Genomic DNA, 115,343 nt, shown 5'->3' on the forward strand with positions numbered 1-115,343 from the left:
TCAGCTTTGCAGATGCTTTCCAGTTAAAGTCACAGCTTTTAGGATTAAATCTACCAACAGAAATATACTCAGTATTCCCATATATAATAACAATGATAGCTTTAGCAGGCTTTGTTGGTAAGACTCAAGCACCAGCAGCAGATGGTGTTCCTTACGAAAAGGGTCAAAGATAGGTTAGGTAGATGCGCAAAAAAAATTCTCTAAAGTATTTTCTTTAGAGAATTTTTTATTACATTTATTTAGAACCTATAGAGTAGCTCAAGATGTTTTTTACTTTTGGTACTAGATACTTTGTGCCACCGATGGATTTTGCATCTTCCATTATCATAGAAACTACTATTTTCGGATTATCCATATTCATTCCTACAAACCAAGAGTTTTCTTTGGCATTAGGGTCATCTTGGCTGGTTTTAAGCTCAGCAGTACCAGTTTTGCCGCCTATATTTGCCCCATCTATTTTAGCAAGGCTAGCTGTAGCTGAAGGGCTGTTTACAACAGCGATAAGATCATCCTTTAAAATAGAGGTATTCTCTTTTTTAATAGCGCCTTCCTTCCATACTTTTGGTTTATCCTTGTCGTTTAATTCTAAGATAGGAGTCATAATATTACCATCATTCACTACTGGACTGTATAAAAATGCGGCTTGTAGTGGAGTTATAAGTAGTTCACCTTGACCATAACCTGTATCAGCTAAAAGTTCTTCATTTTTTATAGTATTATTATTAGATATTTGATTTTTAGCCATAGGATATGAAAAAGGAAAATCTTCTCCAATACCGAAGGCTTTAGCACCTTCAACAAACTTATCGGTACCTATCTTTAAGGCTTGCTGTGCAAAGTAAATATTATGAGAGTATATTAGAGCGTCTCTTAAGTTTACAGGCTTTCCTGGATCAACCATAGTTGTTATCTTCTTGCCTCCCCAGGAACTATCCTTTTGCCAGCTTGTACCTTTTATGTCTAGGGTTTCATTTGGGTCAATTATTTTGTTATTAAGTCCTATGGATGCAGTAACAAGCTTAAATATTGATCCTGGTGCATAGGAGTTATTAAACCTACTATCTGACATGTCTTTCCATGAAGTGTCAAACTTACTCTTTATAGTATTTGTTTTATATGTGACAAATACATTAGGATCATAAGATGGTGAGCTTACAAGGGAAAGAACTTCTCCTGTTTTTGGATCTATTGCTGAAGAAGCGCCTTTTTGCCCGCTCATTTCAGTATAAATTTTTTGTTGAAGTGGTAAATCTATAGATAGCTTAATGTTTTCTCCAGATACAGGGTCTTTCTTTGCTATTACAACTTCTGTATCCTTATTTTCTACTTTCCTACTAATATAAAGTTTTAGTCCGTCCTGTCCTTTTAATCTTTTTTCAAAAATCTGTTCTAATCCTGCTTTTCCAATAGAACTAGAAATGCCATAACCATCTTTTTTGTTTTTTTCTAATTCTTCTGAAGTAATAGGGCCAACATAGCCAATTAGAGAGCCGATTGCTTCTCCACCGTTATAAACTCTTGAAGCTTTTTCGATATACTTTACTCCAGCAATGTCAGTAGCTTTTGAAAGTTTATCTTTTTCATCAAGAGATACATCTACAATTGGTACGAATTCATCTGGTTTTTTATCAGCGTCCTTAATCTTACTGTTTATAAAGTCCGTACTTAAGTCGAGAATAGAAGCAAGAGCTTGAACGCTGGCATCTTTGTTTGGAAGAAACTTCTTAGGGTGAATGCCAAGAGAAGCTACCTTGTCATTATAAGCCAATTTTACTTGTGATCTGTCTGATATTTCACCTCTTTGAGCAGCTAACCTTTGTATTTTTACTTTCTCACCTTTCTCCATCTGAGGAAATATGAGTTTTTCACTCCATTGTATTTTCCATAGGTTATCTTTATCCTTTTTGTCAGAAGATTTTACTAGTGGAAGATTGTAACTAGCGATGTCTAGTTTTCCAAAGCTGCTATCCATGGATAGGTTAAATGGAATGTTAAGTGAGTCCTTTTTTTCTTTGTCAGCACTAGGCAAATCTTTTGCAGTGGCAGTTATATTATTACTTTCCAGACTACTGTATATGTTATTGTATTTGTCAGTGAAGTCTTTTTCTGTTATGTAGGATTTGGATTTATCATCCAACATTTCATACATAGCTTTATAGTCTTTCTTACTAAGAGCAGTCTTGAATTTATTAAAGGCATCAGAGGGTTTTTCTTCCTTTGAGCAACCTATAATAAACATAGGAATCAGTAATACTAAAATTGGAATAAAGTATTTAAATTTTTTGTTCAATACTAATTACCTCCTTTGAAATTTGTTTTATGTATTTGTATTAATTTTAATAGAGTACAATATAGCATTTACTACATAGATACATATATTTAAATATAGGTAACGCGAAAAAAATATTTGATATGCATTATATATGATTTGAAATATTCTTTCATAATATTATACCATAAAATGGGTGGTGATTAATTAAATTACATAATAATTCAACTAATTTACTAGAATAATAAATTGATATTGTTATAAATTATATGTATATAGATAAAGCACTTCAAAATAAAATTGGACATAATAATACTAGGTTTTAATATACGACTTATTTGTAGTTCAAAGGCGAAGTTATTTATCTTAAGGCTAAATAAAGCATCTAGTTTGGAGGGGGAAATATGAAAAAAAAGATATTTAATTCTATTATAGTTATGATTGTAATATCTAGTATGCTAGCTGCCTGTAGTAGCAAGAAAGAAGCCTCATCCAAAGAAGGAAGTAGTAAGTCAAAAACAAAAATATCCTTAATAGTTGACGAGGCAGGTACAAAGGACAGATCATTCAATCAAGCTGTATATGAAGGTGTGGATAAGGCTGCGAAGCAGTTTGGTATTTCTACCACAACGTTAGAATCCAAAAGCAAGGATGATTTTCAAAAAAATATAGATTCTGCAGCTAAGGAAAGTGATTTAACTTTTGGTGTAGGATATTTGATGGTAGATGCTATTACTAGAGCTGCAAAAAATAAAAGTGATAAGAACTTTGTTATAATTGATGCTCTTGTTGATGTACCTAATGTGAAGTCAGTAACCTTTAATAATGAAGAAGGTGCGTTCCTAATGGGTATAATTGCAGGAAAGATGAGTAAGACAAATAAAGTTGGTTTTATAGGAGGAGCTGAAACACCTATATCTGAAAGTTTTGAGGTTGGGTTTGCTTGTGGAGTGAAAGCAGTGAATCCATCAGCTTTTGAAGCAATTATTAGTAAGAAGAATGTGAGATATGTGGGAACTTTCACCGATAAAGATAAAGCTTATTCTTTAGCAAAAGAACTTTATGATAGAGATTGTGATATTATATTTCATGCAGCAGGAACTGCAGGAGAGGGAGTTTTTAAGGCTGCAAAAGAAAGCAAGAAGTGGGCTATAGGAAATGATGTGGATCAAGGAGATCTTTATGAAAAATATACAGATGTTATTTTGTCCTCAATGGTTAAGAATTTAGATAAAGTTTCCTATCAGGCTTGTAAAGAAAGTATAGAAGGAAAGTTTAGAGGCGGAGAAAACAACGTAGTTAAGCTTGGGCTTTCTGGAGAAGGAATAGAGATAGCAAAGTCAACCTCCAATAATACTCCTAAGGATATAATAAGTCTTGCAGAAAAATATAAGAGTGAGATAGTTAGTGGTAAGTTTAAGGTGCCAACAAGAGTGGAGGAAGCAAGAGAATTTACTCCACCCAATATAGAGTAGAAGGTAAAACGGCAGGTTTATATTAAGTGGTTTGTTGATATGTTGCTTTAAGGAGATACTTAATATAGTATCTCCTTCATAACCACTTATTTTCAATAATATTATCAAACATAGCTAAAAAAATAGATGTAATATAAATTTATCTCGGTTCACCTTTTGTTCATACTTGTTATTTTTGTGATTTTACAATAAAATTAAATAATGAAGTTGTACATTTATATAATATAATGAAGAGGTATTTATATGGGGATGGAGTTATCATTTAAATTAACCCAAGAACAAAGACTGATTTTAACTCAAAAAATGCAGCTTTCAATAAAAATACTTCAAATGTCTAACGTAGATTTAGTTCAGTACATTGAAAAGGAGTATTCAGAAAATCCTGTTCTCGAAGCGGAGTATAACAATGATTACCAAGAAAAGACTGAGGTAAATGATAGAATAGATTATAAAGAAATAATAAAGTACTTGGAATTTGATAACTATGGTTCTCAGAATTCTTCTAGCTATGATGAAGAAGTATCACCATTTATGTTTATTTCATCAAAGAAATCTCTAAAGGATTATCTTCATGAACAAATACTGATCTTAAATATAGACGAATACTTGAAGAATATATGTGATTATATAGTAGAAAGCATAGATGGTAGAGGATATCTTGATATTAGTTTAGAATCATTAAGTAAAGAGATAAATATATCTTTAGATCTGGCAGAGGATGCTTTAGCTGTGGTGCAAAATCTTGAACCTGTTGGTATAGGAGCAAGAGATCTAAAAGAATGTCTTAAATTGCAGCTAATGAAAAAGGGCATGTTAGATGATATTTTGGATAGTATTGTAAACGAACACTTAGAGGATATAGCTGAAAATAAATACAATAATATCGCTAAGAAGTTTTCTATAAGTGTACAAGATGCTCAAAAATATGGAGATTTAATTAAAACCTTAGAGCCAAAGCCGTCAAGGGGCTTTTACACTGGAGATGAGGAAAGATTTATAATCCCAGATGCTGAGATAAGAAAGCTAAATGATGAATTTATCATAATAATGAATGAGAAGGTTTTGCCTAGCCTTACTATAAATCCTTTATATAAGGAAATTATATATCAAAGTAAAGATAAGGATGCTGAGAGCTACGTAAAAGAGAAAATAGATAGTGCTATGTTTTTGATTAAAAGCATTGAGCAAAGAAAGAGTACATTACATAAGGTTTTGGAGAGAATAGTTGAAAAGCAGAGAGACTATTTTGAAAAAGGTGAACAGTATATTAAACCTATGACCTTGAAGGAAATTGCTGAAGAGCTTGATATGCATGAGTCCACTATTAGCAGAGCTGTTAAAGAAAAATATATTTTAATAGCTAGAGGTACTGTGAAAATTAAGGATTTATTCACTACTGGTATACAAACAGAAGGAAATAATGAAGATTTAGCTGTTGTAAATATTAAAAAGGTTATTAAAGAACTTGTGGATGGTGAAGATAAAAAGAAACCACTTTCTGATCAAGTCATATGCGATGAACTAAATAATAGAGGAATGAATATTTCTAGAAGAACTGTAGCAAAATATAGAGAAGAAATAGGAATTAAATCCTCTAGCAAAAGAAAAAGATTTTAAATTAAAAATGAATATATTTATATTCAATAATATTAGTATAATTAAGGCATCACTAATGTATTAAGCAATTAATCTTTAATATTTATAGTGATGTCTTTGCCTTTTATATATACATTATTGTCTAATGCTTGAATTTTACCAAGTTCAATCCATATAATTATTTGAAAAAAATTAAGAGGATTTGTAGTAATATTTTTGGTAAATATTTTCTGAATCAACTTTAAAAACATAATAGCTTGGTTTATAATATTATTTGTGGGACATTAAAGTATTTAGTGGGACGTTAGGTGACCGAAGGAGTGTTTATCTTGCAAGAAATATTAAAACTACAAAAAATGATAGTGCCTGAACTAGTGGATTTACTAGAGAAAAGATATAGCATATTAAGGGCAATATACTATAACCAACCAATAGGAAGAAGAATATTAGCAAATATGTTAAGCTTAGGGGAAAGAGTAGTGAGAACAGAGATAAATTTTTTAAAGTCTCAAGGGCTCATAGAAATAAATACTCCAGGTATGACCGTAACGAAAGATGGAGAAGAGATATTAGAGAATTTAAAAGACTTTATCCATGAAATAAAAGGGCTGTCAGATGTAGAGGAATTTATAAGAAAATCCTTAGGTACTAAGAAGGTTATAGTTGTTCCAGGAGATATGGACACTGATCATACTATAATAAAAGAACTAGGAAAAGCAGCAGCTAACTATGCAAAATCCATAATAAAAAGTGATAATATAATTGCCATAACAGGAGGCAGTACAGTAAAAGAAGTAATAGACAACTTTCCTAAGATAAACAACACCCATAATATAATGGTTGTTCCGGCTAGGGGAGGAATGGGTAAAAAAGTTGAAACTCAGGCTAATACTCTTGCTGCAAGACTAGCTGAAAGACTAAATGGAAGCTATAAGATGCTTCATGTTCCAGAAAACTTGAGTGAAGAGATTTTAGAGACTCTTATTCAAGAAAGGGAAATTAAAGATGTTATAGATACTATACATAGGGCGGATATACTTATATATGGTATAGGCAGAGCTGATAAGATGGCTCTAAAAAGAGGATTATCACAAGAACAGTTTGATAGACTTAAGAGTTTAGGAGCTGTTGGAGAGGCTTTTGGATTTTATTTTAATAAAGAAGCTAAGATTGTAAGTGTAAATCAAACCCTTGGAATAAATATAAACGATGTAAATAAGATTTCCACTCATATTGCTGTAGCTGGGGGGAAAGATAAAGTAGAAGCAATACTTGCTACAGAGCTAAATAAAGAAAATGGTGTGCTTATAACTGATGAAGGTGCAGCAGAAAAAATAGTTGAAATAATAAAGAAAAGTGTATAATTTATTGGTTAAAGAAGAAATATAACTATAGGTTTTGTATTAGACTTAATTTAATTTTTTCATTAAATTAGTATTAGGTTTTATTACTTAATATTCCAAGTGAGGCGGCTTTAATAATTTTTTTACATTTTTTTTTAATTTGCTATTTAAAAATTCTATTAAGTATCTTATAATATGAATGTGGGACGTAAAAAACATAACTGGGACATAAAGCGACCATTAACTTTAGTTCTGTAGTTTATTTATTGTTCTATGCTAATATGAATTACAAATTTAAAATGTTTTAAACTTTAATTAGATAATAATTCAATAAGTTGAAACATCATTAATTTGTAAATAAATTTGTTATAAATATTTTAAATAATATTTTATATAAAAAGTTTTTAGGAGGTAGTTCAAATGGTAAAAATAGGTATCAATGGTTTTGGAAGAATAGGACGTCTTGCTTTTAGAGCAGCTCTTGACAACAAGAATGTAGAAGTTAAGGCAATAAACGATCCATTCATCGACTTAGATTACATGGTATACATGTTAACTTACGATTCAGTTCATGGAAAATTCGAAGGTGAAGTTTCAGTAGATAAGGCAAACAATGCCCTAGTAGTTAATGGACAAACTATAAAAGTATTTGCTGAAAAAGATCCTGCAAACATAGCTTGGGCTTCAGCTGGTGCTGAATACGTTGCTGAATGTACAGGTGTTTTCACAACTGTAGAAAAGGCTTCAGCTCACTTTAAAGGCGGCGCTAAGAAGGTTGCTATATCAGCTCCATCAGCAGACGCTCCAATGTTCGTTATGGGAGTTAACAATGACAAGTACACTAAGGATATGACTGTTGTATCAAATGCATCATGTACTACAAACTGTCTTGCTCCTTTAGCAAAGGTTATAAACGACAACTTTGGTTTAGTTGAAGGTTTAATGACTACAGTTCATTCAACTACAGCTACTCAAAAGACTGTTGATGGTCCTTCAAACAAGGATTGGAGAGGTGGAAGAGCTGCAGCTGCTAACATCATTCCTTCATCAACTGGTGCTGCTAAAGCAGTAGGTAAAGTTATACCTGAATTAAACGGAAAATTAACTGGTATGTCATTCAGAGTACCAACAATCGACGTTTCAGTTGTTGACTTAACTTGTAGATTAGAAAAAGCAGCTACTTATGAAGAAATAAAGGCAGCTGTTAAGAAGGCTTCAGAAAATGAATTAAAGGGTATTCTTGGATACACTGAAGATGCAGTTGTTTCAACTGACTTCATCCATGACAAGAGAACTTCTATATTCGATGCAGAAGCTGGTATATCATTAAACGGAAACTTCGTTAAGTTAGTTTCTTGGTATGACAACGAATGGGGTTATTCAAACAAGTTAATCGACTTAATGATCCATATGTCAGAAGTTGACGCTAAATAGTTTAAACTATTTAAACTGATATAGCTCTGTTAGATAACAGAATTTAAGTAATATTATATAGGTCTGGTTTTGTAGTTATGGCTATAAGGCCAGACCTTTTAAAATTTTAATTAAGAGGTGAAAATCCATGAGTTTCAATAAGAAGACAATTGAAGATGTTGAAGTAAAAGGTAAAAGAGTATTAGTAAGATGCGATTTTAACGTTCCACTAAAAGATGGCGTTATAACAGATGAAAATAGATTAGTTGGAGCACTTCCAACAATAAAATACCTAATAGCTAATAATGCAAAGGTTATACTTTGCTCACATTTAGGAAAAGATGCTTCTAAGTCTTTAGCTCCAGTTGCTAAGAGATTAAGCGAAATGCTAGACAAAGAAGTTGTTTTTGCTGCTGATCAAGAAGTAGTTGGAGAAAACGCTAAAAAAGCTGTAGCAGAAATGAAAGAAGGAGACGTTGTTCTTCTTGAAAACACAAGATGCAGAAAAGAAGAAAGCAAAAACGGAGAAGAATTATCAAAAGAATTAGCTAGTCTTTGTGATGTATATGTAAATGATGCTTTCGGAACTGCTCACAGAGCTCACTCATCAACAGAAGGAGTTACTAAGTTCGTTGATACAGCTGTATGTGGATACTTAATTCAAAAAGAATTAAAGTTCTTAGGAGAAGCTGTAAACAACCCAGTTAGACCTTTCGTTGCTATATTAGGTGGAGCAAAGGTTTCTGATAAGATAGCTGTTATAAACAACTTATTAGACAAGGTTGACACTATAATCATAGGTGGAGGAATGGCTTACACATTCTTAAAGGCTCAAGGATATGAAATAGGAAGCTCATTAGTAGAAGCTGATAGATTAGACTATGCTTTAGAAATGGTTGAAAAAGCTAAAGCTAAGAATGTTAAGTTCTTATTACCTGTAGACCACAGAGTAGCTGCTGAGTTCAAAGATGTTGAACCTAAGGTTACTGAAGATCAAAACATAGAAGCTGGATTTATGGGACTAGATATAGGACCAAAGACAGAAGCTTTATATGCTGAAGCTATAAAGGATGCTAAGACTGTAATATGGAACGGACCAATGGGAGTATTCGAATTCGAAAACTTCAACAAGGGAACAGTTGCAGTTGCTAAGGCTATGGCTGATGCAGATGCTACAACAGTAATAGGTGGAGGAGACTCAGCTGCTGCTGTTAATATACTAGGTTTCGGAGACAAGATGACTCACATCTCAACTGGTGGTGGAGCATCTCTTGAATTCTTAGAAGGAAAAGACCTTCCAGGAATAACAGCTTTAAACGATAAATAATAGACTTATCAGTGTGGGGGGCGGCTTTTGTCGCTCCTTATAAACTAATAAATCTATAATGTTAAAAATAAAAGAATTTAACAATATAACTTTTTATGTTTTTTACAATTTAAAAAGATAAGAAGTTAAGAATTTATAGATTCTATGCGGCTTGAGCTTAAACTTGTTAAGTTGAAATCAATGGACGTTATAGAAATTAAAAAAATTTTGAGGTGAAAGATATGAGAAAGCCAATAATAGCAGGAAACTGGAAAATGCATTACACTGTTGATGAAGCAGTTAAGTTTATAGAAGAATTAAAGACATTAGTAAAGGATGCTAGTAGCGAAGTTGTAGTTTGTCCAACATTCGTAGCTTTAGATGCTGTTAAAAAAGCAGTAGCAGGAACTAACATAAAGGTTGGAGCTCAAAACATGCACTGGGAAGAAAAAGGTGCTTTCACTGGAGAAATAGCTCCAGGAATGTTAGAAGCTTTAGCTATAGACTATGTTGTTATAGGACACAGCGAAAGAAGACAATACTTTGCTGAAACTGATGAAACAGTAAACAAGAAGTTAAAGGCTGCTTTTGCGCATAAGATAGTTCCAATACTATGTGTTGGTGAAAGCTTAGAAGAAAGAGAATCAGGAAAGACAGATGCAGTTATAGAAGCTCAAATAAAGGCTGATTTAGCTGGATTAACTAAAGAACAAGTAGAAGAGCTAGTTATAGCTTACGAACCAATCTGGGCTATAGGAACTGGTAAAACAGCTACTAAAGAACAAGCTAATGAAACAATAGCTGCTATAAGAAAGATGGTTGCTGCTTTATTTGGAGCAGAAGTTGCTGACAAGACAAGAATCCAATACGGTGGAAGCGTTAAGCCTTCAACTATAAAGGAACAAATGGAGCAATCAGATATAGATGGTGCTTTAGTTGGTGGAGCAAGTTTAATAGCAACTGACTTCGCAGCAATAGTTAACTATTAATATCTACCATGTTTAATTAGTGCTTTACAATTAAGATGTGTAGCAGCTTTGCAATGACACCTTAATTATAAGGTTAGTATTAAACTTTTAAGAAATAAACAATAGTGACAGGCAACTAATACCAATTGTTTGTTGCTATTGTTTTTTATTTTCTAGCATATTATAATTGAGTGTATAAATCTTATATATTTTATCGTACATAAGATTAAATTAAGGCTGTGTTAAAGTATTTGAATCTTAAATATTTAAATTTAAGGCAAGCTTATAACAATGCCTAAGTTAACTATTTATAGTATTTCATTAAGAGATTTCTCTTAAAATGTATTAATGAATAATGGAGGGTAATATGACTAAAAAGCCAGTAATGTTAATGATATTAGACGGATTTGGAATAGCTCCTAAGTCAGAAGGAAATGCTGTAGAAGCAGCTAACAAGCCAAACTTAGATAGATACTTTAATGAATATCCACATACAACTATTCAAGCAAGTGGAATGGATGTAGGTTTACCTACAGGACAGATGGGTAACTCAGAAGTAGGACACTTAAATATAGGTGCAGGAAGAATAATATATCAAGAGCTTACAAGAATAACTAAAGCTATAGAAGACGGAGATTTCTTCGATAATGCTGAGTTAAACCTAGCTGTTGATAATGCATTAAAGAATGATAGTGCATTACATTTATTAGGTCTTCTTTCTGATGGTGGAGTTCACTCACATATAGAACACTTAAAGGGATTATTAGCTTTAGCTAAGAAAAAAGGCTTAACTAAAGTTTATGTACACCCATTCATGGATGGAAGAGACGTTGCTCCTTCATCAGGTAAAGGCTTTGTAGAAGCTCTAGAAAGCTATATGAAAGAAATTGGCGTAGGTAAGATAGCTACAGTAAGCGGTAGATACTATGCAATGGATAGAGATAACAGATGGGAAAGAGTTCAATTAGCTTATGATGCAATAGTTAATGCTAAGGGCGAAACAGCTAACAGTGCAGTTGAATGTATGGAAAAGTCATACAGTGATAACAAAACTGATGAGTTCGTTTTACCTTGCGTTATATTAGAAGATGGACAGCCTACTGCAAATATCAAAAACGGAGATTCAGTAATATTCTTCAACTTCAGACCTGATAGAGCTAGAGAAATAACTAGAGCTATAAACGATAAGGAATTTGCTGGATTTGAAAGAGAGACTTTAGACCTTACTTATGTTACTATGACTCAATATGATAAGACAATTGAAGGTGTTCATGTAGCGTACAAGCCACAAACTATAACTAATACTTTAGGTCAATATGTTTCAGATAAAGGCTTAAACCAATTAAGAATAGCTGAAACTGAAAAGTATGCTCATGTAACTTTCTTCTTCAACGGTGGAGTTGAAGCTCCAAACAATGGCGAAGATAGAGCTCTTATACCTTCACCAAAGGTTGCAACTTATGATCTAAAGCCAGAAATGAGTGCTTATGAATTAACAGAAGAGCTTTTAGCTAGACTAGATTCTGACACTTATGATATGATAATACTTAACTTTGCTAACCCAGATATGGTTGGACATACTGGAATTCTTGAAGCAGCTAAGAAGGCTATAGAAGCTGTAGATGAATGTGCAGGTAAGGTAATAGAAAAAGTTCTTGAAAAGGACGGTACTGTATTTGTAACTGCTGACCACGGTAATGCAGAAATAATGATAGACCAAACAACTGGTGGACCAATGACTTCTCACACAACTGAACCAGTTCCATACCTATGGGTATCAAAGGATGCCAAGGTTAAAGAACTTAGAGAAGGTGGAAGACTTTCTGACATAGCTCCAACAATGCTTGAAGTTATGGGCTTAGAAGTTCCAGCTGAAATGACAGGAAAATCACTTATAAAGTAATCTATGGTTAAAATTAAAGCTAAAAGCTTCTCCATCTGGAGGAGCTTTTTCGTTTTTAAGAAATGTGCAAGTTTAACAATATATGAAATTAGCCCTTTGAAGTGGTTATACTATGTTTCTTACATTGTTATGTAAAAACAAAATAAAGTGCTTCATCCAAATCCTGAATAAATCAACTCCCCAATCCAAAGTATATTCTTAAAATTCTGAAGTTTTATTGTTATGCTTTAGTAAAGAATTAAAATAATCAGCTTTTTATTGATATATAGCTTGAATAATAGAGCGTATATTTATAAAATAATAAAATTATAAAAAAATAATATTGATTTAACAATGTAAAGGTTTTTTTGATTTGAAAATATATAATAATTTTAAAAATATGCAGGAAACATTATATAATTATGCAAAGTTTTGAATATTTATTGACTACATCTTCATAAGTTGTTAATATATAAATAAGCAAAAAACTTGTGCTTAGTATAATATATTATTAAAAAAATATCTTATTTTTTGATATAACGATAAAATATTTTGATTTTATTAGTTTGATTGTTTTTGGGGAGTTGTCGTTAAAAGGGGGGCTATTATGATTGAATTAGAAGGTTTGAATAAGCATTTTGGAAAGCTTCATGTATTAAAGAATATAAATTTATCAGTTAAAGAAGGAGAAAAGTTAGTTGTTATAGGACCAAGTGGATCTGGAAAGAGTACATTGATTAGATGTATGAACTTTCTAGAGGAGCCTACTTCAGGTAAGGTTATTATTGATGGGGTTGACCTTACTGCACCTAAGGCTCCAGTCACTAAAGTAAGGCAGTCAGCGGCTATGGTATTTCAAGGTTTCAATTTATATCCGCATAAAACTGTACTTGAAAACTTAACTTTAGCTCCAATAAAGATACAAAAAATATCTAAAGAGGAAGCAGAAAAGACAGGACTTGAATATTTAGAGAGGGTTGGATTAAAGCATAAAGCAAATGCTTATCCATCACAACTATCTGGAGGGCAGCAACAAAGAGTTGCAATAGCAAGAGCACTTAATATGCATCCAAAAATAATACTTTTTGATGAACCTACATCTGCTCTAGATCCAGAGATGATACAAGAAGTCTTAGATGTTATGGTTGGTTTATCACATGAAAAGATAACAATGGTTGTTGTTACTCATGAGATGGGGTTTGCTAGACAAGTTGCAGATAGAGTTATATTTATGGATGGTGGAGAAATAATCGAGCAGGGGACTCCAGAGCATTTCTTTAAAAATCCTACACATGAGAGGACAAAGATATTTTTAAGCAAGATATTAAGATAATTAGGGGGTAAAGCAATGAAAAAGATAACTTCGATTTTAGTCCTTGCACTAACACTAACTTTAGCAGGATGTTCTTCTGCGCCAAGCAAGACTGCTAGTTCTAGCAGTGGTAAAGATAGTAAGCCGGCAGAAATACAAAAAATAATAGATAGAGGAACTCTAAAGGTTGGGGTAAAAGTAGATGTTCCTAAGTATGGTTATAAGGATCCAAGCACTGGTAAGATTGATGGCTTTGAAATTGATATAGCAAGAGCTGTGGCAAAGAAGATATTAGGTGATGAGAATAAGATTGATCTTCAAGCTGTAACAGCTAAGACAAGAGGACCACTTTTAGATAGTGGAGAAGTTGATATGGTAGCTGCAACCTTTACCATAACTGATGAAAGAAAGAAAAGTTATAACTTCTCTGATCCATATTTTACAGATGGCGTAGGTTTATTAGTAAAGAAGGATTCTGGAATAAGCAGCTTTAAAGATTTGAATGGAAAGAAAGTAGGAGTAGCACAAAGCTCAACTACAAAAAAGGCTTTACAAGCTGAGGCTGATAAGCAAGGTATTAAAATAACTTTCTCAGAATTCGCTAGTTATCCAGAGATAAAAACAGCTTTATCTTCAGGAAGAGTTGATTGTTTCTCAGTAGACGGAGCTATACTTCTTGGATACTTAGATGACAATACTAAAATATTATCTGACAAGTTTAGTCCTCAAGATTATGGTATTGCATCAAAGAAAACTAATACTGAATTAGCAAAGGTCATAAATGAAACCATTTCTGAAATGAAAAAGTCAGGTGAACTTGATAAGTTAATTAGTAAGTGGGGGCTTAAGTAATGAATGGACCTTTTGCCTGGTTCAAATGGCAGGCTCTGTTTACTGATTGGAGAGTATTTTTTGATGGTTTCACTATGACTCTTAAAGTATCTATATTAGCACTTATATTGTCTTTAGTAATTGGGGTTTTATTTGGTATGTTTTCTACTTCTAAAATAAGGGTATTAGAAATAATAAGCCGTATTTATGTAGAGTTTATACAAAACACACCATTATTAATTCAAGTATTCTTTTTGTATAATGGACTTCCCCATCTTGGAATAGTACTACCTGTATTTGCTATAGGGGTATTAGGAATTGGGGTATACCATGGAGCTTATATCGCTGAGGTAGTAAGAGCAGGTATAAATTCTATAAATAGAGGTCAATTAGAAGCGGCATACTCTCAGGGATTTTCCTATTGGGAAGCCATGAGATATATAATATTGCCACAAGCAAAAAGTATAATGCTTCCTCCTTTAACAAATCAGGCTGTTAATCTTATTAAAAATACGTCAATACTTTCAATAATTGCAGGTGGAGATTTAATGTATCAAACTGATTCCTGGTCAAGTGGAAACTTATACTATGGACCAGCTTATGTTGTTACAGGGATATTATATTTAATTATATGCTTCCCATTAACAAGCCTGGCAAGAACTTTAGAAAAGAATGAAAACAAGATGTTTAACAGGAATCAGTCAGAAGAAGATAAACTAGACTATAAAGAGGAGGCCACAGCGTGATGGGTGAGTTGTTTTCTTTTACTAACTTAAAATTCATACTTCAAGGCTTTGGCCTTACGCTTTATATAGCTTTAGTAACTATAATATTAAGTATGATATTTGGAACTATACTTGGTATATTAAGAAGCACATCTAAAGGGTTCGCAGGTAAATTATCAGCTGTATATATTGAAATAGTTAGAAATACACCTGCACTTTTATGGATTCTAGTAACGAGATTTATAGTGAATATGAAACCTGTAAATGCTGGAATATTAGCACTAACTATATTTACTTCTGCTATTATTGGTGAGATAGTAAGGGGTGGGCTTAACTCTATAAAAAAAGGACAGTGGGAGGCTGCTCACTCTCAAGGTTTTACTAATATTCAAACCTTAAGATATATCATAATACCGCAGGCTTTTAAAAATATGATTCCTGCTTTAGTATCTCAATATATTACTGTAATAAAGGACACATCTTTCCTATGGGGTGTAGGAATAGAAGAGGTTACGGGAAAAGGAATGATTTTAATGGGAATGTACGCAAGTACAACTCAGGTATTCCTTATATTTGGCACTATTGCATTATTATATTTTGTGGTAAATTATATCCTTTCACTGACTTTTAGAGCACAGCAACAAAGATTAATATTACAGGTATAAAATTAATTTTATAGGGTAATAATACAAAAGAGTTTTAGTTGCAAAACTTAAAACATAATGCTGTTATAATTACAGCTATACTTTCAACTATAGTTAAGGGATTTTTATGAGAAGGATGTTGTATAGTTGATAAATCACTTTATATCACAGTTTAATTGAATAACACAGTAGGGTGCTGATAAAGTTATATATTAAATTTCATAAAGTGATTTATCCGGACTTACAATATCATATATTATTAACAATTTAATATTTGAATGTTTGTTTGAAAATGTCAGGGTATTATATTTTCAAGCATACATTTAATAGTGATGCTAAATCTCTATGTCCCCCATAGAGTTGCCTCCTAGGTTTATACCTAGGAGGCTATTAACAGTTAAAGAAAACTTATAAAAAATTATATAACTATGATAATCTTTTATAAAGTCCTCATTTCGTTGAAAAAAGTAGTTTGCTCTTTTGAGTTTACAAAATTGGGTTCAACGAAAAAGGAATGAACTTTATAGAGTTTTATAAAGTTTTGTCAACGGCTTTTATAATGTTAAATATGAATATAAAGATTTATTCTTTAAATCTTTATATATGTAAGAATAGTGTTAATATCATTATTCCTTTGAGTAAGCGCACAATAAAGCATCAGATAACTGGCTGCTTAATTTCAGCAGGTTCTAATAGTTGAAAATGATAAGCTTATTATTAGAAAAACTAAAATTACAAAATTGTAATTTTAGTTTTTATTTTTTTGTAATCTTACTATATTATTATTTTACTATAGAGAAGTTAATGATATAGAACCTTTAAAGGGTTATAAAATGCTATATTATTACAGCATAAGGCTCGTTAGTAATTAGCTGATAGAAGGGCTACTATAAATCAGCTCTATGTGCGTAACGTGAAATAACTATATGAATTAGGTTTTGAAAATAGGAATTTAATATTAAAAATAAGCTATGGGAGGCTGTTATGGAAATATTAAGAGTTGAGGGACTAACAAAGAAATATGGTAAGGGAAACAATGAAGTAAAGGCTTTAAGTGAAGTGAGCTTTTCTGTTGATAAAGGAGAGTTTTTAGCAATAGTCGGACCTAGCGGATCTGGAAAAAGTACGTTACTACATCTGCTTGGAGGAGTGGACAATCCTACTTCAGGAAAGGTTTATGTAGATGGGGTGGATATGTATGGTTTGAAGGAAGAGGATTTGTCTATACTTAGAAGAAGAAAGGTTGGTTTTGTATTTCAATTCTACAACCTTATACCAGTATTAACTGCGGAAGAAAATATAACTATGCCTGTATTGTTAGATAATAGGAAGCCAGATAAGAAGTATATAGAAGAGATAATGGAGGTCTTAGGAATAAGCGATAGAAAAAATCATCTTCCCACAGAGCTTTCAGGTGGGCAGCAACAGAGAGTTTCCATTGGAAGAGCACTTTCAAATAAGCCTTCAATAATTCTCGCTGATGAGCCTACAGGAAATCTTGACACCAAGAACTCAAAGGAAATAATGGAGCTTTTAAGATATTCAGTTAAGAAATATAATCAAACCTTGATACTTATTACTCATGATCTAAATATAGCAAAAATGGCAGATAGAGTTCTTACTATAGTAGACGGTGAGGTTGCTAGTAACGAGGTGATGGATATATGAGAAAGTACTCTGACATAACATCAAGATATTTGAAGGAGCATAAGAAAAGAAGTGTTTTGACTGTTATAGGTATAATAGTGTCCATAGCAATGTTCACAGCAATAGGAACTATGTACTATAGTGCTATTAACGGAAGAATGGATCAAATAAAAGCTGAGGTAGGAGATTATGAAGTTAAATTTACAGAGCTTACTAAGGAAAAGGTTGAAGGCTTAAAGAGCAATGTAGAAATTAAAAGTGGAGGGGTCACTGAGAGTTTAGCCAGTATAGAATTTGATACGGATAACAATTCAGTGAACAAAAAACTTCTTGAAATAAGTGGTTATGATAAGGAGGCTATTAATAATACCTTTAAAGTAAAACTTGTGGAAGGTAGAATGCCTAAAAATGAAAATGAGATAATTGTAGAGAATAGACTTTATAAATTACTAAAGGATAAGAAAAGTAATTTATCTATAACAGGCAAGTTACTTAAAGAGGGAAAAGCAACTGATGATAGGAAAACTTATTCTATTGTGGGAAGTTATGAAAACACAAAATCAATGAAGAGTAATCAATATTATTCTATAACTTATTTAGAACGCTTAGACAACCAAGGAAATTATGAGTATTACGCTAATCTGAAAGAAAAGAAAGATAAAATTGCCATAGGCAAAAAGGTTGCAAAGGATACTAATTCTAAGGTTGAGTTTAACAATGATTTATTATACTTATATGGTCAGGGAGAAGTATCAGAAAGAAATGATGCTTTGATAGGGATGTTTGCCATAATCGTGATTTTTATTATAGTATGCACAACTGTAGTTATATACAATTCCTTTAATATCTCTGTGGCGGAAAGAATAAAGCATTTTGGAATACTTAGATCTATAGGCGCTACAAAGAAGCAGATAAGAAGGCTTGTATTTAAAGAGGCTGCGGTTATGAGTATAATATCTATACCAATTGGTATAATTACTGGTTTTGTAGGTATATATATAACCTTTTCTCTTATAGGAGCTATAGATGGACTTATGGGAAGTAAGCCAAGATTAAACCTTCAAATTATAGGAGTAGCTATAGCTCTAGGTTTAGGGACCATATTTATATCAGTGTTTATACCTGCAATTAGAGCTTCAAGAGTATCACCGATAGAGGCAGTAAGAGGAGCTGGAGTAGTAAAAAGAGAAAAGTTTAAAAGAAGGAGAGCTTATCTTACAAAGCTTATATTTAAATTTGAAGGGCAGGTGGCTTACAAGAATATAAGAAGAAGCCCTAAAAAGTTCTGGATTACAATCCTGTCTTTGATGGTATCTGTAGTAATGTTCATTTTCTTTGCAAATTTCTTGGATTATACTAAGAGTATGATTAGTGAAATATACTCATCAGCAGCCTTTGACTCAATGTTCTCTAGGGAAGGAGCAGAAGGCTTCAATGATAAATTTGTAGAGGATATTAAGGGGTATGAAGGTATAGGGGAAGCCTATAAGATGAATTTAGCTTCAGTTACCCTGCCAGTAGATAAGGATAAGTTGAATAAAGCTTATTTTACTAATTTAGGTGTAAAGGATAATTTGAATTATTATAAAGATAAAGCATTAGTTACATCTTTTATAATGGGCTATGATGAAAAGGCTTTTAACTATGCTAAGGATAAGCTGAAGAAAGGAAAACCTAGCTATGAGGAGTTTACTAATAATGGGGTTATAGTCTTAAATAGGTGTAAAGGGAAAGGACCAAAAGGAAAAATTGATTACAATGAATTAACTAATTATAAGATAGGTGACAAGATAAAGTTGCCTAAAATTAATTCTCAATATATAAAGGAGAATAAAACAGAAAACGCCAAAGAACTTGTTGATAAAGATAAATATGTTAGCTTTACAGTAGTAGGGGTAGTAGAGGATGAACCTATGCTACATGAAGTGATGTACAATGGTGTGGGCTTTATGATAACTAACGATAATTATTTTAAGCTTACAGAAGCGAAGGATTATAATACAGTTGGAATAAAGTTTGTAAGCAAAACTTCCAGCGAGGAACTCTTTGATAAGTTTACCATAAAAGCAGAGAGTGCAAATGGAAGCTATATGGATAATTATAAAGAAATTGAAAGTACAAGAAAGCTTATGTTTCAACTTTCAGTGCTTATATATGGCTTCATAACTTTGATAAGCATTATTGGTATAGTAAACATAGTTAATATAATTACTATAAATCTTCTTGTAAGAAAAAGAGAATTTGCTATATTTAAAGCCATAGGTATGACTAAAAAACAGTTTAAGAAATTAGTATTGTTAGAAGGCATGTTGCATGGTATTTTGGCATCTGTATTTGGAACGGTAGTAGCTTTTCTATTGGTTAGATCGTCTCAACAACCTATGAATAAAGTTATTAATATTGCTTATAACCAAGCAGTTTGGCCTTATATAGTAGGAGTTTTAGGTGTTATAGGTATTACATTCTTAGCAGCGCTTATACCTCTTAGAAGATTAAATGATATGAATATTATGGAGAGTTTACGATTGGAAGAATAGCAGTTATGCATCTTTAACATCTCTGTATAACAGACTAATTGTAACAATATTATCAGATGCAACTATGATTTAACATAGAAACACTAATTACTTTTAATTAGTGTTTTTGTGTATATTTGGTATAATATTCGTGAGTGTCTTTAAGTTTACATTGAAATATAGAAAGGGAAATATATGAGAGTTTTACTGGTAGAAGATGATATAGCTTTGTCAATGGGAATGGAATATGCCTTGAAAAAAGAAGGCTTTGAGGTTAAAGTTTGTAAGAATCTTAAGGAGTCAAGAGCGGAGTTTAATAACGAAATAGAGTTAATTTTACTAGATATAATGCTTCCTGACGGTACTGGATATGATTTCTGTCAGGAGGTAAGAAAGAGTAGTGATGTGCCTATTATATTCATGACTGCATTAGAAGAAGAGGGAAATATAGTTATGGGATTGGATATGGGAGGAGACGACTATATAACTAAGCCTGTAAGAATCCGTGAGCTAGTTTCAAGAATAAATGCAGTAGTGAGAAGGAAAGGTGCTGTGAAGGAAGAAACTACTAGCACAATAGTTTCGGGAGATATAATCATAGAACCTTTAAAGTGTAAGGTGTATGTAAATAAAATTGAAGTTCAGTTTACAGCAGGTGAGTATAGATTACTGCTTCTTCTAATAGAAAACAAGGGAAACGTAATACCTAGAAATACAATATTGGAAAAACTATGGGACTGTGATGGCAATTTTGTAGATGGTAACACTCTAAATGTCTATATAAAGAGACTTAGAGAAAAATTAGAGGATGATACTAAAACTAGTAGATATATAGAGACTATAAGAGGCTTTGGGTATAGGTGGAAGGAAGAGGTAAGTAGTAATGGAACTTTTCAATAATAAAGAGATTAAAAAATTTACCTTTAAGTTTCTTATACTATTTATATTATTCGTAATAGCTATTCAGCTGCTCAACCTATACAATATTAGAAGACTAAATCAAGATATAATAAAGCAAAATATAGGTGTTATTGGAGCTTTAGTAAAAGAAAACCCGGCAAGTGAAAAGGCTATAGTAGATAATTACACTAAGGGCTATGATAGCAACTACAACTATGGTTTGAGTGTTATGCAAAAGTATTCCTATGACGAGGGCTTAGAAGTTTATAAGAATCCTACTATGAATAGCTTTTACACCTATGGAAGGTATAGTTTGATGTTTTGTACTTTGGCCTTTGGTGTTGTATTCTATTTTTTACTTTTGATTGATATAAAACAAACTTTTAAAAAGATTAAAAGCTTTGCTTTAGCTGCGGAAAGAATAGTTGAAGGGGACTTCACAAATTACTTTGAAGATGGGCGTGAAGGAGATATCTATGTTCTAGGACATCAGTTCAATCAGATGACTAAGAGGCTTAAGGAAAGCATTGAAAAGCTTAATAAGGAGAAGCTAAACCTTAAAGATATAATAGCTGATATAACACATCAACTAAAAACGCCTTTAGCTTCACTTATAACCTTCAATGAGATAATAAGAAACGAGCCTTACATGGAGTGTGAGGAGAGAAATAGATTTTTAGATATGAGTAAAGGCCAGCTTGATAGAATGGAATGGCTGATAAAGAGTTTATTAAAGATGGCAAGGCTGGAAGCAGGGGTAATAAACTTTAATATTAAGGAAAACATAGTGAAGAATACTGTTTTAAAAGCAATAGAAGGAATAGAACTTAAGGCAAAAGAGAAAAATATAACTATTAGCATTAAAGGTGATGAATATGTGACTTTTAACCATGATGCTGAGTGGACTGGTGAAGCTTTATCAAACATAGTTAAGAATGCTGTAGAGCATGGTAAAAAACATGGCAAGGTAGAGCTATCTTGGGAAGAAACTCCCTTATTTATAGAGCTTAAAATAGAGGATGATGGTGCTGGTATTGCTAAAGAGGAAATTCCAAAGATTTTTAAGAGGTTTTATAAAGGGCAATCTTCAGCTAATCCTACAAGTATAGGCATAGGACTGTATATATCTAAAAATATAATCGAAGCTCAAAGTGGTAGCATTAAGGTTGAAAGTAAACAAGGCATAGGTACCAAGTTTACCATAACTTTTTTAAAGCATATAATATAAAATTTCCTGCTTTATATACAGTGTAAGTTATGGCTTTTAAAGTACTATTCTTTAAGCTAAGTGTTCAGCAATCTTAAACTTTAATGAATCTGCACAAGGCATTAACCTGATTTTTTATATTATGTGGCGTACTTTTTGAAATTATTAAGCTTAAGCAGTAGAAATTCTTAGCTATAAATAAAAATGATAAATAAATAATAATTATTAGATAGAAGTAATAAACAAGCTAAAAATATGAGAAAAGTTTCACAAAGAATCACTAAATTTATCTGAAAATTACGATTTAAATGTGAATTGTAATGAAAATTGTTATCAAATGATTGAAAAAGTCTTTTACATGATTTATAATAAAGTTAACCAAATGAGGAAATGCAATAATAATTTACTATAATATAGAATAAAAATATTATTAATGCACAAACTTGTAATAGTTAAATACATTTTAAGAGATAATACTATAGGTATTTATTTACCTATATTAATAAGGAGGAATTTAGAATGAAACAATATGTTGAAATTGTAGATGTTCTTGCAAGACAAATTTTAGACTCAAGATGCTTCCCAACTGTAGAGGTAGAAGTAGTACTTGAAGATGGTACAATAGGAAGAGCTGCTGTTCCATCAGGTGCTTCAACTGGTATCTATGAAGCTGTTGAATTAAGAGATGATGACAAAACTCAATATAATGGAAAAGGTGTTTTAAAAGCTGTTCAAAACGTTAATGAAACAATAGCTACAGAACTAATCGGAATGAATGTTTTCGATCAACCTTTAATAGACAAAACATTAATAGAGTTAGATGGTACTGATAACAAAGGTAAGCTAGGAGCTAATGCTATACTAGGTGTTTCACTAGCAGTTGCAGAAGCAGCAGCTAAATATCTAGGACTTCCTCTATATCAATATATAGGCGGAGCTAACGCTAAGGTTTTACCAGTGCCTATGATGAACATAATCAACGGTGGAAAGCATGCTGACAACTCAGTAGACTTACAAGAATTCATGATTATGCCAGCAGGAGCTAAGAGTTTTAGCGAAGCATTAAGAATGAGTGCTGAAGTTTATCATTCATTAAAGAAGATATTAAATGATAAGGGTTATGCTACTGGTGTAGGCGACGAAGGCGGATTTGCTCCAAACCTAAAGTCAAACGAAGAAGCTCTACAAGTAATAATAGAAGCTATAAATAAAGCAGGTTACAAGCCAGGTGAAGATATCTTCATAGCTATAGACTGTGCTTCATCAGAATACTACAAAGATGGTAAGTATGTATTAGAACATGAAGGAAAGACTTTAGACGCAAATGAAATGGCTGACTTCTTAGCTGCTTGGGTTGAAAAGTATCCAATAATATCAATCGAAGATGGTATGGCAGAAGAGGATTGGGAAGGCTGGAAGATCCTAACTGATAAACTAGGTGGAAAGATACAATTAGTTGGTGATGACCTATTTGTTACTAACACTGAAAGATTATCAAGAGGAATCCAAAGCAAGACTGCAAACTCAATACTTATAAAGCTTAACCAAATAGGTACTTTAACAGAAACTTTAAATGCTATTGAAATGGCAAACAGAGCTGGATACACAGCTGTAATTTCACATAGATCAGGTGAAACTGAAGATACTACAATAGCAGACCTTGTTGTAGCTGTAAATGCTGGTCAAATTAAGACTGGTGCACCAGCTAGATCAGAAAGAGTTGCTAAGTACAATCAATTACTTAGAATTGAAGAAGAATTAGATGAAATCGGTGAATTCAGAGGACTAGGTGCATTCTTCAATATAAAGAAGTAATTAGACCTAATTGTGAAAAACAGTTACCTTGAGGTAGCTGTTTTTTTACTTCTTGCTCACAACTAATTATTGTAAATAATATCATGGTGTGTTATGATTTATTTATATGCATAGTTTTAGAAGTAAAGCTTAATTTATATTATTACATAGTATATGAACTTTGACTATTATATTCTACTAAGGTATTATTATAGGTAATTATTTTAAGATTGATAGTTGAGTTTATAAGTGTTTATGTGAAGATGTTCCTACTATTAAAAATTGATTTAGGAGTTCACAATATAAATTAATCTAAAGTTTAAATCATAATAAAGTTGTTTAACAAGATGAAAAGCCAATGAATTCAGGAGGTGACCACAATGTATTATAATGTTTTAGTAGCATTAGAAATTATTGTCGGAATAATCATCATAGTATCAGTATTGCTACAACCAAGTAAAGCTGACGCTCTAAGTGGATTAATCCAAGGTAAAAGCGAAACCTTTTTCTCAAAGAACAAGGGTAGAACAAAAGAAGCTGCACTTAGAAATGTAACTATAGTTGCATCAATAGCATTTGCAGTAATCACTTTAGCTCTTAACTTAATATAATAAGTTATATATAAAGGCTGGTCTTTTTTGACCAGCCTTTATATATTATTATGAGTTTTAGGTGTTTAAGAAAACCACTTGTAAAAATCTACGCAGGGATTAGATATGGATTATTGGACAATAAGAAAACACTAAGGCAAAAGCCTTAATGTTTTCTTATTGTTGTGAATAGCATTAAAAAGAGTGAGGTCGGTTTTGAATAGGAAGTAAGTATCATTAATCTAGTTCTTCAAACATATCCACTGGTTCACCACATATTGGGCAGAGCCAGTAATCAGGTAAATCTTCGAAAGCTGTACCTGCTGGGATATCTTGAGAACTATCGCCAATAGCTGGGTCATAAATATAACCGCATTCTACACAAACGTATTTTTTCATGACTTCCTCCTATGTAGCTTGTAACATTATTATAATACATACAAAAATAAATATCAATAGAAAATTATTATTAATTAATAAAATTTTTCTTATCTCATCTAAGAAGATTTTCTGTTAATTTATCTTTATTTGCTTTAATTAGTTTATCCAATTATAATAAAGATAAATACAAGTTTTTCATAAAATATGCTAATTTTTTATCTCATATATTCTGTATAGGTAGACAATTCAATTACTTTCCTCAAGTAGATGAAAACTTCCTGCATTAAAATAATAAGTTTATTCTAATATGGTGTGTTATTAGATTATGTAATTTTATATATTAATCTATTATTTAGAAATTTAAGGTCTTTCTAGGAAACTTTTTATATTTGTATAGATTGAGAAAAGGTATTGCTATAAAGAGATAATTGAATGGCTAGTAAGTAGTTTTACTATAAAGTATTAAAGATATTATATGGGGAAAAATAAATAATAAAAAATTAAATAGATAATAAAAGGCTATATTAAAGTACCATGTTTAAATAAAGCCTAATAAAAAAAATAAAAGATATGGAGGAATGATGCTATGGGAATAAAGCAAACGCTACTTAGTTTCATGCGAGAACCAGCTTATAGACCAATGGATATTCAAGATTTGGCAACAATTTTTGATATAAATAGAGATGAATATAAGGCTTTTAAAAGAGCTATAAAGACTATGGAAAGAGAAGGGCTTATTGTAAGAACTGCTCATGATAGATTCGGACTACCTGAGAGAATGGGGCTTGTAGCTGGTAAGATACAAGTGCATCAAAGAGGTTTTGGATTCGTCATACCTGATGAGGAAGGCTTAAAAGATGTATTTATACCAAGTTCATCAATGAACGGAGCTATGAATGGAGATAAGGTAGTAGCCAAGATACTAAAAGAGGATGATAAAGGCAAGAAGTGTGAAGGTGAAATAGCTCAAATAACTGAAAGAGCTAATAAGAAGATAATAGGAGTATATGAAGATTCAAAAAACTTTGGATTTGTTATTCCTGAAGATAAGAGAGTACAATTCGATATATTTATACCTAGAAATGATAGAAACAACGCTCAAACTGGTGATTTGGTAGAAGTTGAAATAGTAAAGTGGCCAGATCAAAGAAGAAACCCTGAAGGAATAGTTAAAGATGTTTTAGGTAAAAAGGGAGAAAAAGGCCTAGATATCCTGACTATAATCAAGAAGTTTGCACTTCCAGAGGAGTTTCCAGATAAGGTATTAGAATATGCCGAAAATATAGAAGAAGAAATATCACAAGAGGAATACAAGAGAAGAAGAGATCTTCGTAATGTAAGAATGGTTACTATTGATGGTGAAGATGCTAAGGATTTAGATGATGCAGTAAATATAGAAAGACTTCCTGGAGGAAACTATAGATTAGGTGTTCACATAGCAGATGTAACTCACTATGTTAGAGAAAAGAACCCTCTTGATAAAGAAGCTCTTAAGAGAGCAACCTCTGTTTATTTAATAGATAGAGTTATACCAATGCTGCCTAAGAAACTATCTAATGGAATATGTTCGCTTAATCCTAGAGTAGACAGACTTGCTTTAAGCTGTATTATGACTATCGATAGAAACGGAACTGTGGTAGATCATGAGATAGTTGAAAGTGTTATAAGGACTTCTGAAAGAATGACTTATAAAGATGTTTCGGCTATATTAAAGGACGATAATGAAGACCTTATAAAAAGATATGATTATCTTTATGATGATTTTAAGGCAATGGAAGAATTGTGCTTAATACTTAATAAGAGAAGAACCAAAAGAGGTGCTATAGACTTTGACTTCACAGAATCTAAGATAATATTAGATGAGCTTGGTAAGCCAATTGAAATCAGACCGTATGAAAGAGAAATAGCTAATAGAATAATTGAAGAGTTCATGCTTGTATGCAATGAAACTGTTGCTGAATACATGTACTGGACTAAAACTCCATTTGTGTACAGAATACATGAGGAACCAGACCAAGAGAAGTTAGAAAGATTTAAAAACTTTATATACAACTTAGGATATACAGTAAGATGGGCACAAGACATCCATCCATCAATGCTTCAAGACGTGCTTGAGATGATTAAAGGAAAGAATGAAGAAACTGTTGTAAGTACTCTTCTTCTTAGAAGCATGATGCAAGCTAGATATGCACCAGAATGTGTAGGACACTTTGGTCTTGCTGCAAAGTACTATTGCCACTTTACATCTCCAATAAGAAGATATCCTGATTTACAAATTCATAGAATAATAAAGGAACATCTTCATGGCAGAATAGATGAAAAGAGAGTTGAAAGACTAACTAAGATAGTTGATGTAGCATCTAAGCAGTCTTCTGATATGGAAAGAGTAGCACAAGAGGCAGAAAGAGAAGTAGATGATTTAAAGAAAGCTGAATACATGTCTTACAGAATAGGGCAAGAATTTGTAGGTGTAATTTCTTCTGTTACAAACTTTGGTATGTTTGTAGAGCTGCCAAACACCATAGAAGGATTAGTTCGTATAGCTGATTTAGATGATGATTATTACGTATACGATGAAGATCACTTGATGCTTATAGGAGAAAGAACAAAGAAGATTTATAGATTAGGTGATAGCGTTACTGTAAGATGTTCAAGGGTAGATATAGACAATAGAGAGGTTTACTTTGACATTATACCAGCAGAAGCGGAACTTGAGATAGATCTTCCTGTGCCAGATGTAAAAGGAATGTTAAATGATATAGATGACGAAGAGGAAGATGAATTTGATGAGTTTGAAGAAGGATACTGGGAAGACAGTGAAGAAAAACACGATAACCAAAATCTAATTAAAATATAAGTAATTACTTGTATTAACCTCTTAACAATAGATAATACTAAATTTATAAACAGCCACCTTATAAAAATATAATTTAAAGGCGGTAAAGTTAAAAATGTATCAATTCAACCTGAAAGGTATTTTAAACTTCTTCAAGTTTTTAATGGGAGAACTTAAGATATAAATTTTAAGTGAATTGATACATTTATTTTAAGTATGTCTACAAAAGATTAGGAGGTATCACAATGGGATTTTATGAAGTTATTGAAGAAAGACAAAGTATAAAGAGCTTTAATACACAAGGACCTATAGAAAAAGATAAGCTTAACAGAATGATTAACGCAGCAATGATGGCTCCATCATGGAAGAATAATACTAGTTACAAGATTATTTTAGTAGATGATAAGAAGCTAAAGGATACAATAGCTGATACAGTTCTAAATGATGACGGACAGGTGTCTAGAGGAATAAAAGATGCACCATTACTTGCGGTATTTGTAGCAGCACCAGATAAATCAGGAGAGTTAGATGGCAAGGAATATTACCTAGTAGATGGAGCTATAGCAATGGAACATTTTGTTTTAGCTGCTACAGCTGAAGGTTATTCAACTTGTTGGGTAGGTGCAGCTAATGAAGCTGATGTTCTAAATATAATTGGTGCACCTAAGAACTATAAGTTAGTTGGAATGACTCCCGTAGGTCATAGCAATGAGCAAAAAAATCATAATCCTAAAAAGGATTATAATGACTATGTGTTCTTAAATAGATGGGATAATTCTTTTGTAAAAAACTTTTAGGATATAAGTAAAATAGTGTAAGTGAAAAAATACTACCGCTAGTTTTTGGCGGTGGTATTTTTTATTATGTGCTTTAGCATTTAAAGAAAACTACCTGCTAAGCGGTTGGTTCTGACTTTGATTATGTTAAATCACCCTGTTGAAATATAGCTTTTATTTTATATTACATAAGAATCTACGATGAGATCTAAAGTGCTATGAAAAGTATAATGAAGAAGGTGGGCTTGCTCTTAGAAAATTATACTAACAAGTCTTAGATTACAATAAATTTGCTATAGGAGGATAATTATATTGACAAAAATTGTAACATAACTATAATGTAGTTATGTTACAAGTATAATTACGGAATAGAAAGTTAATAACTTTGAATAATGGGAGTGGTATAGTTGATGTGGCCTTTGAAAAAAACATATTATAGAACGGTTCAAGCTTTTGTAAGAGCAGGAACCAATATAATTAAATTTAAAGAACCTGAATTGTTAGTTGGAGAAGGAGCTATAAATAAATTACCTAAGGTTCTTAAGGACAAGGATATAAATGGAGTTTTAGTTATAGTAAGTAGAACTATATTAAAATCAGGAGCACTAGAGGAATTTTTTAAGGAAATGAAAAGCAAGAATATTGCTTACGAAATTTATGATAGTGTAAAGCCTAATCCTACTATTGAGAACATAGAAGAATGCTTAAAGGTATATAAAGATAATGGTTGCAATGCTATAGTTGCTATAGGTGGAGGCTCTCCTATTGATTGTGCTAAGGTAGTGGCAGCTAGGGCTTCTAATATGAATATGCAAATTAAGGATTTAAGAGGCTTTATGAAAGTGAAAAAGCCTATTCCTCCATTATTTGCAGTACCTACTACGGCAGGAAGTGGATCGGAAGTTACAGTTGCCGCGGTAGTAACTGATTCACAAACTCATGAAAAGTATGCTATAGCAGATTTTAAGCTTATACCTGACTATGCTATATTAGACTCTGCTTTAACAGTTGGAGTACCTCCTCACTTAACAGCTGCCACTGGTATGGATGCTTTAACTCATGCTGTTGAGGCTTTTGTAGGAAAGAACGGAAATGCTTTTACCGATAGTAAAGCAAAAGAGGCAACTAAGATGATCGTTGAGAGCTTAGAAGGTGTATATAAAGATGGAAAAAATATTGACGGTCGTAATAAGATGCTATTAGCCTCTAATTATGCAGGGCAAGCCTTTACTAGAGCCAATGTGGGATATGTTCATGCAATAGCTCACAGTATAGGAGGTCTATACGGGGTAGCACATGGACTAGCAAATGCTATAATTCTACCAAAGGTATTAGAGTATTATGGAGAAGCTTCTCATAGCAAGCTAGCAGAACTTGCTTTATCTTCAAATCTAGGAAATAAAAATGAGTCACAAAAAGTTTTAGCAGAGAAGTTTATTAATAAAATTAAAGATATGAACAAGAATATGGGTATTCCAGAAGGAATAAAAGAACTGAAGCGTGAAGATATACCTCTAATTGCTAGAAGAGCGATTAAAGAGGGAAATCCAAGCTATCCAGTTCCTAAGATAATGAGTGTTAATGAATGTGAAGAACTTTTAAAGAAGTTAAAATTATAGCATCTCCTTCATGACCACTTAATTTCAATAATAATTTAAAAGATACTACCAAATTAAGCTATGCATAATAAGGTTAATAAGCCTTCTTATATGTATGGCTTTTTTTAGTGTACATAAGATTATAAAATCTTTATTATTTAAACCTATTAATATTAAGTTGGTAGAACAACTTGTTAGGATACAGTAAAAAATAAAACGTATCCTTATGCCAAATTTTCATCATATAGCCTTGAAAAGGCAGATGTTCATAAAAGTTCACTGAAGAAGGAGATTTAAGCTGGAACTACTATACTAAGTCATAAATATATTTCCATAAAAGAATTATTTTGAGTTAGTTATTGCTTTGTAAACAAATACATACTCCAATATCTCATTTAGAAGCCATTAATATAGTTGAATTAACTATATTTGCTAAGATATGGCTAGCCAATAAATATCACAAAAATATTGAAAATGAGAATAATTATCAGTATAATGAGAGTGAATGTATAGCTGATAATGAATAGTAATTAGGAAAGATTTTTATCTAGAATAAATTATTAGGGTTAGAGATTAATTTAAGCTATATATTCTGCAATCATAATACTAATAGATGAGGTGTAAGATGTACAAAGAAGAAATAAAGAAGGTTGCTCACTCTGCGGAGGTTAAGAGCGAATATATTAATGATAGTATTTTTAAGTATTTCCTGTTAGCATTTATGGCTGGTTTTTTTGTAATAGTAGGAATAGCGCTTTCTTACTCAACAGCAGGCATAATAAATGTAGATGGAAAGCTTTATGGAAAGTTAGCAGTAGGACTTACCTTCTCCATAGCCTTAGGTTTAATTTACTTTGCAGGAGGAGAGCTTTTTACAGGCAATTGCTTTGTATTGACAGTGGGGATTTTAGAAAAGACTATTAGTATAAAGAATACTCTGAAGCTACTTATAGTATGCTACTTAGGTAATCTAGCAGGTTCTATAGTATCTGCATACATATATGTAAAAAGTGGAGCTCCAATTGGGGTTGCGGATAAGTACCTTTTAAAGGTAGCAGAAAGCAAGACTCATTATCCAGCCGATGAACTGTTTTTAAAAGCTATACTATGTAATTTTATAGTTTGTCTAGCAGTTTGGTTATGCTACAGATTGAAAGAAGAAACAGCTAAGCTTATGATGCTTTTCTGGTGTATATTTGCCTTTGCAACAGCTGGCTTTGAGCATTCTATTGCAAACATGGCTTTATTTGCTGCAGCTTTAATACTTCCACATCCAGATACTTTTACTTTAGCGGCAGTACTTCACAATCTTGGATGGGTTACATTAGGTAATATATTAGGTGGATCACTATTTTTAGGCTTACCTTACTGGTATGTTAGTCAAGGGAAAAAGGACAAGAAATAGATTTGAAAATTATTTAATTAAAGATAGAACCATGGAAATGTTTGAACTTGTTATTAAATGGCTAATATATTATAATATAGGCAATATAATATCATTAGGATGTGATAATTTGGCTAGAAAGAGTGATAATAAGACTTTAGCTGAAAATAGAAAGGCTAGACATGACTATTTTGTGGAAGAAGCCATGGAAGCTGGAATAGAGCTAGTTGGAACAGAAGTTAAATCAATAAGAGCTGGAAAAGCAAATCTTAAGGATTGCTATGCAGACATATATAATGGAGAAATTTATATAAAGAATATGCACGTTAGTCCTTATGAACAAGGAAATATTTTTAACGTAGATCCTCTTAGAGAGAGAAGATTGCTTTTGCATAAAGAAGAAATAAGAAGACTTACAGGGCTTATTCAACAAGAAGGCTTAACCTTGATACCTTTAGCACTTTATCTAAAAGGTAGTAAGGTGAAGGTAAACCTAGCTGTTTGTAAGGGTAAGAAAAATTATGACAAGAGAGATACTATGCTTGAAAAAGCTCATAAGAGAGATATCGAAAGACAAATGAAGGAAAAATCAAGATATTAAAAAGTCATGCTCATGTAGAGCATGACTTTTTATTCATCTTTAGTTACCTGAAGTTCAGCAACTATATCATTTTTTCTATATCCAACTACATCTTTGAATCTAGAATAAATTTTTAGATTATTCAGAAAATTATCCTCGAAAGCAATGAGCTTAAGATATTTTTCGCCTTCAATAGCTTTTTCCAGACAGTCAAAAGCTATATCTATGCGCCTAAAGATAGAAAATATCCTACACTTATAGTAGTAGGCAATATAGCAGTTATTATCTAGCTCTATAGCTTTATCTAAGGAAGTTAAGGCTCTAAATAAATCACCATCAAAGAAAAGTACATTTCCAAGTTCATAGTAGGCCCAGGGGAGAGTGGAGTCTACAGATATTATGGATTCGTACATTCTAGCAGCTGAGCTAAAATCCTTATTCTCAAAATATAGATCTGCAAGTAGCTTAAAAGTATTTATACTTTTTCTATTTATCTTACTATATCTTAAGAGATATTCTTCGCACTCGTCATATTTTTTTTGAATATATAAACATATACCCTTACCGTAAAGAGCAGCAGGTAAGTCTTTATTTATACTAAGGGCCTTATCAAAACTTTCTAAGGCTTTACTTACATTACCAAGAATATAGTAACAGTTACCTTTATTAGCATGAGGTGCTGCAAACTTATCATTAAGTTCTATGCACTTATCAGCATATTCTAAGGCTTTATCCATAAGCTCAGCTTCAAAGTAAGCATAACTTATGTTGTTGTATAGCATACTGCTTTCAATTTTGGCCTCTATTGCTTCATCACAAACTCTAAGTAAATTTTCTATATCCTTAGTTTCTGTTAATATCTCTATCAAGAGGGAATAGTAAAAATCTTCGCCTAAAATATTTCGTTTAGCTTCAAGCAAAGAAATTGTTCTACCATAACGTTTCCTTCTATATAGTCCTAAAGCTTTTTTTCTCGTCCTTGTTTTTTCATTGTTTACAGAGTAGTAGAATATAAGCGCGAACATAATCACAGCCACTATTACAAATACCCACTTCATATCGATACCTCCGTTGTTAGTTCATACTCTATTATATGAAGGAAGGTTACAAATTGGGGACAATTAAAATATGATAGAAACTGCTGAAAGGCGCATTATTACTATAAATTCTTATAAATTTAAGAATTTATAAATATATAAAGATATAAATATAAGAATAAATAAATTTTTTATAAACTATATGTTGCAGGGGATACTGAATGCTTTATTATTAGATTTTTAATTAATATAAAAATGAGATTTATATACTTAAGCTATTATTAATTCCACATACATCAATTATAAGCAACATTGGTATCAATAACTGTGTTGAAATAAATTGATTAATGCTGTAATATAATATTTGTGATGAGGAGTTAGTAACTAAATAACATCACAGTGGACTTGACATAACAGTTCATAAGGTTTATAATTAAGATTCAGAAAATTAAATATAATAAATTATAGCGTTTGCAAATTCATCACCCATAATATGGGGGCGCTTTGGCTTCGACGGGGGTAAGGTGGGTTTGATAAGCGAGCCGGGGGAAGCATGGTCCCACGTGATCAACTATGCACTAAATGTAAACGCAGAAGATAATTTTGCATTAGCTGCCTAGTAGCAGCTCGTCAGCCTAAGACTCCCGCGGCTTAGGATCTGGCGCCGACAGCGGGGCCCCGAGCCTAGGAAAGCTTTGACCTAGGAACGGAATTTATGAAGCTACTAAAGCAAGAAGCCTGTCTATAGGCGTCTTGTGGAGGGAATGTTAAATTATAGACTACGCTCGTAGAAAGTCAAATTGATCTGCTTTCGGACAGGGGTTCGATTCGTAAAAGAGTCGCCTCAAGAAGTGATTCTTGAGTGAAAACTTGGCTTTATCGGTGAAACCGTACCATGTGACGATGACGGCAATACCGAGAGGTATGTAAGGAAACTTAACAGCCTCGTATCGACTCATAGGCTCCTTAGCTTTTAAGTATGGAGTACTAGGATAGAAGTCTCAAACTATACTATGGCTTCTATAATACGCCAAGCATAATTAGGGTGATTATTCCTGATTATGAAGATATAGTCAGTGATGTTAGTAATAACATATGCGCACGACCCCTCGCCTCCACCATATAAAACCCTAGACATTTTTGTCTAGGGTTTTTAAACTATTTAATCGAAATAAATCTTCTATAAAATTCTAATTTTCTTTCTAGGAGATCCTTTGAATACCTACCATTTCGAGGTGTTAAATCTTTGTATTCAGTAATTATCATATAGGCTCTTTGTTTTTTGCTTTTAATAATCAGATATGGATAAATCAATTCTAAAAGCTTTATAGCATCATTGTACTTAACTATATATGAATATGATGGTTTATGTTTTTCTAAATCATAAACTTTTTTTCCTTTAATTACACCTATTTCGGTCTTTAATTTAATCCACTGAAGCAGTTCTATAGTTGTGGAAGCTATTGATACAGAAGGAGAAGGATATTGATTATTATGAAATCTTATAAGCATAATGCTACCTTCACCATCAATTATTCCAGCAATATAGGCTTTTTCCTCATTTGTCAGCATAGTTACCTCCGAAATTTATGTTGTATTGAAATTAAAATAATAATAGTATTATGCATATTTGAGATACTTTATAATTATTTTGAGGTAGATTTATCATTAGATATAAAATGATTTTAAGGAATTTTACGAAAGTACAGTTTTATTAACGAGATCAACTTCGCTTCGCAAAGAACCCTATGTTAGGTAAGAGCTTGCAAACTGGTGACGGAAGTTTAAATAAATCTTTACAAAGTTATTTATATGTAATTTATTGACAAGACATAAAGAAAAGGATATCATAACAATTAATTAGTAAACTAATTAGCTTATAAAAAATAGTGAGGTAAAGTTATTTTTATGGCACATGAAAAATTGTTTTTAGCGTTATTAGGTTCTTCATCAGCTCATGCAGAAGCGAGTAGAAAGGCATTTAATGCGTTGGGATTGACTGAAGGACAACCGAAAATTCTTTATATACTCCAAAATCAAGATGGGCAAGTGCAGAAGGAATTAGCAGCAGTATGCGGAATTAAACAGTCTACACTTGCTGTACTTCTTGGGAAGATGGAAAAGCAGAATCTTATTTATAAAGAAGTATGTTATGTTTCAGGAATGAAGCGGGCATATAAGATATTTTTGACGGAAAAAGGAAGGGATATAGCAGAACATCTTTATAAAGTTGTTGAAGAACTGGAAGAAAAGAGTTTTGCAGGATTTTCTCCGGAAGAAAAAGCTACGTTATTATCATTACTGAGCAAAGTAGAGTATAATATGCAAAAATAAATGAGGTAGCAGGTGTTTTCATGAAAAGGAGAAGTTTAATTTTATGTATGTTAGCTGTAATTATGGTTATGGCCGGATGTTCAAAGAATAATAATGTAAAGGAGAATGAAACAAAGATGACTTCAGAAAAGATAACAAACGACACAATAAAGAACAAAGAAAAGAAGAATATAGAAGTTAAGGAACTCATCATTAAAAAAGAAGGCAAAGAGATTTATGGTAAGTTATATTATCCAGAAGATGCAGGAAAGCATCCGGCTATTATTTTAAGTCATGGTTATAATGGAGCTAATTCAGATTTTGAAAACGAGTGCAGATTTTTTGCGCAGAACGGGTATGTTGCATATGCATATGATTTCTGCGGTGGTTCCGTAAGATCAAAAAGTAGTGGATCATCTACAGATATGACTATATTTACGGAAAAGGCAGATTTACTTGAAGTTTTAAATAACATAAGAAGCTTAGAAAATGTAAATGCAGATAGCATATACCTGATGGGTGGCAGTCAGGGTGGATTGGTAACAGCATTGGTAGCAGAAGAAAGTGAAGATTTAATAAAGGGAATGATATTATATTATCCTGCTTTAAATATACCTGATGATTGGAGAAAGAACTACGCATCAGTAGACGATATACCAGAAAAAGTGGATTTCTGGGGATTAACATTAGGTAAGAATTTCTTTGTATCAATAAGAGATTTTCATACATTTGATAATATAGGAAAGTTTTCTAAAGATATACTGACTGTACATGGAGATAAAGATGCTATAGCTCCACTAAGTAATTCTGAAAGAGCGCAGAAGCTTTACAAAAATGAAAAACTTGTTGTGTTACCTGGAGAAGGACATGGATTTTCACCTACAGGTGCTGAAGAGGCAAGAAAACTTGTACTTGATTTTATGGAAAAACATCAGTAATTTAGGAGAAGGATATGTGTAGAGAGTTTGTAGATGTAGACAAAAGCTATTATGAAAGATGCGAAAGACGGGGGAAATTAGTAAGGATTAATTATATTTCCAATACATATAGCGAGGATAATACTCTTCTAAACAAGGATGCATTGGTATATCTTCCATATATGTATGATGAAAGTGATAAAAAGACATATAATGTATTCTATCTCATGCATGGTGGTGGTGGTAACTCAGATGAAGTATTTGGTGGAATTGAAGGAAAGACAGATCTTAAGAATATCTTAGACAACATGATTTTTAAGGGAAATATTGAGCCATTAATAGTAGTAGCACCATCATTTTATTATCAGGGAACTACAGAAGCACTTACTTCAACAAAAGATGCAAGATTACTTACAGAAAACTTTCATCATGAATTGGTAAGAGATTTGATACCAACGGTAGAAAAACTCTTTAGAGTAAATAAAGGTAGAGGAAACAGAGCGTTTGGCGGATATTCTATGGGGTCAGAGGCTACTTGGAATATATACGCAAAATGTTTGGAATATATCAAGTATTATATGCCAATGAGTGGAGATTGCTGGGCTGTTAAGCTTCAAGGTGGATTAATATGTCCTAAAGAAACAGTTAACTTCCTAGTTAATTCAGCCAAAGCATCAGGATGGGATTTTAAGATATTTGCATGTGTAGGTGATGATGATGTAGCATATAAGCCTATGGATTCGATGATACATGAAATGATGACCCGTAAAGATTGTTTTATATTTGCTGAAGATTTAAAGAAGGGAAATATTGTGTACTGTGTGGCTCACGGAGGAACACACTCGTATGAATACTGCTACAAATATATATACAATGCGTTACCACATTTCTTTGATAAATACTAAGATTACTTATATGATGGAAAGAAGCACTTGGTGAGTGTTTACACAGTTATTAAAGATGTGTAAATCTAGACCTTAACATTTTCTGAAACTCTGCAAAGCTTCAATGGAGAGTTTCAGAAAACATAGGAAGTACGTTCTATTTTAATTGGTTGTATGATGCTGTTAATAAAAGTCATGAAGTATCGAATGTTCAGAAGATGCCTGTAGATGACAACTACATTGTTAATAGAGATATTCTTCCTATAAGATTATTTGTATAGGCTAGTTTTCCATCCACAGTTATTACAACAGCACCCATTCCCTTAATGCTATTAACTCTACGAATAATTGAAGCCGCATCTAATCCAAAGAATTTTGTAGTATATATATCGCAGTCTAGAGATTTATCAGCAATAATAGTTAAAGAAGCTATATTGCTTTTTATTGGATAGCCTGTTTTGCTGTCAAATATATGGTGGTATCTAATGCCATCATTTTCAAGCATTCTCTCGTATATTCCTGAGGTTACAACGGATTGATTTTTTATTTTCACAAGGGCTACCGCATTTCCTCTTGGTAGAAATGGATTTTGTATTCCCACATTCCAGTCACCGCCTTCAGAGGGGGAGTCTCCAAAAACTAGAACATTACCGCCCATGTCTACCATAGCTGAAACAGCCCCGTTTTCCTTAAATAAATCCATAACTTTATCAGCAAAATACCCTTTAGCTATGGCTCCGAGGTCTATCTCAGTGCCTTTTTTCAAAAAATACACCGTCTTTTTTTCATCATCTAGTTGTATATTTTCAGGCTTTAAAAGCTCTAGTACCTTTGTTATAGCTTCTTTCTCAGGTACATGTGCCTCCTTAAAACCTATTCTCCATAATTTTATTAATGGACCTATTGCTATATTTAAATATGTATTCTCACATAGACTATGTTCTTTTCCTACTTTTATCAGCTCATACAGTTCATCATCTACTTTTTGTGGAGCCAAGGAAGCTTCTTTTTTTAGCATGGCAAGCTGTGAGTTATCACTGTTGGCGCTAAAGACTTCTTCATAATGAATCAGCATATCCTCAGCCTTTTCTGCAAGACTTTCAGCAGCATCTCCCTTTATATAGAGAGAAATTTTTGTTCCCATAAGATATATTATCTTTGTATACTCATTCATCTTGATCTCCTATATTGAAGTTATTTTGACCATGAACTAGAAATGCATCTATAAGGTCTTTATCAACGGCAGTTAGTTTTTTTTCACTGTGATATGCTATAAAGTAATCTAAACTAAGCTCATCCATTGGAACTTCATATATATTATATTTAGATGGACACTCCTTTATATAGATGCTTTCTGGTATAAAGGTAAGTCCCAAGTTACTGGTTGCAAGTTCACGGGCAGTATTGATTTCGGTACTTTCCATTATGATTTTTGGTTGTACCTTATAAAGGCTGAATAACTGATCTATCTGCTTTCTTATAGCAGAACCTTTGGAAGTTAGTATCAGCTTTTGACACAGTAGCTTGTTTATGTCTATAGTTCCTTCTGGAATAATGGCCACGTCTTTCTGGTATAGATCACAGCAGCGAGGAATAACAGCACGGTATCTGTGTCTGCCCCAAGTAATGGAGCTTAAATTTGGAGAAATATTTGTTGAATTTTGCCCAAGCCAAAAATCCAATTCACCATTCTGAGTTAATTTCTCATTTTTTTCTGGTAAAGCCTCTGAAAGCTCTATTTTACAGTTTGGATGCATACCCAGAAATTTTGGTAAAAAAAGAGGTAAAAGGTAGGTTCCAAGGCTAGGAAGTACTCCTATCTTGATAACCTTGCTATCTATATCTGACACAGCGGATATTTCCCTAAGCAGCTTAGAATAATTATTTTCTATTGAAGTTAAATACTGATAATATATCTTACCCTGCTCCGTTAATCTATATGGCAGATTGCTACGATTGATAAGCTCACAGTCTAACTGACTTTCTACCCTTTTAATAACCTGTGTCAAGTAAGGTTGAGAAATATAAAGTGATTTGGCAGCCTTGCCATAATTACTGTACTTTAAAATGGCATCAATATAATACAAAATATCTTGAGAATAGTATTTTGACATTTTATTCATCCTTTTGTGAAACAATTAACTTGTTTTTTATTGTGTTTGATTATAACAAATATGTTATCAAACTTCAATAAATAACTATTAGATATAATATACTCAAAATGTTAAAATTATATCAAGGAATTATTGAACTTATGAAATTATGAAGTTTTCAAATAGAGAGAGGAGATTACTATGAAATATTTAGCAATTGTAGGTACTAACTCAGACGTGTCAACTAATCGTATGCTGCTTCAATTTATGCAAAAGCATTTTGCCAGTGAGGCAGATATAGAACTATATGAAATTAAGGCTTTACCTGCCTTTAATGAACCAGAGGATTCTGATATTCCTGAAAAGGTAGCAGAATTATCTAATAAAATTCTTAAAGCAGATGGAGTAATAATAGCAACTCCAGAGTATGACCATGCAATACCTGCAGTTTTAAAGAGTGCTCTTGAATGGATTAGTTACACTAGTCAAGCACTTACTGACAAGCCTGTTTTAATTGTGGGAGCTTCCCTTGGTACACTTGGTTCTTCTCGTGCACAGGCACATCTTAGACAAATACTTGATTCACCTGAGCTTGCGGCTAGAATCATGCCAAGCAGTGAATTCCTTTTAGGAAAATCACAAGGTGCATTTGATAGCGAAGGAAATCTTATATATTTAGACAAGCTATCAGAGCTAGATGAAATCTTCAGAGAGTTTCTTCTGTTTACAGATATTACATCAAAGCTTTTAGCAGAAAAAGTTTTACATAAAAAAGTCAAAAAATTCACTTGGCAAGAGTAGGAGGATTAATATCAATGAAATTTATAGCAATTGTTGGAACTAGTGCAAAAAGATCATACAATCGTAAACTACTTCAGTTTATGAAAAAATACTTTGAATCAAAGGCAGAAATAGAGATACTTGAGATTACGGATGTTCCTATGTTTAATCAATCTGATAATCAGTCCTCAAGTGAAGTGATACAGATGTTCAATAATAAGATTACAGAAAGTGATGGTGTTATTATAGCTACTCCTGAGTATAATCACTCAATACCATCTAGTCTTAAAAGCTTAATTGAATGGCTAAGCTTTGATCTTCACCCACTTGCTGGCAAACCAGTAATGATCCTTGGAGCTTCTCTTGATAGTCAAGGTTCTTCTCGTGCACAGCTACATCTTCGTCAAATCTTAGATGCACCAGGTGTTGATGCAAATGTAATGCCAGGATATGAATTTTTACTTGGAAGTGCAAACAAAGCCTTTGATGAGCAAGGTAATCTAAACAATGAAAGAACAATAGACTTCCTAGAAATATGCTTCCTACGTTTTATGCGTTTTGCAAAGATTTCAAATCAGCTAAACGAAGAAGAAGAGTTTACCTTCAAACCAGGAGTATATGAGGTAAGTGCAATAGGGCACAGCGGAAGTCTTCCAATGAAAGTATCCTTTAGTGAGAACAGAATAGAAAGTATAGATATAAATACAGAGGGCGAGACAGAGGGGCTTGCAGATGTAGTTTTTGTAAGAATACCAGATAAAATAATCGAAGGACAGACATTGAATGTTGATGCTCTTTCAGGTGCTTCAGAAACTAGTAATGCTGTAATAGACGGTGTAGCAAAAGCAGTTAAACTTGCAGGAGTTAATCCTGACATACTTAAGAGACGTCCAAAGCCTGCTAGCAGCTTAATCAAAGAAGATGAAGAATATACTTGTGATGTAGTAGTTGTAGGCGGAGGCGGCGCTGGATTAAGTGCAGCTGCAACAGCACTACAAAATGGCAAAAGTGCTATTGTTCTTGAGAAGTATCCAGCAGTAGGTGGAAATACTATACGTTCTGGTGGTCCTGTCAATGCTGCAGACCCAGAGTGGCAGATGCAGTTTGAAGAAAATCAAGGAGAAAGACATACTATAGAAGCACTACTAGATACAGATGAGAGTTTAATTCATCCAGAATATATAGATGATTTCCGTGCACTTAGAGAAGAATTTACTGCTTACCAGAAAAAGTTTGGCACACAAAAGGGACATCTATTTGACTCTCCACTACTTCACAGAATGCAAACATATTTTGGTGGTAAAAGAACTGACCTTAATGGCAATACTATATACGGACAATATGATCTTGTAAAGATACTTACTGACAGAGCTTTAGAAAGTGTTAAATGGCTAGAGGAAATAGGAGTTGAGTACGATAAGAGCATAGTATTTGCTCCTGTAGGTGCACTTTGGCGTCGTGGTCATAAGCCTACCAAAAGCCATGGCTCATCCTTTATACTTGCACTAACAAAATATGTACAAGATAACTCAGGAAAAATCATTACTGATAGCCCTGTAAAAGAATTTATCATAGAAGATGGTGAGATAAAGGGAGTTATAGCAACTGGTGTTAATGGCCAAAAGATAACTGTTCATGCAAAAGCAGTAGTGCTTGCAAGTGGTGGTTTTGGTGCAAATACAAAGATGCTAAAAGAATACAACACTTACTGGAATGAAATTGCTGATGATATAAAAACTACTAATTCCTACGCTATGACTGGTGATGGAATATTACTTGGTAAATCTGTAGGAGCAGCACTTGTAGGAATGGGCTTTACTCAAATGATGCCTGTAGCCGATCCTGAAACTGGAGAACTATTCAGTGGAGTTCAAGTACCTCCTGAAAACTTTGTAATGGTAAATAAAGAAGGAAAAAGATTTATTAATGAATTCTCTGGAAGAGATGTTTTAACAAAAGCTGCTATTGATCAGGGCGGGTTATTCTACCTTATAGCTGATGATGAAATAAAGAAAACTGCAGCTAATACAAGTCAAGAAAAGTTAGACCGTCAGGTAGAAGCTGGTACTCTATTTAGAGCAGATACCCTAGAAGAGTTAGCAGTAAAAATTGGAATGGACCCAGCAGTTCTTGTAGACACAATTAATAAATATAATTCATATGTTGATGCAGGATTTGATCCAGAATTCCATAAGGATACCTTTAGTTTAAAGGTTTTAAAAGCACCGTTTTATGCTACTCCTAGAAAGCCAGCAATTCATCATACAATGGGGGGACTTAAGATAGACACTAAAGCCCACGTATTAGATGAAAATGATAAACCAATTAAAAATCTTTATGCTGCTGGGGAAGTTGCTGGAGGTATCCATGCAGGTAACCGTCTTGGCGGTAATGCATTAACTGATATATTTACCTTTGGAAGAATTGCTGGTAAAACTGCAGTTGATGAAATAAAATAGTTAATGTTTAGATAATGAAAATAAGAAAAATTTATTTTAAGCACTCAGAGAAACTGCATAATAAGTAAATATATATGAATGTAAAAGCTTAATACAGAATTTTGTTGATAAACTAATATTATATAGAGACCACATTGAGGTAATATTCAATGTGGTCTTTAATATTTAAAGATATTTTGTAGGAACTGTTCTTATAAACTTAATAAAGGAGGGTAAGTCACTTGGTGCCATTCATCAACTTAATTATCCCATCTAACTCTTCACATAAAGTTTTTGCAAGAGTATAATCATTAGCTTTTAAAGCCAATTCTATTTTTGTTTCAAGAGCTTTTTTATTTTGTTCAATTTCTAGATAGTCTTTGTCAAAATAATTAGAATAGATCATTTTTCTAAATTTACGTATGCTCATTTTTCTAATTGTCTTATCTTCAATGATTAAAACGGAATCCATACAATTTACAATTGAATAGAAATCATGAGAAATCATTAGTATTGAACCTTTATAGTTCTTTATGGCCTTTTCTAGGGCTACTTGTGAATAGGTATCTAAATGACTTGTTGGTTCATCAAGAAGCAACATATTTGCTCTACTAGAAGAAAGCTTAGCCAATTGAAGCATGTTTTTTTCTCCGCCTGATAAAGTTCCTATCTTTCTATTCATTTGTTCTTCTTCAAAACCATAAGTTGAAATATATTCTTTAATGTGGTCATAAGTCTTAAAACCAACATCGAAGAATTCTTCATGTATGGTATTAGAATCATTTATTGTTTTGTTTTGGATTTGAGATAGATAAGCCACTTTAATGGTTTCATTTAACTCAATAGAACCATGATTATTTTCAAATATATCTTGAATTAAAGTGGTTTTTCCAGTACCATTTAAACCTACAATTGCTACTTTATCAGTTGAATTAAGTTCAAAGTTAACATTTTCTAGAAGTACCTCGTCAAAGGCAACACTGTAATTATTAACTTTTAGGGCAATAGCTTCTTCCGTTATATTATCTGGAACTAAATTTATATTCACCTCTTTAATATCAACAAAAGGTGCTTTAATTCTACGTTTTTCTAATCTTTCTTGAATTTTAACTCTAGCATTTAGAGTTTTTCCTCTAAAAGATTCAGCATTCTCAGTAGCAATAATTCTTAGTTTATTAATTAAGATTTCGTTTCTTTCAATTTCTTCAGTATCAGCAGCAGCTAGTTCTTGTAATTCAATTTTAGTTTGAAGCAATGAAAAGTTATAATCAATATAGCTGCCATCGAATTCTTGTAGTTCCAGGTTTTCAAGATGAATAATTTTGTTGAAGCAGTGATTCAATAGATATCTATTGTGTGTAATAATTAACATTGTTCCCTTATGTGAATTAATAAGATTTTTAAGGGAATTAAGGTTCTTGAAATCTAAAAATACATCTGGTTCATCCATAATAATTAAGTCTGGATTGTTTAGCATTGCTTTTATTACTTGGATAAGCTTGAATTCACCGCCACTTAGTTCAGATATCATTGAATCTTTATGATTTATTAAATTTGCAAGATTTAAATTTTTATTAATAGTATCTTCAAAAAAATCCCCATCAATTGCACTAAATGCATCTAGAGCTTGTTGATATTTTTCTAGTAGGGCATCAATATCCGAAGATGTCTCCATTTCGGTACATATAGAAGTTATTTCATTTTGTAATTTAATAAAATCTTCCCCTATATATTCGAAAACTGTAAATTCTTTTGTTTTTTCTAGTTGAGAGAATTGACTTACATATCCAATTTTACAGTTTTGGTCCATCTCTAAGGTACCATCGAACATATATTTTTCAGGATCCATAATTATATCTATTAGAGTACTTTTGCCAGTACCATTTGTTCCTATAAAAGCACAATGTTGACCATATTCTAAGGTAAATGAGATTTTTCTATATAGGTCCTTTTGGGGAAATGAGTAGGATAAGTTATCGATTTTTAACATATTAGACCTCGCTTTATAATTAAAAAAGAGCCTATAAAATAAGCACTTTAATATAGTCTTTAGTATTTTAAATTTTATATTATATATTTATGTAATACTTTTTACTAAGGTTAACATTGAAAGCATAACACCTTTTTCGATTAAGTTCAATTCTTTCATATAAGCAGATTAGCAAATATCTAGGATATTCTAATATATAATTCATTAAAGAATCTACATGTCACGACGTTGTATGATCTTTTCATTATATATAAATGAAGTATTTTAGATATTTTTTGTAAAGAGAGGAATACTTAAAAAGAATTTCTGATAAGAAAGTTTATATATATAAACCTATCTTAGTATATGATACAATGTATTGATTGGTATTAAGTAAAAGGAGGATTCAAATGCAAAATTATAAAATGACGATAGCCTATGATGGTAGAAAATATATGGGGTATAATAAATCCAAGGATAATGCGGAAAAGAGTATTGAAGGTAAGTTAGAAATGATATTATCAAAGCTCTATGAAAAAGACATAGAGGTTATTGGTGCAATTAATACTGATGCTGGAGTACATGCTAAAGGGCAGATTGTGAACTTTATAGCACCAGATAATAAATTAAGTGAAAAAGAAATCTTTGATTATCTTGAAAAATATTTAACAGATGATATTATCATACTATCAGTAGAGGCTGTGGATGAAAGATTCCATAGTAGATACTTAATGAAAAGTGCAACTTATGAATATAGATTATGGAAGAAAGATGCACCTAATCGTCCTTTGTTTGAAAGACATTATGTTCACTTAATGAATCAAACAATAAATGTTGCTAAAAGTAAAGAAGCTGCAAAGTACCTTGTAGGTGAACATGATTTCTTAGCCTTTACTACTAATAAGAAAACAAAGAAATCAATTAAAAAAATACTTTCTCTTGAAGTAAGTGAAACCAAAAATGAAATTATTATCACAATTACAGCAAACGGATTTTTGTTAAATATGGAAAGAATAATAGTTGGTACATTAATTCAAGTGGGTATTGGTCAATTGCCTGTAAATACAATTGAGAAGGCTTTAAAGTCTAGAGACATGAATGATGTAGGTCATAAAGCTAGTGCAGATGCACTTTGTTTACTAAGCATTCAATACTAGTACATATATCTTTTTTAAATCCATAATATATCTTTACGGTGAAGGGGATCACAAATGAGATAGAACTCTTTTATGATAGCTATCAGCGTTAGGATGGATAAAGGTTATATAGTATAGCTGAATTATAATTATTGGATTTCAAAGTTAATGCTTTGATTCCACAAGAAACCCTAGACAATAATGTCTAGGGTTTTTGCCTATTTGAGTAAGATAAAGCTTTATAAATTTATGTTTAAATTCAATAACTTCTAAGGTTATAGAAGTAATTGAAACTTATTATATGTAAAGACTTAAAAATAATATAGGGAAAGAATAAAAAGACAAGAATATATTGCCTAACAGATCTTCGGACGCTTTGCTTTATAATGTATAGAAAGAGAGAAAACTAATTTAAGTTTATATTGTATTTAAATTTGCAATGTATACTTACAATAGGAGGTGGTAGATTTGAATAAAATTTTAGTTATAGATGATGATGGTTATATCAGAGAGCTTATTTGCACAGTATTGAAAAATGAAGGGTTTTCTGTGTATGAAGCTGTAAATGGAAAGGATGCTTTAAAAAAGCTTGGAGAGGAAAAAATTGATCTTTGTGTACTTGATATTATGATGCCGCAAATGGATGGCTACGAATTTTGTAAACAAGTACGTAGATATTATGAAGATATGCCAATTTTAATGCTGACTGCAAAAAGCGAACTTTCTCAAAAAGTAAAGGGCTTTGAACTTGGAGCTGATGATTATTTGACAAAACCCTTTGAGCTTGATGAGCTACTAGTTCGAATAAAAGCACTTCTGAGGAGGTATAAAGTAGCTACTTCACAGACTATCAGCATTGGTGATTTAGTCATGGATAAAAGTAGCTATACTATCATTAACAATGATGAAAAATGTGATATACCAATGAAGGAATTTGAACTTTTATTCCTCCTTGGAAGTTATCCAGGTAAAACTCTTTCCCGGGATAGGCTTATAGAAGAAATATGGGGACTTGATTTTGAGGGAAATGAGCGGACACTTGATGTTCACATAAATCGTCTTAGAGAAAGATTTTCATCAGAGGTTTATAAGTTCAAGATTACTACTATTAGGGGGCTTGGTTATAGATTGGAGGAAGTGAATTGATGGGAAACAGATATATATTTTCACTAATACTGATTTTTATAACCACCTTACTAGGTATTTTAAGCGGACATTATATCTATATATTTATTTTCGGGCAATCACAAAGTAGCTTTTCATATATATTAGTTATTTTTCAAGGGTTAGCTTCTTCGGTAATATATATTATACTCTGGAGAGTATGGCTATATTTGCATAAACACTTTGCTAATAAACATAAAAGATTTGACCTTTCGCATTTTCCAATATTAAGCGGAGCTGTAGAAGCCATGAATAAGATGGCTTCTGGTGATTTTAATGTACTTGTTAAGACAAATGAAGAAGACCCCTTTAATGAGATAGCAGACAAGGTGAATAGAATGGCAAAGGAACTTGGTTCTTTGGAAAAGATGCGCCAAGATTTCATATCAGATGTATCACATGAGATACAGTCCCCATTAACCTCTATCTCAGGGTTTGCTTCTCTGATGAAAAAAGGAAGCTTAAGTGAAGAACAAGTAACACACTATGCCTCTATAATAGAGACTGAAAGCAAGCGATTATCTAAATTAAGCGAAAATCTATTAAGATTATCTAAATTAGAATCGGATGATAACAATTTAAACTTAAGTAGATATCAAATCAATAAACAAATTGAAAGTATTTTGCTCATGTTAGAACCTCAGTGGTCTGAAAAAAATATAACACTTGATGTTTCACTTGAAGAAACTACAATATGTGGAGATGAGGACTTACTAAGTCAGGTATTTATAAATTTACTTAATAATGCTATTAAGTTTACACCGGAAAATGGAAGTATAACCGTTAAATTATCAAACAAAGAGAAGGGAATTGAATGTAAAATATCCGATACAGGTGTAGGTATTGCACCGCAGGATCAGCTACGAATCTTTGAACGGTTTTATAAAGTAGATAAATCCCGTGATCGTTCTTTGGGTGGCAACGGCCTTGGACTTTCCATAGTAAAGAAAATTGTTGATTTACATGGAGGGCAGATATCTCTTGTAAGTGAAATCGGAAAAGGTACGGAATTCACTATTTTACTGTTAAGACAAGTATAAAAATTTTGAATAGTTAAAACTAGTAATATCAAGGGTTTAGAACAGCTATTTAGGATAGATAGTAAAAAAAATAAGTCTCCTGCCAGAACTTCTTCACATGCGTTCGGAAAAGGTACATGCGCAAGAAAAGCTCATTGAAGAAGGTCGCTTCAGCAACTTTTTTATTGCCTAAATAGTAACTAATATATTTATAACCACAGTCTGAATTAACAGAAGGTGGTTTTTCTTTTTGTTTACATTCCGTTTAAATTCCATTTAAGTTCAGTTTAAATTGAAGCCATATACTATGTTTGTAGCAGTAAGACAGAGTTCAAAAGCAATAGCATTGATAAAGATTGATTTTATTACTCACAAAATGAAAGGAGTTTTTTATATGGAAAACTTAGAAAATATGGATCAAAAATCACTGTACTATCTGGAAAAAGCACCGGTTACAAAAGCGATAATGCACATGGTCATTCCCATGATGCTAAGTAGTATAGCATCAGTTATCTATAATATAATCGATGCTTTTTTTGTAGGCAAGCTAAATAATACTGCTATGATGGCGTCAGTTATGCTGGCATTGCCCTTTACTTTAGTGTTAATGGCACTTGGACAAATGTTTGGAGTAGGATCTGGAACTTATATATCAAGGCTTTTAGGTGAGGGCAATAAAGACAGCACAAAAAAAGTCAGCTCCATTAATTTTTGGTCATCAATGTTCATGGGTATTATTTTTATGATTATATGTATCCCGTTATTATCTTATATTTTGCCGATTCTAGGAGCCAATGGTGAAACGCTGCAATACACAAGAAACTTTGTAATGATACTTGTTATTGGTGCTCCAATTACTATTACTAACATGGCGCTGGAAGCAGCTGTACGTGCTGAGGGTGCATCAACTGTTTCTATGACTGGTACCATAGCAGGTATTGTAGTCAATATAATACTTAATCCATTTTTCATATTCGTTCTTAATATGAATGTAATGGGATCAGCGTTAGCTTCTATTTGTGGTAATACAGTCTCCGCTATATATTTTATATATTACATTCAAAAGAAGAGTACAGTTCAGAACTTGTCAATTAAGAATTTTAAGCCTAGTAAGGAAATCTATACTAACATTTTTAAGGTTGGAGTTTCAGCTTTATTACTTAGTGGATTTTTTGTGATTATAAGTCTACTTTTTAATAATTATTCTATGATTTATGGAGATACTGTTGTGGCTGGATTTGGAATTGCACAAAGAATTGTTCAAATCGTAGATTGTATAGGCATGGGGTTTGCCATGGGAGTTGTACCGCTAATTGCATTTGCTTACTCTGCCAAAAATCAAAAGCGTCTCATGGAAATTATTAAAAAGACCATATTGTATATGCTAGTTTTAACATTAGCTTTAGGATCAGTTCTGTTTGCACTAAGGTTACAAATAATAGGCTTCTTTAGTGTTGATCCTAAGGTTATCGCCATTGGGCAAATAACTCTAATAGCTCAACTTTCTTCAACTGTATTTGCAGCTCTATGTGAATTTTTTACTGGAATCTTCCAAGCTCAAGGAGCTGGTGTACAATCAAACGTTATGGCCGCTGTTAGAGGTGTCTTATTTGTGCCTATTTTGATTGTTGGAAATATGATATTTGCTGTTAATGGAGTTATTTGGACTATGACAGCTACTGAAGGGATCTCATGTTTGATAGGGATTATCCTTTGGTTAGGGGTTAGACAGAAAGGTGTATTAGAAATGTCTGCCAATGAATAGACAAATTGAAATTTTAGAACATGTCTTTAAATATGTATATTAGATGCTTTTGAAAGTTATTGGAGTATTTCAGAAGTAGTGATTAGAATTAAAATTAAGCCCCATGAAAATCTGTAGTTTAGATTTTCATGGGTTTTTCTTTAAGAGATTATATAACAAGAGTGTGTATGATATTTAGTGTCCATAAAAAGGAGTTATTTCTATTAGTCTAACTTCATGAGGTTCTAATTCTGCAGTTATTGTAAATGAATTATTTTCAGAAGAAAGTACTTTTTTCTGAATCCTTGGAAGGGAGGCAGCTTTTAAATACTGGATATCATTTTCATTTTCTAAGGGAAGACCGCCCAATTCAAGCCATTTGTCAAAGGAGCTACCATAGTTTTTATTCACAATAGTTTCTGTTAACTTGTAATCAGCTTCAGGAAGATTTACAAGTGGGAGAATAACTTTTAGAATATGAGGTTTTGGAAATGGTGTATATCGCTTGTCAAAGGTCATATCAAATACTTGGCCTGATGAATATAATTTTGAATAATGCTGATAGTTGTATAACATTATCTGAATTGAATCTCCATCTGTGGTTATAAAGAAGCCATTTCCTTTCTTAAGCAAATTGTCCCCTAGTTTATTGAGCATTTGAAAGACATAATAGTGAGATTTTTTTATTCTATTATAAGTAAAAATACCTTGTCCTCCATGAAATAGTTGATTTTTCATCTTCACTTCTTCAGTAAAATCTGATATTTGCCAGTAACCAAAACTTTCGATGGCATCATAATTTTCTAAGATGTTTTTAGCAATATAGGCAGATTTATATACAGTATCATTTAATAACTCATTCTGAGATATTGAAGAATTCCAGCCAATTAGGTATAGTTTATCAAGGTCATAATTATATTCTTTCAATCTTTTCTTTATTGCTTGAATGGATTCTTTTAAAGCATCTTTAGATTCAAGATAAACAAGATATTTTTTTATTTCACTATGAGTTTTTCGTGAAATAGTTGTAGCATCTTCTCCAGATAAATTCATAGGATAAAAATGCATATTTATGAAATCAGGCAAGCAATCATTTAACTTACAAAATTCCATGAAGTTATCAAGCCAATTATTTGAGCCCATCAGTGTGTTTGAAAAAACAGGTGAGCTCCCAAAGCGAATATTAGGGTTAACTCTTTTTACTGTGGTATAGGTCTGTTTATAAAAATTGAAAAAGTCATCTCTATCTTCAAAGCCAAACATTTTTATAACATCAGGTTCGTTCCATAAGAAAAATGGCCAGGTTTCAACTTCTTTCTTACCATAACGTGAAATGAAATGTTTGACTAGTTTTTCAATAGTATAATTCCATTTTTTCATGCTTTTTGGCAGGGAAATAATTGAATTAATAAAGAACATTGTACGTTCGGGTTCATTTGCAAGTTCTTTTGGCATAAATGAAAGCTCTATAAATGGTTTTAAGTTTATGGAAAGAAGAAAATCTATTACTAAGTCAATATAGGTAAAACATAGTTCAGGTTCACCATTTTCATTTTCAGAATAAAACATCATCTCGTCATCCAATAATCCATGAAATCGAATATATTCAAATCTAATATCCTGCTGTAATTCGCTAAGTATATGCTGTATTTCAGAAATAAGTATGTGTTTCGCCTTTCCAATACAAGTAAGAGTCTTAAAGGTGTGCCGAAGGGCCATTCCTTTTATAGATATGTCAATTGGGTCTATTTCATGAATTGTAGTATTAGTCTTACTTTCTGATGAGATAATATCTCTGTCAAGATAACTTACTAAGTGATTAAATGAAGTATTATGGCGTAGGGCATAATAATTTATACTTTCATTCATAGTTTTATTTTTAGTAAAAGCCAGCTTATCAATTTCTTTGCGATAGTTGCTTGGTAGACTATTATATTTATTTTTAAATGCGGAAACAAAGGAACGGGTATTTGAAAAACCATTTTTTTCAGCAATATGGTCAATTTTTAAATTAGGATCACCTAAGTCTTTTATTGCATGAGAAAGTCTCACATCCGTTAAATATTCGCTAAAACTAATACCTATAAATTTCTTGAAAATGGTTGAAATATACGGAATAGATAAATAGAATGTCTCAGCTACATTATTTAATGATATTTTTTCTTTATAATTTTTAGTTATATAAGTTAGTATACTCTTGATTCTTTCTGAATTCTTATTGGTATCACTGTAGTTTGTAGTATCATCTACTTTAAAATCGTTAGTTAATATGTATAGCAGTTCATAAATATAGGATTTATTTAAAAGTTCAATATTATCTTCAGGATTAGTATTAGATTTTACTATCAAAGCAAGAAGTCGCTTTAATGGAATAAATTTTTCCTTGTCTTCTTCAATAGATGAGTTACAGTCGTATCTATTTTGAGAGAGGCGACAAATCTCAGGGTCTAGCGCAGAAATATCTATTTTTAATGATAATATTTCACATTCATTACCATATAAAGCATGAACATCAAACATATTTATAAGAATAATATCATCTTCATGTAAGTTATACTGTACATTTCGGCACTGAACTTTAACGTCTCCAGATAATACGTATATTAGTTCTATACTTTGGTGCCAATAACGTTCTAAGCTTTCCACAGCTAGTACAGAAAAATCCATAGATGAAGAAGTTTTAAAATTTAAAAGCTCTTGAGTTATATTCATAAAATACCTCCATAGTAATGAAATAGTGCTTAATTTACAAAACATTATAATTTATGACACTATCAATAAAGAATTATAACATATAAAAAACTAATATATGAATGGTAGTGTAAAAATTTAATATTATGACTGCAACATTTAATGAAAAAATATAAAAACTCAATTTTTAAGAAAAAAATGCATAGAAAATTGCAGTTAATTGATTATGAAGTAAGATTTTTTATGAAATATTTAATTGTTAAAATGTTAGTGAAAGAAAAATAGTGTATATATTCATACATCAGTGGAGGCATTCAATATGAAAATTTTAGGAATTTCAGGTGGAAGAAAAGATAGTAACAACGATGCAATGTGTAAAGAAGCTTTAATAGCAGCTAAAGAAATGGGAGCTGAAGTTGAGTTTATAAGATTATTAGATTTAGATATAAAGCATTGTACAGGCTGTACGGCTTGCGTTAATTCACTTATGAGCGGTAAAGGAAATATGTGTGTATTAAAAGATGATTTTGATTGGTTATTAGATAAGATGCTAGATGCAGATGGAATAATCTTTGCTAATCCTATTTTCTGTAAAGGGGCTCCAAGCATGTTCCTTACTATAAGAGATCGTTTTGGGCCAAGAATGGATAGAGGTAACAATGTTGTAGCCGATAAAATTGCTAAAGAAACAGGCGGCAAAGCTATAGATCCAAGAATATTAAAAGATAAAGTGGTTTCATATATTGGTATAGGCGGTTCAGATTGGATTACAGCATTCCAATGTGATTCAGGAATTCAATCATTAACACCTATGTGGAAGGTTATAAATAACGAAGTATTTCCTTGGTCTACGGGTATAATTGTAGATGATGATAAAGTTGCAAGAGTACATGAGATAGGTACTAATCTTGCAAAAGCTGCAAAGGATATTGAAAATGCTTCCTATAAGGGAGAAGAAGGGGTTTGTCCTCACTGTCATAGCAGAAACTTCTTCTTAGACAGAGAATCAACTCACGCTGTTTGCTGCCTATGTGGTATTGAAGGAGAAGTTAAAATCGTTGATGGCAAAGTGAGATTTGAATTCCCAGAAGAACAATTAGACCATGCTCATGACACGCTATCTGGAAAGTTCATTCATGCAGATGATATCAAAAAGACAGTTGCAACTACTATGAGCTTAAAGAAATCAGAGGAATATAAAACACGTGTAGAAAACTATAAAAACTTTATTGCGGCAAGTAAACCAACAAGATAATATGTAAACCTAGAAAAGGCAAGTGATTTTTAATGCATAAAAATTACTTGCCTTTTATTATTTTTAAATATGATACGAATGTAAAAAAAAGGTTCTATTGTTAAAAACATATATAATATTTGATGTGGAAATTACATAAGTGTTTAAAAAATATATATATTTAATGTAAAAAGTATAAAAATAAAAAATAATAGTTACAAATAGAACATCAAATGGTAAAATATAGAAAAGGAGATGATTGGAAAATATTTAAAAAAGTTATTTTTTTTGGATGGCAGACACAAAGCAACTTTAATGCTGTTTTTCCTATTTTGGAAGGCTTATTAAGAAAGAATGTAAAGATAGATTATTTTGGGTTTAAAGAATACAAAAAAAATGTAGAGGACTTAGGAATTGAATTTCATGAATATTTAAATATAGATGAAATTTTAAAGTGGGTCTATGAGTCAAATGTAAAGGATTACGAAGTTGAAGAAGTCATAAAAAATAGTTGCGAGTTTAAAGAAAGACTTTTGTATATGTTTAAGGAGATGGCTGAATATAACTACAATGAGATATTACAAATAAAACCGGATATAATTTTTAGAGATTATTCAGCTATAAATGGAAAAATAGTTTCTGGAATGTTAGGTAAAAAAACTGTTGGAGTTAATTGTCTTATAACTTTACCTAATGCTGAAGTGAGGAAGAATCCAATAAAATTATATGGCTTATTTAATTCTGTAAACCTGGAAAAGGTAATCCCAATAGAAGGTAGTAACTTTTATGAGGAAATTATAAAAAGACATATAGAGATAAGTAAAAAGCTAGGTATAACGTATATAAACCCTGTTAGTATCGTTGATGGAGAAGATGATATTAATATATGCTTTGGAGGAAACTTAGTGCAACCAGAAGTGATGGGGGGAGATAAAGAATACCTAATAGCAAAACCTATATTGAAAAATATGTATCCTGATGGTGTTGAAGATGAGAGAATAAATGAATTTCTTCACAGTGATAAGAAATTAATCTATTTAGCTACAGGATCAATGATAAAAGCAAAGAATAGTTTTTACAATTTAGTCATAAACGCCATAAAAAAAACAGATTACAACTTAATAATTTCAATCCCAAATATAAAGAAAAGTTATAAGGTTGAACTTCCTAAAAATGTAGTAGTGAGAAGTAATTTGAATCAGCAGGAGATACTTAGGAGATGCGATTTATTTATAACTGCTGGAGGATATAACAGTATTTGTGAGTCAATAAGTAACTTAGTGCCAATGTTAGTTAATCCTTTAATTAACGATCAGATGTATAATGCATATAAAATTGAAGAACTAGGGATAGGAAAGCATATAAATGAAAATGAAATTTCTAAAGATGAATTTATACAATGCATTAATGAGCTTATTAGTAATAAATTTTACAAAGACAATTTATTAAAAGTTAAAGAGAATTTTGAAAAGTCTTTAAGTATAGATGAAATATTAGACTATGTTATTTCAAAGATATAAAAGGAAGAATTAAAAATGTATAAAGAGGAAATTCGTGATTTTATTTTGAAATTATTAAATATCGTAACAGACATTGATAATTTTGAAGAAAAAATGAATTTATGTGCATCTTGGGAACAGTATTTCTTATATTCAGGATATCCAGAAATAATATTATATCTTTCTCAAGTTGAAGAAGATTTGATAAATAGAAAATTCGATGTTGCGTTAAGACACTATATAGGACAATTTAAGAAAAATATTCAAGTATCACAGCCATATTTAAAGAATAAAACTGGAATGCTTTATGGATATTGTGGTATAGGACTTATGCTTTTGGAGCTACGAAAGAATGGAATGAAAGTAGAAAAACTTCTTAATTCTGTAAATGAAATCGTTTATAGTATAATAATAAAAAAAATTCAGAGAGCTGAGAAAAGTTTAGAAAACTACGATATAAGCTATGAGGACTATGATTGCATAGAAGGACTAGCATCATCCTTAAGATATTTAGTTGAATTCAAGGAAAGTGATAAGTTCAATATGCTTATCAATAAAGTACTTAAATATCTTGTGAATTTGACTAAATGTAATAAGTATGACTATCCCAACTATTATGTGAAACCTGGCAGATTAGATGAATTAAGAAAAAGAAGAAATCCAAATGGGATTATAGATTATGGAATGGCTCATGGACTAGCAGGAATTTTAAGTTCATTGGCAATAGTAAAAATAAATGGCTTTGAAGTTATTGGAATGGAAGAAGCCATAAGCACTTTATTACAAGAGTTGAAAAGCAGTATGAAGAATATTAATGGAATAAATTATTGGCCAAGCATTTTAAGTATAGATGATTATTTAAACAATAAATTTAATGACTATAATTTAGACGATTATGGATGGTGCTATGGAGTAACAGGAGTAGCAAGAGCAATGTATTTAGGTGGACAAGCCTTAAATGATCCTACATATATTGAATTAGCTATTGATACTTTTAAGCAAGTGAGTATAAACCTTGAAAGAGTAAATATGAGTACTTACATAATATGCCATGGTTATTCAGGCGTATTAGTAATACTTAATGAAATGTATGAAGATACAAAAGTGGAAGCAATAAAGGAAGCTGCTGATGTAATTGTAAATAAAATATTGGAGTGGTTACAGTCAAGTAAAGTCTTAGAAGACTTAAACAAAACTGAGTCTAGAGGAGAATCTAGCATTGACCTGTGGGAAGGTATTATTGGAATAGCACTGGCACTTATAAATTACAATAATAAGTCAAAGGACGTTATAGCTAAGTTAATGTTAGTAAGGTGACATATATCGCAATAATTTATAATTATTAATTTGCCTTTTAGTATTTAGAGCTTATATATAGGTATTTTTAGGTGAAAAAAAATCACTAATGAAACAACATTAGGGGTTTTTATATAAATATTATATTTAGGAGGTATTTATCATGAACAGAAAAGACATTGAAGAAATGGAGTTGGATCTTGACTTCGAATTAGGTTCTGAACTAACAGAGGAAGAGGAAATAGGAATAGTTGGAGGAAAGACATTAGCAAAGCACACTTATAGCGATTATTGTGTACCTGGTGGATATTGCGGCTAATAGTCTTTCACCAAAAAACTTTAGGGCAAAAGAAATTTCTTTTGTCCTAATATTTTATAGAGATTCTGGAGGGGTTATGGAGTACTTAGCATCGGTTATTATACCTACATACAACAGAGAAAAGTTACTGTATGAAACCTTATACAGCTTAGAAAATCAGAGTTTAAGTAAAGATAAGTTTGAAGTTATAGTTTGTGATGATGGATCAAGCGATAGGACTAGAGAAGTTGTAGAGTTATTTAGAAACAGTATAAATGTAAAATATTTTTTCCAAGAGGATAATGGCTTTAGAGTAGCAAAAGCAAGAAATGTTGGAATAGAAAATTCAGATGGAGATATATGTATATTTATAGATTCAGGCTGTATAGCCAATAAGGCTTTTATCGAAGAACACATAAATTTCCATACAGGTCTAAAAGATGTAGTAATAGGGGATGTGGTTGGATTTTCGCAGATAGATGATAAAAAAGTAGATATTATTAAGTCATATAATAGAAGATATATTGAGGAAAGTATTGAGAAGATAAAAAGTAATGAAGGTAATGATATAAGGGAATCTCTATATAAAAAACTAGGAGAGAATATAGAGTTATGGCCGGCACCTTGGGTTATATGCTGGAGTGGAAACTTATCAGTTAGAAAAGATTTTTTAAAGCAATGTGGAGGATTTGATGAATGGTTTGATACTTGGGGTGGAGAAGACACCGACTTAGGAATTAATTTGTTTATGAATGACGTGATTTATAAATTAAATAGAAGAGCTATAGCTATACATTTTCCACATAAGAAAACTAATTCTTTTAAAGAGAATCCATACTTAGCATATAAGGAACAAATTAAGAAAAGAAGGTATATCCATGATAAATATAAACTGTTTGAGACTTTGGCGTATATATATGTAGACACAAATGATTTAAATGATTTTGTTGAGAAGTATAGAGAATTTAAATTAGAAACAGGTGGTACTTATGAAGGAAAACGAACAGTATAAGTTATTGAAGGATTTTGCTATAAGGGTCCCAGCATTTCCAATTAATGCTTGTGAAAGCTTTGCAAGTGAAGATTGTATTGAAGAGGTTTTGAAAGATAATTATTTTAAAGAAGCTATTAAGGTAGCAAGCCCTAGCTTGTATGATAGCATAAAAAAACAGAAGTTTAATGGTTCGGTAAACAATGTAGTAATGAAATATTATAGTAGAATATCAACAAGAACTACTCCATTTGGATTATTTTCAGGAGTATCAATTGGGAGCTTTGATGATAACACAGCAGTAAGTTATGACGATGATAACTTTAATAAGAGAATAAGGGTAGACTATGAGTGGTTGGTAAAATTAATAAAGAAAATTGAGATAGATTATAAGGGATATAAAGCTTTTTATTTATATACTAGTAGAAATATATGTGAGTATGGAAATAAGATTGAGAATCCTGTAATAACCTGCTTTAACCATTATAAAAATAACGAATCTTATAAGGGAAAATGCTATATAAACAATAAGCCTAATATAAGATTTATATTGAGTATTCTGAGAGATGGTGCTAGATATGACGATATTCAAGAGGTATTTAGAAGAAAAAATCTAAAGGTAGCTAATTCTGTTTTGGACAATCTTTTAGAAGAATTAATAAAGAATGAATATATATATACGGAAATAAGACCTAAAATTAATGAGAGTTCCCCTTTAGATTACATATTAGAGAGACTAAAAACTAACAGGTTTCAGATAGAATTTTTACAAGAGCTATACAAAGTTAATTTATTGATTAAGCAATATAATTCTTTAAAAAAATCAGAAGGCTTAGCATTATTAGATGAGATACAAAATTTAATGGCCAACATAATAGAAAATAAATCCTACATCCAGGTAGATATAACTAATCCTTTTAAAATAAAATTAGGTGAAAATATTAAAGCTGAAGTAAGTGAACTAGTCAACTTCTTAGCACATTTTAATGGAAAGCTTCATGTAGAAGATAGCTTAAGTATATTTAAAGAAAACTTCGGAGAAAAGTATGGACATTATAGGGAAGTACCTTTATTAGAAGCTATAGATCCAATATACGGAGTAGGTTATGATGAAGAAAAAGGTGAAGAAGAGGGTGGAAAGTATCTAAATAAGGATATATTAAAAAATAATTTTATTAAAAGAAAAATTATAGATGCCATAAAGAATAATAGTGATGTAATTTTATATGATGATGACATAGATGAGATATCAGAGAAGACTAAAGCTGAGTGTTTTCCAGATTCTATGGAATTAAATCTCAGTATTTTAGCTGAAAGTATTAGTGAAGTAAATAGCAATAGATACAAGCTAAAACTTGGAGCAAACTATGGATCCTTAGGTGCTGGAAAGAGTGTAGGAAGATTTTATGATGTTTTAAAAGATACTTCTAATATGTATAAAGAAATAAAGCTGGAAGAAGATACACTATTAAGTGAAGATTTTATTAAATGCGAACTAATAAGTTTAGACATTGACCCAAGATCAACAAATGTATCAATATCTAATAATTTTAGAGATTTCCAGATAAACATAGCTAATCTTCCAGTGGAAGGTGAGAAACCTAATATAGATATAAATGATATATATATAGGTCTAGAAAATGATGCTTTGTATTTAAAAAGTAAGAAATATAATAAAAAGTTGATAGTGACAACAAATCATATGTTAAATACATTGAGATCAGGTAAGATATGCAAGTTATTGAGAGATATTAGTGAAGGTTGCAATACCGTAATGCCTTTTTCAATAATTAATTATATATATATGCTTGATCTAGACTATACCCCTAGAGTTATATATAAAAATACTGTTTTAATAAGTAAGAGCTGGAGAATAAGAAAATCAGATTTTAAGGAACCCTTAAGTTATAAAAACTTTTTAAAGAAGTTCTACCAATTTAAATTAAAATATGATATTCCTGATTTGTTGTATATAAGAAATGATGATTTAATGCTATTAATTGATTTAAAGATAGATAGCTTTAAGGAAATCCTATTTAATGAATTTAATAAACAAGATAGGAAATATATAATGCTACAGGAAGCAGACTTAAATTACACTTGGATTTCTAATAATGGGCAATACTACGCTAATGAGTTTGTATTCCAGGTAGTAAAAAATAAGAATCTTCTGAAGGATAAGCTTTTAAACATAAACAATATTTATCCAACCATGAGCAATTATAAAGACAATAAAAATAGAATTGTAGATAATGAAATTAGAAATTTTGGAATCTTTAATGAATGGATTTACTTAAAGATTTATCATAATAAAAGTAGAACTAAGGAAATGTTGTCTACAAAAGTATCGGCGCTAATAGATGTTCTTAAAAAAGAAGAACTTATTAGTAAGTGGTTTTATATACAGTATAAAGATGAAAAGCATCATATTAGATTAAGATTAAAGCTTAATGATACGGAAAAAAATTATGTACAAGTATTAAAAATACTAAGAAGCTTTGAAAAAAACTTGATTAATGATGGCTTGGCAGAAAAACTTGTGTTGGACTGCTATGAAAGAGAAATTGAACGATATGGTGGAATTAAAGTTATTGAACATGCAGAAGATGTTTTTGAAAAGCAAAGCTATATGGCATTAGAATTTCTGAAGTTAACTAATCTTTCAAAAATTAATACAGTTGATGAAATAGAGTTTGGTGTAATGGTTTTAATAAGCTTAATGGATTACTTAGGGATTGACTATATGACTCAGCTAAATATTTTTAATACTATAATTGACAAAGATTTTATGAGAAAAGAGTTTTCAGAAAATAGGAAAAAATATATAGCTTTATATAATGAATATATTGGTCTTACAGAAGATAATTTAGAAAAGCCTATAGGTAAAATACTAGTGTTAAGTATAGAAAGCATTAAAGGATTAGGTGTACAAGTTGATAAAGTAGATAAGGAATTTGAACTTACAAATTCTAAATTAGATATACTTTTAAGTCTGATGCATATGTTCTGCAACAGGCTATATGGCATTGATGAAAAGAAAAAAAAAAAGGTATTAGCATTTGTTAGACACACTTTGTATTCAGTAAGATATTTTAAGATAAAGAAGGAAACTTAGAAGCATTGCTCACAGTATAAAGGTGAGGAGATAAGTTTTTAAGAGGAGAAGTTTTATGGGGGTATTTAAAAGATATGAATGTATAAAACAGCATGATTTTAGTGATTGTGGACCTGCGTGTTTAGCTACAATAGCAAAGTATTACGGAATGGATATACACATATCCCAAATAAGGGAATATGCAGGAACAGAGACTGAGGGTACAACTGTTTTAGGACTAATAAAAGCTGGAGAGAAAATTAACTTAAAAGCAAAAGCAATAAGAATAAAGAGTTTTGATGACATTCATAAATTTTTTCCTAAGCCAGCAATAGCTCATGTGACTATTAGTACCAACATTTTGCACTATGTTGTAGTCTATGAAGTTAATGATAACTATATAACAGTAGGTGACCCTTCTAGAGGAATAGTGAAATATAAATTAGAGGACTTTTTCAAAATATGGACAGGCATAATAATTACATATGCGCCTACTAAAGATTTTGTACCTATTAAGAAAGATAATGGCGTATATAAAGAGTATTGGAACTTAATAAAAAATGAGAAAAAATTCTTTATTAAGATATTTCTCTTATCAATAATCACTACTTTGCTTGGACTTGTAGGAGCCTATTACTACAAATATATAGTTGATGATGCAAAAGCAGATAGCTTATTATTAATAACTTCAGGAACTATAATTTTGCTAGTCTTTAAATATATAACTGAATATTTCAGATCCATATTGTTACTAAAAGTTTCTCAAAATTTGGATAGATATATATTAATGAAATTTTATGATCATGTTATAAAACTACCTATGAATTTCTTTAGAACCAGAAAGGTTGGAGAAATAATATCAAGATTTAATGATGCTACAAAAATTAGAGAAGCACTTTCTTCTATAACTATAACAGTAATGATGGATTCTATTATGGTACTTGCAGGAATAATATTGCTTTTCAACTATAATAGAACTCTATTCTTTCTTTGTCTTATACCTATTATACTTTATTGTTCAATTATGGTTATATTCAAAAAACCATTGGAAGCAGGCAATAGAAATCTTATGAAAAGCAATTCTAAGTTTTATTCCTATCTAGTTGAATCCTTGGAGGGAATTGAATTTATTAAATGCGTAAATGGAGAAGAGAGAGTGGTATCAGATGCAAAAGATCGTTTTGCTGAAGTGATAGAGAATACAATAAAGTTTGGATATGTAGATAGTTTACATTCTAATATGAAAAATAGTATAGGACCAATTTTTACAATACTAGTATTATGTGTTGGCTTTTTTCAAGTTTTAAAGGGAAGTTTTACTATTGGAGAACTGATAAGTTACAGTTCATTATTAACATACTTTATAGGTCCTTTAGATAGATTAACTGGCCTACAGTCTCAAATCCAAAGTGCTTTAGTAGCTACTGAAAGATTAACTGAGATACAGATTTTACAAACTGAGAAGAAGACTGAATCAGAAGAAAAATTACTATCTCCTGAAAGTCTGTTGGGAGAAGTTGTATTTAACAAGGTTGATTTTAGGTATGGAACAGGTAATAAGATATTGAAGAGCTTAAAGTTTTCAATAAAGAAAGGTAGTAAAGTTGCTTTTGTAGGAGAAAGTGGTTCAGGTAAGACAACAATAGCAAAATTACTAATGGGATTTTATAAAGTTGAAGGTGGGCAAATATTAATAAATAATTATAATATTGACGATATTGATAAAAATATTTTAAGAGAAAAAATAGCTTATGTTTCTCAAGACTACTTTTTCTTTTCAGGTACTATAAGACAAAATTTAGAGTTTGCAAATATAAATGCAAGTTTTGATGAAATAAAAGAAATTTGTAAGATAGTTCAGATAGATGAGTATATAGAGAATTTAACTTTTAAATATAATACAAAGCTAGAGGAAAATGCTACTAACCTATCTGCTGGTCAAAGGCAAAGACTTGCTATTGCGAAAGCTCTTCTTAGAAATCCAGAAATATTAATATTAGATGAAGCAACCTCTAATTTGGACTCAATAACAGAGGTTGAAATCCAAAAGGCATTGGATAATTATAGGGTCAATAATACAAGGATAATTATTGCACATAGATTAAGCACAATAGTTGGATGTGATAAAATTTTTGTTTTTAAAAATGGTGAATTGATTGAGGTAGGAAGTCATGAAGAGCTTATAAGTTTTGAAGGATATTATTATGACTTGTGTATGAAGCAAGGTTTAGTAAATAACAAAAGTCTAGGTAATGAAAATAGAGTAGAGGTAAATGCATGATTAATGTGATTATATATGGAATAAATATGGTTACAATTAAAATCCTGAATTTAATAGATGAGAATAAATGTAATGTAAGTGCCATTATAAGCAATAGCAAAAAAAATATAGGTAGAAAGATAAAAGAGATACCAATTATAGCACCAGAAGAAATCAATAAGTTTTCCTATGAATTAATAATAAAAGCAATCAGTGAAGAAAACATTAAAGGTAGTCAAGCTATAAATTTTAAAGATTACCTTAGGAACTACTATGATTTTGAAATAGGTAGATTATTATACAAGTTAAATACAAATTATGAGACAATAGATGGGTTTATAACAGGGTTGTCCTATGCTGAAGTAGGAATTGATGAGGACATTATTGAAGGAAATGTAATAAATGCTGCAATTTCTAGTCAGGATATATTTTATGATTATGAGGTTGCAAAGTATATATTACTCAATAACAAATATGCCGATAAAGTGAAATTTGCAATAATTGGATTGACCTATTACAGTTTTCATTTTGATTTATCTAAGTCTAGTGTGGGAGATAGGGTATATAGTTATTACCCTTTTACTAATAATATACACAATAGAGAAGACTTGTCCGGAGTAAAATGTGAAGAGTTTAATCGAGTAGAGACAATTTTGAAGAATATATTTATAGAAGATTATAAAAATGAAATATATAAAGCATTGATAGATGAATATGAAATAGGATGGAAGGATTATATAAGCGGATACCTTACACCAGAAAAAATAGCAATAGGTAAAGAAAATGTGAGGAAAGATTCCTTGAAAAATTATCCTATTACAGTTGAGGAGAACAAAAAAATATTAAATGATTATATAGATTTTCTTAAAGCTAGGAACATAACACCTTATATAATAATTTGTCCAACTAGCAAATACTATCATCCATATCTATCTGAAAGAATTAGTAGTGAGTTTAAGTCGGTAATAGAAGAGATAAGTTATAATAAAGCTGTAAGAGTATATGATTATTTTAATAGTGATATGTTTAGCGAAAGTGACTTTTATGATACAGCTCATTTAAATAGGATAGGAGCTAGAAAGTTTACTAATCTGATTAATTTGGAAGTATTAAAAAGTAGTGTTAGATAAAGTATATATTTTAATATTCAATTTTAATAAAAACAAAGGATATATTATTAGAAGCTATGTGTAGACGGCTTAAATGTATATATGGAAAAAGAATAAAAAAGACAAGTTAAGTCGCCTACCATATTTTTCTCATAGACATTTGGGAAGACAGATATGCAAAAAGCTCAGTGAATAAAATCGCAATACTAGAACATTTTACTTTTGTATTTGTTCTATCCAATTTATTATAACTTTAAAAGAAAGTCCTAAGTTTCCTGATTGGCAGTGATTTTGAGCATTCTCTTTTCTAGTGAACATACGAGTTGTTAGAGAGCGTACATTAGTAAGAGCTTTACTTTGCTCAAAAAGTTGATTTAGAGGAATATAGTGGTCTTCTTGTGCGGCCATGAGAAGAACATCTTGCTCTAATTTTTCTGATATTTTAGAGGTATTGTAAAGTAAGATTTTACTTAAAAATTCATATGGAGTCTTACTTCCTGTGATATGAATACCTTGATTTATTGCCCATTCAACCATGAGACTTTGCTTCATTAAGCCTTCAAATAAAGTATTCACTTCTTCATCATTTTTATCAGACATAAGAGAATTCACTTTTTCTTTTAATTCTCCAGGAAGTGTGTTTAGTACTACTTCATAAAAATTTGAAAGAATATCATCTGCAACTACACGCTGCACCCGTTTTTCAAAGGCTGCAGCTCTGATTGCTAAGTAACCTCCTAAAGATATTCCTATTAATGTTACATGATTAAGGTTAAAGTAATCCAATATTGCTTTTACAGGTTTTTCCCATTGGTGAGTCATTGGTATTTTATAATCTTCAAGGGCGGATCCTTGTCCAGGACCATCAAAAAATACCACATCATAACCAGATTCTTTAAGTAATAAAGCCATCTTGAATATTTCTTCTACATAGCTATCAAAGCCTCCGAACATTACAATTGTTCCTTTTGGAGCTTTTGAAGTGAAACGATAAGTAGGAAGAAATCCATTCTCGTAAGGAACTCTATAAGGCTGTTCATCACTTATATTAAAATATTCCTGCATTAGTGAGATAAACTGTTTACGGTAATTTTGCTTCTGAGGATGAGTAGCTGTCATATAAAATTCCGCTGTTCTTAGATAATAAGCGGCTTTTAATGTATTACCTTCATTTAATGACTTATTATATAGTTCTAGAAACTTCTGAATAAATTCTTCATAATTATGAATGCTTGGGCTTATCTCTCTCATTTCTTTAAGCATAGCATCATCATTTGTCATGTTGTAGCAACGGTTCATTTGAAAGTTAACACTAAAGTCTGGATGTAGGTCATCGTAAAATCCAACTGGAAATAAATCTTTTCTTATTTTTAAATCTTTCATAAAATTCATCACCTTTCATTATTTGTTTGTTTATTGAGAAAATCTATCATCTGCATACTTTTATTTTATTTTTTTATTGATTGATTAACAACCAGCAAAGTATAAAAGAATTATTTGATAATATACATATCTACTGACTTTTGTTGCTTAACTATATAAAGTAGATTATTTTGATGATAGTTGCTTTTTATTTTCATTCTATTAAAATTAATATGTATAATTAGTATTTTATGTATTTAAAAGTAATTGATTATGGAATGGGTGAGAAAGTTATGGAAGCTAAAGTAGACTTAAGAGTGATTAAAACACGTGCTAATATTAAGAATACCTTTATTGATTTACTTTTTGAGAAAGAATTCAACGAGATTACTATACAAAACATATTAGATAAGGCATTAATTAACCGTTCTACTTTTTATAAGCACTATTCAGACAAATATGAATTAGCAGAGCAACTTACAGCTGAAACTTTAAAAAATGCTGCTCTGTTTATTAATGAACGGTTTAGTGATAAGAAAGAGGAGAATATATTTCCTACTATTTACAAAGCCTACGCTTATCTATATGAGCAAAGAAAGACAATACTTGCTTTGTGGAAAATTAGAACAAATAATATTAACCTATATGAGGAACTTGAAAATTTATTAAAGAAAGATTTTCTACAATACTTAATACTTCATAACAAATGTAAAGATAGCTCCTTACTGGATTACTATTCAACTATGTACTCCTCTTTAGTACTAACCACAATAAAATGGCTCTTAACTTCTGGAAAGGAATCAGATATTAAAAAAATTCTTGAACAAATTCAAAGTAGCTTTGATGTCAGTGTGTTATAATTTAAGAAGCATTAGTAAAGAATTAAAAGGTAATCTATATAAGAAAGTGAGGCTTAGAAGAGAAAGTTATGAAAGATTATTTAAAGTTTTTTGAAGAAGACGAGCATGAAGGTAAAACTTTTAATACAACAGGCTTGTGCATATCTGATAAGCATTATATGGTGAATATAGATTATAAGCTAAAGAGCATAATTAAATTAATTCAAAAAGAGAATTACTTTGTAATAAACAGGCCTAGACAGTATGGAAAGACTACAACACTTCATACTCTTGAAGAAATACTAAAGATTAGATATAAGGTTATAAGTTTAGATTTTGAAGGGTTAGGTTCTGTATTTGATTCAGAAGAAAACTTTTGTAATTACTTTATGAATGCTATTAATGAGTCTATTGGAGTAGAATTAGATACAGTTTATACATTCGTAGATTTAATTTATACTATAAAGAAAATAACTAGTAACATGGAAGTTATATTGATTATTGATGAAGTGGATAAAGCTTCAAATAATAAGTTGTTTTTAGATTTCTTAGGGATGCTTAGATCATTATATTTAAGTAGAGCAAAAGTAAATGGAACTACATTTAAATCAGTAATATTAGCAGGGGTACATGATATTAAAAACTTGAAGATAAAATTTAGAGACGATTCAGATATAAGATATAATTCTCCTTGGAATATAGCAGTAAAGTTTGATATAGATATGAGTTTTAATGAATTTGAAATAGGAACTATGCTAGAGGAGTACTCAAAAGAAAATAATTTAGAATTAGATATAGAAAAATTGAGTAAGGAAATATTTAAGTTTACCAATGGATATCCTTTTTTGGTATCTAGGGTATGTCAAGTTATAGATGAAGATATATTAAGAGATAACAAAAGGCCGTGGGTATTAGAGGAAATTCAAAAAGCAGTAAAAATAATAGTTAATGAAAAAAATATGCTTTTTGATGATTTGATAAAGAATATGGAAAATAATAAGGAATTATATGAGTGTATATATAATGTGCTCATATTAAATATTAATCAAGTATTCAATATAAATAATCCAGTAATAGAACTTGGGCACATGCTTGGATACTTAATAGCAGATAAAAATAATAATGTAGCAGTGTCTAATAAAATTCTCAGGGAAGTAATTTATAATTACATGATATCAAAAATGAATGTGACTAATATGAGTTCTTATAATTTTAAGGATAACTTTATAACAACTAATAACGGCTTGAATATGGAACAAATACTTTTAAAATTTCAGCAATTTATGAAAGAAAATTATAGTTCAAAAGATGTTGAATTTTTAGAAAGGCATGGAGTTTTGTTATTTTTGTCATTTATAAAACCAATAATAAATGGTGTCGGGTTTGATTATAAGGAAGTACAAATATCAGAAGAGAGAAGAATTGATCTAGTAATTCAATATAATCATAATAAGTATGTTATTGAAACAAAAATATGGCATGGTGACATAGCACATCAAAAAGGATTAAAACAGCTAAAAAACTATTTAAGCATAGAAGGATTAGGTAAAGGATATCTTTTAATATTTAGTTTTAATAAAAACAAAGAATATATTAGCAGAAAATATAGTATAGAAGGAAAGAAAATATTTGAAGTTGTTGTGTAGTAAAAATAATGTTATTTTTTCAACAGTGAATGAATAATAAAAGCGATTTATGATAATTTATTTTATCATAAATCGCTTTTATTATTTATAGGTTTAATACCCATTAAATATTCCTGCAAACTTTTTGTCTATAAAATCTCACTATTGTAAGCTATACTTTTTATGTAATGAGTTTCCTGTTAGGTATTATATTAAAGAGTTGAAGGGGTAGTACATTAAATGTTTAACGATTTTATAAAACATTACAATATAATTAGGGTAATACTAAGAGAAGTTTTTTTATATGGATGTTTTTCTATAGAAGGCTTGGAAGAGAAAACAAATATGAGTTCAAGAAAGATTAGCTACGAGATAAGAAGGATACAGCAATATATAGAATCGGAATTTATAAGAACAGACAGAGATGGAAGGAATAAGCTTTTAGCACTGACTTACGATTCTATAACAAATACAGAGAATTTTTTAGTTAAAACCTATATGACAAAGAGCTTTACTAAGTCTGATTTAGTTCTATATTTTAATCTTATAATGTTTTTAAGCAATGGTAATAGGTCCTACTGTTTTAGAGAAATAGAAGATGGGCTAATTGAACAAGGATTAATATCCTATGATAATATAAGCAGCAAAACTTTAGAGAGAAAACTAAATGAAATGCACAGCAAGCTTGGGGTACTAGAGTGTGAAACAGTAAAAAGGACAAAATATTATACTGTGGCAGAGGATATTTTCAAGGAGCTTAGTAATAAGGAAATTGAAGAACTAATGATTGCGGTATCTTTTTTTAAAAGCATATTATTTCCTGTAACTTCAGGTTATTACTGTGAGCAGAGCTTAAAGGATTACGCTGAATATGAAAGAGGTATGAACTTAGATAAAAAGGATTATTTTCAGTATAAGAATCTATACTTTCATCCAGTTATTGAAGAGCATATTCTTTGGGAACTTATAAATGCTATATGTAATAGAAGATATATAAAGCTTAAATATAACTATCCTAAGACAGCATATAAAGATAAAACTCCAGAACTATTAAAGCCCTTTAAGCTTCGATATGACATTAATTGTGGAAGATTTTACTTAGTTTCTTATTCGAAGGAAAATAGATGCGTAGTTTCAAGACTTGATAGAATAGATGACATTGAAGTGTGCAAAGAAACTTATAAGGATCTTAAATTTGAAGAGTTTTATAAGAGAGACTTTAAGCATAGCTGGTCCAGTGTTAAATTAGATAAAGGCAAAAAGATGGAAAAGATCAAGCTAGAAATAACAATAGAAGAGCCTAAGGAAAAGTATATTATAGATAGAATAACAAGTGAGGTACAGCAATGTTCCATAAATAAGATAGAGAAAGGTCGTTATCATCTAGATATGGTTGTAAATGACAGCTTTGAGATGGTTCCTTGGATAAGAAGCTACTCAGGGTATATAAGAGTTATTCAAGGAAGAGGAATAATTAATAGGATGGTAGAGGACTGGGAGGAGATGCTTGAAAATTATGGAGATATTTGAGGAAGTTAAAAACAGGTACATGCGTATTGCTTTTAAGGTACTTAACCAGTGCCAAGAAGGAATCTCAGAAGATCAAGTGGTTAAGATAGTTGAGGCTGATGAATTTGAAGAAAAGCTAATAGGAAACAATTTTCATACCTTTGAGGGATTACTTCTTAATAGATATTCAGAAAATGAAAATTTTAATATCCTTAAAGAGAGGGAGGGATTTTATTATCCCAATATAAAAAAAGAGAATAATGGACCTATAGTACCTGTGAGGCTAACTAACATTGAAAAGGCATGGTTGAAAAATATGCTTGAGGATAAAAGACTCAATGTCTTTCTAAGAGATACAACAATAGAGAAGTTGAAAATTGCTCTTAAAGATTTTGATGCTCCTCCAATTAATGAACTTATAGACATTACCAATGGATCAATACCTTCTGAATCGGAAGATACCGAACAGTTTGAGGAAAACTTTAGAAGTCTGCTTAAAGCGATTAAGGAAGAGAAAGCCATACGATACTGCTGCGCTGATAAGTGTGCTGATTATTTTAATAAATGGTTTATTCCAATAAGATTAGAGTATTCCTTGAAGAATGGAGAATTTAAGGTTTCATTGTACTCTATTGAAGATGATAAATTTTTTATTGAGAAGGTATCAAAGTTTACTGATATAAAAATAGAAAACAATAGAGAGAGTAAAATCAACAGAGAAGCAGTTATAAAGCTTTTAGGTGAACAAAGATATTCAAAAGAATCTATTGTCTTAGAAGTGATAGATAAAAGATCAGCAATGGAAAGATGCTTTATGAGTTTTTCAGAATTAGAAAGGTATTCAAGGTGTATTGAAAGAGATAAGTATGAATTAAAACTCTTTTATTATAACTTTGAAGAGGAAGATATAATAAGAAGAATACTAGCCCTAGGACCATACGTTAAGGTAGTATCTCCAAAAGCCATTAGAGACGAGGTAATTAAAAGAATCAAACTAGCTATTGAATTGAATAGCTGTAATATTAGTAAAGAGGGTGTAAATGAGATGATAGAATTAAAGGGAAAATATAATACAGCGAAGGTTTATACAGATAAATTAGAGCCAGAAGTAATATCTCAGGTAATTGAATTGTGTAATCAGGAATTTTCTAAAGACAGCAGTATTGCCATAATGCCTGATACTCATGCAGGCAAAGGCTGTGTAATAGGTTTTACTGCAGATTTAGGAGATAAGGTTATTCCTAATATAGTTGGTGTAGATATAGGCTGCGGAATGACAACAGTAGAACTTGGGAAGATTGATATAGATTTACATCAAATAGATGAGGTTATAAGAAGATGGGTACCATCTGGAATGTCAGTTCATGAAAGTAGAATAATTCGGTTTTCAAAGCTTGAACAATTATTCTGTTATAGAGATTTGGCCAATACCAAAAGAATTGAAAGAAGTATTGGTACTTTGGGCGGTGGTAATCATTTTATTGAATTGGATAAAGATGATGAAAATAATATATATCTGGTAATTCACTCTGGAAGCAGAAATTTAGGAAAGCAGGTTGCAGAGATATATCAAAACCTTGCTATTGATATATGTTCTGGTAAGGAGGATTACTTTGAGAAAAGAGAGGAAATTATAGAGAACTATAAGAAAGAAGGAAAGAGGAAACTTATCCAGTCTGCATTAAAGGAGCTTAAGACAAAATATGATGATATGCTTCCAAGCTATCCAAAGGAGTTATGTTTTCTAACTGGTAAGTATAGAGAAAAATATCTACATGATATGAGCATATGCCAAGAATATGCAGCCCTAAACAGAGAAACTATGGCCAATATAATACTAGATAAGCTACTAGGAAAGAGCATAAGTGATTTTAGCTTTTTCCATACCGTACACAATTATATAAATTTCAAAGATAATATAATAAGAAAAGGTAGTATATCAGCCTATGAAGGAGAAAAGGTTTTAATACCTATAAATATGAGGGATGGAAGTATACTTGCTTTTGGAAAAGGCAATGCAGACTGGAACTATTCAGCACCCCATGGAGCAGGAAGGGTAATGAGCAGGACTAAGGCAAAGGAAAAACTGTCACTAAAGGATTATGAGAAGGCTATGGAAGGAATTTATACTACATCGGTCAATGATTCTACTATAGATGAGGCACCTATGGCGTATAAACCAATTGAGGATATCATTAGTAACATTAAAGAGACTGTAGATATATATAAGCTTATAAAGCCAATTTACAATTTTAAGGCAAGTGAGTAAGGATTAAAAAATCTAAAGGAAAGTTTTGCTCAGAATGCAAGGTTTTTGTCTGTAGCTAATTGGATGAAAGTTTATAATTAGAGTATAGAAGCTATTAAGTTATTACGATATATGGGGGAATTACTATGGTTGATAAACAATTAAGTATTAATAATAACATAGAATATGATAGTGGCAAAGACAAGTATCCTGAGTTTGAACAATCGGTAAAAAGATACTTTGATTCTATAATTAATATACAGGAAAAACTATTTACAACAAATTCAGAAGGACTATTTGAGGCTTATCTAAATAATTTACCTAGAGAAGCACGTCAGCATTATAATTGTAAAGCCTGTAAGAACTTTATTGAGCGTTATGGAGCATTGGTTACTATTTCTGAATACGGAGAAATTCACTCTGCTATTTGGAATGAAATTGATACCCCAGATTTCTTTAAAGAGTCTGTGAAAGCTATGAAGAATATTGTTCTAAAATCAGAAGTCAGTGGAGTTTTTATATCAGAGTTAAAAAAACTTGGACAGTCAATTACAGGAAGGTGGAGCCACTTATCAGTATCATTGCCAGCTAAAATGGTTTATAGACCAAGATTAATCAACGCTAGTCAAGCTATGGCTGAAAAGTTGGAGGAATTTAGAATATTGAAAAATAGTATTTTGGAATATCCAAGTGATGCAGTGGAACAAGCTGTAACGCTTCTAAGGACTGAAGCATTGTATAGATCAGAAAAATGCTTGGGGGTCGCAGAGTGGCTAATGGATTTACATGATAGACTTTCAAAGGTAAGGAATAAGTATAATTCTGATAATATTATATGGCTGGCAGTAGCCATGGCACCTACTGGTTATTGTCATGTTAAAAGTTCTATGATAGGAACTCTACTTGATGATATTATTTCTGGATTATCATATGAGTTAGTGAGCCGCAGATTTGCTGAAAAAATGCATCCACTTAGATATCAGCGGCCTCAAGCGGCACCAACAGAAGGAAATATAGCACAGGCAGAGAAAATTGTAGAGAAACTAGGAATTGATAAATCTCTAGTACGTAGATTTGCAAGAGTAGAAGAGCTTAAGAAGCTATGGACAACAAAAAAAGAAAAAGACAGCATAAGAAGTAGTGGCGTATTTTCACATCTAACAGCTAAATACAAGAAGGAAAATGATAAAATGGAGATACCAGCAGTTACTATGACCTGGAGAAAGTTTTCTGAAACTGTTCTGCCATTAGCAGAAGGTATCGAGTATCTTGTTCAACAGAAGAGGGATAATTATTCAGCTATAGTTACAGCTTCCAATGAGGAAGCACCACCTATTCTTCAATGGGATAATGAGGATAAGCGTAATCCTTTTTCCTGGTACGTATATAGTGGTGGCTCTGATTATCGTAGATGGGGACTAGCTAAAGGATACTGTAAGGTAACTGCAATCTGTTTACAGCCTACCATGTGGTATGGAGAGTACCCACATCAAAGTAAAAGTGTATTCTTTATCTTAGAAGGAGCTAAGGATCATGATTATAGGAGTGCTGGAAATGCACTGTTCCCAGAGAATCTAAAATCTGAACTACGTGAAATACGTTCAACAATAGAAGCATATTCAAAAAGCTCAATCATAGAAGGCTATGAAGAATCCTCAGCTTGTGGTATTAAGTTGGAGTATGGTAGCAGCTGGAATGCTACTTTCCGTGTTACAACAAATGCGGGAACAGCAATATATAAGCTAGATAGATGGGATTAATCTTTTGATTTAAGTCATAGACGGCTTTGAGGTATATTTAAAAAGATATCTGTTAAGAAAAAGTTTATAATGAGTTTATGTTGATATATAATAAATATAAAAGATAAGATTTAGTATAATATTTATAGTGAATAATTTTAAGATTAAAATAGATGAGGAACTAAAGCTATGACAATGGAACTTGAAAAATACTACAATAAGTTTTGTGAAGACAAAAGATTAACTAGAAGGCATGGACAAGTAGAATATATTACGTCTATGAAATATATTCATGATTACTTAGAGAATAATAGAGCTGCAAAAATATTAGATGTTGGAGCAGGAACTGGTAGATACTCTGTACAGCTAGCAGAGGAAGGCTATGATGTTACTGCTATAGAGCTTGTGAAACACAATCTAGGTGTTTTAAAATCAAAAGGAAGTACAGTAAAAGCAATGCAAGGTACAGCTCTAGATTTATCAAGATTTGAAGAGAATACTTTCGATGTAACCTTGGTATTTGGACCAATGTATCACCTATATAAGTTTGAAGATAAGGTAAAAGCGCTGGAAGAGGCTAAGAGAGTAACCAAGGTTGGAGGAATTATCTTAGTAGCATACTGTATGAATGAATATAGTATAATAACCTATGGTTTTAAAGAAAATAATATACTTAAATCTATTGAAAATGGTAAAGTTAATAAAGATTTTCATGTTGTAGCAGAACCAGAGGATTTATATGACTATGTAAGAATTGAAGATATTGATAAGATAAATGAAGCAGCAGGGATACAAAGGTTGAAGTTAGTTGCAGCGGATGGACCAGCCAATTATATGAGGCCTATATTAAATGCTATGGATGAAGATACTTTTAAGGTTTTCATTGAGTATCATCTTTCTACCTGTGAAAGACCTGATCTTTTAGGTGCAAGTGCACATACCTTAGACATTTTGAGGAAGTAATAAAATATTAAATATAGACAATATTAAAAGCTATAGAGTAAGCTTTTAGTAATCACTAATAATTTAAAAGATTTACTTAATATTAAAGAGGAACGGCTTTAATTAATTTGAAAAAAGCATAGTTTATTATAATATAACCCACAAGGAAATCCATACTTAGCAATTTCCTTGTGGGTTTACTTTATAGTTATATATCTATGAAGATAAAGCTTTGTAAAATATAATAGTAATAGCTTGTCTCTTTACAAAGTTATAAAATCACATAATAGCTAAATCAGATGCCTTCAAATCATTTAATATTAAGATATAAATATCTATATCATTAATTAAACTATATCTGTAACACCATTTACATTAGCTTGCTCATTTTCATCTAGTGGAATAACCAGATACTTTTTACCATCGATGATTTGTGATTTTATTTGAGATATCTTTTGAGGTTTTACTTTAACCACAACATCATATTCATCATTAGTAGTATTATCTTCATTAGTATCTGTGTCTATCTCAGAATCAAAGTTAGTTTCTAAATTGTTATCCAAAGCTTCTTCAGAATTAGAGTCAGAAGTAATTTCTAAATTAGAGTCAGCTCCGTCTATATCACTAGTAGTATTATGCTCTGCTTCTACAACTTTCTCTTTTTCTAGGGTTAAAGCAGCTTCTTGTTTTGTTTGTTCAAGTCTTTCTTCTAATATACGAACTTTCTTTTCAAGCTTTTCTTCCTTTTTTTTCTGTTCATTTGCTGCTAGAGCTTTCTTATCTATTAGGTTTTCTACTACAGCAGGAGTGTCACCAAACTTTTCTGTATAAGTCTTTTCTATTTTTTCAGTGATTTCTTCAGGAATACCACTTTCAATAAGAATTTCTTGAATATTATCATTGGTAAGAATTATAGGTTCGGCATCTTTGCCGTTTATAGCTACGTTTTCTTCTACCATGTTATTGAGGGTTTCTTGAATTTCTAGCAATATGTGCTCTGATTTTTGATCGTCATAACCAACAGCTTTGCTAATTATAGTTTGGAAAACTTCCTTTTGTTCCGTAGCAGTTTGCTTTGAACCGCAACCAAGAGCTTCTTCCATCAATTCTGGATGAGTGTCCTTAGCATTCTTTGCATAATACATAATTGAGTGAATATCAGAGCTACGGTCTATAAAAGCTGGATATACAAATCCAAGATCAGGGGCACCAACTACCCAGTCTCTGATACGGGCACCAATTCTATTCTCATCCTCAAAGTATCCAAGAGCTGGTTTGGAAAGTGTTACTGGGCATATTGCACATAAAATATATTCATAAACTTCTTCTGATTCATCTAATTTTGCGTTATCTGTAGTTCGTGTAAGAACATCGTAAGCATCGTGAAAAACAAGTATTAAATAGTTACCTGTATAGTCGTAGCTATCTATGATTGATCTATAGAAGTCATCTAGTAGTGCATCATTTTTTAGTCCACTTTTCTTTAACTCCAATAAAGAAAGCTGCTTACTGCCTATACCTTCTTCTCCAAGAGGAAAGTCAAGCTGTAGAAGATTATTTCCTACTGTTCCAGATAAAACTTTTTTAGCAACTTCTAAATACTTAAAGAATTCTTCTTCTCTTAGGGTTAAAAAGGTTTCTTTAATCTTTAGTACTGTATTTTTTTCAGCATCTACATAGCAACCACACATTTTTGTAAAGGTACAGTCGTCCTTTTTTAAACGTCTTTTTAGTTCTAATACATCTTTTTTTCTCATATATATAATCCTTTCGTTTTATAACAGAATATATTTTTACTCTTATTATGATATTTAATATGGATTTGTGAAAGTTTGCACTTGGTAGTAAAAAATTGGTAATTAATATTTTATACAATTATAGTATATTGTGCAATGACCAAGTCTGCAAGTGACCAAATAAATGAAAAACATATTTGAATAATCTGAGAAAAATAAAGTTGAATCATAAAAAAATGAATGGTAAAATTAGGAAAGAAAATATGGTGCAGTAAATACTAATGAACTGACGACAAAGTACTTTGTCTTAGAAAAGCAATTTATAAATATTTATTTATGGGGGAGGTAATATGTCAAAATTACATGTTTATATAGCAGCTTGGGTATCTACAGCATTAGCTGTATCAGTAGCAGTTTATGTTACTAAAAGCGCAGCGCCTTTGTTTGCTATGCTAATCCCAACTTTCATAGTAGAATCAGATAAAAAAGAAAAGTAATTCTAATAAATAGCTGTTGTAAAGGTATTCTTTGCAGCAGCTATTTAATTATATTTAGAGAAGTTATTTACTTAAGATTAAATTCCTTGTGAGTACATAGCTTCAGCTACTTTAATAAATCCAGCAATATTAGCTCCTACAACTAAGTTATCTTCATATCCGTATTCGGTTGCAGCAGTACTGCATTTTTCATATATGCCTTTCATTATAGCTTGTAGTTTATCGTCAACTTCTTCAAAGGACCAAGAATATCTCATGCTGTTTTGAGACATTTCTAGAGCAGAAGTGGCCACACCTCCAGCATTAGCAGCCTTGGCAGGTCCGAATATAATTTTATTATCAATAAATAGATCAACAGCTTCAATTGTAGAAGGCATATTTGCTCCTTCACCAACGGCATAACAGCCGTTAGCTATTAATATTTTAGCTGAATTTTCATCTATTTCATTTTGAGTGGCACAAGGAAGTGCAATATCACATTTAACTGTCCATATTCCATTGCAGCCTTCAGTATATGTGGCAGTAGGATGGTATTTTGTATATTCGCTTATTCTTTTTCTTTCTACTTCCTTAAGCTTTTTTATGGTAGCTATATTTATCCCATTTTCATCATAAATATAGCCATTAGAGTCGCTCATAGCTATAACCTTAGCTCCTAATTGAGTTGCTTTTTCATGTGCATAAATAGCCACATTGCCTGATCCTGAAATAATAACATTAGCACCATAAAAAGACTTGCTTTTTGCCTTTAAGGCTTCATTCATAAAGTAACATAGGCCGTAGCCTGTTGCCTCAGTTCTTCCCAAGCTTCCACCGAAGTTTAAACCTTTGCCAGTTAGAACTCCAGTAAACTCATTATTTATTTTTTTATACATCCCATACAGGTAGCCTATTTCACGACCACCAACTCCTATATCTCCAGCTGGTATATCTGTATTTTCACCAATATGCCTATTAAGCTCTAACATAAAGCTTTGACAGAATCTTTTTATCTCTGAATTTGACTTACCCTTTGGATCAAAGTCGCTTCCACCTTTACCTCCTCCTATTGGAAGACCAGTTAAGGCATTTTTGAATATTTGTTCAAAACCCAGGAATTTTATTATTCCTACATTAACTGATGGATGGAACCTTAAACCACCTTTATACGGACCTATAGCACTGTTAAATTGAACTCTAAATCCACGGTTAATATGCTCCACACCGTTATCATCTACCCATGGAACTCTAAAAATTATCTGTCTTTCAGGTTCTACTATTTTATCGAAAATTTTATCCTTCACCCATTCAGGATGTTTTTGTGCAACTGGTTCTAGTGATAGAAGTACTTCCTTTACTGCCTGATGAAACTCAGGCTCATTTGGATTTCTTCTTAATACATCTTCCATCACACTTTTTAATATATCCATTCTTATTTCCTCCACTAACTATACTCTCTATATTTATATACTTAATAAGTACAATATATCTTCTCCATTATTAATTAATATCTGTATCTCTAAAAGTACATATTTGTAAAGCCTTAAGATTTTATTTTAATTTATGTTATTTTTTAATATATATACTCTTAGATACCAAGTAGTACTTAAAGGAGTAATGTATAAATACAATTTGAAGAAGAGTTTAATTGTAAATATATGGATGATGAGTTTTTACTCTTTAATATATAAGCAGGAAATGTAGAAAAATAATAAGTCTTTATAATTAAATATTTATTTATATGGATTAAAATACTTAAATTTACATATGTAAAGGATTAAAATATAATTGTGTAAAGGGTATATAGCTATAATTGGGTTAATTTAATATATGAGAGGTGATTATATGTACTCAAAAATTGACTTAAGTGGTATTTGGAATTTTCAATTAGATGCAAATAAGCAAGGAATAAAGAAGCCTTTTAATGATGAGATCTTACTTCCAGGAACCACATCTAATTCTAAAAAAGGTAAGAAGAATGAAAGAATAGAGCTTGGGTGCTTAACTGATGAATATAAATTTGAAGGATATGCGTGGTTTTCAAGAGAAATCGAGATTTCTGATGATATTTATGATAAAACAAGCTTTCTATATCTAGAAAGAACCCGTGTTACTACTTTATGGATCAATAATATGGAGGTTGGTAAACAAAGCAGTCTCTGTACTCCTCATATCTATGAAGTAACAGGATATTTATCAAAGGGAAAAAATATAATTACAATACTTGTTGATAATACAGATTATCCTACGAAGGGAGGTCATTTAACCTCTCAGGATACTCAGACTAATTGGAATGGTATAACTGGAAGAATTGAATTGCAGATATTTAATAAAACATATTTAGAGGATGTTCAGGTTTATTCCAATATAATAGACAAATCAGTGACTATAAAAGCAAAAGCTATTGGTACAAGCGGTGGAGTATTATATGTATCAGCAGCCTGCATTAACAGCAAAACACAACATATAGCAGACAAAAAAAGCTATAACTTCCATTCGAATGAAATAGTTATAGAATATCCTTTAGGTGAAGCGGCCTTACTTTGGAGCGAGTATGAACCTAATTTATACAAGCTTCGTCTTGAAATGATAATTGATGGCATAATTACTGATATAGAAGAGATTACAGTTGGAATACGTGAATTTAAGGCACGTGAAGATAAGTTTGAAATAAATGGGGTAAAGACCTTTCTTCGTGGTAAGCATGATGGATTGATTTTCCCACTTACAGGCTTTGCACCAACCACTGTAGATGAATGGCTAAAGGTGTTGCAAATATCAAAAAGCTATGGAATAAATCATTACCGTTTCCATACCTGTTGTCCACCAGAGGCTGCTTTTACAGCTGCAGATATGCTAGGCATGTATATGGAGCCAGAGCTACCATTTTGGGGAACAGTAACTGATGAAAATGACGGAAATCATAACCAAGTTGAACAAGATTTTTTGATTAGTGAAGGCTTTTCCATTCTTAAAAGCTTTGGCAATCATCCATCTTTTGTGATGATGTCTTTAGGAAATGAACTTTGGGGAAGTAAAGAAAGATTAGATATTATACTTAAGGACTATAAAAGCTTTGATAATCGCCATCTTTACACACAGGGGTCAAATAACTTTCAGTTTACTCCAGTTATTTTGGAAAATGACGATTTCTTTTGTGGGGTAAGATTTTCAAGAGATAGACTAATAAGAGGATCTTATGCTATGTGTGATGCTCCACTGGGACACGTTCAAACAGATATGCCTAATACAATGAAGGATTATGACGAAAATATATCTCCCTGCTATACTAATTCTGGTGATAATACTGAAGAAGGCACTGGAGATACTGTAGAGATTCAGTTTGGCACTGGAGTAAAGAAGGTTAGAACTAATAGTTCTAATGATAATCTTATGCCACAGCTTCCTGTAGTGTCCCATGAGATTGGGCAGTATGCAACTTTTCCTAACTTTCATGAAATTGAAAAATATAAAGGTTCATTAAAAGCAAAAAACTTTGAGGTATTCAAAAAACGTTTGGAAGAAAAAAACTTGGAACACCTGGCAGATAAATACTTCAAATGTTCAGGAAAGCTTTCAGTAGCCTGCTATAAGGAAGAGCTAGAAGCAGCCTTTCGTTCAAGGAAGTTAGCGGGATTTCAAGTTTTAGATATTCAAGACTTCTCTGGGCAAGGGACTGCTTTAGTTGGAATATTAGATGCATTTATGGAACCCAAAGGATTAGTTTCTCCAGAGGAGTGGAAAAGCTTTTGCTCCGATATGGTGCTTTTAGCTAGATTTGAAAAGTATAATTATGTAGAAAAAGAAAAATTCAACGCTCATATTGAGCTTTGCTGCTACAGAAATCTTAAATTGGAAGGTTTAAGATTATCATGGCGTATTAAGGATAGCACAACAATATACGAAAATGGTGAAGCTTATATTTCAGGTGCTCAAGACAAAAATTACATTGATATTTGTGATATTAGTTTTAAGATGCCAAAAGTAGAAGGTATGACAAAACTTACTTTAGAACTTGAACTAGAGAAACTTAATATAAATAAGAGTTATGATTTATGGATTTATCCTAAAGAAGTTTTCATTGATTATTCAGTGGTAAACATATTTGATGAATTATCTTCAGAAGCAGAAACTTTACTTGAAGATGGTCAGAATGTAGTTCTTTTGCCAAAGCTAAATAAATTGAAAAATTCTATCGAAGGTTTCTATGCTTCAGACTTTTGGTGCTATCCAATGTTTCGTTCAATTTCGGAAAGTATGAAAAGGGAAGTACCAGTAGGGACCATGGGCTTACTTATAAACAATAATCATCCTGCTTTTAGAGATTTTCCTTGTGAGGAGTATTCCACTTACCAGTGGTGGAATATAGTTTCTAATTCACGTTCTGTTATAATGGATAGCACTCCAAAGGAGCTAAATCCTATAGTTCAGACCATTGATAATTTTGAAAGAAATCATAAGCTAGGAATGCTGTTTGAATGCAATGTGTCGAAGGGGAAACTTTTAGTTTGTACTTGCGATTTCGATAAAATAATAGATAAACCAGAAGGAAGACAATTCCTGTTCAGTATTCTGAATTATGTACGCTCTAAGGGGTTTAAACCAGATACGGACATGACTATCTCTGAAATAAGAAATATTGTATTATAGTTGTAATTATTATAATAAAAGATGTATAATAGAAAAGTATGTAAAATTATTGATAAAAATGTTTTTTAGATACAATTTATTGGAGTGTAATGGTAAATAAGGGAATTTAATTTTAAATATATATCTTAAGCAAGGTATTTTATGATTAAAGTATTACTCATAAAATACCTTATATAGTTATGGGAAACTAATCGAGTTTCGGAGGGATTTTTACAGAATGAAATTTAATCAAATAAAAGAAACAACTTTTATAAAACTTATTAAGCTCGTATTTTTTTGCATTTTTCTTAGTATTTCTTTCTGTATATTAGTATTACAGCCATTTCTAAATTATATTTGCAAAAAAGACTTTTTGTACTCTAATATAACATTAACAATAATCGATGTATTGGTAGCTATTATTTTTTACTTGTTGATAAAAAAGATTAAAGATAAGAGTAGATTTGTAAGTAAATATACGTTTAGATTTATATTAGTCGGAAGCATAATTTTATTTTTGGCCCAAGTATACATAAGCTATAATATCTTCTTTATTACAGGGTGGGATGCTGGAGAATATGTTATTCCAACAGCTAGGCTCATAGCTCATGGACAATCATTAGATAATATGAATGGTTATTATTCGATGTTTCCTAATAACATAACACTAGTTTGGATATTCTCAAATATATTAAAGCTTAGCGATAAACTTAGTACATTAGGACTTAAAAATGATTTAATGTTAATAATTATTATAAATTGTCTTATTTCAAGCATTAGTAGTATTCTAACCTATAAATGTGCTGAGCAACTTATTGGTAAGAAATTTGCAGTTCTCACATGGTTTATATACTTCTTATTAGTAGGGTTATCTCCTTGGGTTGTAATAACTTACTCAGATTCATTTGCGTTATTCCTACCAATATTAATATTTTATATATATATAAGAAAATTTATAGGAAAATGGAACATATTAAAGTGGTTATTAATTGGAGTTACTAGTTTTATAGGTTATCAGATTAAGCCACAGGTACTTATTATTCTTATTGCGATTGTCGCTATTGAGTTTAATAAAGCTCTTTTTTCAACTAAAAGAGAAAAAGTAAAGAGAGTTTATATACTATCTATATTATTATTTGCATTTTTATTGTCAAATATCTTTTATAAATCAATATATAGACAAACAGGACTAAAAATTAATTCAGAAGATTCATTTGGATTAACCCATTTTGCTATGATGGGATTGAATCGCAAAACAGATGGAGTTTTTAGTGGTGAGGATGTAGCTTTCTCAAAGAGTTTTCCAACTTCATCTCAGCGAAGAGCAGCAAATATTGATGTTATAAAAAGCAGGTTAAAGGATTATGGAATATTAGGATACGCAAAGTTTTTAACCAAAAAGACTCTTGTGAATTATGGAGATGGAACTTTTGCATGGTCTGTAGAAGGTAATTTTTACATGAAAACATATGAGAATAAGAATAGTTGGAGTTCTCCTATGCTAAAAAGCTTTTACTATAGTTATGGAAGTAATTATGGAATAACATCAACATTTGAACAAGCCATTTGGATTGGGATGATTATTTCAATGTTGGGGCTAATATTTACAAAGAATGATTGTAGTTATAATGAGATCTATGTTTTAATTTTATCAGTATTAGGATTAACTATGTTTGAGTTGATATTTGAGGCAAGAGCAAGATATCTCTATATATATAGCCCTATCTATATAATTTTAGGTGTAATTGGGTTGAAAAACATAGCTTTTAAGTTTGAAAAAGTAAAGGATTATATCTACTGTAAATGTAAAATTAATAATAAATTAAATCGCAAGTAGTGTTCTTATAAGAGTAGATATAATTAAGGAAGGGGAGCAGTTATGAAAAGTATTTGGTTAGTAATACCTTGTTATAATGAGGAAGAGGTTTTGCCAGAAACATCCAAACAATTGAAAGTTATAATGGAACGAATGATTGAAGCTAAGAAAATCTCTGAAGATAGTAAGATAGTTTTTGTCAATGATGGATCAAGAGATAATACTTGGAATATAATCAAAGGGCTTCATAATGAAAATAAGATTTTTTCTGGTATTAATCTAAGTAGGAATCGTGGTCATCAAAATGCTTTGTTAGCAGGATTATTGACAGCTAAGAATTATGCAGATGCAGTTATATCTTTAGATGCTGATTTGCAGGATGATATAGAGGTAATTGAACAGTTTATTGATCAATTTTATAATGGATATGACATAGTATACGGTGTTAGAAGTTCAAGAGAAAAGGACACTTTTTTCAAAAAGTTTACTGCAGAGAGTTTTTATAAGATTATGAAGCTTTTAGGCGTAGATATAGTCTTTAACCATGCTGATTATAGATTAATGAGTAAAAGGGCTCTAGAAGGTCTAGGTGAATTTGAAGAGGTAAATTTATTTTTGAGAGGGATAATCCCATTGATAGGGTACCCATCAGTAACTGTAGAATACGAGAGACATGAGCGCTTTGCTGGTGAATCTAAATATCCGCTAAAGAAGATGTTGGCTTTTGCTTTTGATGGAATTACTTCATTTAGTATAAAACCTATAAGAATTATATTTAACATGGGCATCATTTTATTTATTATAAGTATAATTATGATGATATCATCATTACTAGGTAAAATTCACGGAAATAATGTACTTGGATGGACTTCTCTTATGGAATCAATTTGGATGATTGGCGGAATACAATTAATTAGTATTGGGTTTATAGGTGAATATGTAGGTAAGCTATATCAAGAAACAAAAAAGAGACCAAGATATATTATTGAATCCTTTTTGGAGTAGAAAATTTATTGTTTACTAGAGTACATATGTTTACATAAGGAGTCATTAGATGAAATATTACTTAGCACCTATGGAAGGAATTACTGGATATATATATAGAAATGCTTATGAAAAGTTTTTTCATAATATTGATAAGTACTTTACTCCTTTTATTGTTACCAATAAGGGATCAAGTCTTAAAAGTAAAGAGCTAAGAGATGCTCTACCTGAAAATAATAAGGGAATTAATATAGTCCCTCAAATGCTTAGCAACGATGCAGAGGATTTTATTAATACTTCTAGAAAGCTACAGCAATTAGGATATAACGAAGTTAATTTGAATTTAGGATGTCCTGCAGGAACAGTTGTATCAAAAAACAGGGGATCGGGATTTTTAGCGCTAAGAGAAGAATTGGACAGATTTCTAGAAGAAATATTTAAAATGGATGATATTAAGATTTCGATAAAAACTAGAATAGGAAAAACTAGTCCAGAAGAATTCTATGAACTTATAAAAATTTATAATAAATACCCTATGGAAGAATTGATTATCCATCCAAGAACACAAAAGGACTTCTATGGAAACAAGCCTAATCTACAAGTATTTAGAGATGCAGTATCCTTAAGTACTAACCCTATATGTTATAATGGGGATATTTTCACCTTGCAAGACCATGAAGAAATAATAAAGGCTTTTCCAGAAGTAAATACAATGATGTTAGGCAGAGGTATACTAGCCAATCCGGGTTTAATGGATGAGATAAGAAATAACATTAATATAGATAAGAAGGTATTAAAAGCATTTCATGATGAAATTTTAAGTACTTATGTAGAAGTGTATAATGACGAAAAAAATGCTATGTTCAGAATGAAGGAATTATGGGGATATATGATCTACATATTTTCTGATAATAAGAAATATGGTAAAAAGATAAGAAAATCACAAAATTTAAGCGAGTATAAGAATGCGGTTTCAAGTTTGTTCGAGGAGCAAGAGATTATAAGAGGAGCAGGATTATTTTACTCAGCATAGAATAAAAGAGCACTTTTAGAGTACTACTAAGACTTAAGTTATTAATCTTTCAAAATCATGTACCTATGAATTTTAGGCATGTATAAATCGATAGTTGAGTTAGAAAGTTTATATATTATTTAGAGCAGCCCATCTAGTAGTAATAGAGAGGGGCTGCTTTAAGTTTTTTACTTTATAGAATTTTTTTAGAAGTCTCACTAAATATAGAAATATCAGAGGTTTAGAGCAGCTTGTTAAGATATACAACATTAATAAAATGAAACTTCAAGAGGAGTTCTATCTACTAATCTTTGATAATTATATTTCGAATATTCTACCATCACTGCTCCAGTTATCTTTTTACCTTTTGGAATATTAAGCAGTTCTAGCATAGGAGAGCTATCACTATTTATTTGATATATACTCCTAATGCTTTTTTGCTGTATTGTGTAAGATTAATGCTACAATTTGAGTTAGTATTCCAAAAGCACATACGCCATACCAACCAAAATGTGAATAGCTGTAAGAACCTAAGAAGGAACCGAGAGCCCCGCCTAGAAAGAAGCTAACCATATAAATAGTGTTAAGTCTGTTACGGGTTTCTTCATTTAAAGAATGAACTCTTGCTTGATTGGAAACATTGCAAGATTGTACTCCTAAGTCGAGAAGAATAATTCCTAGGACAAGTCCCCAGACTTTAAAGCCGAAGATAAAGAAAAATACATAGGAAATTATAACTACTATGATGCAGATGCCTATAGCAAACTTTGAGCCTCTCTTGTCAGCTATATTACCAACAAGGGGAGCTGCAAGAGCACCACTAATGCCGACTAAGCCGAATAGACCAGCGGCTTCAGTACCCATATTATAATGAGAGCTTTCAAGTAGGAAGATGAGAGCAGTCCAAAAGGCACTAAAAGCTGCGAACATTAGAGCACCGTTGATGGAGGCCTCTCTTAAAACAGGCTCTGTTTTTAGTAGTTTAAACAATGATTTTAACAATTCAGTATATTTAATATCAGAAACAGGATTACATAAAGGAATTAGTTTTCTAAGAATAATCATTAGAGTAAGCATCATAATTGCTGCTACAAGATAAACTGCTCTCCAACCTAGGTATCCACCTAAGAGTCCGCTAACAGTACGAGAAAGTAATATGCCGATTAATAAACCGCTCATTATGGTACCGATAGTTTGACCTCTTTGCGATGGATTTGCTAGCTGGGCAGCTAAAGGAATAATAAGCTGGGGAACAATTGAAGTAAAACCCACTGCAAAAGAAGAAAGTATAAGAACATATATATTTTTAGAAAAGAACATACCCATAAGAGAAAGTATTGAAAATAAAAGCATGATAACAATTAAAGTTCTTTTCTCTTTTATATCACCTAAAGGCAATATAAATATCATTCCAACTGCATAACCTATCTGGGTAAGAGTTGCTGCAAAGCCAATACTCATTTGATTTACATGAAAGGTCTTTGCTATATCTGCTAACAGTGGCTGAATATAATACAAATTTGCAACTGTAAGTCCGCAAGCTACTGACATAACTAAAACTAATAATTTTGTTAAAGCAGGTTTAACTTGATGTTTAGCTACAGATGAATTAGTTTTTATAATACGGCTATTTGATTGATACATTTATACATCACATCCTTAACTTCTAATAAAATTAGTAAATATTTTTTCTTCTAAATCAGGGGATTTAATAGTTTCTTTTCCATTTTCAATAAGTTTCATAAGCCAAGCCATGTTTTTCCCTAAGACTCTCATTATCTGAATACCTTCTTCGTCCTGTAATGCTTCACCAGGTAATCTTCCGTTAATGATGTTCCAATAGTTTGAAGTCGGTATAATCATTTCAGAATGACTAAGATAATTATTTAATTCATTGAAGGTTGGAATGCCTCCAGCACGTCTTACTGCTACTATAGAAGCTCCAACTTTATGCCTTAACATGCTGTCATTGGCCTCTATAACACGAAATGCTCTATCTAAAAATGATTTCATTGTTCCAGGAATTGCAGAGTAATGAACAGGTGATCCTAATATTATTCCATCAGCATCCTTCATTTTCTCAATCCAAGTATTTACTTGATCAGTTGCAATAGCACATTTTCTATTTTTATTTTTTGTACAGTAGCCACAAGCAAGGCAGCCTCTTATAGACTTATTGCCGACCTGGATCATCTCTGTTTCTATACCTTCTTTTTCCAACTCATCCATAACAACTCTCAACCCCTTATAAGTATTACCTTCCTTATTTGGACTTCCATTAAAAACTATAACCTTCATTGATATATCCTCCTTAAAAATATAAATTTACATATTTAGTTAGTGAACTATACGTTTAGTTTATAAATATATAATATACTAAACGTATAGTATTGTAAATAGGTTTTTATAAAAAAATAAAAATATTTATGTAAAGCTGTTTAAAAAGATGAGATATAGTATAATATACGTATAGTTTATAAAGTCTATTATTTGATTTATATATAACGGAGGTAATATTATGGAGAAAAAGATGGGACGCCCACGTAGTGAAAAAACTAAACAAGCAATTCTCACTGCTGCATATGAATTATTGCTTGAAAATGGATTTGGATCAGTTACAATTGAAAAGATTGCTGAAAGAGCTGGAGTTAGTAAGGCTACTATATATAAGTGGTGGTCTAACAAAGGAGCAGTTGTTATGGATGCTTTTTTTGACGCCGCTGTTGTAAGGCTACCAATACCTGATACTGGATCAACTTTAAATGATATGATAATTCAAGTAAATAACTTATCAAAATTTTTAACAAGTAAAGAGGGAAAAGCAATAAATGAAATAATAGCAGAGGGCCAGTTTGATCCAAAGCTAGCCGAGGCTTATCGTAATACGTATTTTAAGCCAAGAAGATTGGATTCACGCTATATTTTAGAACGTGGGATTTCTAGAGGAGAACTAAGTAAGGATTTAGATATAGAATTAGCAATGGACTTAATGTTCGCACCACTATTTTATAGATTATTAATAACAGGTGATGCGGTTAACGAGGAGTTCATAGGACATACAATAAAATCTGTGTTTGAAGGCATAAAATAGAAATTGAATAAATAACTTAAGGACAAATGAAGCTATATACTTTTTAATTGTGTGTAGCTTCATTTTTTATATGTTTTTTATTATATATGGTTATTATTAATATTAATTATTTATGTAGAAGCTACTATATGAGTGAGCTATAGAACTAAAACTATAAAACTATACGGCAAATACTTAAATTCAATACTTTAAAAGCACATAAATCAAATATTAGCTAAGTATAATTCAAAATTAATATAGGTATGTATGAATATTTTAGTATAATAGTTAGATGAGGTGATTTTTTTGAGTGTTAATTACTTTTTGAGCATAATATTGTTGGTATCTACTTTAATCTCACTGCTATTAGGCTATTTCTCATGGAAGAGAGATAAGAAATATGCTGCTATAGCTTTAATACCTGTAGCTATTTATTCTTTTGGCTATGCATTTGAAATATTATGTACAAGCATTGAAGCGGTAAAGTTTTGGATTAAAGTAGAATATATAGGTGTAGCATTTTTACCAGTAGCTTGGCTGTTGTTTGCCATTAACTTTAACGGATATAGGGATAGATTTAAGAAAAGGTTATTTTTATTGTATATTATTCCTATTATTATATTGATACTAAACTATACCAATGATTATCATCATCTATTTTATAAAAAACTATCTATGAATACTAATGGTATTTTTCCAATGGTAGAAATAGTGCAGGGACCTTGGTATTGGGTAAACATTGCATATACATATTCAATAATGGTACTAGGATTAATTACTTTTTTATCAGCGTATTTTAAAGCTGTATCAATTGTAAAAAAGCAAATGGTATTTTTAATGATAGCTTGGGTTATTCCATGGATTTCAGACATAATTTATATGTTTAAAGTTTTGCCATTTCGTTTAGATTTATGTCCTTTTGCATTTTCTATTTCTGGGATAATTTCTAGCTTTGCTATATTAAAGTTTAACTTGCTAAAGATAACACCAGTAGCATTAGAAAAGGTTTTTTCTAATATGTTAGATGGAGTTGTAATACTTGATTATGAAAATAATATAGTGAATTTTAATAATGCAGCTAAACAGGTTATATCAGAGCTTAAGTATATAGAAGCAGGGACTAAAAAATTTGATGAAGTATTTAAGAAATATGAAGAGTTATTGCTATCAGTAAATAATGATTCTTTTAGTGAAAGAATCATTAATATAGAGAATAATGGACAATTAAAATATTATAAGCTTAACATAAATAAAGTATATGAAAAGAATGATGAAGTAATTGGAAAGATACTAATTCTCAATGATGTTACTGAATTGCTATTACAAAGAGAAGCTTTAGCTGATAACCTAAATTTTATAGAGACTCTTATAGATGCTATTCCTAATCCTATATATTCAAAGGATGAGGATGGAGTATATAATCATTGTAATTCAGCTTTTATAGAATACATAGGGATTGAAAAAGAACAAGTCATAGGGCAAAGTGCCTATGAAATATTTGAAAGTGAATCAGCAAAGATTTATAATCATGCAGATAAAAAACTAATGGAAAGTAAGGAAACTCAGGTTTATGAGTCAAAGCTTATGCATAGTGACAACACAGAGCACGATGTTATCTTCTGTAAATCTGTAGTTACAAATGAGCATGGAGATAGTAAAGGCTTAGTAGGTGTAATTCTAGATATTTCGGAACAAAAGAGAAGTAGAGAAAGAATAGGTAAGCTAATGACTTTGAAAGAAGCTATGTTAAAAATAGGATATAGCATTAATGAAATATTTAATATTAATGAGTTGCTTCAGCTGATATTAGATAAGGTCATTAACTGCATTGATCCGAGAAGCTGTGGTTCTGTATTGGTATTAGATGAGGATAATAATTTGAAGATAGCTGTAGCTAAAGGGTACAAGACAGAGGAAGTTGAGAAATTCTCAATAAAGCTAGAAGATGGATGGTTTAATGAAGAAGAAAGATCTCATAAGACAGTAATTGTTAATGACATAGACAAAATGGATCCTATAGGTATGTTGGATACGGAGCATGGAATAAAAATAAAATCTGCTATAAGTGCACCAATTTTTATAGAAGGTAAGTGCTATGGTTTTATCAACATAGATAGTGTTTATAATAACATTTTTGATGAAATAGATAGAGAATTGATGGAATATACTGGAGGTCAAGCGTCTATTGCGATTTCTAAACACAAGCTCTATGAAGAAACTATATATCTATCTAGGTATGATAAATTGACTAATGTATATAATAGAAGCTATTTTGAGCAAGAAGTGAAAAGTATTATTTCTAGGGATAGCACGGAGTCAGGAGAACTTTTTGTAGTAGTATTTGATTTGAATGAACTTAAGTTTATTAATGATAACTATGGACATTTAGCAGGAGACGAACTTATAAAATCCTTTGCTAGAGGACTTACTGGATTGCTTAAAGATTCTGATATTATAGGCAGATTTGGCGGAGATGAATTTGTTGGAGTATTCTTTGATGCAGATTTAGAAAGCTTAACAAATAGGTTTGAAGAGTTAATTGAGAATTTTAGAAATAACCAGATAAGCTTTGGAGGAGAAAAATTTATTTGTAGCTATAGTTATGGTATTGCCAATTACCCTAAGGATGATAAAGAATTTGATAAATTGATAAAAATTGCTGATAGACGTATGTATGAATACAAACATATAATAAAAAGTAATAGCAATATAACTAAGAAAGTACATATTAATGAAGTTTTCTAAGGATAATATTTCAATATTAATTTGAAAGTAATAGTTATATATCGAAGACTAACAAAAAGCTAACAGACTATTTATAACAGGAGAATATATGGATTTTATAGCAATAGATTTTGAGACTGCAAATGAAAAGAGAAATAGTCCATGTTCTATAGGTATAGTGGTTGTAAAAAGTGGACAAGTAGTAGAGAGAATACACCACCTGATAAGACCTATGGACATGAGATTTATGCCAATCAACATTGGAATTCATGGAATTAGACCAGCTATGGTAGAGAAGGAGCCAGAGTTTGATGTAGTATGGGAAAAGATTAAACATCATTTTAATGGTAACTTAGTAATAGCTCACAATGCTGCCTTTGATATATCAGTTTTAAGGAAAAGTGCAGAGCTTTATGATATTGAGCTGCCTGCATTTCAATATATATGCACCATGAAACTAGCAAAGAACTTTTATAAGGGGATTGAAAATGCCAAGCTTAACTCAGTAAACGACTTTTTAGGCTATGAGTTTAAGCATCATGATGCATTATACGATGCACTGGCCTGTAGCAATATACTTCTTAATATATCTGAGGAGCTAAAGTGCTGCGATATTAATGAAATATCAAAGCTATTAGGAGTAACTATAGGAGCTGTGGATAGAAATGAGTATACACCATCTTCAACTAAGGGAAAGGTGTGTAAAACTTCTAATAAAATTTATGACTATAAAAAACATAGAACCTTTGATGAATTAAGAACAGAGGCTTTTAGAGATGAGGTAGTAGTATTTACTGGAAAACTGAATTCTATGTCTAGGGATGAAGCTATGAGATTTGTAAGAAAACTTGGTGGGGCCACAGGAAGCTCTGTAAGTAAAAAGACAACTATTTTAGTTACTAATATGAAAGATATAGATAGTTTACGAGAAGAAGAAATGAGCCTTAAGCTTAGAAAGGCAACGGACCTTAAGTCTAGAGGACATAATATAAGCTTTCTAGATGAAGAAGAATTCTTAAAGAAGTTTAGAGATATTAAAAAATAGTATTCGAATAGCCTTCAAACACTGATGTTTCCAATAAATTCTTAACTTGTTATATTGTTTTAAAGTTATAAATATAACAAGTTAAGAATTTTTGTTTTTGACTATGTTTAAGAAGATTTATGAAATTAGGTGGTTATAAAGATAAGTCAGATGTAAAAGAGCTCACTGAAGAAGTGTGCTCCTAATACTTTTTATACATTATTGATAAAGGTCATATTATAGGCATTTCTAAATTGCTTTGGGGTTAAGTTTTCATATTTTTTAAATAGCTTAAGAAAGTATTTTTCATCTATGAAGCCTAATTCTTCACCAATTTCTTTTATATTTAAGCTTGAAGTGCATAATAGCTGTTTGGCTCTAGATATTCTTAAATTATTTATATATTGCTGCATGCTCATACCCATTCTTATCTTAAAATAACGAGCCAAATATTCTTTGGAAAAGTTGAATTCATAAGAGACATTTTGCAAGGATATATTCTGAGTTATATGAATTTTTATCCATTGTAGTATTTCAGGCAATATGTCTTCCTCCTTAGGATTTCTAAGTGAAGCATCAAAATTTAATAGTACCTGCTCTGTGACCTCTATTAAGAGGGAGGTAAGGTTATAGTTTACACTTTGACTAGTATAATATGTTGATTGTGATATATGCATCAATTGCCTAAATAGCACATTTATTCTGTCTAAATTCAAGTTTTTAGACATGGTAGGAATTAGAATGCTTGAGTTCAAACCATTAAAATAAGGATTACTTTTAGCGATAGATATTTCATTCATAGCTTCCTCATGATTATAGATCTTAGGATCTTCATTACAATAAAAATGGAGCCAATAGAAGGATGTTCCTTTTTCAGAATAGTCGTAGCCTTTATGCTTACGATATGGTTCTAATAGTAATAGTTCCCCTTCCTTTAATTCATACTTCTCAGAATCCTGTTCTATATACATAGTTCCTTTATTCATTATAATAAGCTCATAGTTGTCAATGGTTCTTTCCATGTGTAACCATTTACTATCAGAAGTAAAGTTACCACAGTTAGAAAAAACCAAAGGAGAACTAATATCTGCTTTAAGATATCTCATTGGTCAATATTCGCCACCTTTTGTTAATATAGTCTACCGACAAGGCTTTATTATTGTGTCATAGTAGTATTGTACAGTATATTAATATGATTGTAAAACTAATATAGTGCACCTTTTACTCTTTAAGAAACAACTAACTTATTGTTATAGTCTTGAAGTTACACAGCACATAAAGAGTAGAAAATCACTAATGAAATATTTTAAAGGGAGTTGAGATATTTATGGAAAAGGTACAATTACTAGATGGTATATTTAAAGAATCTCAAGAGAAAGGTAAAGAATATCTTCTTTATTTGGATACAGATAGACTTTTAGCACCTTGCTATGAAGCCATAGGAGAAACGCCTAAAAAGCCTCGTTATGGTGGATGGGAATCAAAGCCTATAAGTGGACATTCGCTAGGGCATTTTTTATCAGCCTTAGCTACTATGTATTTGGAAGATAAGGATGAGAGATTAAATGATAAGCTTAAGTATGCTGTATCTGAACTTGCATATCTACAAAGTTTAGATGAAGAAGGCTATGTTAGTGGCTTTCCAAAGGATTGTTTCATAAAGGTTTTTAGTGGAGACTTCAATGTTAATAGATTTGAGCTTGGTGACAGCTGGGTTCCTTGGTATAGCATTCATAAGATTTTTGCTGGACTTATAGATGCTTATGTGTTTACCGGTAATGAACAAGCACTTGAAGTGGTTAAGAAACTTTCAGATTGGGCTAAAAAAGGAACTGATAACCTTACAGAGGAACAATTTGATAAGATGTTATATTGCGAGCATGGTGGGATGTGTGAAGCAATGGCAAAACTTTATGAAATTACTAAAAATGAAGATTATCTGCAATTATCTAAACGATTTTATCACAAAGAAACTTTAGTTCCATTAACTGAACTTCAAGATGAATTAGAAGGAAAGCATGCTAATACTCAGATACCGAAGGTTATAGGAGCTTCAAAGTTATATGAGCTAACAGGTGAGGAAAAATACAAAAATGCTGCTAAGTACTTTTGGAATGTTGTTACTAAGAGTCGTTCCTATGCAATAGGAGGAAACAGTATAGATGAACATTTTGGAAAGCCAAGCACTGAAAGATTAGGGGTTACTACAGCTGAAACCTGTAATACTTATAACATGCTAAAGCTTACAGAACACCTATATGCTTGGGAGCATGATGCTTACTACATCGACTACTATGAAAATGCTCTATACAATCATATACTTGCTTCTCAAGATCCAGAGTCAGGTATGAAGACTTACTTTGTATCCACTCAGCCAGGACACTTTAAGGTTTACTGTTCCCCAGATGATTCTTTTTGGTGCTGCACAGGAACTGGAATGGAGAACCCAGGAAGATATACAAGAAATATATACTATAGAGAAGAGGATAAGCTTTTTGTAAATCTTTATATTGCTTCAAAGATAGAATTAGAGGATAAAGGAATAGTTTTAAAACAAGAGACTAAGTTCCCTAAAGAAGATAAAACAACACTTATATTTGAAGAAGCAGAAGAAAAGTTAATGACTATTAGCATAAGGGTTCCCTATTGGGTAAATGGTGAGATCAAAGTAGTTGTAAATGGAAAAGAAGAGCATACAGCTTCAAAAAATGGATATATATCTATACAAGGCAATTGGAAAAAAGGTGATGTTATAGATGTTTCTTTACCTATGAGTGTACATGTATATACTTCAAAGGATAACTCAAATAAAATAGCCTTTATGTATGGACCATTAGTACTTGCAGGTGCTCTTGGAAGAGAAAACTTCCCTGAAACAGATATTTTAGATGATCATTTGAAGTTGAATCACTATCCAGGAATTGCGGTTTCAACTTTAGTTACAGATAAATTTGAAGAATGTATAAAACCTGTTGAAGGTGCCAACTTGACCTTTGAAACTGAAGCTATAGCAGAACCAGGACATAAAAAATATACTTTGATTCCTTTTTATGAGCTTCATCACCAAAGATACACAATATATTGGACAAGAATGACACCAGAGGAATATAAAGACGCTCAGTTAAATAAGATGGATTATGAAGAAAGCTTAAACAAGATAACTATTGACCAAGTTAATCCAAATGAGCAGCAACCAGAGATAGAACATAAGTTAAAACATGAAAATTCAAGCTCAGATTACTCTAGTGAAGCTGGGAAGGGCTGGCGTCAAGCTATGGATGGAGGCTACTTCAGCTATGAGATGAACGTAAGCAGTGATAGTGAAGTATACCTAGCAGTAACTTATTGGGGCGAAGATAAGGAATGCTTCATTAATGGACCAAGATATGTTAGAGAGTTTGGAATTTATGTAGATGGTACTTTTATAGCAGAGGAATTATTAAATGCTAGTAATCCACAAACCCTATTTAATAAGTTCTATCCTATACCAAAAAGCTTAACTGAAGGAAAATCTAAGGTTGAGATCAAGTTCTTATCAAGCAAGGAAAAGATTGCAGGAAGGGTATTTGGAGTTAGGATTACTACAAGTAATGAAGTATAAAAAATATTATTAAACAATATTATTAATTATAACCCCAATTTAGAGTGAAGACTAAGAACTCAGCATTTTATGAGTTTTTAGTCTTTATATATTTGGAAATAGAAAATTAAAGTATCAGTAAGATATACAAACTTTTATATGACCAATATCCTACGTTAAAACACTATAGTGACAGCTATATAATTAGCTCCAATATATTAGTAAGCTTTGTTGTAAACCTAATTGACGGTGAAAAGGCATAATGCTATTATTAAATGAGATATGTTATGAAATGATAATAATTATCAATAAGGAGAAAGATATGATAAAACATAATATAAAAGTAATAGATATTGTTGATGAAGCAGAGGGAACTAAAACTTATTATTTTGAAAAGCCAGAAGGATTTACTTGGGAAGAAGGGGCTCATACACATATTGCCCATGTTGGCTTTGATACAGGTGAAAGACCAAATAGAGACTTGGTTAGACATATGTCCATAATGTCTTTGCCTGAGGAGAATAGAATAGGAATTACAACAAGATTTCCAAGTTCTCCTTCTGAGTATAAAAGTAAATTAGCTGAACTGAAAATAGGAGATGAAATGGTGTTGTTCAAGCTAGGTTCTGTGTTGACTTTAAGACGTCAAAATAGACCTGTTATTTTACTATCTATGGGAGTAGGAATTGCAGCAATGAGACCAATTATTCTCTCGTATAAAAACGATAAAACTAAAGTATCTTATATTATAAATGTAAATGTAGATTCATCGGAAGAGTTTATTTATAGAGAGGAATTAGATAAGTTACAAGACGAGAATTACAGTAATCATTGGGTAAACTCTAGAAAAGAATTTTATGAGAAGCTTGAACAATTAGTTGAACAAGAAGATGCTATTTATTATATAGTTGGAAGTTACTTGTTTGATAAGGACGTAATACAAAGATTAGTTGCAAAGAATGTTAAGGCGGAAAATATCCTAATAGATAAGAAGGAGTGGTCTATAGAGGAGTTTTTGGAGAACTAGTACTTGTTAAATTAAATAAAAAACAATACACAAATATTCTATTAACTCAGGTAGTACTATAATATTATTTTAAAATAAGTGTTATTAAAAAAATAAGTATATTTGTAATTAAAAAAGCCTTCTTTTCAGTTTTTACTTAAAAGGAGGTTTTTATAGTTTATGTTAGAAACTTTGTCTAATTTAATTGTTTATTGATAACAGTATATATTAGGTTGCTCTTATAATTAAGTATTTTGTCTAAATCTTAAGCGAACCTCTGTAACGAATGCAAGTATGAGAATGATACATATGTTTATACCATTGTAGAAAATAGGCTCATTTACTTGGCTATCTAAGGGAGTTAAACTAATTAGGAAACATAGAATACCTGACAACGGGCCTCCAAGAACTAAGGTTTTTCCAAAAAATTTATTAGTTATAGCAAGGTTAGATCTATTTTCTAAAGAGAAAGGTATTTTTAAACCTACATTGCCTGAGCTTAAGGCCTTAGGGAAAAGGTAAAATGTTATACCTACCAAAAACATAATTAATGAAATTAGATAATTTGATCTCACTTCAATCGCCTCTTTTAATAATCATAGTTATAAAATTGAAATTTATAGATTAAAATATAATCAATTATAAATGAGCATAGTAGTTTAATAACGCTATTAATATTATATTACTATTGTAAGAAAATAACAGTGATTTAATAAAAAATAATATATTTTATATATAATAAATCATTATATAAGGTGGATTGTACCGATACAATTCACTTTTTTAACTATTTATGATATTTTATTAATATTATAAAACGGAAGAAAATAGGAGGTATTGTCCATGAATGATAAATTTGTCTATGCACCAGGTCCTACTGGTGTGAGAGAAAACGTGAGATTGGAAAGGTCAAAGGTTACTACAAATCCAGATGTTGACGAGGAATTCGTAGAGTTTTACAAAAATACCTGCGACAAGATAGGGAAGATAATAAAAACCGATAATTCAGTGTACATATTAAGTGGAGAAGGAATTTTAGGCTTAGAAGCAGCTTGTGCATCACTTACTGAACCTGGAGACAGAGTGCTTGTATTAGACAATGGCATCTACGGTAGAGGATTTAAGGATTTTGTTGAGATGTACGGAGGTGAAGGTATACTTTTTTCAGATGAATACAACAAAGCTATAGATACAAGTAAATTAGCTGAATTTTTAGATAAGGATCACAACTTTAAGTATGCAACAATAGTTCATTGTGATACGCCTACAGGTGTTCTTAATGATTTGTCTAAAATATGTCCTCTGCTAAATGAGTATGGAATATTAACTGTTGTAGACTCTGTTTCAGCAATGGCAGGTGAAGATATAAAAGTTGATCAGTGGAAGATTGATATAGCTTTAGGCGGGTCGCAGAAAGCTTTTTCAGCTCCAGCGGGGCTTACGATGGTTAGCGTTAGTGAGAAAGCTAAATATGCCATGAGCAAAAGAAAAAGTCCTATAATAGGCTTTTATTGTAATTTGACCATCTGGGAAAACTACTATAAAGATAAATGGTTTCCATACACTATGCCAATAAGTGATATTATGGGGTTAAGCAAAGCTGTAGATAATATTTTAGAAGAAGGTATTGAAAATGTCCTTAGAAGACATGAAAGATGTGCAAATGCAGTAAGAAAGGCCATAAGAGAATATGGGCTAGAACTATTTTTATCTGATGGATATTCCAATACAGTTACGGCAGTAAGAATACCAGAAGACATAGGAGCATTAAAACTTAAAGAGCACATGTTAAAAAAATACAGAACTTTAATAATCACTTCACTAAAGCCATATGATAATGAAATCTTAAGAATAGGGCATATGGGGGAAAATGCTCGTGAAGATAAAATAGTTTATGCTTTAAGTGTAATTGATAGAGGCTTAAAGGATTTGGGGTTTGAAACAGATAAGGATTTGGTGAGCTTATATAATAAGCATTTAACAGAATAGCACTAAGTCGCACAACATTAGAATATTAGGCTCTGTTAAAGTACTGTGTTGAAATTAAGTGGTCAGACATCTGATATTTAAATGAGCTTGCGTTAATAGATATCTAATATAGCATCTATCGTATAACTAGTTATTTTTTACAAAAGTTTTAAATATAGTGAATAAATAAAGGTGGGGCTAGATAATGGAAATAAATAGAGATAAAAGTAAATTTACAACTAAATACTTGGTGCAGACAGCATTATTAGTAGCACTGGTTTTTGTAGCAACTTCTTTAATTAAGATTAGATTACCTTTTGTATCTAATGGTGGACTGGTTCATCTTGGAACTGCAATGCTATTTATAACTGCAATAGTATTTGGAAAGGAAAAGGGAGCAATAGCTGGAGCTATAGGTATGGCAATCTTTGATTTATCTTCAGGTTGGGCTCTTTGGGCACCATTTACTTTTGTAGTAAGAGGAATTATGGGGTATATGGTAGGAGCTATAGCTTGGAGTGGAAAGAAAGAAGGCAATAGTATTGTATTAAATATTGCTGCCATTATTTTATCTGGAATATGGATGCTCTTTGGGTATTATGTTACTGAGGGAGTTCTTTATGGTAATTGGATAGCGCCAGTACAATCTATACCTGGAAATGTTACTCAAATCGTTATAGGTTTAATATTTGGGTTGCCAATTGCTAAGATATTAAAGAGATATGCTAAATATCTATAAAAGTGAATCACTTATATAGTAAATCTATCTAAAATCTACGTTAACTTTTTATAGGAGTATTGTAGGATATAGGCTTTATCAATAAAGTGATACGTAATTGAATGAACATAATAAAGCTCTAGCAAAGAAGTGATAAACTAATTGCTAGAGCTTTGATTTTTTGTTCTTAATATAACTTTAGTAAATTTTTTACCAAGAGTTCACTTATATTAACTTAAGGTTCTACTCCATACTTTAATACACCTGAAAGGTAACCTGTAACCTTATTCCAATCTGTATAAGAAGTTGCAGTAGAGTTGAAAGAATAGTCACCAGTTTGAGTATAGTTAGTCCAATCGACTTTAGATACTCTAACTTGAATTTCTACGCTTTGACCAGCAGCAAGAGTACCTGCAGTACTAGTGAAGCCTATTTCAACATAAGAATCTGCACCGGTTTTTGCAGTTGAGAGCTTACCAAAGGTTCCAGTAACATTGCTTGAGCCTACTGTAGACCAGTCACAGAAGAAGTTTTGTGCTTTATCTGTATCAGTAGTGTAGTAATAGCGTATCTTTACATTGGATAAAGTTATAGCTGACGTACTTGTATTTGTAAGTTTTAATTTTGGACTAAGTGTATTGGAGGAAACGGATGTAGTACCATTGAATTCTTGTATTTTTATGCTTGCAGATTGATCAGAGGAATCTATTATGTTGACTCCAATAACTGGATCGTTACCTGCACTAAAGTCAAAGGTAAGATTTGTAGTGCCAATTGGCTGTTTAGCAAGGTAGCTTTTAGATATAGTCACAGTATTGCTTGAAATGGTATAGTCTGTACCTGCTACCAATGCTGTTGAACCGTTAGATATTGCACTTAAGGTGTTTCCATTTAGGTTCATAACTACTGATATATCACTTTGTGCTGAAATTTTAATATCGAAGGTAGCTGTGGTAGGGGTAATTGTAGAACTAGGAGCAATGGTTGTACCGATTCCACTCATTATAGCATCAATAATGCCCTGCTGAGTTACAGCATTTGTAGATCTATTAAATAAACCAAAGCCATAAGCCCCATTGTAACCATTGTCCCAATAAACAGGAACAGCGCTATACTGTTTTGCTGTAGAACATACTGCTTTAGCAAAGGCAGCACGGTAAGTATTATTAGTTGAATCAGCACTAGTTTTATCTACTGAGCCATATTCGCCTAATATAACTGGGTATCCTTGAGTTACAAACTTGTCGTACATGGCTTTTAGCTGAGTAGTTAAATAATCTTCTTGTCCCCAAGTTGATTTTCTAGAGCTATTGGTAGAGGTTGATCCCCACTGAGTTATTGTTCCAGATTCTTCTCCACAGAAATCCCAAGGTGAATAGTAGTGAGCGGAAAGCATTATTCTCTTTTCTGAAGCTGGAATTGTAGCTGATCTATAATTGTCTGTAGGGAGTGCAAAACCGTAGTTACCTACTGTATAATCAATGTTTGTGTTCCAACCAGGTATAAGTAGCCATCTTGCGCTGTTATTACCACCAGTTTGTCTTACAGTATCAACAAAGATTTGATTATAAGCATTTATATTAGCATAATAAGTAGCATTAGGAGTACCATAGGTACCATCAAATTCTTCATTCATAGACTCAAATATCAAGTGTTCGTTGTAATTTACGAAAGTATTTGCGATTTGCTGCCATACTTTTTGATATTTGGCTTTAATAGTGGCTTGATCACCTGAATCACATATCAGCCATGAACCACTAACAGTTTTGTAACCATCACCATGCATGTTAATGATTACATACAAGCCTTCACTATAAGCATAATCTACTACTTCTTTTACTCTAGCAAGCCAAGCTGAATTAATAGTATAATCAGGTGCACTTCCTATTGTACTTAAATAAGATACTGGAATACGGATTGTTTTAAAACCAGCAGCTTTTACTTTTTGAATTAATGATTTTGTTATTGTTGGATTGCCCCAGGCAGTTTCACTAGGGGTACCGCTATTACTGGCCTCAAGCTGATTACCTAAGTTCCAGCCTGCTCCCATTGAGGAAACAATCTGTGAGGCATTTAATTGAGTAAAATCACTACTTAAAGTAGTAGCAGCATGAGCTACTAAACCCCAGCTAGGAATAACATTTGCAAATAAGAATGCCACTACCAGTAGGAAAAGTTTTGATGACTTAACTTTTGACATAATAAAACATACCTCCTATTTTTTAGTCTCTATTTGAGTACCATGTTGAAGTTAAGCGGTCAGTGATCCGTCGCTTTAATGAGCTTGAGCAAAGAATTAATATAATTTCTTCATGGCCACTTAATTTCTATAATATTCTTAAATATAGCCCTTTTTGTTTAACTAAGATTCGTATGATAAATATAAAGTGTCTAGTGGTAATGAATAAAATATTAGTTTATTTAGAAACTTTATAAACACAATTTAAAAAGTGCACGAAGCTGAAGGTTACATTAGTTGCCATTAATACCGCTCATTATTGCGTTGATGATTCCTTGCTGAGTTACAGTGTTATTAGACCTGTTGAATAAACCGAAGCCATATTGTCCATTGTATCCGTTGTCCCAGTATACAGGAACTGAAACATATTTTTTCGCAGTAGAACAAACAGCTTTTGCAAAAGCAGCACGATAGGTATTGTTAGTTGAATCAGCGCTTGTCTTATCTACTGAACCATATTCTCCAATTACTACTGGATAACCTTGAGTAACGAATTTATCGTACATGGATTTAAACTCTGAATTTAGATAGTCTTCTTGCCCCCAAGTTGACTTTTTTGAAGTATTCGTAGCAGTTGCTCCCCATTGAGTTATATTGGCTGATTCTTCGCCACAGAAATCCCAAGGTGAATAGTAGTGAACAGAAATCATTACTCTCTTTTCTGAACTAGGTACAGTTGATGACCTGTAACTATCCTTAGGTAGAGCAAAGCCATAGTTTCCAGCTGTATAGTCAATGTTTGTATTCCATCCAGGAATAAGAAGCCATCTTGCACTGTTATTGCCACCGGTTTGTCTTACAGTATCGACAAAGATTTGATTATAAGCATTTATATTTGAATAATAAGTTGTGTTAGGCGTACCATAAGTCCCATCAAATTCTTCATTCATTGATTCGAAAATAAGATGTTCATTATAATTTACAAAGGTATTTGCTATTTGCTGCCAAGCCTTTTGATATTTAGTTTTAATAGTAGTTTGGTCACTTGAATCGCAGATAAGCCATGAACCACTTACTGACTTATAACCATCACCATGCATATTAATGATTACATATAAACCTTGGCTATAAGCATAATCAACCACTTGCTTTACTCTAGATAACCAAGTTGGATTGATGGTGTAGTTTGGTGCGCTACCTATTGCGTTTAAGTAAGATACAGGAATACGGATGGTCTTAAAGCCAGCAGCTTTAACTTTCTGAATTAAGGCTTGGGTAACAGTTGGGTTGCCCCAGGCAGTCTCATTAGGTGTACCATTGTTATTTGCTTCAAGCTGATTGCCTAAGTTCCAGCCTGCGCCCATAGCTGAAACAATTTGAGAAGAGTTAAGTTGTTTGAAGTCAGAAGTCATTGAAGGTGCAGCATTTGCTACAGCAGTCCAGTTAGGCACGGCACTGGTAAATAAAAAGGCCATTGCTAATAGAAGTGGTCTAAAGGATTTAATTTTAGAAAACATAATATATTACCTCCAAGTTTTATATTTTTGCTCTGTTAAGGTGCGATGTTGAAATTAATTGGTCAGTCATCCGATGATTAGATGAGCTTGCGCAAAAAATCACTAATAAAGAACGTATTAGCGATTTTTAAAGCCATTCCATCTGAAAAAATCATTTAATTCTAATAGCTCGCTCATATAGCATCTTCTTTATGACCATTTAAGTTCAACAATATTCCTAAACATAGCTTGTTTTTTATATTTTCATATACTTTAGAAAATAAGATTGTCTATGCTAAAGTATGAGTAGTTAGAATGTGATCATTAAATAAGTCAGAAAAATAAAGTTAATTTATTTATATAGCAAGGGCTGACATATTACTTTTCAGTAATCGGTTTCAAATGATTCTATTTTTAATGCTAAAAATAGATGTACTAATGTGAAATATATATATACTTTTAAGTGAGTTGAAAAAACACTCTAGAATTTATAATAGCAGTGCTTATATACATAAGGTAAATATATATAATCTTTGGTTAAAGGCTAATGCTTTAGAAATGACCTACATATTAGTATTAAGATATATTTTTCATTGAACTTACTTAGCTTAATTTATGTTTGTATGAAAAATTAAAACGATGTCTAAAAATGTTATTGGATTTTAAAAGAGAATAATAGAGCTAAATTAAATAACTTTAAATTTAGAAATTTGAAAAATAAATATTGTTAATAGAATTGTGTAAAGTTTATTGAAAGTTAGAAAGAATAATCATAGAATAGTACTATTTTTTTACTTTGACAATTGCAATTAATGTTACGTTAGACCTTATTTATGTTTCACCTCCCTTTGTATTTTTATATATGGTAGTTATTTTTGATACTATAATTACATAATATAGAAAATTTTCCTTAATGTAAATAGCAAAGTTAATAAAATTTATGTTAAAAACTCTCGATGAATCTACCAAGAGTTTTTATAGTTTTTTGGGTAAGGGCTAACTGTTACATATTTTGATGAAAATCTCTTATTATATCTAAGAAGGCTTTTAATATATCATCTATGAATAAATCCTTTCTATATATAAGATTAATAGTTTGTTTAGGAGGGTAGTCAGAAATGGAGATAGCCTTAAAATCTACTTGCTTTACAGACTTTACATAGGAGTTTGGTAAAATTGTAATATTATCAGAGTTTTCTATAAGTCTTAGGCAAGAATCTAAATTTGCAGCTTGTATTCTTGGCTTGCATATATGATTAATCCTATCAAAAGCCTTATCTATATTTCTTCTAGAGTTAGAATTTTGAGCTAATAACACTATGTTTTCTTTAGTCAACTTCTTCAAAGAAACTGAAGATAGTTCAGCTAATTCGTTAGTTAAAGGTACAACTGCCATGTATGATTCTATATTTAGCAATTCAGAATGTATATCTGAATCATCAGAAGAATAGTATGCAATGCCCAAGTCTAACCTTCCGTTTTTTACATCTTCAATTATTGTTTTACTGCTATGTTCTTCTATTGTTATTAATACATTGTTATAAATATTATTAAATCTCGAACAAGGTATCAAAAGTAGATGTGAGCCAGAAGCGCCTATACGGATTTGAGATCTTGATTTACCTATGTAATTCTTTATATCGCTCTCAGCTTGTTCCAAATCAAAAAATATCTTATAAACGTGTTGCTTCAATATTTTACCTGGCTCTGTTAGTACTGTTTTTTTCTGTACATACTCAAAAAGCTTAACATTAAGCATGCTTTCTAAAATCTTAATTTGATTACTTAAAGTAGGCTGTGAAATATTAAGCCGTTCTGAAGCTTTTGTGTAATGAAGTTCTTCAGCAAGTACTAAAAAGTAATTTAAAAGTCTTATTTCTAACATTAAAAATATTCCTCCATATATAGATATAAACTATGATCACCATATTAAATATAGTATTGATACATATATGATAAGTCAATATAATTTAGTTGTAAATGATATCAAAGAAAAGATAAAGAGGGGGTATTGATCTTGGATTACAAACAATTATCCAAAGATATTATAAAAAATGTTGGTGGCAAAGAAAATGTAACCTCACTGACACATTGTGCTACGAGGCTAAGGTTTAACCTTAAAGATGACACCAAAGCGGCTACAGATATATTAAAGAATATAAAAGGAGTTATGGGAGTTGTAAATAAAGGTGGTCAATATCAAGTGATCATAGGAAGCGATGTTGCCAATGTTTATTCAGAGATAAATAAGTTTGGCAACTTTGATAACGATTCCGCAAATGAACCTTCTGATGATAAGGGACCTGTAGTAAAAGTTCTTGATACAATAGCAGGTATATTTACACCAATTATTCCAGCCATTACTGGGGCTGGTATGCTAAAGGCTGTTATGGCCCTATTAGTTACTTTCAAGGTTATAGGCACTAATACTCAAGTATATTCTATTTTAAATTTCATGGCAGATGCCGCTTTTTACTTCTTACCATTTTTAATTGCTAATTCAGCTGCAAAGAAGTTCAAATGTAATGCTTATATGGCTATGTCTATAGCAGCAGTTATTTTGCATCCTAACTTTATTAACATGGTAAATGCAGCTAAGAAGAGTGGACAAGGAATCTATTTTGCAGGGTTACCTGTAACCTTAGCCAGTTATTCTTCATCAGTTATACCTATAATTTTAGCTATTTGGTTTATGTCCTTTGTTGAACCAATTGCTGACAAGGTTTCTCCTAAAGCTATTAAGTTCTTTACAAAACCTTTATTGACTTTATTAGTTGTAGGATTGGTTACTTTAATTATATTAGGGCCTTTGGGGATAATCTGTGGTAACGGAATATCAGCGGCAATTGAATTTTTAAACAAATATGCTAGATGGTTAGTTCCATTTATTGTTGGAGCACTTTCTCCATTATTAGTAATGACAGGAATGCATTATGGATTAATTCCTATAGGTATAAACAATCTTGCTACAGCAGGTTTTGACACAGTAGTAGGACCAGGTATGCTTGGCTCTAACATCGCCCAAGGTGGTGCAGCTTTAGCAGTAGCGCTAAAAACTAAAAATACAGAATTAAGACAGCTTGCATCGTCTGCTGGTATAACTGCAGTTTGTGGTATAACTGAACCTGCAATGTACGGTGTTACTTTAAAACTAAAACGTCCTTTAGCAGGAGTTATGATAGGCGGAGGTGTTTCAGGGCTATTCTTAGGTATTACTGGAGTTGGAAGATATACTTCCGGTTCACCAGGACTTTTAGCACTACCAGGCTATATTGGAACTAATGGTTTCAGAAATATAATGTTTGCATGTATTGGTGCAGCTATAGCTTTTGTGGTTTCCTTTGTAATTACTTATATTATAGGCTTTGAAGACATTGTTGAAGAAAAAAAGCAGAAAGAAAATCTTACTGAAGTGGCTGAAGTAAAAGTACAAGATAGTATAATTTGCTCACCACTTGAAGGAAGCATAGTTCCTTTAAGTGAAGTCAAAGACCCAACTTTTGCAGAAGGTATAATGGGTAATGGTATAGCTATTATGCCAAGCTCAGGAAGAGTAGTTTCTCCTGTGAATGGAACTGTTAGCGCATTGTTTGAAACAAAACACGCTATTGGAATTCTTTCAGATGAAGGAGTAGAACTTCTAATACATATAGGGTTAGACACTGTGGACTTAGGCGGAAGATTCTTTGAAGCAAGGGTAAAAGCAGGAGATAAGATAAATTTAGGTGATTTGTTAGTTGAGTTTGATATAGATGAGATAAAAAAAGCTGGTTATGATGTTATAACACCGATAATAATAACCAATTCTTCAGAATACAGTAATATTTCCTTTGAAGCTAAAAAAGCTGAGTGTATAAAGCAAAAGGATAAATTGATTAATTTGATTAAGTAAAGACTAAATTAAAGCTTTATGGCACTTTGCAGTTTAAGTATAGGTATTCTTTATGGAAATTTAATTTATAAATGTTCGATAATCCCTGCTGATGGGGATTATCGGGCCTGCATAAATTAATAGTTGAAGCTGGTCTATATAAAAGGTGAATAACTTGTTAAAGCATAATGCTACGCAGTAGTAAACAGAATTTATAAGTAGAAAGAGGAGAAGTAAAAATGAGTATGAAATTTCCAGATAACTTTTTATGGGGAGGAGCAGTTGCTGCCAATCAATGTGAGGGGGCTTATCTAGAAGATGGTAAGGGCTTGAGTGTTCAGGATGTACTTCCTAATGGCTTAAATGGTAATAGGAGTGAAGAACCTACTGAAGATAACCTGAAATTGATTGGAATAGATTTTTATCATAGATACAAGGAAGATATTAAGCTTTTTGCTGAAATGGGCTTTAAGGTTTTTAGAACATCTATAGCATGGTCAAGAATCTTTCCTAATGGTGATGAGCTTGAGCCAAATGAAAAAGGTTTGAAATTCTATGATGATTTATTTGATGAATGTCATAAGTACGGCATTGAGCCTCTTGTGACCATATCTCATTATGAAACTCCCTTAGGGCTTGCAAAAAAGTATGATGGCTGGAGAAATCGTAAGTTGATTGGCTTTTATGAGAATTATGTAAGAACTATTTTTCAAAGATATAAGAATAAGGTTAAGTATTGGCTTACCTTTAATGAGATTAATTCCTTGATTCATGCTCCTTTTATGAGTGGAGGCATATTAACTCCTAAGGAAGAACTGAGCTTAAATGATTTATACCAAGCAATTCATCATGAGCTTGTAGCCAGTGCTTTAGCAGTAAATATAGGCCATGAGATTATGCCAGAAGGAAAAATCGGCTGCATGATTTTGGGTATTACTACATATCCACTAACACCTAATCCAGATGATGTCATAGCAACAATGATTAAAGATAGAGATACTTTGTTTTTTGCTGACGTACATGCAAGAGGTAAGTATCCAAGCTATATGAATAGATTTTTTAAAGAGCATGGTATTAATATAAAGATGGAACCTGGTGATGAGGAAATACTAAAGCATACAGTTGATTTTATATCCTTCAGTTACTATTCAAGCAATTGTGAGACTACTAATCCCGATTTTGGAGAGAAGACTGGTGGAAATCTAAGCAGGGGATATAAAAATCCATTTGTTAAGGCTTCAGACTGGGGATGGCAAATAGATCCGAAAGGACTAAGGTTCACTTTAAATAAATTATATGATAGATATCAGTTGCCATTATTTATTGTGGAAAATGGCCTTGGAGCTGTGGATGAATTAGTGGATGATGGACATGGTGGAAGAACTGTAGTTGATGATTATCGTATAGAATATTTAAAGAGTCATTTACTTCAAGTGGCTGAAGCTATTGAAGATGGAGTGGAATTAATGGGCTATACATCTTGGGGATGTATAGATGTGGTTAGTGCATCTACAGCAGAGTTAAAAAAGCGTTATGGATACATATATGTTGATCGTAATGATGACGGTACAGGTACCTTAAATAGATATAAAAAGAAATCTTTTTACTGGTATAAAGAAGTTATAGCCACTAACGGAGAGGTTTTGTAATATATTGAGGTGTAAAAATTTAATTATTCTAAAAGTTAGCTAGTTGGTTGTATATTAGAAAACTATGCTAAATCCTTAAAATAATTAGATTTAGTTAAAAAGAAGATTATACTTTCAGATACAATAAAAAGTTGCTAAAGTCACCAGCTTTAGCAACTTTTTTCGCATCTGATTTTCTGTATGAAGGTGGAAAAATATAACAAGGTATAGACTGCTATATAGATGATACAGTATTTTTTTGATTTGCAATAATTTTTTTAGAGTACTCTATAAACTTCTTAGAAGCAGGAGAAACTTGCTTTAGTGACTTAATTCCTATACCTAGACTTCTAAAAGAATAGGGTTCAAGAAATAAGGAAGTAACTTGGTTTGACCACTCTTGAATTATAAGCTTAGGAAGTATGCTGATACCAAGATGGTTTGCAACCATAGATATTATAGCGTAGTCATCTGTGGAAGAGAATCTTATGTATGGTGTAACCTTTGCCTTGGTCAGTGCTAGATGAATGTCAGAGTCAATTCCTTGAGCGGAGATGATAAAGGGTTGATTTTGAAAAGCTGAAATAGGATAGGTGCCACCTTTGGATACAGGAAAGTCTTTTGGCAAGATGGCCATAAGAGGATCATCTTGTAAGGATACCCAGTCAAAGCTTTGTGAATCTCTTTGACTGCAGAAGCCAAAGTCTACTGTGCTAGTTTCAATCCAAGATTCTATTTCATCTATTCCTCCTTCTTTCATATGAATATCAATGTTAGGAAAGTCCTTTTGAAATTCATAGATAATCTTAGGAAGCCAGCTTATAGCAATGCTTGAATATGTGCCTATGGTAATTGAACCAGTAACTAAGCCATTTATACCATTAATGGTTTGTTCTAGGCGAGAATTGTCCGCAAGAAGCTGCCTTATAAGAGGCTCAATTCTCTTTCCGTTGTCAGTGAGAGAGACTCCTTTTCTAGTTCTAACGAACAATGAAAACCCCAATTCAGTTTCTAAGTTTTTTATTATGTGACTCACGCCAGACTGAGTATATCCAAGCTTATCTCCACTTATGGTAAAGCTACCTGTTTCAGCCACATCAGCAAAAAGCTCATATTTTTTAAGATCCAATAAATGCCCCCTCCTTAAGTTTTTATGTGATTGTTTTCATGACAAAATGTAATGTCTAGCATGGAAAAGTGTAATTTTACTATTTCTATAATATGTATTATTATATTGAAAAAGCAATAACAATACAATAAAATACACTAATTACTTTATAAGGTATGTAAATGAATGAAAGGGGGCATGGCATGGAATATTACAAATTTTCACTTAAGCAACATATTGGAGTACCTTCACTTCCTAGGGTTAAGGAAGGCGAGTTTGTAAAGCGTGGGCAGCTTATTGGGGAGAAGCCTAAAGGAGCTCTTGGAAGTAATATTCATTCTAGTGTTGATGGAAAAGTTAAAGCAGTAGCCCCTGAATATATTGAGATTGAGAAAAGCTGTGGAAGTAGCGATGGTGAGTATATAAGATTGAAAGCAGAAGATCCACTGGAGCTAGTAGAGGAAGCTGGTATTGTTGGTTTAGGTGGCGCAGGCTTTCCAACATATATAAAGCTTTCAAAAAAACTTAAGGCAGGTGGTACCGTTATAGTTAATGCAGCTGAATGTGAACCAGTTCTTAGCCACAATATTTTATGTATAGAGAAGAAAGCTGAAAAGATAATTCGTGGACTCCAAATAGCTATGGATATTACTGAGGCTGAACATGGAGTAGTTGCTATAAAAGAAAAAAACAAGAAGGCTGTAGAGGCTTTAAAAGAAGCTATTTCCAATCATGGTGTTAAGATAATTCTTCTTCCAGATATGTATCCAATGGGGGAAGAAAGAGCTATTATCAGAGAAGTAAATGGAAAATTACTTGAAGTTAACGAACTTCCTTCTGAGGTAAATAGCATAGTTATAAATTCAGAAACCGCCTATCGAATTTATGAAGCGGTTGATAAAAAGAAACCTCTAATTGATAAGGATATTACAGTGGCAGGTAAATTAAAGGGAGAGTTGATTCAAGTATTTGAGGATATTCCTATTGGTACAAGGGTCAAAACTCTTATAGATAAAGCCGGAGGATGTCAGTCTGAATATGGTGAAATAATTATGGGTGGCCCCTTTACTGGAAAGCGAACAGTTTTAGATGAAGCAGTAATTAAGACTACTGGAGGAATAATTGTTACAGAAACCTTTTTAAAGGGGCCAGATAAGCTTGGACTATTAGTATGTGCTTGTGGAGCAGATAAAGAGAGATTGCTTCAGATAGCAGAAGCAATGGAATCAGAAGTTGTAGGCATTGAATATTGTAAGCATGCAAAGCCTGTAAATCAAACTTATAAATGCGAAAATCCAGGAATTTGTCCAGGACAGGTGCAGAAGGTAATGGCATTGAAGAAAGCGGGAGCAAAGGCAGTTTTAATAAGCAATTGTTCTGATTGCACCAATACAGTAATGTCTTGTGCTCCAAAGCTTGAGCTGCAAGTGCATCATTGTACTGATAGTGCACTAAGAGCAGTAAATCACAGACTTATAAGAAAACTTAAAAGCAATTAAAGGTATAAAGGTGTACCACTTCAATTAGTAAGATATTTTAAATCACCTCTAAATTATAGGCAGAGGTATTAAAATACAACTTCTATTGGAGTGGTATATTTTTTAGAAAAATTAGTTTATTTGGTTAGAGTTTACCTAGATATATACTGATTAGAACCAAAGTTTATTAAGATCAAGCTTTATTGATTTAGCTATATGACTTTCTTTTAAAAAGTAATACAAATTAGATTCGGATAAAATATTCGATCTGTAAATACAAAATCCAATTAGGCAATAGGCATAAAATATTAAGAAAATAGGGGGCTATAAATATGTCAATTAATAAAGAAACCTTGGAAAAACACCTAAAAGATCCTGCGATCTTTTGCTGCCAGAGAAAAAAAGGATTGAAAATTAGTGCAGAAGATTTAGAGGATCCAACAATATTTGAGGATATGGTTGAATCAGGACTTATGACCTTAAGTGAGGAAGGTCTTACTATTGAGCAGGTTTTAGGAAGAACCTTAGTTGTGGATGTGGATGCTCTTACACCAATAGTGTCTGATATGGTTGATGGAGTTAACTATTCAGAGAGAAACGTAAAAGCAAAAGAAATAAATGATAAAAAGGGAGAGATGCCTCAAAAGCCTAATGATGAAGGCGTGATTCATATAGAGATAGAAAAATTGGAAGGACTAAAGCTAGATATACCACTTTCAATGCTTAAAGGGCAGGCTGTCATTCCTTTAAATGAAAGAGAGTCAGAAGCTGTTTTACAGAATAAGGTGGTGAGAACCTTAGTAAAAAAGTATTACAAGGTAAGGGATGTAAGGTTTGGAGAAAAGACCTCTTACTCAGAAGGAGTATTGACCATAAATGAAAGTGTAATAAGCAAGGCTCTTAAAGCAGATCCATTAGTAAAGAACTTAAAAATGGATATTATTAAGCCAGATAATAGGCATGTTTACACTGAGACCATAATGGATGTATGTCCAGTTTCCACTAAGGTTCAAGGCAAGCTAGGAGAAGGAATTTCTCATACTTTAGATGGAGTAGTGTTTATGCTTACAGGAGTTGATGAGGATGGTGTTCAGGTACATGAGTTTGGCTCTTCAGAAGGATATTTGGATGAGAAGATGGCTTTTGGAAGACCAGGCTGTGCAGATGAGGATGATATTATAATTCGTGTTCATGCAACTATTCAGCGTGGAACAGGAATGGAGAGAAGAGGACCTTTTGCAGCACATTCAGCTCAGGATGTGATAATCCAAGAAGTTAGAAACATAATAAAAAACACAAAAGAACCAGTGGCGAAAGAAAAGATATGCAAGGATGTAAAAAAGACAAGTCGTCCAAGAGTTGTTCTTATAAAGGAGATAATGGGGCAGGGGGCTATGCATGATAATGTTCTTTGTCCAATAGAGCCAGCAGGTATACAAGGGGGGCAGAAAAATGTTGATCTTGGAAACGTACCTGTGATGATGACACCTAACCAAGTACGTGATGGAGCTATTCATGCACTTACCTGTATAGGACCAGCAACTAAAGAGATGACAAGACATTATTTTCGTGAACCACTAGTAGAAGCTTTGGCAGAAGATGAAGAATTAGACTTAGTTGGAGTTATATTTGTAGGAAGCCCTCAAGTTAATGATGAAAAAGCATATGTTTCAGAACGCCTAGGAACTTTGGTAGAAGCCTTAAATGTAGAGGGAGCTATTGTTACCACTGAAGGGTTCGGAAACAATCATATAGATTTTACTTACCATATTGAACAAATTGGTATGAGGGGAATTCCAGTGGTTGGAGTATCTTTTTGTGCATACCAAGGACAGCTGGTTGTAGGAAATAAATACATGGATGCAATGATTGAGATTAATAAAGATAAAGAAGGTTTTGAAAATGAAGTTGCAGGCTGCAGCTCTATAACGAAGCCAGATGCGGATAGAGCTATATTAATGTTAAAAACTAAAATGGCAGGTATACCAATAGAACCTGCTGAAGCTAAATGGACCCAGGAAGTTATAGATAAAAATCAAATAATTGTAGATGAGGTACTAGGAAAATGATTGATCTAAATCCGATCTTAACTAAGGGGAAGATAGTAGAAATAAATGATACAGCTGTAAAGGTAGATGTTCAAGGGAGATTAGGTACTATATGTGTTCCACTAAGATGGGTATTTACAGATAAGAAGCTTGAGGCCGGTCAGATGGTAGAGTTCTATTTCAGTTATATGCAGACCATATAAAGACATCTTATATCTAAACTCAATTTATAATTGTTTACAGATATAGGCTGTAAGGGATTCTTTAAGGCACATATAAATCATAAGTTGAGTTAGAAACTGTATAAAGATCTATTATTTCAATTAGAAATCTATTTTCAAACCCCTTTTGATTCCTATAGTTATTTTTAAAATACAAGTTTTATATTAAGCTGAACAGCCAGAAATTAATATTTGTGCTACAACAGTTTTTAAGAGAAAAGGGAAGCTTTAGATATATCAATTAGCGAGGAGGAAGTAAAATGAAACTTACTACAGCAGTAGGATTAAAATCAGAGATATTCGTTCCAGTAACACCCAAACCAGTTTGGACACCATTATTAAAACCTTTAAGTGAATGTAAGGTTGCATTTATCACAGCAGGAGGTATTCATAAAAAAGATCAGAAACCATTTAATACGGCAGGTGACTACAGCTATCGTCCAATACCATCAGACACTATAACAAGTGAACTTATGGTTACACATGGAGGTTTTGATAATTCAGATATTAATAAGGATGTAAATGCTATGTTTCCTCTAGATAGATTACGTGAGTTAGTTGCAGAAGGTTTTATAGGAAGCTTAGCAGAAGAAATGTATGGCTTCATGGGGGGAGGCGGAAACGTTGATAAGTTTAGAAATGAAACTGGGCCAGAGATTGCTTCAAAGTTAAAGGCTCAAGGAGTTGATATTGTTCTATGCACAGGAGGCTGCGGTACTTGTCACCGTTCAGCTACCATAGTAACAAGAGCTTGTGAGGAAGCAGGAATGTCTGGAATAGTAATTGCAGCACTTCCACCTATTGCAAAGCAGCAAGGTGCCCCACGTATTGCAGCAGCTCATGTACCTATAGGCTCTAACGCGGGAGAACCAAATAATATTGAGATGCAGATAGGAATACTTAAGGATTCTCTTCAGTGCGTAGTTGAGTTTGATCACTTTGGACAGTCAAAGCTGTTGCCGTATGAGTATAGACATAATGTTTAGTGGGGACATTGGAGTGGAGAGTTGATAGTTTACTTTGACTTAGCCTTTATTTGAAGATAAATTACATTGGAAAAGTTATATGAATTTATAGATACAGGAGGCTGTGATGGAGAGTTTACCTAAGTTACCAAAGGCTCAAAAAACATTTTTTGCAGTTGATTCCCATACCATGGGAGAACCCACAAGAATTATATTACATGGCTTTCCTGAGTTAGAGGGCAAAACCATAATGGAAAAGAAAAAATTCCTTGAGAGCAATTATGATGACTACAGAAAAGCTCTTATGCTTGAACCAAGAGGTCACAAAGATATGTTTGGGGCTATAGTTGTGGAGCCAATCAGTGAAGAGGCTGATTTAGGGGTAATATTTATGGATAGTGGTGGCTATTTAAATATGTGTGGACATGGAAGCATAGGAACTGCCACTGTGGCAGTAGAAACAGGGCTGGTTAAGGTAGAAGAACCTTATACTGAGGTAGTATTAGATACTCCAGCAGGAATAATAAAAACTAAGGTAAAGGTTGAAAGTGGAAGAGCAGTAGAAGTAAGTATTCTAAACGTTCCAGCCTTTTTGTATAAAAAAGATTTAAGGGTAGAAATTAAGGGATATGGGATTATTCCAGTTGACATCTCCTTTGGGGGAAGTTTTTTTGCACTAGTGGATACAGAGAAGATTGGAATTCCCATTGAACAAAGAAACTTAAATGCTCTTACTGATTTAGGAATGAAGCTTATAAGAAAAATTAATGAGACAGTTGAAATAACTCATCCATATTTAGATATCACCAAAGTTGATCTGGTAGAGTTCTACGGAAAGCCATCTAACCCAAAAGCTAATCTGAAAAATGTGGTCATATTTGGTGAAGCACAGGTTGATAGATCACCCTGCGGCACAGGAACTAGTGCTAAGCTTGCTTATCTTTATGAAACTTGCAAGATAGGGTTAGGGGAGAAGTTTGTTTATGAGAGTATAACCGGATCTATGTTTAGTGGTAGAGTAACAAAAGAACTCAACCTTGATGAAAGAATAGCCATCATTCCAGAAATCACAGGTAGTGCATATATCACAGGAATAAATCAGCTTATCTTAAATGATTACGACCCTCACCAATATGGATTCCTAATGGGTGGAGCAGAGGAGACGGAGCTAATGGACCAAAGTACTTGCTCGGTGATTATGAAAGTAGTTTGATTTACTTCTTAATGAAGCAAGGGTAGTATCTTTTGATGTATATAAGAAATGTAGTTTAATGCAGTTATAGAGGAAGGGAAGATATATGATGAATTTTAATTATTTCTTACCTGTAAATTTAATTTTTGGTACTGGCAAGATTAATTTGATAGGTAAAGAAACCGCAAGGTATGGAAAAAGGGCTTTAGTG

Annotated in this window: 84 protein-coding genes, 1 other RNA gene and 2 pseudogenes (1 of these 87 running past the window's edge); 67 read left to right on the forward strand and 20 right to left on the reverse strand. The window is 31.8% G+C overall.

Annotation, left to right across the window (positions count from 1 at the left end):
- Nucleotides 1-235: 235 nt before the first annotated feature.
- The gene (locus GXK57_RS11060; protein ID WP_243156406.1) at nt 236-2,290 is read right to left on the reverse strand and encodes a penicillin-binding transpeptidase domain-containing protein; all 2,055 of its coding nucleotides are present in this window, start codon (nt 2,288-2,290) and stop codon (nt 236-238) included.
- 383 nt (nt 2,291-2,673) lie between these two features.
- Between GXK57_RS11060 and GXK57_RS11065 the strand changes: the two genes are divergently transcribed.
- The 17 genes from GXK57_RS11065 (at nt 2,674) to secG (ending at nt 24,439) form a co-directional block, all read left to right on the forward strand.
- Nucleotides 2,674-3,744, forward strand: coding sequence for a BMP family ABC transporter substrate-binding protein (locus GXK57_RS11065; protein WP_160675825.1), 1,071 nt, complete (start codon nt 2,674-2,676; stop codon nt 3,742-3,744).
- A 249-nt stretch (nt 3,745-3,993) separates the two neighbouring features.
- The gene (gene rpoN, locus GXK57_RS11070) at nt 3,994-5,361 is read left to right on the forward strand and encodes an RNA polymerase factor sigma-54 (protein ID WP_202127714.1); all 1,368 of its coding nucleotides are present in this window, start codon (nt 3,994-3,996) and stop codon (nt 5,359-5,361) included.
- 308 nt (nt 5,362-5,669) lie between these two features.
- Nucleotides 5,670-6,704: a sugar-binding domain-containing protein gene (locus tag GXK57_RS11075; RefSeq protein ID WP_128215300.1), complete on the forward strand. Its 1,035-nt coding sequence runs from the start codon at nt 5,670-5,672 to the stop codon at nt 6,702-6,704.
- 399 nt (nt 6,705-7,103) lie between these two features.
- Complete coding sequence (gene gap, locus GXK57_RS11080; protein WP_128215299.1) at nt 7,104-8,117, forward strand: type I glyceraldehyde-3-phosphate dehydrogenase; 1,014 nt, start codon at nt 7,104-7,106, stop codon at nt 8,115-8,117.
- 127 nt (nt 8,118-8,244) lie between these two features.
- On the forward strand, nt 8,245-9,423 hold the full coding sequence (locus GXK57_RS11085) for a phosphoglycerate kinase (protein ID WP_160675831.1): 1,179 nt from the start codon (nt 8,245-8,247) through the stop codon (nt 9,421-9,423).
- A 221-nt stretch (nt 9,424-9,644) separates the two neighbouring features.
- Nucleotides 9,645-10,391: a triose-phosphate isomerase gene (gene tpiA / locus GXK57_RS11090; RefSeq protein WP_128215297.1), complete on the forward strand. Its 747-nt coding sequence runs from the start codon at nt 9,645-9,647 to the stop codon at nt 10,389-10,391.
- A 346-nt stretch (nt 10,392-10,737) separates the two neighbouring features.
- Entirely contained in the window at nt 10,738-12,273 is a 1,536-nt protein-coding gene (gene gpmI / locus GXK57_RS11095) for a 2,3-bisphosphoglycerate-independent phosphoglycerate mutase (RefSeq protein ID WP_160675834.1), read from the forward strand.
- A 586-nt stretch (nt 12,274-12,859) separates the two neighbouring features.
- The gene (locus GXK57_RS11100; RefSeq protein WP_160675837.1) at nt 12,860-13,585 is read left to right on the forward strand and encodes an amino acid ABC transporter ATP-binding protein; all 726 of its coding nucleotides are present in this window, start codon (nt 12,860-12,862) and stop codon (nt 13,583-13,585) included.
- Between the two features lie 15 nt (nt 13,586-13,600).
- Nucleotides 13,601-14,416 (forward strand): transporter substrate-binding domain-containing protein, encoded by an 816-nt coding sequence (locus GXK57_RS11105; RefSeq protein WP_160675840.1) that lies wholly within the window; start codon nt 13,601-13,603, stop codon nt 14,414-14,416.
- Nucleotides 14,416-15,141 (forward strand): amino acid ABC transporter permease, encoded by a 726-nt coding sequence (locus GXK57_RS11110; RefSeq protein WP_160675842.1) that lies wholly within the window; start codon nt 14,416-14,418, stop codon nt 15,139-15,141. Before GXK57_RS11105 ends, GXK57_RS11110 begins: the two co-directional genes overlap by 1 nt.
- Nucleotides 15,141-15,785: an amino acid ABC transporter permease gene (locus GXK57_RS11115; RefSeq protein WP_160675845.1), complete on the forward strand. Its 645-nt coding sequence runs from the start codon at nt 15,141-15,143 to the stop codon at nt 15,783-15,785. The genes GXK57_RS11110 and GXK57_RS11115 overlap by 1 nt, the downstream gene beginning before the upstream one ends.
- Before the next feature lie 963 nt (nt 15,786-16,748).
- Nucleotides 16,749-17,432, forward strand: a complete 684-nt coding sequence (locus GXK57_RS11120) for an ABC transporter ATP-binding protein (RefSeq protein ID WP_160675848.1) — start codon at nt 16,749-16,751, stop codon at nt 17,430-17,432.
- On the forward strand, nt 17,429-19,948 hold the full coding sequence (locus tag GXK57_RS11125) for an ABC transporter permease (RefSeq protein ID WP_160675851.1): 2,520 nt from the start codon (nt 17,429-17,431) through the stop codon (nt 19,946-19,948). Before GXK57_RS11120 ends, GXK57_RS11125 begins: the two co-directional genes overlap by 4 nt.
- Nucleotides 19,949-20,122: 174 nt before the next feature.
- Nucleotides 20,123-20,827 carry a response regulator transcription factor gene (locus GXK57_RS11130; protein ID WP_160675854.1) on the forward strand — a complete coding sequence of 235 codons (705 nt, stop codon included), beginning with the start codon at nt 20,123-20,125 and terminating at the stop codon, nt 20,825-20,827.
- Entirely contained in the window at nt 20,811-22,055 is a 1,245-nt protein-coding gene (locus GXK57_RS11135; protein ID WP_160675856.1) for a HAMP domain-containing sensor histidine kinase, read from the forward strand. The genes GXK57_RS11130 and GXK57_RS11135 overlap by 17 nt, the downstream gene beginning before the upstream one ends.
- A gap of 498 nt (nt 22,056-22,553) precedes the next feature.
- Nucleotides 22,554-23,849 carry a phosphopyruvate hydratase gene (eno, locus tag GXK57_RS11140; RefSeq protein WP_128215285.1) on the forward strand — a complete coding sequence of 432 codons (1,296 nt, stop codon included), beginning with the start codon at nt 22,554-22,556 and terminating at the stop codon, nt 23,847-23,849.
- A gap of 359 nt (nt 23,850-24,208) precedes the next feature.
- The gene (gene secG / locus GXK57_RS11145; protein WP_160675859.1) at nt 24,209-24,439 is read left to right on the forward strand and encodes a preprotein translocase subunit SecG; all 231 of its coding nucleotides are present in this window, start codon (nt 24,209-24,211) and stop codon (nt 24,437-24,439) included.
- A 216-nt stretch (nt 24,440-24,655) separates the two neighbouring features.
- On the opposite strand, the gene GXK57_RS11150 is transcribed toward secG, so the two are convergent.
- Nucleotides 24,656-24,817 (reverse strand): rubredoxin, encoded by a 162-nt coding sequence (locus GXK57_RS11150; protein WP_128215283.1) that lies wholly within the window; start codon nt 24,815-24,817, stop codon nt 24,656-24,658.
- A 568-nt stretch (nt 24,818-25,385) separates the two neighbouring features.
- On the opposite strand from GXK57_RS11150, the gene rnr reads away from it, so the two are divergent.
- From rnr to smpB, 5 genes are all read left to right on the forward strand, one after another.
- Nucleotides 25,386-27,656: a ribonuclease R gene (rnr, locus tag GXK57_RS11155; RefSeq protein WP_160675862.1), complete on the forward strand. Its 2,271-nt coding sequence runs from the start codon at nt 25,386-25,388 to the stop codon at nt 27,654-27,656.
- A gap of 224 nt (nt 27,657-27,880) precedes the next feature.
- Nucleotides 27,881-28,432 carry a nitroreductase family protein gene (locus tag GXK57_RS11160; RefSeq protein ID WP_160675865.1) on the forward strand — a complete coding sequence of 184 codons (552 nt, stop codon included), beginning with the start codon at nt 27,881-27,883 and terminating at the stop codon, nt 28,430-28,432.
- A 389-nt stretch (nt 28,433-28,821) separates the two neighbouring features.
- Complete coding sequence (locus GXK57_RS11165) at nt 28,822-30,030, forward strand: iron-containing alcohol dehydrogenase (RefSeq protein ID WP_160676209.1); 1,209 nt, start codon at nt 28,822-28,824, stop codon at nt 30,028-30,030.
- 604 nt (nt 30,031-30,634) lie between these two features.
- On the forward strand, nt 30,635-31,414 hold the full coding sequence (locus GXK57_RS11170) for a formate/nitrite transporter family protein (RefSeq protein WP_160675868.1): 780 nt from the start codon (nt 30,635-30,637) through the stop codon (nt 31,412-31,414).
- A 109-nt stretch (nt 31,415-31,523) separates the two neighbouring features.
- Nucleotides 31,524-31,994, forward strand: coding sequence for an SsrA-binding protein SmpB (smpB, locus tag GXK57_RS11175; RefSeq protein ID WP_128215278.1), 471 nt, complete (start codon nt 31,524-31,526; stop codon nt 31,992-31,994).
- A gap of 29 nt (nt 31,995-32,023) precedes the next feature.
- On the opposite strand, the gene GXK57_RS11180 is transcribed toward smpB, so the two are convergent.
- Nucleotides 32,024-33,031, reverse strand: a complete 1,008-nt coding sequence (locus GXK57_RS11180) for a tetratricopeptide repeat protein (protein ID WP_160675871.1) — start codon at nt 33,029-33,031, stop codon at nt 32,024-32,026.
- 474 nt (nt 33,032-33,505) lie between these two features.
- On the opposite strand from GXK57_RS11180, the gene ssrA reads away from it, so the two are divergent.
- Nucleotides 33,506-33,857: a transfer-messenger RNA gene (gene ssrA, locus GXK57_RS11185) on the forward strand.
- A gap of 311 nt (nt 33,858-34,168) precedes the next feature.
- Here ssrA and GXK57_RS11190 read toward each other — a convergent pair.
- Nucleotides 34,169-34,579, reverse strand: a complete 411-nt coding sequence (locus tag GXK57_RS11190) for a hypothetical protein (RefSeq protein WP_160676212.1) — start codon at nt 34,577-34,579, stop codon at nt 34,169-34,171.
- Nucleotides 34,580-34,918: 339 nt separating this feature from the next.
- Between GXK57_RS11190 and GXK57_RS11195 the strand changes: the two genes are divergently transcribed.
- From GXK57_RS11195 to GXK57_RS11205, 3 genes are read left to right on the forward strand one after another with little or no spacing between them, the layout of a single operon-like run.
- A complete protein-coding gene (locus tag GXK57_RS11195) occupies nt 34,919-35,344 on the forward strand; it encodes a MarR family transcriptional regulator (protein WP_160675874.1) in 426 nt (141 codons plus the stop codon).
- A 20-nt stretch (nt 35,345-35,364) separates the two neighbouring features.
- A complete protein-coding gene (locus GXK57_RS11200; protein WP_243156407.1) occupies nt 35,365-36,261 on the forward strand; it encodes an alpha/beta fold hydrolase in 897 nt (298 codons plus the stop codon).
- Between the two features lie 14 nt (nt 36,262-36,275).
- Nucleotides 36,276-37,145, forward strand: a complete 870-nt coding sequence (locus GXK57_RS11205; protein WP_160675877.1) for an alpha/beta hydrolase-fold protein — start codon at nt 36,276-36,278, stop codon at nt 37,143-37,145.
- Between the two features lie 214 nt (nt 37,146-37,359).
- On the opposite strand, the gene GXK57_RS11210 is transcribed toward GXK57_RS11205, so the two are convergent.
- Nucleotides 37,360-38,298 (reverse strand): FAD:protein FMN transferase, encoded by a 939-nt coding sequence (locus GXK57_RS11210; RefSeq protein ID WP_160675880.1) that lies wholly within the window; start codon nt 38,296-38,298, stop codon nt 37,360-37,362.
- Entirely contained in the window at nt 38,291-39,238 is a 948-nt protein-coding gene (locus GXK57_RS11215; RefSeq protein WP_160675883.1) for a LysR family transcriptional regulator, read from the reverse strand. The genes GXK57_RS11210 and GXK57_RS11215 overlap by 8 nt, the downstream gene beginning before the upstream one ends.
- 180 nt (nt 39,239-39,418) lie before the next feature.
- Between GXK57_RS11215 and GXK57_RS11220 the strand changes: the two genes are divergently transcribed.
- Both GXK57_RS11220 and GXK57_RS11225 read left to right on the forward strand, forming a co-directional pair.
- Complete coding sequence (locus GXK57_RS11220) at nt 39,419-40,018, forward strand: NADPH-dependent FMN reductase (protein ID WP_160675886.1); 600 nt, start codon at nt 39,419-39,421, stop codon at nt 40,016-40,018.
- Between the two features lie 14 nt (nt 40,019-40,032).
- The gene (locus tag GXK57_RS11225) at nt 40,033-42,456 is read left to right on the forward strand and encodes a flavocytochrome c (RefSeq protein WP_160675889.1); all 2,424 of its coding nucleotides are present in this window, start codon (nt 40,033-40,035) and stop codon (nt 42,454-42,456) included.
- 217 nt (nt 42,457-42,673) lie between these two features.
- Here the strand turns inward: GXK57_RS11225 and GXK57_RS11230 are convergent, their stop codons facing one another.
- On the reverse strand, nt 42,674-44,425 hold the full coding sequence (locus GXK57_RS11230) for an ATP-binding cassette domain-containing protein (protein ID WP_160675892.1): 1,752 nt from the start codon (nt 44,423-44,425) through the stop codon (nt 42,674-42,676).
- Nucleotides 44,426-44,814: 389 nt separating this feature from the next.
- On the opposite strand from GXK57_RS11230, the gene truA reads away from it, so the two are divergent.
- The 4 genes from truA (at nt 44,815) to GXK57_RS11250 (ending at nt 49,488) form a co-directional block, all read left to right on the forward strand.
- On the forward strand, nt 44,815-45,561 hold the full coding sequence (truA, locus tag GXK57_RS11235) for a tRNA pseudouridine(38-40) synthase TruA (protein WP_160675895.1): 747 nt from the start codon (nt 44,815-44,817) through the stop codon (nt 45,559-45,561).
- A gap of 447 nt (nt 45,562-46,008) precedes the next feature.
- Complete coding sequence (locus tag GXK57_RS11240) at nt 46,009-46,686, forward strand: response regulator transcription factor (protein ID WP_160675898.1); 678 nt, start codon at nt 46,009-46,011, stop codon at nt 46,684-46,686.
- On the forward strand, nt 46,686-47,744 hold the full coding sequence (locus GXK57_RS11245) for a HAMP domain-containing sensor histidine kinase (RefSeq protein ID WP_160675901.1): 1,059 nt from the start codon (nt 46,686-46,688) through the stop codon (nt 47,742-47,744). Before GXK57_RS11240 ends, GXK57_RS11245 begins: the two co-directional genes overlap by 1 nt.
- 373 nt (nt 47,745-48,117) lie before the next feature.
- Entirely contained in the window at nt 48,118-49,488 is a 1,371-nt protein-coding gene (locus GXK57_RS11250; protein WP_160675904.1) for an MATE family efflux transporter, read from the forward strand.
- A gap of 174 nt (nt 49,489-49,662) precedes the next feature.
- Here the strand turns inward: GXK57_RS11250 and GXK57_RS11255 are convergent, their stop codons facing one another.
- Entirely contained in the window at nt 49,663-52,179 is a 2,517-nt protein-coding gene (locus GXK57_RS11255; RefSeq protein ID WP_160675907.1) for a helix-turn-helix domain-containing protein, read from the reverse strand.
- A gap of 298 nt (nt 52,180-52,477) precedes the next feature.
- On the opposite strand from GXK57_RS11255, the gene GXK57_RS11260 reads away from it, so the two are divergent.
- From GXK57_RS11260 to GXK57_RS11295, 8 genes are all read left to right on the forward strand, one after another.
- Nucleotides 52,478-53,413, forward strand: coding sequence for an NAD(P)H-dependent oxidoreductase (locus GXK57_RS11260; protein WP_160675910.1), 936 nt, complete (start codon nt 52,478-52,480; stop codon nt 53,411-53,413).
- Between the two features lie 212 nt (nt 53,414-53,625).
- The gene (locus tag GXK57_RS11265) at nt 53,626-54,912 is read left to right on the forward strand and encodes a glycosyltransferase (protein WP_160675913.1); all 1,287 of its coding nucleotides are present in this window, start codon (nt 53,626-53,628) and stop codon (nt 54,910-54,912) included.
- A gap of 15 nt (nt 54,913-54,927) precedes the next feature.
- Nucleotides 54,928-56,208, forward strand: a complete 1,281-nt coding sequence (locus tag GXK57_RS11270) for a lanthionine synthetase C family protein (RefSeq protein ID WP_160675916.1) — start codon at nt 54,928-54,930, stop codon at nt 56,206-56,208.
- 142 nt (nt 56,209-56,350) lie between these two features.
- Nucleotides 56,351-56,506, forward strand: a complete 156-nt coding sequence (locus GXK57_RS11275) for a hypothetical protein (protein ID WP_160675919.1) — start codon at nt 56,351-56,353, stop codon at nt 56,504-56,506.
- 76 nt (nt 56,507-56,582) lie between these two features.
- Entirely contained in the window at nt 56,583-57,497 is a 915-nt protein-coding gene (locus GXK57_RS11280) for a glycosyltransferase (protein WP_160675922.1), read from the forward strand.
- Nucleotides 57,475-60,591: a lantibiotic dehydratase gene (locus GXK57_RS11285; protein ID WP_160675925.1), complete on the forward strand. Its 3,117-nt coding sequence runs from the start codon at nt 57,475-57,477 to the stop codon at nt 60,589-60,591. The genes GXK57_RS11280 and GXK57_RS11285 overlap by 23 nt, the downstream gene beginning before the upstream one ends.
- 55 nt (nt 60,592-60,646) lie before the next feature.
- A complete protein-coding gene (locus GXK57_RS11290) occupies nt 60,647-62,851 on the forward strand; it encodes a peptidase domain-containing ABC transporter (protein WP_160675928.1) in 2,205 nt (734 codons plus the stop codon).
- Nucleotides 62,848-63,960 carry a hypothetical protein gene (locus GXK57_RS11295; RefSeq protein WP_160675931.1) on the forward strand — a complete coding sequence of 371 codons (1,113 nt, stop codon included), beginning with the start codon at nt 62,848-62,850 and terminating at the stop codon, nt 63,958-63,960. Before GXK57_RS11290 ends, GXK57_RS11295 begins: the two co-directional genes overlap by 4 nt.
- 195 nt (nt 63,961-64,155) lie before the next feature.
- On the opposite strand, the gene GXK57_RS11300 is transcribed toward GXK57_RS11295, so the two are convergent.
- Nucleotides 64,156-65,322, reverse strand: coding sequence for an alpha/beta fold hydrolase (locus GXK57_RS11300; protein WP_160675934.1), 1,167 nt, complete (start codon nt 65,320-65,322; stop codon nt 64,156-64,158).
- A 272-nt stretch (nt 65,323-65,594) separates the two neighbouring features.
- On the opposite strand from GXK57_RS11300, the gene GXK57_RS11305 reads away from it, so the two are divergent.
- From GXK57_RS11305 to GXK57_RS11330, 7 genes and pseudogenes are all read left to right on the forward strand, one after another.
- The gene (locus GXK57_RS11305; protein ID WP_160675937.1) at nt 65,595-66,161 is read left to right on the forward strand and encodes a TetR family transcriptional regulator; all 567 of its coding nucleotides are present in this window, start codon (nt 65,595-65,597) and stop codon (nt 66,159-66,161) included.
- A 68-nt stretch (nt 66,162-66,229) separates the two neighbouring features.
- Entirely contained in the window at nt 66,230-67,786 is a 1,557-nt protein-coding gene (locus tag GXK57_RS11310) for an AAA family ATPase (protein ID WP_160675940.1), read from the forward strand.
- 219 nt (nt 67,787-68,005) lie between these two features.
- The gene (locus tag GXK57_RS11315; protein ID WP_160675943.1) at nt 68,006-69,295 is read left to right on the forward strand and encodes a WYL domain-containing protein; all 1,290 of its coding nucleotides are present in this window, start codon (nt 68,006-68,008) and stop codon (nt 69,293-69,295) included.
- Between the two features lie 295 nt (nt 69,296-69,590).
- A pseudogene (locus tag GXK57_RS26550) lies at nt 69,591-70,259 on the forward strand (WYL domain-containing protein); the annotation flags it as partial.
- Between the two features lie 60 nt (nt 70,260-70,319).
- Nucleotides 70,320-71,543: an RtcB family protein gene (locus GXK57_RS26555; RefSeq protein ID WP_243156412.1), complete on the forward strand. Its 1,224-nt coding sequence runs from the start codon at nt 70,320-70,322 to the stop codon at nt 71,541-71,543.
- Nucleotides 71,544-71,668: 125 nt separating this feature from the next.
- Nucleotides 71,669-73,282 (forward strand): hypothetical protein, encoded by a 1,614-nt coding sequence (locus tag GXK57_RS11325; protein ID WP_160675949.1) that lies wholly within the window; start codon nt 71,669-71,671, stop codon nt 73,280-73,282.
- A gap of 168 nt (nt 73,283-73,450) precedes the next feature.
- Nucleotides 73,451-74,224, forward strand: coding sequence for a class I SAM-dependent methyltransferase (locus GXK57_RS11330; RefSeq protein WP_160675952.1), 774 nt, complete (start codon nt 73,451-73,453; stop codon nt 74,222-74,224).
- A 326-nt stretch (nt 74,225-74,550) separates the two neighbouring features.
- On the opposite strand, the gene GXK57_RS11335 is transcribed toward GXK57_RS11330, so the two are convergent.
- The gene (locus tag GXK57_RS11335) at nt 74,551-75,960 is read right to left on the reverse strand and encodes a DUF4317 domain-containing protein (RefSeq protein WP_160675955.1); all 1,410 of its coding nucleotides are present in this window, start codon (nt 75,958-75,960) and stop codon (nt 74,551-74,553) included.
- 329 nt (nt 75,961-76,289) lie between these two features.
- On the opposite strand from GXK57_RS11335, the gene GXK57_RS11340 reads away from it, so the two are divergent.
- Nucleotides 76,290-76,436 (forward strand): hypothetical protein, encoded by a 147-nt coding sequence (locus GXK57_RS11340; protein ID WP_160675958.1) that lies wholly within the window; start codon nt 76,290-76,292, stop codon nt 76,434-76,436.
- A gap of 77 nt (nt 76,437-76,513) precedes the next feature.
- Here the strand turns inward: GXK57_RS11340 and gdhA are convergent, their stop codons facing one another.
- Nucleotides 76,514-77,845 carry an NADP-specific glutamate dehydrogenase gene (gdhA, locus tag GXK57_RS11345; RefSeq protein ID WP_160675961.1) on the reverse strand — a complete coding sequence of 444 codons (1,332 nt, stop codon included), beginning with the start codon at nt 77,843-77,845 and terminating at the stop codon, nt 76,514-76,516.
- Nucleotides 77,846-78,260: 415 nt separating this feature from the next.
- On the opposite strand from gdhA, the gene GXK57_RS11350 reads away from it, so the two are divergent.
- The 4 genes from GXK57_RS11350 (at nt 78,261) to GXK57_RS11365 (ending at nt 84,877) form a co-directional block, all read left to right on the forward strand.
- Nucleotides 78,261-81,065: a sugar-binding domain-containing protein gene (locus GXK57_RS11350; RefSeq protein ID WP_160675963.1), complete on the forward strand. Its 2,805-nt coding sequence runs from the start codon at nt 78,261-78,263 to the stop codon at nt 81,063-81,065.
- Between the two features lie 217 nt (nt 81,066-81,282).
- A complete protein-coding gene (locus tag GXK57_RS11355) occupies nt 81,283-82,881 on the forward strand; it encodes a glycosyltransferase family 39 protein (protein ID WP_160675966.1) in 1,599 nt (532 codons plus the stop codon).
- 42 nt (nt 82,882-82,923) lie between these two features.
- On the forward strand, nt 82,924-83,865 hold the full coding sequence (locus GXK57_RS11360; RefSeq protein WP_160675969.1) for a glycosyltransferase family 2 protein: 942 nt from the start codon (nt 82,924-82,926) through the stop codon (nt 83,863-83,865).
- Nucleotides 83,866-83,914: 49 nt separating this feature from the next.
- Nucleotides 83,915-84,877 carry a tRNA-dihydrouridine synthase family protein gene (locus tag GXK57_RS11365; protein ID WP_160675972.1) on the forward strand — a complete coding sequence of 321 codons (963 nt, stop codon included), beginning with the start codon at nt 83,915-83,917 and terminating at the stop codon, nt 84,875-84,877.
- 248 nt (nt 84,878-85,125) lie between these two features.
- Here the strand turns inward: GXK57_RS11365 and GXK57_RS26560 are convergent.
- The 3 genes and pseudogenes from GXK57_RS26560 to GXK57_RS11380 form a co-directional block, all read right to left on the reverse strand.
- A pseudogene (locus GXK57_RS26560) lies at nt 85,126-85,260 on the reverse strand (ferredoxin); the annotation flags it as partial.
- Between the two features lie 22 nt (nt 85,261-85,282).
- The gene (locus tag GXK57_RS11375) at nt 85,283-86,500 is read right to left on the reverse strand and encodes an MFS transporter (RefSeq protein WP_160675975.1); all 1,218 of its coding nucleotides are present in this window, start codon (nt 86,498-86,500) and stop codon (nt 85,283-85,285) included.
- 15 nt (nt 86,501-86,515) lie between these two features.
- Complete coding sequence (locus GXK57_RS11380) at nt 86,516-87,154, reverse strand: flavodoxin family protein (protein ID WP_160675978.1); 639 nt, start codon at nt 87,152-87,154, stop codon at nt 86,516-86,518.
- Between the two features lie 220 nt (nt 87,155-87,374).
- On the opposite strand from GXK57_RS11380, the gene GXK57_RS11385 reads away from it, so the two are divergent.
- From GXK57_RS11385 to GXK57_RS11395, 3 genes are all read left to right on the forward strand, one after another.
- Nucleotides 87,375-87,947: a TetR/AcrR family transcriptional regulator gene (locus GXK57_RS11385; RefSeq protein WP_160675981.1), complete on the forward strand. Its 573-nt coding sequence runs from the start codon at nt 87,375-87,377 to the stop codon at nt 87,945-87,947.
- 276 nt (nt 87,948-88,223) lie between these two features.
- Nucleotides 88,224-90,671 (forward strand): histidine kinase N-terminal 7TM domain-containing protein, encoded by a 2,448-nt coding sequence (locus tag GXK57_RS11390; RefSeq protein ID WP_347709090.1) that lies wholly within the window; start codon nt 88,224-88,226, stop codon nt 90,669-90,671.
- An 88-nt stretch (nt 90,672-90,759) separates the two neighbouring features.
- Nucleotides 90,760-91,695, forward strand: a complete 936-nt coding sequence (locus GXK57_RS11395; protein WP_160675984.1) for an exonuclease domain-containing protein — start codon at nt 90,760-90,762, stop codon at nt 91,693-91,695.
- Nucleotides 91,696-91,886: 191 nt separating this feature from the next.
- On the opposite strand, the gene GXK57_RS11400 is transcribed toward GXK57_RS11395, so the two are convergent.
- On the reverse strand, nt 91,887-92,780 hold the full coding sequence (locus GXK57_RS11400) for an AraC family transcriptional regulator (protein ID WP_160675987.1): 894 nt from the start codon (nt 92,778-92,780) through the stop codon (nt 91,887-91,889).
- Between the two features lie 221 nt (nt 92,781-93,001).
- Here GXK57_RS11400 and GXK57_RS11405 point away from each other — a divergent pair, with 221 nt between their 5' ends.
- Entirely contained in the window at nt 93,002-95,275 is a 2,274-nt protein-coding gene (locus GXK57_RS11405; protein WP_160675990.1) for a glycoside hydrolase family 127 protein, read from the forward strand.
- 301 nt (nt 95,276-95,576) lie between these two features.
- Nucleotides 95,577-96,281: an FAD-dependent oxidoreductase gene (locus GXK57_RS11410; protein WP_160675993.1), complete on the forward strand. Its 705-nt coding sequence runs from the start codon at nt 95,577-95,579 to the stop codon at nt 96,279-96,281.
- A 224-nt stretch (nt 96,282-96,505) separates the two neighbouring features.
- Here the strand turns inward: GXK57_RS11410 and GXK57_RS11415 are convergent, their stop codons facing one another.
- Nucleotides 96,506-96,835: a hypothetical protein gene (locus tag GXK57_RS11415; RefSeq protein WP_160675996.1), complete on the reverse strand. Its 330-nt coding sequence runs from the start codon at nt 96,833-96,835 to the stop codon at nt 96,506-96,508.
- 268 nt (nt 96,836-97,103) lie between these two features.
- On the opposite strand from GXK57_RS11415, the gene GXK57_RS11420 reads away from it, so the two are divergent.
- Both GXK57_RS11420 and GXK57_RS11425 read left to right on the forward strand, forming a co-directional pair.
- On the forward strand, nt 97,104-98,249 hold the full coding sequence (locus GXK57_RS11420; protein WP_160675999.1) for an alanine--glyoxylate aminotransferase family protein: 1,146 nt from the start codon (nt 97,104-97,106) through the stop codon (nt 98,247-98,249).
- Between the two features lie 184 nt (nt 98,250-98,433).
- On the forward strand, nt 98,434-98,967 hold the full coding sequence (locus GXK57_RS11425; RefSeq protein WP_160676002.1) for an ECF transporter S component: 534 nt from the start codon (nt 98,434-98,436) through the stop codon (nt 98,965-98,967).
- Nucleotides 98,968-99,181: 214 nt separating this feature from the next.
- On the opposite strand, the gene GXK57_RS11430 is transcribed toward GXK57_RS11425, so the two are convergent.
- The 3 genes from GXK57_RS11430 to GXK57_RS11440 form a co-directional block, all read right to left on the reverse strand.
- The gene (locus tag GXK57_RS11430) at nt 99,182-101,146 is read right to left on the reverse strand and encodes a cellulase family glycosylhydrolase (RefSeq protein WP_160676005.1); all 1,965 of its coding nucleotides are present in this window, start codon (nt 101,144-101,146) and stop codon (nt 99,182-99,184) included.
- A 272-nt stretch (nt 101,147-101,418) separates the two neighbouring features.
- The gene (locus GXK57_RS11435; protein WP_160676008.1) at nt 101,419-102,642 is read right to left on the reverse strand and encodes a glycoside hydrolase family 5 protein; all 1,224 of its coding nucleotides are present in this window, start codon (nt 102,640-102,642) and stop codon (nt 101,419-101,421) included.
- 982 nt (nt 102,643-103,624) lie between these two features.
- Nucleotides 103,625-104,506, reverse strand: coding sequence for a LysR family transcriptional regulator (locus tag GXK57_RS11440; RefSeq protein WP_160676011.1), 882 nt, complete (start codon nt 104,504-104,506; stop codon nt 103,625-103,627).
- Nucleotides 104,507-104,638: 132 nt separating this feature from the next.
- Between GXK57_RS11440 and GXK57_RS11445 the strand changes: the two genes are divergently transcribed.
- Together GXK57_RS11445 and GXK57_RS11450 are read left to right on the forward strand one after the other, a co-directional pair.
- On the forward strand, nt 104,639-106,513 hold the full coding sequence (locus tag GXK57_RS11445) for a beta-glucoside-specific PTS transporter subunit IIABC (protein WP_160676014.1): 1,875 nt from the start codon (nt 104,639-104,641) through the stop codon (nt 106,511-106,513).
- A gap of 218 nt (nt 106,514-106,731) precedes the next feature.
- Complete coding sequence (locus tag GXK57_RS11450; RefSeq protein WP_160676017.1) at nt 106,732-108,141, forward strand: 6-phospho-beta-glucosidase; 1,410 nt, start codon at nt 106,732-106,734, stop codon at nt 108,139-108,141.
- Nucleotides 108,142-108,355: 214 nt separating this feature from the next.
- Here the strand turns inward: GXK57_RS11450 and GXK57_RS11455 are convergent, their stop codons facing one another.
- Nucleotides 108,356-109,249 carry a LysR family transcriptional regulator gene (locus GXK57_RS11455; RefSeq protein ID WP_160676020.1) on the reverse strand — a complete coding sequence of 298 codons (894 nt, stop codon included), beginning with the start codon at nt 109,247-109,249 and terminating at the stop codon, nt 108,356-108,358.
- Nucleotides 109,250-109,431: 182 nt separating this feature from the next.
- Here GXK57_RS11455 and prdC point away from each other — a divergent pair, with 182 nt between their 5' ends.
- The 6 genes from prdC to GXK57_RS11485 all read left to right on the forward strand — a co-directional run.
- On the forward strand, nt 109,432-110,727 hold the full coding sequence (gene prdC / locus GXK57_RS11460) for a proline reductase-associated electron transfer protein PrdC (protein WP_160676023.1): 1,296 nt from the start codon (nt 109,432-109,434) through the stop codon (nt 110,725-110,727).
- Between the two features lie 311 nt (nt 110,728-111,038).
- Complete coding sequence (gene prdA, locus GXK57_RS11465; RefSeq protein WP_160676026.1) at nt 111,039-112,775, forward strand: D-proline reductase (dithiol) proprotein PrdA; 1,737 nt, start codon at nt 111,039-111,041, stop codon at nt 112,773-112,775.
- Nucleotides 112,772-112,957, forward strand: coding sequence for a CBO2463/CBO2479 domain-containing protein (locus GXK57_RS11470; protein ID WP_160676028.1), 186 nt, complete (start codon nt 112,772-112,774; stop codon nt 112,955-112,957). Before prdA ends, GXK57_RS11470 begins: the two co-directional genes overlap by 4 nt.
- Nucleotides 112,958-113,235: 278 nt before the next feature.
- A complete protein-coding gene (prdB, locus tag GXK57_RS11475) occupies nt 113,236-113,961 on the forward strand; it encodes a D-proline reductase (dithiol) protein PrdB (protein WP_160676030.1) in 726 nt (241 codons plus the stop codon).
- Between the two features lie 106 nt (nt 113,962-114,067).
- Nucleotides 114,068-115,153, forward strand: coding sequence for a proline racemase family protein (locus GXK57_RS11480; RefSeq protein WP_160676032.1), 1,086 nt, complete (start codon nt 114,068-114,070; stop codon nt 115,151-115,153).
- Nucleotides 115,154-115,241: 88 nt separating this feature from the next.
- A protein-coding gene (locus tag GXK57_RS11485) for an iron-containing alcohol dehydrogenase (RefSeq protein ID WP_160676236.1) crosses the window boundary here: on the forward strand, nt 115,242-115,343 show its 5' portion. The gene runs 1,029 nt beyond the window's last position; only the first 102 of its 1,131 coding nucleotides appear in the window; it begins with the start codon at nt 115,242-115,244; its stop codon lies beyond the right edge, outside the window.

This window comes from Clostridium sp. C8-1-8 (assembly GCF_009928445.1).
Taxonomy (GTDB): Bacteria; Bacillota; Clostridia; order Clostridiales; family Clostridiaceae; genus Clostridium_AR.

Coding starts and splice junctions, on each gene's coding strand:
- GXK57_RS11065 (WP_160675825.1), top strand. CDS start 2,674: ATGAAAAAAAAGATATTTAATTCTATTATAGTTATGATTGTAATATCT.
- rpoN (WP_202127714.1), top strand. CDS start 3,994: ATGGAGTTATCATTTAAATTAACCCAAGAACAAAGACTGATTTTAACT.
- gap (WP_128215299.1), top strand. CDS start 7,104: ATGGTAAAAATAGGTATCAATGGTTTTGGAAGAATAGGACGTCTTGCT.
- GXK57_RS11085 (WP_160675831.1), top strand. CDS start 8,245: ATGAGTTTCAATAAGAAGACAATTGAAGATGTTGAAGTAAAAGGTAAA.
- tpiA (WP_128215297.1), top strand. CDS start 9,645: ATGAGAAAGCCAATAATAGCAGGAAACTGGAAAATGCATTACACTGTT.
- gpmI (WP_160675834.1), top strand. CDS start 10,738: ATGACTAAAAAGCCAGTAATGTTAATGATATTAGACGGATTTGGAATA.
- GXK57_RS11100 (WP_160675837.1), top strand. CDS start 12,860: ATGATTGAATTAGAAGGTTTGAATAAGCATTTTGGAAAGCTTCATGTA.
- GXK57_RS11105 (WP_160675840.1), top strand. CDS start 13,601: ATGAAAAAGATAACTTCGATTTTAGTCCTTGCACTAACACTAACTTTA.
- GXK57_RS11110 (WP_160675842.1), top strand. CDS start 14,416: ATGAATGGACCTTTTGCCTGGTTCAAATGGCAGGCTCTGTTTACTGAT.
- GXK57_RS11115 (WP_160675845.1), top strand. CDS start 15,141: ATGGGTGAGTTGTTTTCTTTTACTAACTTAAAATTCATACTTCAAGGC.
- GXK57_RS11120 (WP_160675848.1), top strand. CDS start 16,749: ATGGAAATATTAAGAGTTGAGGGACTAACAAAGAAATATGGTAAGGGA.
- GXK57_RS11125 (WP_160675851.1), top strand. CDS start 17,429: ATGAGAAAGTACTCTGACATAACATCAAGATATTTGAAGGAGCATAAG.
- GXK57_RS11130 (WP_160675854.1), top strand. CDS start 20,123: ATGAGAGTTTTACTGGTAGAAGATGATATAGCTTTGTCAATGGGAATG.
- GXK57_RS11135 (WP_160675856.1), top strand. CDS start 20,811: ATGGAACTTTTCAATAATAAAGAGATTAAAAAATTTACCTTTAAGTTT.
- eno (WP_128215285.1), top strand. CDS start 22,554: ATGAAACAATATGTTGAAATTGTAGATGTTCTTGCAAGACAAATTTTA.
- secG (WP_160675859.1), top strand. CDS start 24,209: ATGTATTATAATGTTTTAGTAGCATTAGAAATTATTGTCGGAATAATC.
- GXK57_RS11150 (WP_128215283.1), bottom strand. CDS start 24,817: ATGAAAAAATACGTTTGTGTAGAATGCGGTTATATTTATGACCCAGCT.
- rnr (WP_160675862.1), top strand. CDS start 25,386: ATGGGAATAAAGCAAACGCTACTTAGTTTCATGCGAGAACCAGCTTAT.
- GXK57_RS11160 (WP_160675865.1), top strand. CDS start 27,881: ATGGGATTTTATGAAGTTATTGAAGAAAGACAAAGTATAAAGAGCTTT.
- GXK57_RS11165 (WP_160676209.1), top strand. CDS start 28,822: ATGTGGCCTTTGAAAAAAACATATTATAGAACGGTTCAAGCTTTTGTA.
- GXK57_RS11170 (WP_160675868.1), top strand. CDS start 30,635: ATGTACAAAGAAGAAATAAAGAAGGTTGCTCACTCTGCGGAGGTTAAG.
- GXK57_RS11180 (WP_160675871.1), bottom strand. CDS start 33,031: ATGAAGTGGGTATTTGTAATAGTGGCTGTGATTATGTTCGCGCTTATA.
- GXK57_RS11195 (WP_160675874.1), top strand. CDS start 34,919: ATGGCACATGAAAAATTGTTTTTAGCGTTATTAGGTTCTTCATCAGCT.
- GXK57_RS11200 (WP_243156407.1), top strand. CDS start 35,365: ATGAAAAGGAGAAGTTTAATTTTATGTATGTTAGCTGTAATTATGGTT.
- GXK57_RS11205 (WP_160675877.1), top strand. CDS start 36,276: ATGTGTAGAGAGTTTGTAGATGTAGACAAAAGCTATTATGAAAGATGC.
- GXK57_RS11210 (WP_160675880.1), bottom strand. CDS start 38,298: ATGAATGAGTATACAAAGATAATATATCTTATGGGAACAAAAATTTCT.
- GXK57_RS11215 (WP_160675883.1), bottom strand. CDS start 39,238: ATGTCAAAATACTATTCTCAAGATATTTTGTATTATATTGATGCCATT.
- GXK57_RS11220 (WP_160675886.1), top strand. CDS start 39,419: ATGAAATATTTAGCAATTGTAGGTACTAACTCAGACGTGTCAACTAAT.
- GXK57_RS11225 (WP_160675889.1), top strand. CDS start 40,033: ATGAAATTTATAGCAATTGTTGGAACTAGTGCAAAAAGATCATACAAT.
- GXK57_RS11230 (WP_160675892.1), bottom strand. CDS start 44,425: ATGTTAAAAATCGATAACTTATCCTACTCATTTCCCCAAAAGGACCTA.
- truA (WP_160675895.1), top strand. CDS start 44,815: ATGCAAAATTATAAAATGACGATAGCCTATGATGGTAGAAAATATATG.
- GXK57_RS11245 (WP_160675901.1), top strand. CDS start 46,686: ATGGGAAACAGATATATATTTTCACTAATACTGATTTTTATAACCACC.
- GXK57_RS11250 (WP_160675904.1), top strand. CDS start 48,118: ATGGAAAACTTAGAAAATATGGATCAAAAATCACTGTACTATCTGGAA.
- GXK57_RS11255 (WP_160675907.1), bottom strand. CDS start 52,179: ATGAATATAACTCAAGAGCTTTTAAATTTTAAAACTTCTTCATCTATG.
- GXK57_RS11260 (WP_160675910.1), top strand. CDS start 52,478: ATGAAAATTTTAGGAATTTCAGGTGGAAGAAAAGATAGTAACAACGAT.
- GXK57_RS11265 (WP_160675913.1), top strand. CDS start 53,626: ATGGTAAAATATAGAAAAGGAGATGATTGGAAAATATTTAAAAAAGTT.
- GXK57_RS11270 (WP_160675916.1), top strand. CDS start 54,928: ATGTATAAAGAGGAAATTCGTGATTTTATTTTGAAATTATTAAATATC.
- GXK57_RS11275 (WP_160675919.1), top strand. CDS start 56,351: ATGAACAGAAAAGACATTGAAGAAATGGAGTTGGATCTTGACTTCGAA.
- GXK57_RS11280 (WP_160675922.1), top strand. CDS start 56,583: ATGGAGTACTTAGCATCGGTTATTATACCTACATACAACAGAGAAAAG.
- GXK57_RS11285 (WP_160675925.1), top strand. CDS start 57,475: ATGAAGGAAAACGAACAGTATAAGTTATTGAAGGATTTTGCTATAAGG.
- GXK57_RS11290 (WP_160675928.1), top strand. CDS start 60,647: ATGGGGGTATTTAAAAGATATGAATGTATAAAACAGCATGATTTTAGT.
- GXK57_RS11295 (WP_160675931.1), top strand. CDS start 62,848: ATGATTAATGTGATTATATATGGAATAAATATGGTTACAATTAAAATC.
- GXK57_RS11300 (WP_160675934.1), bottom strand. CDS start 65,322: ATGAAAGATTTAAAAATAAGAAAAGATTTATTTCCAGTTGGATTTTAC.
- GXK57_RS11305 (WP_160675937.1), top strand. CDS start 65,595: ATGGAAGCTAAAGTAGACTTAAGAGTGATTAAAACACGTGCTAATATT.
- GXK57_RS11310 (WP_160675940.1), top strand. CDS start 66,230: ATGAAAGATTATTTAAAGTTTTTTGAAGAAGACGAGCATGAAGGTAAA.
- GXK57_RS11315 (WP_160675943.1), top strand. CDS start 68,006: ATGTTTAACGATTTTATAAAACATTACAATATAATTAGGGTAATACTA.
- GXK57_RS26555 (WP_243156412.1), top strand. CDS start 70,320: ATGATAGAATTAAAGGGAAAATATAATACAGCGAAGGTTTATACAGAT.
- GXK57_RS11325 (WP_160675949.1), top strand. CDS start 71,669: ATGGTTGATAAACAATTAAGTATTAATAATAACATAGAATATGATAGT.
- GXK57_RS11330 (WP_160675952.1), top strand. CDS start 73,451: ATGACAATGGAACTTGAAAAATACTACAATAAGTTTTGTGAAGACAAA.
- GXK57_RS11335 (WP_160675955.1), bottom strand. CDS start 75,960: ATGAGAAAAAAAGATGTATTAGAACTAAAAAGACGTTTAAAAAAGGAC.
- GXK57_RS11340 (WP_160675958.1), top strand. CDS start 76,290: ATGTCAAAATTACATGTTTATATAGCAGCTTGGGTATCTACAGCATTA.
- gdhA (WP_160675961.1), bottom strand. CDS start 77,845: ATGGATATATTAAAAAGTGTGATGGAAGATGTATTAAGAAGAAATCCA.
- GXK57_RS11350 (WP_160675963.1), top strand. CDS start 78,261: ATGTACTCAAAAATTGACTTAAGTGGTATTTGGAATTTTCAATTAGAT.
- GXK57_RS11355 (WP_160675966.1), top strand. CDS start 81,283: ATGAAATTTAATCAAATAAAAGAAACAACTTTTATAAAACTTATTAAG.
- GXK57_RS11360 (WP_160675969.1), top strand. CDS start 82,924: ATGAAAAGTATTTGGTTAGTAATACCTTGTTATAATGAGGAAGAGGTT.
- GXK57_RS11365 (WP_160675972.1), top strand. CDS start 83,915: ATGAAATATTACTTAGCACCTATGGAAGGAATTACTGGATATATATAT.
- GXK57_RS11375 (WP_160675975.1), bottom strand. CDS start 86,500: ATGTATCAATCAAATAGCCGTATTATAAAAACTAATTCATCTGTAGCT.
- GXK57_RS11380 (WP_160675978.1), bottom strand. CDS start 87,154: ATGAAGGTTATAGTTTTTAATGGAAGTCCAAATAAGGAAGGTAATACT.
- GXK57_RS11385 (WP_160675981.1), top strand. CDS start 87,375: ATGGAGAAAAAGATGGGACGCCCACGTAGTGAAAAAACTAAACAAGCA.
- GXK57_RS11395 (WP_160675984.1), top strand. CDS start 90,760: ATGGATTTTATAGCAATAGATTTTGAGACTGCAAATGAAAAGAGAAAT.
- GXK57_RS11400 (WP_160675987.1), bottom strand. CDS start 92,780: ATGAGATATCTTAAAGCAGATATTAGTTCTCCTTTGGTTTTTTCTAAC.
- GXK57_RS11405 (WP_160675990.1), top strand. CDS start 93,002: ATGGAAAAGGTACAATTACTAGATGGTATATTTAAAGAATCTCAAGAG.
- GXK57_RS11410 (WP_160675993.1), top strand. CDS start 95,577: ATGATAAAACATAATATAAAAGTAATAGATATTGTTGATGAAGCAGAG.
- GXK57_RS11420 (WP_160675999.1), top strand. CDS start 97,104: ATGAATGATAAATTTGTCTATGCACCAGGTCCTACTGGTGTGAGAGAA.
- GXK57_RS11425 (WP_160676002.1), top strand. CDS start 98,434: ATGGAAATAAATAGAGATAAAAGTAAATTTACAACTAAATACTTGGTG.
- GXK57_RS11430 (WP_160676005.1), bottom strand. CDS start 101,146: ATGTCAAAAGTTAAGTCATCAAAACTTTTCCTACTGGTAGTGGCATTC.
- GXK57_RS11435 (WP_160676008.1), bottom strand. CDS start 102,642: ATGTTTTCTAAAATTAAATCCTTTAGACCACTTCTATTAGCAATGGCC.
- GXK57_RS11440 (WP_160676011.1), bottom strand. CDS start 104,506: ATGTTAGAAATAAGACTTTTAAATTACTTTTTAGTACTTGCTGAAGAA.
- GXK57_RS11450 (WP_160676017.1), top strand. CDS start 106,732: ATGAGTATGAAATTTCCAGATAACTTTTTATGGGGAGGAGCAGTTGCT.
- prdC (WP_160676023.1), top strand. CDS start 109,432: ATGGAATATTACAAATTTTCACTTAAGCAACATATTGGAGTACCTTCA.
- prdA (WP_160676026.1), top strand. CDS start 111,039: ATGTCAATTAATAAAGAAACCTTGGAAAAACACCTAAAAGATCCTGCG.
- GXK57_RS11470 (WP_160676028.1), top strand. CDS start 112,772: ATGATTGATCTAAATCCGATCTTAACTAAGGGGAAGATAGTAGAAATA.
- prdB (WP_160676030.1), top strand. CDS start 113,236: ATGAAACTTACTACAGCAGTAGGATTAAAATCAGAGATATTCGTTCCA.
- GXK57_RS11480 (WP_160676032.1), top strand. CDS start 114,068: ATGGAGAGTTTACCTAAGTTACCAAAGGCTCAAAAAACATTTTTTGCA.